This window comes from Micromonospora sp. NPDC006431, assembly GCF_042870725.1.
GTDB lineage: Bacteria > Actinomycetota > Actinomycetes > Mycobacteriales > Micromonosporaceae > Micromonospora.
In genome coordinates this window covers 304,275-417,716 of sequence record NZ_JBIAHQ010000003.1, presented here as the reverse complement: position 1 = coordinate 417,716, position 113,442 = coordinate 304,275, and the positions used below count along the sequence as shown (strand labels likewise).

Below are 113,442 nucleotides of genomic sequence, written 5' to 3'. Positions count from 1 at the left end.
GAAGCGCAGGCCGTGCGCGGTGACCAGCGCGTCGTCCCCGCTCCGCCCGGCGGCCTCGCCGGCCAGCAGGTTGGACTGGCCGAGGAAGTTCGCCACGAACGCGGTGGCCGGGTACTCGTAGAGGTCGGCGGGCCGGCCGAGCTGCTCGATCCGCCCGGCGTTCATCACCGCGACGGTGTCGGCCATGGTCATGGCCTCCTCCTGGTCGTGCGTGACGTGCACGAAGGTGATGCCGACCTCGGTCTGGATCCGCTTCAGCTCGATCTGCATCTGCCGGCGCAGCTTCAGGTCGAGCGCGCCGAGCGGCTCGTCGAGCAGCAGCACCTGCGGGTGGTTGATCAGCGCGCGGGCCAGCGCGACCCGCTGCTGCTGGCCGCCGGAGAGCTGCGCCGGCCTGCGCCGGCCGTACCCTTCGAGCTGCACCAGCGCGAGCATCCGCTCGACCTGGTCGCCGACGTTGCGGATGCCTCGCCGGCGCAGTCCGAAGGCCACGTTCTCGTGGATGTCGAGGTGCGGGAAGAGGGCGTAGCTCTGGAACACGGTGTTCACCGGCCGCTTGTACGGCCGCAGCCCGGCGATGTCCCGGTCGCCGAGCAGCACCTGCCCGCTGGTCGGCTCCTCCAGCCCGGCGATCATCCGCAGCGTGGTGGTCTTGCCGCAGCCGGAGGCACCGAGCAGGGCGAAGAAGGAGCCTTGCGGGATGGTCAGGCTGAGGTCGTCCACGGCGGTGAAGACGCCGAACCGCTTGGTCAGGTTGGCCAGGCGCAGGTCGCCGGCCGGTGTCTCGTGTCCCATCGTCCTCACGCCCCGATGACCTTCTGGAACTTGGCCTCGTACTCCTTCTCCCGCTGCTCGTCCAGGGCCATGAAGCCCCGGGCCTTCGACAGCAGTGCCTCGTCGGGGAAGATGAGCGGGTTCTTGGCCAGGTCCGGATCGAGCTTCTCCATCTCGGCCTGCGCACCCTTGACCGGACAGATGTAGTTGACGTACGCGGCGAGTTTCGCGGCCACCGCCGGGTCGTAGTAATAGTTGATCAGCTCTTCGGCGTTCGCCTTGTGGCTGGCCTTGTTCGGCACCAGCATGTTGTCCGACCAGAGCATCACGCCGGACTCCGGCGACACGAACTTGATGTTGTCGTTCTCGAAGCCGAGCTGGATCACGTCACCCGACCAGGCGATGCAGGCGGCGATGTCGCCCTTGTTCAGGTCCTGGGAGTAGTCGTTGCCGGTGAACTTGCGGATCTGCCCCGAGTCGACGGCCCGCTTGAGCTTGGCCAACGCGTCGTCGAACTGGGCGGTGGTGAAGTTCGAGGGATCGTGGCCGTTGGACTGCAGCAGCAGGCCCATGGTGTCCCGCATCTCGGACAGAGCGGTCACCTTGCCCTTGAGGTCGGGGCGGGTGAGCAGCTCGTCGACCGTACGGATCTCCTTGGTCACCTTGGCGTTGTATGCGAGGGCGGTCAGGCCGGACTGCCACGGGACGGAGAGCTGGCGGTCCGCGTCGAAGGACGCATTGCGCAGCGAGGGCAGCAGGTTGGCCTCGACGTTGGGCAGCTTGGCCTTGTCCAGCTTCTGGATCCAGCCGAGCCGGATCATCCGGGCGGCCATCCAGTCGGTGAGCACCACGAGATCGCGCCCGGTGGGCTGGCAGCCGGCGAGCTGGTTCTGCACCTTGCCGAAGAACTCGTTGTTGTCGTTGATGTCCTCGTTGTAGGTCACCTGGATGCCGGACTTGGCGATGAACGCCTCGATGGTGGGCCGCTTGGACTCGTCCTTCTCGTCGACGTCGATGTACTGCGGCCAGTTGGAGAAGGCCAGCTTCTTCTCCGTCGCGGAGAGATCCTCGCTCTTGCAGCCGGCCTCGGTCTGTTGGGCGCCCTTCGTGCCGCAGCCGGCCAGGGTGCCCGCCGTCGCGAGCAGTGCGGCCGACCCGAGGGTGCCGGTGAGCAGACCACGCCGGGTGAGGGGCCGGAGGGGACTACGCATGTGACGACTCCTAAGGGGCATCGTCGGCGGCGGAACGGGGGAGGCGCGCCGGCGGGAGGGTCATGGCGATGGACGACTGATCCTGACATGGTGTGACCTCCCTTACAAGGGATTCCGTTGTTGGATTAGCCAGCGACCACGAAATACGCCAGACTGCGCCGGAGCACTACGCTCAGCGCGAAGGAACCGGACAGGGGAGCGGTCGATGGCCAACCGGCAACTGGAGAACGGAAACGGGGCGCGCCGTGTCACCGTGCGCGAAGGTGCCAGTCACGTTCTGCTCGACGACGTGGCTAAGCAGATCATCGAGCAGCTCCAGGAGGACGGCCGGCGCCCGTACGCGACCATCGGCAAGGCGGTCGGCCTCTCCGAGGCGGCGGTCCGCCAGCGGGTGCAGCGCCTGCTCGACGCCGGGGTCATGCAGATCGTCGCGGTGACCGATCCGCTCCAACTCGGCTTCCCCCGCCAGGCCATGATCGGCCTGCGTACCGACGGGGACCTGGAGGCCGTGGCCGACCGGCTCGCCGACTTCGAGGAGATCGACTACGTGGTGATCACGGCCGGCTCGTTCGACCTGCTGGCCGAGGTGGTCTGCCGCAACGACGAGCACCTGCTGGAGATCCTCCAGAAGCTGCGCAGCGTCCCGGGCGTGCTGGCGACCGAGGCGTTCGTCTACCTGAAGCTGCGCAAGCAGACCTACAGCTGGGGCACGGCCTGAGCCTCGCCACGACACGGCGCGGGTACGGATTCCGTTGCCATCAACCCAACAGCACGCTAATTCCGTCGCCTAGACGCCACTGGACTACCGATCCCACTTGCTTCGGCGGCACGGACTGTGGGATAACCGTGGGCAGAGCGGCCGGTTTCACCCCTTGACCGGCCCGAGACCCGATGGGGCTGACATGGCCAACGCCACCGACCACCTCTGGATGCATTTCACCCGGATGGCCAGCTACTCCGCCGGCGAGGTACCGACGATCGTGCGCGGCGAGGGCGCCTACGTCTGGGACTCGCAGGGCCGCCGCTACCTGGACGGACTCGCCGGGCTCTTCGTCGTCAACGCCGGGCACGGTCGGACCGAACTCGCCGAGGCGGCCGCCAAGCAGGCCGCCGAACTGGCCTACTTCCCGCTCTGGTCGTACGCCCACCCGAAGGCCGTCGAGCTGGCCGAGAAGGTCGCCTCGCTGACCCCCGGCGACCTGAACCGGGTCTTCTTCACCACCGGCGGCTCCGAGGCCGTCGAGGCGGCGTGGAAGCTGGCCCGGGCCTACTTCAAGCGCACCGGCCAGCCGAACAAGCACAAGGTGGTCAGCCGCTACATCGCGTACCACGGCACCTCGATGGGCGCGCTGTCGATCACCGGCCTGCCGGGCATCAAGTCCGACTTCGAGCCGCTGGTCCCCGGCGGCATCAAGGTGCCGAACACCAACTTCTACCGCGCCCCGGAGCACGGCGACTCCCCCGAGGCGTTCGGCCGCTGGGCCGCCGAGGAGATCGGCCGCGCCATCGAGCGGGAAGGGCCGGACACGGTCGCCGCGGTCTTCCTGGAGCCGGTGCAGAACTCCGGCGGCTGCTTCCCGCCGCCGCCGGGATACTTCGAGCGGGTCCGGGAGATCTGCGACGCGTACGACGTGCTGCTCGTCTCCGACGAGGTGATCTGCTCCTGGGGCCGGCTCGGCGAATACTTCGGCGCCACCCGGTACGGCTACCAGCCCGACATCATCACCACCGCCAAGGGCATCACCTCCGGCTACGCTCCGCTCGGCGCGATGATCGCCAGCGAGCGGCTGATGGAGCCGTTCCTCACCGAGACCGGCATGTTCGCCCACGGGGTGACCTTCGGCGGCCACCCGGTCTCCTGCGCGGTGGCCCTGGCAAACCTGGAGGTCTTCGCCCGCGAGGACCTGGTCGGGCACGTCCGGGCCAACGAGGACGCGTTCCGGTCCACCCTGGAGAAGCTCAACGACCTGCCGATCGTCGGGGACGTCCGCGGTGACGGCTACTTCTACGGCATCGAACTGGTCAAGGACAAGGCGACCCGGGAGACCTTCGACGAGGCCGAGTCGGAACGACTGCTGCGCGGCTTCCTCTCCAGCGCGCTCTTCCAGGCCGGGCTCTACTGCCGCGCCGACGACCGGGGCGACCCGGTGGTGCAGCTCGCCCCGCCGCTGATCGCCGAGCAGCAGCAGTTCGACGAGATCGAGCAGATCCTGCGCGCCGTGCTGACCGAGGCATGGGCGCGCCTCTGACCGCCGGCTCGGGGTCGGACGGGGCCGGGACTCGCGACCGCGCGGACCGGCCCCGCCCCACGGCCGCCGGCGGGGACGGCGCGAACCGGGCCGCCGTCGGCGGCACCGACCGGACCCGGGTACGCCGGCTGCCCGGCCTCGCCGTCCACGACCGGGCGGCCCTGCACGCCGTCCTCGACGCCGGCCGGGTCGCCCACCTCGCCATCGCCGACGGCGTCCAGCCGTACGCGCTGCCCGTCGCGTACGCCCGGAACGGGCAGCGGGTGCTGGTGCACGGCTCCACCGGCAGCCGCCTCTTCCGGCACCTCGCCGCCGGCGCCCCGGCCTGCCTCACGGTCACCCTGCTCGACGGGCTGGTGCTGGCCCGCAGCGCCTTCGAGTCCTCGATGAACTACCGGTGCGCCATGGTGCTCGGCCGCCTCGCCGTGCTCGACGGCGCCGAGAAGCTGGCCGCCCTGGAACGGCTCTCCGAGCACCTGCTGCCCGGCCGCTGGGCGCGGATCCGGCCACCCTCGGCGAAGGAACTGGCCGCCACGCTGGTGCTCGCCCTGCCGCTCGACGAGTGCTCGGTGAAGATCAGTGCCGGGCCGCCCGACGACCCCGAGGACGACCTCGACCGGCCGGTCTGGGCCGGGGTGGTGCCGGTCGTCGAGGCGTACGGGACCCCGCAGCCCGATCCGCGGCTGCGGCACGACCTGCCCCCGCCGGAGTGGTGATGCGCTACCAGGACCTGTCGTACTGGCTGTCCAGCGTGGACGAGCCGCTGACGCCGCGCCCCGGGCTGCCCGGCGACACCGACGCCGACGTGGTGCTCGTCGGGGCCGGCTACACCGGGCTGTGGACGGCGTACTACCTGGCGGCGGCCGACCCGTCGCTGCGGATCGTGGTGCTGGAGCAGGAGATCGCCGGGTACGGCGCCTCGGGGCGCAACGGCGGCTGGTGCTCGGCCCTCCTGCCCACCTCACTGCCCGCGCTGACCCGCCGGCACGGCCGCGACCGGGCGCTCGCCATGCAACGGGCCATGCACGAGACGGTCCGCGAGATCGGCCGGGTGGTCGCCGCCGAGGGGATCGACTGTGACTGGCGGGCCGCCGGCACCGTGGTGCTGGCCCGCACGGAGGTCCAGCTCGACCGGGCCCGGGCCGCCGTCGCCGAGGCCCGCGAGCACGGACTGGCCGACGACGACCTGGTGCTGCTCGACGCCGCCGCGGCCACCGCACGCTGCCGGGCCGAGGGGGTACTCGGCGGCACGTACACCCCGCACTGCGCCGCGGTCCACCCGGCGAAGCTGGTCCGCGGGCTGGCCCGGGCGGTGGAACGCCGGGGCGTACGGATCTTCGAGCGGACCCGGGTCACGGCGGTGCGCCCCGGCGCGGCGGTGACCCCCGCGGGGGTGGTCCGGGCGCCGGTGGTGGTCCGCGCGACGGAGGGATTCACCCCCGGGTTGCCGGGGCAGCGGCGGGCCGTCGCGCCGGTCTACTCGTTGATGGTGGCCACCGAGCCGCTCCCGGCAGAAACCTGGGCGAAGATCGGGCTGGCCGAGCGGGAGACCTTCTCCGACTTCCGGCACGTCATCATCTACGGCCAGCGCACCGCCGACGGCCGGCTCGCCTTCGGCGGGCGGGGCGCCCCCTACCACTTCGGCTCCCGGGTCCGCCCCGACTATGACCGGGAGCCCCGGGTCTTCGCGGCGCTGCGCCGGGTGCTGGGCGAACTCTTCCCGGTGCTCGGGCCGGCGGCGCCGATCAGCCACACCTGGGGCGGGCCGCTCGGCGTCGCCCGGGACTGGACCGCCTCGGTGGGGCTGGACCGGGCGACCGGCCTCGCCTGGGCCGGCGGCTACGTCGGCGACGGCGTCGGCACCAGCAACCTCGCCGGCCGTACCCTGGCCGACCTGATCCGGGGCGAGGCGAGCGAGCTGACCGAACTCCCCTGGGTCAACCACCGCTCCCCGCGTTGGGAGCCCGAGCCGCTGCGCTGGCTCGCCGTGAACGCCGGCCTCAAGCTCATGTTCTCCGCCGACGAGGCCGAACTCCGCACCGGCCGCCCGTCCCGCCGCGCCGCCGCCTTCTCCCGCCTCCTCGGCCACTGACCCTCCACCCCGCCCCTCCCCCACCCCGCCCGAGCTCGTTGACCATGAGGTTGGCGGCATTCTCCGTCACTGCCGCCAACCTCATGATCAACGGCGCGGCGGGAGGGACCAGGGCATACGCAGGGGGTCGCGGGGCGGGGTCAGTGGGTGGGGGGGATGACGCGGAGGTGGCCGCGGCGGCCGGTCTGCTGGGGGCCCCGGGCCACCGCCTGGTCGTCCTGTGGGGGGCGGGGCGGGGCGGGGCGGGCAGCCTCGCGGACCGCCTCGGCCAGCGCGACCAGGTCGTCGGTGGTGGGCGGCGGCGGCTCGAACTCGCCCTCGTGCCGGACCACGTCCCAGCCGCGCGGAGCGGTCAGATTCCGGGCGTGCGGCTCGCAGAGGTCGTACGTGTGCGGCTCGGCGAAGGCCGCCAGCGGCCCCACCACAGCCGTCGACTCGTTGTAGACATAGGTCAATGTGGCGACCGCTTGCCGGGGGCAGCCGTTACGGGAGCAGCGCCGTGGTGACCTCACGGCGGCAGGGTATCTCCATTACCGGCTCCGGCGCACCGCTTCGCGTTGCGACACGCCCGTATTGGTGATCACAATTCGTCCGATCGGATCACCGGCACGCCGCACCAGCGACGCAACGGCGGGCCAGCCGGTGGTGCGGGCTACCCTGTGCGTCATGACGAGTCCGGAAAACCGCCGCCCCGGCTCCGGCCGGCGCACCCACCGCGACCGCCACGGCCGCGGGCTGCGGGGGCGGCTGGTGCCGGCCACCGTACCGCTGGCCCGGACCAAGGCCGAGGTCTTCGACGACCTGGTGCTGGACACGGTCGAGACCCTCGAACGGCGGTTCGCCAAGGAACTGGCCGGCGTCGAGTTCGCGGTCGAGGACGTCCCACCGGACCTGAACGTCTACGACTCGGACGTGCTGGAGGACGGCGAGGTCCCGCTGGCCCGCCTGCTGCCCGGGCGCCCCGGCCGGCAGGAGGTGCCACCCCGGATCGTGCTCTACCGGCGCCCGCTGGAGTTCCGCGCCATGGATCGCGAGGACCTCGCGGATCTCGTGCACGACGTGATCATCGAGCAGGTGGCGAACCTGCTCGGGGTCGACCCCGACGAGTTGGCCTGAGCCGCACCCACGTTGTGCCGCACCCCGGCCGGCCCCCACCGGCCGAGCTGTCGGTCCGAGCCGGGCGGCCCCCACCGCCCAGGCCCGGTACGCGTCAGGCGGCGACCCGCCGCTTCAGCTTCCGCCGCTCCCGCTCGGAGAGCCCGCCCCAGATCCCGAACCGCTCGTCGTGCCCCAGGGCGTACTCCAGGCACTCCGTCTTGACTTCACACCGCGAGCAGATTCGCTTCGCCTCGCGGGTCGAGCCGCCCTTCTCGGGGAAGAACGCCTCCGGGTCGGTCTGCGAGCAGAGCGCCCGCTCCTGCCACTCCGGCGCGTTTCCGAGCAGGTCGGCCACCTCGAGCTGGCCGTCCATCAGATGCCTCCTTGTCGCGCACCGGCGTCATCGCCGCTGCAACCCCCCACGCGAAAGGCGTGCTTGTCCGTCCGGTCGCAATTTGTTGCGTTCCGTGCGAACAACCCCATTCAAATTACACGCGTGTAATGCGTGCGCCGTCAAGCCGAACTTGATAATGGAGTCGCCCTCCCGACACGTTCCGGTCGGCCATCTCAGCCGTCCGGGCCTCGCAACCTGCCCTATCGATTCAGACCCCGGACGAGTAACGCCTTCTCCGGCGAGTTGTCCGAAGTTTTCTGCCGCGGCGTACCGGAGTGGACACCGACGGAGGCCCCCGGCGGAGGCTCCGGCGGGCCGTACCCGGGCGGCCGTCGCGACACCGTCCAAGATCAGCATTCTGGTGCGCAAAGATAACGCGGCTCCCGCCGTATCGCCCGTCGAGCCCGGAATCGCCGACCGCGCCCCGTCCAGATGGTGGACGGAACGCGACGGCGAACGGGACCCGGACGATCAGCCCGGCCCCGCCGTTGCGCTGGTCGGCCGGACGAACTCGGCGATCCCGCCGCCGGTGACGAAGATCCCGCCGGCCGACGTCCGGTCGTCCCACCAGACGGTACAGAGACCCGCCTCCAGTACCGGGTCGACGGCACTGTGGAACACCCCGTCGCGGATGTGACGCTCCCACACCCCCGAGAGGGTGCCGCGACCCGAACCGGTCGGCCCGGCTGCCACGTCGGTGGCGCCGAGCCCGGAGTGACCGCGGCCACCGCCGCGTCCCGGGGTGAACGCCTGACCCACCAACGGCACGGGCAGCGACACGGCCCGCTCGGAACGCCCGACGAACTGGGCGAACCGCTTGCCCTTCGAGGGGCGGGCAGCCTGTTCCAGAGGTCCATCCTGGACATCGGCACGGCAGCCGCGTTCCTGCTGTTCAGCGACGAGATCGGTCCGGTGTGGTAAAGAAAGCTGCTCGGAATCGTGATCTCGGTGGTGAATTCGAAACGACAGGTGACATCCGGATAACGTCGCCGTCGTTGTCGATGTGAATCCCGTTCCGGACGTCGTCGCCGAACTCGAAGAAGTTCGGGCCACCCGCCGCCGGCATCGACTGGTACGGCCGCCGGGCGGAAAAGGTTCGACGTCAGGCGCCGGCGTGACCGTACGCCGTCGTCCGCTTGCGGGCCGGCCGTCCCGCCGCCGCGGCGATCGCCTTGAGTTGCTCCTCCGTACGGGCCGAGCCGTTGCCCGAGCCGGCCATCCGGGAGATGGTCTCCTCCATCAGCGTGCCGCCCAGGTCGTTGCAGCCGCCCTGGAGCATCGCCACGGTGCCCTCGTCACCCAGCTTCACCCAGGAGCACTGGATGTTGCCGATCCGGCCGTGCAGCAGCAGTCGGGCCATCGCGTGCACCGCCCGGTTCTCCCGCCAGGTCGGGCCGGGGCGGGCGATGCCGGCAAGATAGATCGGCGCGTTGGTGTGCACGAACGGCAACGCGACGAACTCGGTGAACCCGCCGGTGCGGTCCTGCACGCCGGCCAGCACCCGGAAGTGGGCGAGCCACTGGCCCGGGTGGTCGACGTGGCCGTACATCATCGTGGAGCTGGACCGGATGCCCAGCTCGTGGGCGGTGCTCACCACCTCGACCCAGGCGGCGGCCGGCAGCTTGCCCTTGGTGAGCACCCAGCGCACCTCGTCGTCGAGGATCTCGGCGGCGGTGCCGGGGATGGTGTCCAGGCCGGCCTCGCGGAGCTGGAGCAGCCACTCCTTCACCGGTACGCCGGCCTTCGCGGCGGCGGTCACGATCTCCATCGGGGAGAAGGCGTGCACGTGCATTCCCGGCACCCGGGCCTTGATCGCCCGCACGATGTCGGCGTACCCGGTGACCGGCAGCTTCGGGTCGATCCCGCCCTGCAGGCAGACCTCGCTGGCGCCGGCCGCCCACGCCTCCTCGGCCCGGTCGGCCACCTGGTCGACGGAGAGCCGGTACGCGTCGGCGTCCCGCTCCCGTTGCGCGAAGGCGCAGAACCGGCAGCCGACGTAGCAGACGTTGCTGAAGTTGATGTTGCGGTTGACCACGTACGTGACGTCGTCGCCGACCGCGTCCCGGCGGACGTCGTCCGCGATCCGGCACAACTCGTCCAGCGCCGGCCCGTCCGCGCCGAACAGCGCCAGCGCCTTCGCCTCGTGCCCTGGATCGAGCAACGCCGCCGGGTCGTCGGCGGCCAGTCGCAGGCCCGCGCGCAGGTCGTGGTCGCTCGATCCGCCCGTCGGTACGCTGACCCTGCCCGCGACCGCCGACCAGTCGCCGTAGACGCTGTCGAAGTCGCCACGCCGGTCCCCGGTCCGCCCGGTGGTGTCGATGGTGGCGTGCAGGTCGGTACGCCCACCGAACACCTCCTCCGGCTCCTGCCAGGGGCGGCCGACCAGGCGGGCCGCCTCGACGGCGAGCCCGGTCGCCGGGTCCGCGAGGGCGGTGACATGCGGCAACAGGCGCGGATCCAGCCACGGGTCGCCGGCCCGGACGTACTCCGGATAGATGGTCAGCCGCTCGCGCAGGGTGAAGCCGGCCTGCGCGGTCTGCCGGGCCAGCTCGTCAAGGTGCGGCCAGGGTCGCTCCGGGTTGACGTGGTCCGGGGTGACCGGCGAGACCCCGCCCCAGTCGTCGATGCCGGCGCGCAGCAGCAGCGCGTACTCGCCCTCGATGAGGTTCGGCGGGGCCTGGATGCGCGCCTTCGGGCCGAGCAACACCCGGGCCACCGCCACCGTGGCGGCCAGGTCGTGCAGCTCCGCGTCGGGCATGCCGCGCATCGCGGTGTCCGGCTTGGCGCGGAAGTTCTGCACGATCACCTCCTGGAGGTGGCCGTACTCCCGCATGGCCCGGCGGATCGCGAAGAGGGCGTCGACCCGCTCGGCCAGGGTCTCCCCGATGCCGATGAGGATGCCGGTGGTGAACGGCACGCCGACCCGGCCGGCGTCGTCGAGCACCCGGAGCCGGACCGCCGGCTCCTTGTCCGGCGAGCCGTAGTGCGGGCCGCCCGGCTCCGACCAGAGTCGCGTCGCGGTGGTCTCCAGCATCATGCCCATGCTCGGCGCGACCGGCTTCAGCCGTTGCAGCTCCGACCAGGAGAGCACGCCCGGGTTGAGGTGTGGCAGCAGGCCGGTCTCCTCCAGCACCGCCACCGCGCAGGCCCGCAGGTAGTCGAGCGTGGAACCGTAGCCGCGCTCGTCCAGCCACTGCCGGGCCGCCGGCCAGCGCTCCTCGGGGCGGTCGCCGAGGGTGAACAGGGCCTCCTTGCAGCCCTGCGCCGCGCCCTCCCGGGCGATCGCCAGCACCTCGTCCTTCTCCAGGTACGCGGACGGGAGCCGGTGCGGCACCGTGGCGAACGTGCAGTAGTGGCAGCGGTCCCGGCAGAGCCGGGTCAGCGGGATGAAGACCTTCTTGGAGAAGGTGACGACCCCGGGGCGGCCGGCCTCCCGCAGCCCCGCGTCGCGTACCTCGCCGGCGATCCGGAGCAACTCGTCCAGCGCCTCGCCGCGCGCGGTGAGCAGGGCGCTCGCCTCGTCGACGTCCAGCGCCCGGCCGGTCGCGGCCCGGCCCAGGGCCCGCCGGACGCTCGCCTCGATGGGGACGGACCCGGTGCGATCAACCATCCGTCCACCCTATGCGCTGCCCATCCACCGTTACCTGTCAGTGCGCTCTAGCGACTGATCGGCATGTCCCGCCTTGCGGTGGGAGGTCCCGGTCTTATCCGCCTGAGCGGGGCCGGGTTGACGCTTCATGGCCACCGGCCCGCCGGGGCGGGTCTTATGGTCGGCTCCACGTCCTGCCACCGGGCCACTCCCGGCGGTGGTTGCCTCACGCGCGAGCGCGGCGAGGTTACGCGCGGCGTTCAGGTCCCGATCGAGGGCCAAGCCGCAAGAGTCGCAGAGGTAGGTTCGGACACGCAGCGGCAGCTTGGCTTTCACCGCGCCACAGTCCGAACAGGTTTTGCTGGAGGGATACCAGCGGTCGGCCACGATCCGCCGGCCGCCGTTGCGTTCAGCCTTGTACGCCACCTGTCGGCGGATCTCACCGAAGCCGGCGTCCGCGACCTGCCGGGCTAGCCGCCGGTTGCGCAGCATGCCGGCCACGTTGAGGTCTTCGACCACGATCGTGCCGTACTCGCTGGCGAGGCGGGTGGTGAGCTTGTGCAGGCCGTCACGGCGCAGGTTCGCCACCCGCGCATGCGCTCGAGCGACCTGCTGGCGGGCGCGTTCCCACCGATTCGAGGGCCGCCGGCCGGTGCGCCGCTCCGGCCCGACGCGCCGGGACATCTGCCGGCCAGACGCCGCATCCGCTGGGCCGCCTCGTCCAGGTGCCAGGGGTTGGGCACCATCTCGCCGGTGGACAGCACCGCCAGGTGGGTGATCCCCACATCGACGCCGACCACCGCCTGCGGGCGCGTCGGGATGCGCTCGGCCCGCTCGACCTCGACGCAGAACGCGACATGCCACCGCCCGCCGTCACGGCGCACCGTCGCGGACAGGATCCGAGCCCTGCCCGCCTCCAAACGGCGGGCGAGCTTGCGGGTCGACTCGTGCAGCTTCAGCCGGCCCAGCCGGGGCAGCACCACATGCTTGCGGTCCGGCTCCACCCGGATCGCGCCGGTGGTGAACCGGACGCTGGGGGTGGCGCGACGGCGGGACTTGAACCGCGGAAACCCCACCCGCCGCCCAGCCCGCTTACCCGTACGCGAGTCCGACCAGTTCTTCAAACCGCGCGCCAGGTTGTCCAGGCCGGTGTTGTACGCCTCCTTGGAGCACTCAGCCCACCACGGCGCCACATCCGACTTGGCCGCGTTCCACGCCTTCCGCAACTTGGGGAGACTCCATCCGACCGCCGGAGTCCGCAGTTCATCGGGCGTGCCGTAGGAGCGTTCGGCGGCGCGCTGGTCCATGACCGCCTTCACCCTGGCCAGGCCCCAGTTGTACGCCACCCTGGCCGCGCCCGCATGCGCCAGCACCGCCCGCTCCTGAGACGGCGTCAGGTCCAGAGCGAACCGGTACGCCTGTATCGCCTTCACGACGGCGGGTCCTGTGCGGTGGCAGCCTCGACCGCCCGGCGCGCCCGATCCGCCCCAGCCCGACGGCCGTAAAGACGCACGCACAACAAGGTCAAAATCTCCCTGACGTCCCGGACCAGGTCGTCGTCGACCTCCGCCGGATCGACCACCAACAGCTTGCGGCCCTGCGCGGCCAGCGCCGCCTCGACGTACTCGGCACCGAAGCGGGCGAACCTGTCCCGGTGTTCCACGACAATGGTCGTCACCGTCGCGTCGCGCAGCAGGGCGAGAAACTTTTTGCGGTGCCCGCTCAGCGCGGATCCAACCTCGGTCACCACCTGCGACACCGACAGGTTCCGCCCGGTCGCCCACGTGACAACCCGAGCGACCTGCCGGTCAAGGTCAGCGCGCCGGTCGGCGGACGACACCCCGGCGTACACCACCACCCGCCCGGCACCAGCCGAGGCAGCAGGCAACGGCTCACCCACCATGATCAGTCGGCCCAGCCGGAAAGTAGGAACGGGCAGCGTCCCAGCCGCGTACTGCCGCCGCGCGGTGACATACGCGAAGCCCCACGCCGTGCCCGCGTCCGATGGACGCCGTCGGCTCCGTCGGCGCCGTGGCCGCCGACTCACGGAAAGGGTGGCCGCCCGGCGTGGGGCGGCCACCCTTTCCGTGAGAGTGCTGACCGTGATCTCGAGCGGTCAGCGCGGGTGGTTCGGGTCGTCCCGGTCGAAGCGCTGGGTACGGTCGCTGTCCGGTGTGGTCGGTTGGCCGGGCTCGGCCGGCTGGCGCGGGATGGCCTGGGTCGGGTCCGCCGACGGCGGCTGACCGAAGGGCGGCGCCGGGTGCGCGGCCGGGTGCGGGGCCCCGAACGGCGGCGCGGACTGCGGGGCGTGCGGCGGGGCGGTGTTGAACGGCGGCGCCGACTGCGGCTGGCCCGGCTGGCCCGGCGGCGGGTAGCCACCGGGCTGGTTCGCCGGCCCGCCGGGCGCGTACCCGCCCGGGACGGGGTAGCCACCCGGCTGGCCGGGCGCGGGGTAACCGCCCGGCTGGCCCGGCGCGGGGTAACCGCCCGGCTGGCCCGGCGCGGAGTAACCGCCCGGCTGGCCCGGCGCCGGGTAGCCGGCCGGCGGCTGCGGCCAGCCCGGCTGCGGCTGCCCGTACACGCCGGGCTGCGGCTTCGGCCGGGGGACGTAGTAGACGGTGCGCCAGACCTTGAAGACCACGAAGGCGGCGACACCGAAGATCGCCACCCAGGCCAGCCGGGTCAGCAGGCCGAGGAAGGCATCCATCACCTCGGCCTCGGCGAGCCGGCCGACCAGCCAGACCAGGAACGTCAGCGCGCCGAAGAACGCGGCGAGGGCGTACTCGCCGAGGGCCGCCTGCGTGATCAGTTTGGCCTTGGGCAGCGCCGGCCGCACGTGGGTGGCGAGCAGGACGGCCAACACCGGCAGCACGGCCGACTCGACGCCGACGAAGATGAAGAAGGCGCTCCCCGCCCGACCGGTGAAGGTGCTGTAGCCGTCCATCGGCACCAGCAGGCGCAGCAGGCCGACGAAAAGCAGCACGGCGTTGGCGCCGAGCAGGACGAGCGCGGCCAGTTCGCGCAGTGGCTTGGTCAACTGGCTGGCCTGCGTGGCGTCGCCGGACGCGGGCTCGGCGGGGCTGGTCACGAACTCCCCCTGGGGACGAAAACGGACAGGTGCCGACGTGAGCCTAACCTGCTTCCTACTGGTTGCTCATAGTCGAGCGGTTCGGACGGTTCGCTTCCAGTTCCCGCACCGTCCCCCGGCCACTGGCCGGGCGACGGCGGCGCGTAGGGAAGGATGGAGCCATGCGCATCGTGGTACTGACCGGCGGGATCGGGGGCGCGCGGTTCCTGCTCGGGGTCCGGGCGTACGCCCGGGAGGTGGGGGCCGAGGTGACCGCCGTGGTCAACGTCGGCGACGATCTGCTGCTGCACGGGCTGAAGGTCTGCCCCGACCTGGACAGTGTGATGTACACGCTGGGTGGCGGCGCCGACCCGGAGCGGGGCTGGGGCCGGGTGGGCGAGACCTGGACGGTCAAGTCCGAGTTGGCCGCGTACGGCGCGGAGCCCGCCTGGTTCGGCCTGGGCGACAAGGACATCGCTACCCACCTGGTCCGGACGACGATGCTCAACGCCGGCTACCCGCTGTCCGCCGTGACGGCCGCGCTGGCCACCCGGTGGGAGCCGGGGCTGACCCTGCTGCCGGCCACCGACGACCGGCTGGAGACCCACGTCGTCGTCGACGGGGACCAGGGTCAGCGGGCGATCCACTTCCAGGAGTGGTGGGTGCGGTACCGGGCGGACATCCCGACGCAGCGGTTCGTGTTCGTGGGCGCGGATACGGCGAAGCCGGCGCCGGGTGTGCTGGAGGCGGTCGGCTCCGCCGACGTGGTGCTGATCGCGCCGAGCAACCCGGTGGTGAGCATCGCCCCGATCCTGGCCGTACCGGGTCTGCGCGACGCGGTGACCGACGGGCCGGCCCCGGTGGTCGGCGTGTCCCCGATCATCGGCGGCGCGCCGGTACGCGGCATGGCCGACCGCTGCCTCGCTGTGCTCGGCGTGGAGTGCAGCGCGGCCGGGGTGGGCGGCCTCTACGGTGGCCGGTCGGCGGGCGGCCTGCTCGACGGCTGGCTGGTGGCGCCCGAGGACGAGGGGACGCTGGTGCCGGACGCGTCCGTCCGGTCGGCACCGCTGCGGATGATCGACGAGGCGGCGACGGCGGCGATGGTCCGGGCCGCGTTGGAGTTGGTGTGAGACTGGAGATCCTGCCCGTGCTGGGCATCGGCGACGTGACCGAGGGCGACGACCTGGCGGCGATGATCGCCACTGCGGCGCCGTGGCTGCGCGACGGGGACGTGCTGGTGGTGACCAGCAAGATCGTGTCGAAGGCGGAGGGCCGGCTGGTCGACGTGCCGGCGGACGGGCCCGACCGGCTCGCCGCGCGGGACGAGGTGCTCGCGGCGGAGACCGCACGGGTGGTGGCGGCGCGGGGTGCCACCCGGATCGTGCAGACCCACCACGGGTTCGTGATGGCCTCCGCCGGCATCGACGCCTCGAACGTGGACAAGACCCGGCTGGTGCTGCTGCCCCGGGATCCGGACGCGTCCGCCCGCGCGCTGCGGGCCGCGCTACGCGACCAGTACCACCTGGACGTGGCGGTCATCATCAGCGACACCATGGGCCGGCCGTGGCGCAACGGCCTGACCGACGTGGCGCTCGGCGTGGCCGGGATGCCGGCGATCCGCGACCACCGGGGGGAGATCGACCCGTACGGCAACGAGCTCCAGCTGACCCAGATGGCGGTGGTGGACGAGCTGGCCGCCGCCGGTGAGCTGATCAAGGGCAAGTGCGACCAGGTACCGGTCGCGGTCGTCCGCGGCTACCTGGGGGTGGCGGGGGCCGACGACGGCGAGGGTGCCCGGGTGCTGGTCCGGGAGGCCGCCCTGGACCTCTTCTCGCTGGGCACCGCCGAGGCGAAGGCGGCCGGGCTGCGCGAGGCCGCGCTCCTCGCCGACGGCCCGGGCCGGTCGCCGGCCGACCCGGCCGCCGTCGACCGGGCGATCGCCGCGGTCGCCGGGGTGGTCGCGCCCGGCACGGTCTTCACCCAGGTCACCGATGCCGAGGCACGCGCCGGCATGGTCGCCGGCGTGCCCGGCTGGCCCGCGCACGCGAGCGGGCTCGTGCTCGGGGCGCCGCCGGCCCCGGTCGACCAGGGCGCCCTGGTGCGCTTCGGTGCCGACCTGCAGCGCCTGCGGACCGCGCTGGCCGCGGAGGGCATCTCCTCGGCGGTGTTCCCGCCGCCGGCAGGCAGCACCGCCAGCGCCGCCGTGGCCCTCTGACCACACTCGGGCCCCGTCCCCACTCGCCGACCCGGCCGGGCCCTGATGTCGCGCCACGTCGCCGATCCGGCGGGGTCCGGATCCCGCCGACCCCGCCACCTCGCCGACCTGGCGGCAGCCAACCGGCCCGGCGCAGTGGGTCAGGCGTCCAGGACGGCGCGGCCGAGCGGGGTCAGGGTGTGCAGCACGGTGTTGCGGTCACGGTGGCTGACCAGCAGTCCGGCGTTGCGCAGCACGCTGGTGTGCTGGCTGGCCGCGGCGGCGGAGATGCGCAGCCGGCGGGCCATCTCGCCGGTGGTGCATCCCTCGTCGGCGGCTTCCAGCACGGCGGCGCGGGTGCGGCCGAGCAGGGCGGCCAGGGCCTCCCGGCTGGCGCCGTCGGCGTCCCGCCGGGCATCGAGCCCGGGCGCCGGGGTGAGCCCGCCGAGCCGGTCGACCGGATAGACCAGCACCGGCGGCAGCGCCGGGTCGACCAGCGCGACCGGGATGCGCGCGCAGAAGAACGACGGGACCAGCAGCAACCCCCGGCCGTCCAGGTGCAGTTCCCGGGTGTCCGGATAGTCGAGGACCTCGAGCACCCGGTCCGCCCACCGCATGCTGGGCCGGAGGCTGGCCAGCAGCCCTTCGGCCCCGCCGTCGAGCATCGCCCGGGCCCGCCGTGCCCGGTCCGCCTCCACGGCGGCCTGGATCCGGGACCAGTACGGGGTGACCGCGAGTTCCTGGTAGCGGGCCATCGAGCCGGTGAGGTGGCGCAGCACCTCGGGTTCGCCCCGGGCCAGCCCGGCGGCCGGGGCGGGCAGGACGTTCTCCTCGGCCAGCCGGGTCAGGTCCCGGTGCAGCATGTCGACCGGGGTGCCCCGGACCGCTTCCAGCCCCGCCGCCAGGCCGTCCTTGCTGGCGTAGGGGGTGAGGAAGTCGGGGAAGTAGCCACGGGGTGGGTTGAGGGCCAGGAGGAGACGGAAGCGTTCCCCGGCGCTCTCCTCCATCCGAAGGGTGTCGGCCACGGTGCGTCGCCATGGCGTCAGCAGCGGGTCACGCCCGCGACCCTGGAGCAGGTGCAGGCTGAGGACCAGTTCCCAGACCGGGTCTGCGGCGGGTGCCACCCTGGTCCGCAGGATGTCCTCGCTCGAGAAGATGATCTTCAGCATGGAGCGCTCCCGGGGGCGGACAGAGGGAGAGCCCGCCACCAGTGGCACTGTACCCGGCGGCACTATTCTCCATCTTTAAGCGTGGGCTGAAAAACCTCGACGTCGACGGGGCCGGTTGGGCATGCTTCCCTTGCCCATCCGGCTTGGGACGGTGGTTGCACCCACCCGGGGCTCGGGGAGACGGACGACCGGACGGCATCACGAGGGTCTGCGGCGGGTTCTCCGCAGAGATGCCATCCGGTCGTCCGACCCGGCCCGGTCGTCTCAGTCGATCCAGAGCGCCACCCGGTGGTCCTCGTCCGTCACGTAGTAGCAGCGCCCGTCCACCTCGGCCAGCCCCTCCACGTGGTGGAACGGCGCCAGCTCGGCCACCAGCTTTCCCGCCACCCGCGCGTCCGGCGTGACGTCCCACCGGAACCGGACGTGCCGCGAGGTCACCGCACCACCGTGCGGGTGATCGTCCAACAGCACCGAACCCTTGCCCAACGCGTCGATCGACCCGATGACCGCCGCGTACCCGCCGTCCGGGGTGGGGGTGACGGCCCGGAAGCCGGTCAGCGCGCCCGGCGGGGTCACCCCGGTCAGGGCGTACGCCCCGACGGCCCGGGGCCAGCCCGGTTGGGCGCCGAACATGTCGGGCACCCCGGCCAGCTCGACCAGGATCGGTTCCCCCTCGGCGGTGACCGGGAAACGCAACCCGAGCAGCACCGTCCCGGCCGGCGTGAACGCGGCGGCCTCGACGTTGAGCGGCACGTCGTCCGCGGCGAGCCGGCGCACCCAGCTCTTGGCCCGGGCGGTGCCCCGGGCCAGGGTCTCCACGATGAACCGGTGCCGGACCCGGTCGCCCGGCGGCAGCGGGGTCAGCGGGGCCGCGGCCAGGGCGTCGTTGACCGCCCGGTGCAGCCGGAACTGGTTGCGGACCACGTGCACCGGCAGTGTCCCGTAGGCGGCGTCCTCCTCGCGGAACCGGGCCACGAACGCGCGGCGGGGCCGCAGCGGGCCGGCCTTCGACCCGAAGTGCGAGCCGAAGACGTACACCCAGCCGTCGTGGTGGGCGAGGGCCTCGCCGTCCTCGGTGCGGCCGTTCTCCCGACCGGCGTCGGCGGCCACGTGATGCGCCACCCACTCGCCGTCGTGGCGTTCCACCAGCAGGGCCAGGCAGCGCTCCACCGGGCCCTCGTCCAGCACCGTCCAGAAACCCCGGCGGGCGCCGTGGGCGCGCAGCAGCGCCGGGGAGCGTACCGGCAACAGGTCGCTGGCCTCGTTGCCGGCCACGACGAACTCGACGAGTCGCAGGGTCACCGGGCCAGGGTACGAAGACCACGCTCGTAGAGTGTCGGAGTGCCCGAGACCCGCACCGACCTCCCGACGTACGCCGACCTGCACGCCGACGCCACCGCGCTGCTGAGCCGCTGGACGCCGACCAGCCCGGCGGCCGCCCTGGCCCGGGACCGGACCCTGGAGCTGCTGTCCGCCGGGCCGGTGGCGATGAGCCGCGCCCACCGGGCCGGGCACGTCACCGCGAGCGCCCTGGTGCTCGACCACACCGGCGCGCGAGTGCTGCTCTGCCTGCACGGCAAGTTCCGCAAATGGGTACAGCTCGGCGGGCACTGCGAACCCGGCGACCCGACCCTGGCCGCCGCCGCGCTGCGCGAGGCCGGCGAGGAGTCCGGGATCGCCGGGCTGACGGTCGACCCGGAGCCGATCGACGTGGACATTCACCCGGTCGCCTGCCAGGGCGGGTCACTGCACTACGACGTCCGGTTCGCCGTGCTCGCCCCGCCGGGGGCGACCGAGCGGGTCAGCGACGAGTCCGAGGCGCTGGGCTGGTTCCCGCCGGACCGCCTGCCCGAGCCGCTGGCCGACGGGACCGTCCAGCTCGTCGCGCCGGCCCTCGCCGCCCTGGCCCGCCGCGCCGCCGGCTGACCCGGCGGCCCGGCGGGGGCGCACAACCCGGTCAGACCAGGCCCTCCTCGCCGCGCTCCTTCAGCTCGTCGACCAGCTTCTTCACGTCCTGGGCCCGGTCCCGCGGGCAGACCAGCAGCGCGTCCGGGGTGTCCACCACGATCAGGTCGCGGAGGCCGAGGGCGGCCACCAGCCGGCCGGAGTGCGGCACCACCACCAGGCCGCTGCTGTCCCGCAGCAGGACTTCCGGCTTGGCGTCGGCGCCCAGCACCACGTTGCCGTCCGCGTCGGCGGGCAGCACGTCGCCGAGGGTGTGGAAGTCGCCGACGTCGTTCCAGCCGAAGTCACCGGGTACGGTGGCCACCCGCCCGGCGGTCGCCGCGCCCTCCATCACCGCGTAGTCGACGGAGATCTTCGGCAGGGTCGGCCAGACGGTGCCGAGGACGTCGTCCTGCTCCGGAGTCCCCCACGCCGCCGCGATCGCGACGATCCCCGCGTGCAGGGCCGGCTGCTGCCGGGCCAGTTCGGCCAGGAAGACGTCCACCCGCCAGACGAACATGCTGGCGTTCCAGAGGTGCCGGCCGGAGCGGACGTATCCCTCGGCCACCTCGGCGGCGGGCTTCTCCTTGAACTCGAGCACCGGACGCAGCGGACCGTCGCCCGTCGGCTCGCCGGTCTCCAGGTAGCCGTAGCCGGTCTCCGGCCGGGTCGGGGTGATGCCCACCGTCATCAGCAGCCCCTGCTCGGCGCCGCGGATCGCCTGGCGTACGGTCTCGGCCCACGACGCGGCGTCGCCGATCAGGTGGTCGGCGGCGAACGAGCCCATCACCGCCGTCGGCTCGCGCTCCGCGATCACGGCCGCCGCCAGCGCGATCGCCGCACACGAGTCGCGCGGCGAGGGCTCGACCAGGATGTTCTCCTCCGGCAGGCCAGCCAGTTGCCGGGCCACCGCCGCGACGTGCGCGGCCCCGGTGACCACCAGCGTGCACTCGGGTGTGGTCAACGGCGACAGTCGGTCCACCGTCGCCTGGAGCAGCGAGGCCGGGGTACCGGTCAGCGGGTGGAGGAACTTGGGATGGCCGGCCCGGGACAGCGGCCACAATCTTGTGCCACTGCCTCCCGCCGGGATGACGGCGTAGAACATCAGCACATCATGCCCGAACCACCACGGCACGGACGCCACGTCGGGCGGACGAGCATCCGACAGGTCAGGCCCGGGCCCGGCTCCACGCCGCGATGTGCACCTCCGCGCTGGACTCCCAGGTGAACTCCTTCGCCCGGTCGAAACCGGCCTTCGCCAGGGAGAGCCGGCGCTGCTCGTCGTCCAGCAGGGCGGTCAGGTCGGTGGCGATCTGGTCCGGGTCCTCGCTGGTGTACGCGACCGCGTCGCCACCCACCTCGGGCAGGGAGAGCCGCGGCGTGGTCAGCACCGGCGCGGCACACGCCATCGCCTCCAGGATCGGCAGCCCGAACCCCTCGCCGTACGACGGGTAGGCGGCGACCAGCGCGCCGCCGAGGAAGCCGGGCAGGTCGGCGTAGCGGAGGTAGCCCGGGCGGAGCAGCCGCAGGTGCGACGGAACCTCGGCCACCGCGCGGTCGATGTCGTCGTCATGCCCCTGGCCACCGGCGATGACCAGCGCCGGCGGGTTGTCCCGGTCGGCCACCGCGCGGGCCCAGCCCCGGATCAGGTTGGGTACGTTCTTGCGCGGCTCCTTGGCCCCGAGGAACGCGACGTAGCTGCTGCTGCCCAACCCGAGGCGCGCGCGGACGCGGGCCTTCTCCTCCTCGCTCGGGGCGTGGAAGGCGGCCTGGTCGACCCCGTGGTAGGCCACGTCGATCCGGGTCGGGTCGGCGTCCAGCAGGCGGATCAGCTCGTCCCGGGTGGCCTTGCTCGGCACGATCACCCGGTCGGCGCGGCGCAGCGACGTCTTGATGGCGCTGCGGAAGAACGTCCGCCGGGACTTGTCGTAGTGCTCCGGCTCGGTGAAGAAGGTCGCGTCGTGCACGGTGACCGTCACCGGGCAGCCGGCCCGCAGCGGGCAGGTGTAGAAGGGCGAGTGCAGCACCTCCGCCGCCACCTGCTGGGCCAGCAGCGGCAGGCCGGTCTGCTCCCAGGCGAGCCGGGCCGGGCGGTGCGCGACCGCCGCCGGGGCGGGGATGACCTCGGCCCCGGGCAGCATCCGGGTGTAGCGCTCCAGGTCGGTGCGGAGGCTCACCACGACCAGATCCACGCCGGAGCCGCAGACCCGGCCGAGGGCGCCGAGCAGACCGTCGACGTATCTACCGACGCCGCCACGGTCGGCGGGGACACTCGTGGCGTCGATGAGCACGCGGGGCGGGCGACCGGCGGTCACGGGGCGACTCCTCAGGCTGTCGGCTGTGGGGAACAACACTGTCGGCAAGCCTACGCCGGGCCCGGGTCCCGGCGGTGACTGCGACCCGACGGTACGCCGACTTGTCCCTGCCATCGAGTACGGCCACCGGCGCGTATCGTTCGCGACGATGGCCGACAATATTGCCCGGGTCTTCGCCGACGCGATCGCGACCGACCCCACGCGCCCCCTGCTGACCTGGTACGACGACGCCACCGGCGAGCGCACCGAGCTGTCCGGGGCGACCTTGGCGAACTGGGTGGCCAAGACGGCCAACCTGCTCGTCGACGAGGTGGCCCTCGCCCCCGGCGACCCGGCGGCCGTGCTGCTGCCCCCGCACTGGCAGACCGCCGCCGTGCTGCTCGGCTGCTGGTCGGCGAAGCTGACCGTGGTCGACGCCCCGGGTGCCGTGGACGTGCTCTTCGCCGCGGCGGACCGGGTCGACGAGGCGGCTGCCTGGTCGGCCGGCGAGCGGTACGCGCTCGCGCTCGACCCGTTCGCCCTGCCGATGCGGCAGGTGCCGCCGGGCTTCGCCGACTTCGTGTCGGCGGTACGCGGCCACGGCGACCACTTCACGCCGTACCCACAGGGTGGCGACGGGGACGCGGAGCTGCTGGCCCGCGCGGAGGCCCGGGGCGCGGAGCTCTGCCTCACCCCGGGCGACCGGCTGCTGGTCGACACCGGGCGGCACCCCGACCCGGTCGACTGGCTCCTCGCCCCGCTGGCCGCCGGCGCCAGCCTGGTCCTCTGCGGCAACCTCGACCCCGCCCGCCTCGACTCGCGCACCGCCGCGGAGAAGGTAACCCGCAGCCTCGCCTGAGCGGGGGCGCTCCCCGGCCGGCACGCACCGTCAGGCGGGGGCGGACTCGTCGGTGTGGGCGCGGCGCTGGGCGAAGGCCGCGAATGCGGTCAGCGACTCCGGGTTGGCCAGGGCGCCCTTGGCCGCGGCGTGGTCGACCGGGGTGCCGGTGAGGATCTTCTTGACCGGCACCTCCAGCTTCTTCGCCGAGAGCGTGCGCGGGACCGCCCGGACCTGGTGGATCTCGTCCGGGACGTGCCGGGGCGACAGGGCGGTCCGCAGCTCGCGGCAGATCTTCTTCCGCAGCTCGTCGTCCAGCTCCAGCCCCTGGTCCAGCACCACGAAGAGCAGCAGCTCACCCGCCCCACCCTGGTCGTCCTCGAGGTGCACCACCACCGAGTCGACCACCTCGTCCAGCCCCTCGACCACGGAGTAGAACTCGGCGGTGCCGAGGCGTACACCGCCCCGGTTCAGGGTGGCGTCCGAGCGCCCGGTGATCACGCAACCGCCCCGCTCGTTGACGGTGATCCAGTCGCCGTGCCGCCAGACGCCCGGGTAGACCTCGAAATACGCCTCCCGGTAGCGGGTGCCCTCCGGGTCGTTCCAGAAGCCCACCGGCATGCTCGGCATCGGCGCGGTGATGACCAGCTCGCCCAGCTCCCCGATGACCGGGGTGCCGTCTGCGGAGCGGGCCTCGACCTTCGCGCCGAGCGCCCGGCAGCCGATCTCCCCGGCGTGCACCGGCAGCAGCGGCACGCCCCCGACGAAACCGGTGCAGACGTCCGTGCCGCCGGACAGCGACTGGAGCTGGAGCCGGTCACCGACGTTCTCGTACACCCACGTGAAGCCCTCGGCGGGCAGCGGCGCGCCGGTCGAGCCGAGACCGCGCAGCGCGGCGAGGTCGGCGATCTCCTTCGGGACCAGGCCGGCCTTGCGGCAGGCCAGCAGGAACGGCGCGGAGGTGCCGAAGTAGGTGGTGCCGGTCTGCTCCGCCAGCCGCCAGAGCGCGCCCAGGTCCGGGTGGCCCGGGTTGCCGTCGAACAGCACGATGGTCGCGCCCACCGCCGGGCCGGAGACCAGGAAGTTCCACATCATCCAGCCGGTGGTGGTGAACCAGAAGAACCGGTCCGCCGGGCCCAGGTCGTGGTGCAGGGCCAGCATCTTCAGATGCTCCAGCAGGATGCCGCCGTGGCCGTGCACGATCGGCTTCGGCAGGCCGGTGGTGCCGGAGGAGTAGAGCACGTAGAGCGGGTGGTCGAAGGGCACCGGGGTGAAGGTCAACGGCTCGTCGGTTTCCGCCGCCAGCTCCGCCCAGGAGATCCCGCCCGCTGGCGCGGCCTTCATTCGGTCCGGAGCGCCGCCTAGCGGCGCGGAGGCCGAATTATGGCCGCCAGCGCCGGCCGGGTCGAGGTACGCGATGCCGACGGTGTGCTCCAGCGACGGCAGCGCGGCCCGGATGGCGGCCACCTCGCCCCGCCGGTCCACCGGCTTGTCGCCGTACCGGTAGCCGTCCACGGCGACCAGGACCTTCGGCTCGATCTGCCGCCACCGGTCGGTGACGCTGCGGGTGCCGAACTCCGGCGCGCAGGAGGAGAAGATCGCGCCCAGGCTGGCGGTGGCGAGCAGCAGCACGAAGGTCTCCGGGATGTTCGGCGCGTACGCCGCCACCCGGTCGCCCTGGCCGACGCCGAGCCGGCGCAGCCCGGCCGCCACCCGGCGGACCCGCTCGCGCAGCTCCGCGGCGGTCAGCGTCTCCGGCGCGCGGGTCTGCCCGTGCGCGATCACCACCGGGTCGTCGTCCCCCCGGCCCGGCATCCGCAGCACGTTCTCGGCGTAGTTGAGCGTCACGCCGGGGAACCAGCGGGCGCCCGGCATGGCCGGGTCGGTGAGCGTGGCGGTCGGCGGGGTGTGCGCCACCACCTCGAAGTAGTCCCAGATCGACCGCCAGAAGGCGTCGAGGTCCGTCACCGACCAGTGCCACAGCGCGTCGTAGTCGGCGAACTCCAGCCCCCGGTGCTCGGCCAGCCAGCGCAGGTAGTCGCCGATCCGGGACCGCTCGCGCACGTCGGCCGGCGGCGTCCACAGCACGTCACCCACTGCTCCACCCTCCCTGAGGCCCCGTCACGACACTGTGCATGGGCCGTGGCGCCATCTTGCCCTACCCAGCGTCGCTATTCTCCGCACCGGGTGCCGGTCAGGGGGCGTGCCCGCCCCACATCTCCACCCGTCCGACAGTGTGGCTGGGCGGGGAGGCGTCCCGCCAACGCCGCGCACGGTGGCGGGACGCTCGGTGCCTTCTCAGCCGGCTCGGTGGGCCTGGATCGCCCGGCGGCGGGCCAGCCGGTGGGCGCGGCGGATCTCCGCCTCCCGGTAGCGGCGCTCGTCCTCCGGGGTCTCCGGCAGCACCGGCCGGACCGGGCGCGGTGCGCCGCCCACGTCCACCCCGACGAAGACCAGGTATGCCGTGGCGACCGGGACCGGCTCGTCCTCGGCCGAGTCCCAGCGCTCGGCGACCACCTTCACCCCGACTTCCATCGAGGTGTGCCCGGTCCAGTTGACCTGGGCGTGCGCGTGCACCAGGTCGCCCACCCGGACGGGCTCCGAGAAGACGATCTCGTCGATCGAGGCGGTGACCGCGGTGCCACCGCTGTGCCGGGCCGCGGCGGCCCCGGCCACGTCGTCGACGAACTTCATCAGTACCCCACCGTGCACGGTCCCGTACAGATTGACATCGACTGCGGTCATGATCCGGCTGAGCGTGACCCGCGAATACGAGGTCGGCTTGCCCACCGGCCCGGTGGAGGGGTGATCTGTCATGCCGGAAACGGTACGGTGCGCGGATGCGACATCTCTGGAGCTTCCTCGCCGGGTTGGTGGTGGCGCCCGTCACCTGGGTGCTCGTCACCCTCGGTCAGGACGGGTCTGCAGGCACCGTGCACCGCTGGGTGGAGATCGGCACCTACAGCACGCCCAACCTGATCGAGCCGGCCGTGTATCTCGGCGTCGCCGGCATCCTGCTCGGCCTGCTCGGCACGCTGCGCTTCTCGCCGCTCGGTCCGCTCGTGGCCGGGCTGCTGCTGGTCATCCCGTACCTCGGGATGTTCGTCGCGCCATTCACCGTCCGGGACCGGATCCCCGAGGGCTGGAAGATGCTCGGGGACCCGCTGCCACTGCGTCAGCCGGTGGAGAACGGCACGCTGTTCCTGATCGGCATGCTGCTGCTGATGGCCGTGCTCAGCGGGCAGCGCTGGCGGCAGTGGCCCGGGCGGCCGGCGGCCGAGGCGGAGCTGACCCCGGCCGACGAGCCGATCGAGCAGACCCAGTCGTTCAGCGCCTGGCCCCCGGCCGACACGGCGGACACCGCCCCGCTGACGCTGGGTTACCCCGATGCCACCCCCACCGACCCCCTGCCCCGCCGCACCGCCGGCGAGTCGCCGTGGTCCGCGCCGCCGCGGGCGACCGGCCGACCGGAGGGCACCACCGAGACCCGTTGAGCACCGCGGGCGGGTCGGGGTCCCGGCCCGCCCGCCCGATCACCGCAGCCGGCCCGGTCAGCCGTTCTCGAGGGTGAGCAGGCCGCGGCGGAAGGCGGCGGCGACGGCAGCGGCTCGGTCGTTGACGCCGAGCTTCGTGTAGATGTGCAGCACGTGGCTCTTCACCGTGGCCTCGCTGATGAACAGGCGCGCGGCGGCTTCGCGGTTGGTGGCGCCCTCGGCGATGAGGCGGAGGACCTCCAACTCCCGGGCGCTCAGCGGGTCGGCGGGCGTGCGGACCTGGCCGAGGAGGCGGGTGGCCACCGACGGGGAGAGCACGGCTTCGCCCCGCGCCGCCGTACGGACGGCGTGGACGAGTTCGTCGCGGCCGGTGTCCTTGAGGACGTAGCCGGTGGCCCCGGCCTCGATGGCGGGCACGACGTCCCGGTCGGTGTCGTAGGTGGTGAGGACGAGGACGCGGGCCGTGATGCCGAGCCTGGCGAGTTCCTTGATCGCGGCGACGCCGTCCATCCTGGGCATCCGCAGGTCCATGAGGATCACGTCGGGGTTCAGCGCCCGCGCGAGTGCGACGGCCTCGGCACCGTCTCCGGCCTCGCCGAGCACCTCGAATCCCGGGTCGCCGGCGAACATGCCGCGGATGCCGTCGCGCACGACCGGATGGTCGTCGACGATCAGCAGCCGGATCAGGGGCTCAGCCACGGACCACCGCTGGAACGCTCGCGGAGATCGCCGTGCCGAGGCCGGGCTCCGACTCGATCGCCAGCGTGCCGGCCAGCCGGCTGACCCGCTTGCGCATCGAGGCCAGGCCGAAGCCGCCGCCGTCCCGGACCCGCTCGGGATCGAACCCGGCGCCGTCGTCGCGCACGTCCAGGGTGACCACGTCCTCCATGTACGAGAGGGTCAGCCCGACCCGGGACGCGCCGGCGTGCTTGGCCGCGTTGGCCAGGGCCTCCTGCGCGGTGCGCAGCAGCGTCTCCTCAACCTCGGGATGCATGGGCCGGACCGTACCAGTGGTGGCGAAATCCACCCGTACGCCGTTGAGCTCGCCCCACCGGGTGACGATGTCCCGCAGCGCCTCGGGCAGCGGCGCCGCCGCCAGCTGGCCGGGTCCGACCGCGTGCACCGAGCGCCGGGCCTCGGCCAGGCTCTCCCGTGCCAGCCGTACCGCGTTGTCCACATGACGCCGCCAGTCCTCGGCCTGCTGCGCCGCCTGTAGCTGGGTGATGATGCCGGTCAGTCCCTGGGCGAGGGTGTCATGGATCTCCGCCGCCATGCGCTGCCGTTCGTCGAGCACGCCCCCCTCGCGTGCCTGGACCAGCAGTTGGGCGTGCAGTCCCGCGTTCTCCCGCAGCGCCTCCTCGAGCTGCGCCACCATGCGCTTGCGTTCGGCGCTCCGCTCGGCCGTGACCTCGCCGACGAAGCTGAACAGGCCGACCAACGCCACGATGGCGGCGATGAAGAGCAGGTAGGTGAGGATTCCGGACGGGGTCGGATCGGGCAGACCGCCACCGTAGGCCGCGACGCTGATCGTCGCCGTGGCGGTCACCCCGACGAACCGCCAATATCCCTTCAAATATTGCCAGGAGTGGAGGTATCCGACAAAGCCGAAGAAGCTCGCAAACCACATTCCTCGGGTGCAGAGCACTCCGATCAGCACCACGAGCCCAGCCACGTAGACCGCGCCGCGCGGCACCAGCCAGATCCAGGCGGCGGCGAACGCGGCCAGGCCGAGCGTGGCCCACGACCTGCCAGTGGTCAGCAGGGCGAGCACCGTGGAGGTCGCCAGCAGGACGTACGGCGCCGCCGCCAGCTGCCGCTCCAGCAGCCGCTCCCACCGGTCGAGCCGCCTGGTCATCGCTCACTCCCAGCGGAAGTACTTCGCCGCAGCGATGCTGACGACCAGGGCGTACGCGGCCAGCACACCGAGCAGCAGGGGACTGGGAGCGGCGTCCGCCCAGACGTCCCGCAGGCACTGCCGGAATGCGCCCAGCGGGGTGTACTCCCCGATCCGGGCCACGATAGCGGGCATCTGATCCGTGGGCTGCATGAGCCCGGCGAGGTAGGCCATCGGGAAGTAGAGCAGGACACCGATCCCGTTGGCCGCCCGGCCGTTCGGCGCCACCGCCGCGATGAGCAGGCCGACCGCGAACATGGCCGCCGTACCGAACAGGAAGGCCAGCACACCGGGCAGCACCCGGGTGGGCAGGTGCGCGCCCAGGACGGTACCCGCCACCGCCAGCAGCAGGGCGCACGCGGTCAGGGCGAGGACGAACTGCAGGAGCAGCTGCACCACCAGCAGGTTTCCTGGGCGGACCGGCGTGGTGGAGAGCCTGCGCAGGATGCCCCGCTCGCGATAGGTGGCCATGGTGGTCGGCAGCAGGTACAGACCCACGAGCCCCACGGCGATCGCCAGCGCCATCGGCAGGAGCACGGTGTCCCCCCGCTCGATGGAGCTGCCGAAGACCACCAGGATGAAGAGCGGGATGAGCAGCGCGAAGATCGCCCCAGGTTCCCTGGTCAGCAGCTTCAGTTCGACGATGGCGAGCTTGGTCATGGTCTTCCTCCGTCAGTGGGTGGCGTCGAACGAGCGGCCGGTCAGGGCGACGAACGCGTCGTCGAGGGTGCGCTTGTCGATGCGCAGATCGCTGACCAGGACGTGGTGGCGGGCGAGTTGGGCGGTGACCGCCGTGGCGAAGTCACCCCTGCCGGTGACGACCACCCGGTTTCCCGTCCGGGTCACGCCGGTCACCCCGGGCAGCCCGCCCAGCTCGACCATGTCCCCAGCCATCACCGTGAACCGCATGTGGTGCTCGGCATCGATCCCGTCGACCAACCCGGACGGGGTGTCCATCGCGACGATCCTGCCGCCGTCGAAGACGGCGACGCGGTCGCAGAGCTCCTCCACCTCGTCCATGAAGTGGCTGACCAGCACCACTGTCACGCCGTTCGCCCGGACCCGCTTGATCAGCTCCCAGGTGGTGCGGCGCGCCTGCGGGTCCAGCCCCGTGGTCAACTCATCGAGAAACGCCACCTGCGGATTGCCCACCAGCGCCAGCGCAATGAACAGCCGTTGTTTCTGGCCGCCGGACAGCTTCCCGAAGCGGGCGTTGCGCTTGTCCGTCAGCGCCCACTCCTCCAGCAGCTCACGCCAGTCACGGGGTTTGGCATAGAAGGAGGCGTACAGGTCGAGCACCTCCCACACCAGGATGTTCTCCGGCAACTGCGTGTGCTGGAGCTGCACCCCGATCTGTTCGCGTACCTCGCGCCCGTCCTTCACCGGGTCGAGGCCGAGCACCCTGATCGACCCGCCGTCGGGCCGCCTCAGCCCCTCCACGCACTCCACGGTGGTGGTCTTGCCGGCGCCGTTCGGCCCGAGGATGCCGAAGATCTCGCCCTCCTCCACCGAGAACGACACCCCGTCCAGAACGGTCAGGTCCGCGTACCCCTTGCGGAGGTCGTTGACTTCGATGACTGCCATGGCTCAAGCATCTTTTGCCGGTCTCCGGGGCGAATCGATCTGCCAGCCATGCTCAGCCGGGGATCCTGCTGACCAGAAAATCCATCGACTGGTTGATGCGCGGCCCGAGGAACTGTGGCGCCGCGGTGACCTCCTCGAAGACAGCGAACCCCGCCTCCCGCAAACGGGAGACGGGGTTTCCGCAGGTCAACGCCTACTTCATCAGCTGGCGAGCCATGACGATGCGCTGCACCTGGTTGGTGCCCTCGTAGATCTGGGTGATCTTGGCATCCCGCATCATCCGCTCGACGGGGTAGTCGCGGGTGTAGCCGTATCCGCCGAGCAGCTGCACGGCGTCGGTGGTGATCTCCATGGCGGCGTCGGAGGCGAAGCACTTCGCGGCGGCGCCGAAGTAGGTGAGGTCCGCGTCGCCCCGCTCGGACTTGCCGGCGGCGGCGTAGGTGAGCTGCCGGGCGGCCTCCAGCTTCATGCCCATGTCGGCGAGCATGAACTGGATGCCCTGGAAGTCGGCGACGGGCTTGCCGAACTGCTTGCGCTCCTGGACGTACCCCTTGGCGTAGTCCAGCGCGCCCTGGGCGATGCCGACCGCCTGAGCGGCGATGGTGACCCGGGTGTGGTCCAGGGTCCGCATCGCGGTGGCGAAGCCGGTGCCCTCCGCGCCGATCATGCGGTCCGCCGGGATCCGCACGCTGTCGAAGTAGACCTCACGGGTGGGCGAGCCCTTGATGCCGAGCTTCTTCTCCGGCGCGCCGAAGCTGACCCCGGGGTCGGACTTCTCCACCACGAACGCGGAGATGCCCTTCGACCGGGCTGTGGGATCCGTCACAGCGAAGACGGTGTAGTACTCGGAGACCCCGGCGTTGGTGATCCACCGCTTCACGCCGTTGAGCACCCAGTGGTCGCCGTCCCGGACCGCCTTGGTGGTCATCGAGGCGGCGTCGCTGCCCGCCTCCGGCTCCGAGAGGCAGTACGAGAACATCGCGTCGCCGGCCGCGACCGGGGTCAGGTACTTCCGCTTGAGCTCCTCGGAACCGGCCAGGATCAGTGGCATGGTGCCCAGCTTGTTCACTGCCGGGATCAGCGAGGACGCGGCGCAGGCACGGGCCACCTCCTCGATCACGATGGCCGTGGCCAGCGCGTCCGCGCCGGCGCCGCCGTACTCGACGGGGATGTGCGGGGCGTGGAAGTCGGCCGCCCGCAGCGCGTCGTACGACGCCTTGGGGAACTCACCCGTCTCATCCGCCTCGGCGGCCTGCGGGGCCACCTTCGCCGCACAGACCTCCCGCACCGCCTCCCGGATCGCCTCGTGCTCCTCCGGCAATCGGTAGACGTCGAACGACTGCTCCGCGGCCATGTGGCCCCTCCCCTTCACCGCTAAGATGCGCAGTCCGAGCGCTTTGAGTGCCGCCGACCGCACAGAGTGAAGGATAGCGACCGAGGATCCGGGGCTCCTTACCGCCGCGTAGGCTCGTGCATGATGGGCGTCGAAGCCGAGCGACGACCACAGAACCACAGGAAGTCCCCCACCGGTGCCCGGCCAGGCGCCGCAGCAGAATGCGACGCAAGGAAGCGCCGCCAGTGCGAGCGGAGAGACAGGCGTGACGATCCCCTACCCGAACACCCAGCCGGTGCCGGCCATCGCCGCGGTGACCCCGCCCTCGGGTGCCGCCCGACCCCGGGTGACCTTCCTCGGCACCGGCTACCTCGGTGCGACGTACGCCATCTGTTACGCCGAGCTCGGCTACGAGGTGCTCGGCTTCGACGTCGACGCCGACAAGATCGCCAAGCTGAACACCGGCGAGGTCCCGATCCACGAGCCCGGCCTGGACGAGCTGCTCCGGCGCAACCTGGCCGCCGGCCGGCTCCGGTTCAGCACCGACATCCAGGAGACCGCCGACTTCGGCGACGTGCACTTCATCTGCGTCGGCACCCCGCAGCGGGCCGACGGCATGGGCGCCGACCTGTCGTACGTCGAGGCGTCGGTGACCAGCCTCGCCCAGCACCTGACCCGCAAGGCGCTGATCGTCGGCAAGTCCACCGTCCCGGTGGGCACCGCCGAGTGGGTGGAGCAGCTGGTCGGCAAGCACACCCCGACCGACCTGGGCGTCGAGGTGGCGTGGAGCCCCGAGTTCCTCCAGGAGGGCTTCGCCGTCGACGACGTGCTGCGGCCCAATCGGATCGTGGTCGGGGTCAAGAGCGAGTGGGCCAACGGGATGCTCTACGCCGCCCACAAGGGCGTCTTCGACCTGGCCGCCACCGAGGACCGCGAGGTGCCGCTGGTGGTCACCGACTTCGCCACCGCCGAGCTGGTCAAGGTCGCCGCGAACGCCTTCCTCGCCACCAAGATCTCCTTCATCAACGCGATGGCCGAGGTCTGCGAGGCCGCCGGCGGCGACGTCACCCAGCTGGCCCGCTCGATCGGGTACGACCCCCGCATCGGCAACCGGTTCCTCCAGGCCGGGCTCGGCTTCGGCGGCGCCTGCCTGCCCAAGGACATCCGGGCCTTCCAGGCCCGCGCCCAGGAGCTCGGCGCCGGCGAGGCGCTGCGCTTCCTGCACGAGGTCGACCTGATCAACCTGCGCCGGCGGACCCGGGTGGTCCAGCTCGCCGCCGAGCTGCTCGGCCGCCGATCGGGCCCGGCCGGCCCGGACCTCTCCGGCACCCGGATCGCGGTGCTCGGCGCCACCTTCAAGCCGAACACCGACGACGTCCGGGACGCCCCGGCGCTGGCGGTCGCCTCGCTGCTCGGCAAGGCCGGCGCCGACGTGCACGTGTTCGACCCGCAGGGCATCGAGAACGCGCGCCGGGCGGTACCCGAGCTGACCTACGAGGCGAGCATGACCGAGGCCGTGCGCGACGCCGACCTGGTCTGCGTGCTCACCGAGTGGGCCGAGTTCCGCAACGCCGACCCGGTCGCCCTGGGTGAGCTGGTCAACGGCCGCAAGGTGGTCGACGGTCGCAACTGCCTCGACTCCACACTGTGGACGCAGGCGGGCTGGGAATACCGCGGCATGGGTCGCCCCTGACCCACGGACCGTTCCGGCTCGGCGCGGCCACGCCACGACCCGGAACGGTCGACCGCACCCCTCCCGGCTCCGCACGTGCTCCGCCGGGCCGCGACCCGGCAGGGTCGACCGGCCCGGCGGTCTTTTGTTGCGCCGAACGCGCCGGCAACGGTCGAAATCCGCGCCCGGTCAAGGCATGCTGCGACAGTGGAGGTCCACAGTGCGGGCCGGCCGGACGGAGGGGTGTCGTGCAGTCCTTCAGGTGCGCCTCGTGCGGACGGGAGATCAAGCCGGCCGTTCTCTGCCCGCACTGCGGCGCGGACCAGCCACAGTGGGCCGAGCATCTGGCCGACATCGAACGCTCGATCGCGGAGATGAAGGCCCGCGACGCCGAGATCGCCCGCGAACAGCGGCAGATCGCCGCCAAACTGCAGGCCGCCCTCTTCCAGCGGGACATCCTCGCGCACGCCGGCGAGGAACGGGTCCGGCAGTCCACCCGGCCCCGCCGGGTGCTACGCCGCCGGCCCGGCCGCCGCCCGCCCACCGCCACCACGGGCGCCCCGCCCCGGGTGCCCCGCCAGGGCACCCCGCCGCCCGGCCCGGACGACCTTCCGCCCCGCGCCAGACCGCACTGGCTCGACGTGGACAACCCCGAGCATCCGCCGGAGGCGTCCTCCCGGGAGGTGCAGAACATCCCCCTCGGGCTCGGCGCGCTGCTCCTCGGCGTCGCCGCGGTGGTCTTCGCCGCGGTCGCCACCAGCTCGCTGGACGCGCTGGCCCGGCTCGGCGTGCTGCTGGTGGCGACGGTGCTGATGCTGCTCGCCCCGCCGGTGCTGGCCCGCCGAGGGCTCACCTCCACCGCCGAGACGATCGCCTCGGTCGGCGTCCTGCTGCTGCCGCTGGCCGGGTACGCACTCTGGGCCGTCGACCGGATCGGCGGCACCTCCGGCTCGACCTTCGCCGGGTCGATCTTCCTGGTCACCACCCTGATCGCGTTCGGGTACGCGCACTGGACCGGCCTGCGCGCGCCCCGCTTCGCCACCGTCCTGGCCGCCCAACCGGTGCTGCCGCTGCTGGCGTACGAGCGGATCACCGGGCCGGCCGGCTGGGCCCTGGTGCTGGCCGTGGTGGCCGTCGTCGACCTCGCACTGGCCCGCTCGGCGGTGGTCCTCGAACGGCCGGTCCGGCGGGACCTGCCCGCCCCGGCGCCGACGCCCACCCCGCCCCGGCAGCGCAGTGCCGACGACCGCCCGGAGACGGACCCGGAGGAGTCGGCCGAGGTGCTCGGCGCGGAGCCGGCCGACGACGGCGCCGCCACGCCGGCCCGCCCGGTGCCCTGGCTGCGGGAGCTGACCTGGCTGCTGCACGGCGGGACGGTCGCCGTCGCCCTGGCGTACGCGGTCACCGCGCTGCTGCGGGCCGCCACCGTACCGGTGGCCGCCGGCGCGGGCGCCGTGCTGCTGTTCGCCGCGCTGGTCGGGCTGGCCGGGACGCTCGTGCTGCGCCGGCCGCCGTTGCCGGACCTGGGCGCGGGCATCGTCACCCTCGCGGTGATCGGCGCACTGGGTCGGGTCGCCTCGGTCGCCTACCCCGGCCGGTCGCTACTGCTCATCGCCGCGGTGATCGCGCTGACCGGGTTCGCCGTCCGCGGCGTACCGGAACAGGCCCGGCGCGGCCCGCAGCTCGCCTCGGCGGTGGCGCTGACCGTCAGCGGCCTGGTGGTGGCCGGGGGCGCGCTACGCGCCGGGCTGGCGCCGGTACGCGCGGCGCTGCCCGCCTGGTCGGCGGACCTGAGCCAGTGGCACGCCGAACTGGCGGCGGCGGTCGGGCCGACCGGCTGGCAGCTCGCCGCGAGCGCCCTGCTGCTCACGGTCGCCGCGGTGGTCGCCCTGCCGCCGGAGATCCGGCGTGACTTCGCGGTGGTCGGGGCGGCGCTGACCGCCCTCGCCGTACCCGCCTCCCTCGGGCTGGGCTGGGCGGCCGCCTGCTGGCCGATGGTGCTGACCGCGGTGGGCATCGGCGTCCTGGGGCTGGCCGCCGGCTCCGAGCGCTCGGCCGTGGTGCACGCCGTCACCGCCGCCGCGCTGGGCGTGATCGGCGCCGGTGCCGCGCTCGCCCGGCCGGCGCTCACCGCCGCCGCGCTGACCACCCTCTGCCTGGCCGGCGCGCTGGTGTCGCTGGCTCCCCGGGTCCGGATCGCCGCGGCCGCGGCGGACACGGTCTGCGGCTGGGCGGCCGGCGGGGCGGCGTTCGCGCTGCCGGGGGCGGTGGCCGCGTTCGTCGCCGCCACCGTGCCGGCCGGCCCGGCGCCCACCCCGGCGAGCCTGCGCGAGGTGACCGTCCCGATCCTGGCGGCGAGCTTCCTCGGCGTCTGTGTCAGCCTCGGCTACGCCGCCCTCGTCCAGGTCGCGCAGCGGCACCTGAGTGCGCCGCACGCGATCGGCACCGTGCTGGGCGCGGTGGCGGTCGCCGCCGCCGGGTTCGGGGCACCCGGCGCCACCACCGCCGACACCTGGGTCGGCGGGCTCCTGCTGCTCGCCGCCGCGCTGCTGGCACTGGCCCCCCGGATCGACGCCGGCCGCCGCTCCGACCTGACCCTGGACGGGTCGGACCTGGCCCTGGCGGCCACCACGGCGGCGCTGATCGCCACCCTGGTCAGGATCGCCGCCGTGCTCGCGCCCGGCGGTCAACTGGTGGTGGCGGCCGCGCTGGTGCTGGTGGTCGCCGTCGCCGCCCGGGCCATGCCCGAGGAGTGGCGGCGCGGGCCGATCCTCGGCATCGCGGTCGGTGGCACGCTGATCGGTCTGATCGCCGGCTGGAGCGCGCTGCGCGGCGGGGTCGGGGTGCTGGCCACGCCCGGCCCGATCTGGGCCGGCGACCTGAGCGGCTGGCCGGCCGCGCCGACGGGCGGGTCGGCCGGCCAGGCGCCCGTCGCGCTGGCGCTGCTGGCGGTCGCCGCCGGCATCCTGCTGCCGCCGCCCTGGAAGTACGACGTCGCCGGGGCGGCCGTCGTGCTCGCCACCATCGGTGCCCCGGCCGCGTTCAACCTGCCCTGGTGGTCGCCGGTGCTGGTGGGCGCCATTGTCGCGACGGTCTTCGGGATGGCGGCGGTGGCCTCGCTGGACCCCCGGGCCGCGCTGTCCCGGGCCACCGTGGCGGGGGTGGTCGCCCTGCACGCCGCCGGCGCCGGCCTGGTCCGCCCGTGGACCACCGCGCTGGCGCTCGGCAGCATCGTGCTGATCGGCGTGGTGGTGGCCATCCTGGCCCGGGTGCTCGCGCCGTCGCTCGTCGAGGACGTCCGCACCGAGGGGATGCCGCCGCACCTGGTGCAGGTCGGCGGCGCGGCGGCGGGCGCCGCCCTGCTCGCCCTGCCCGGGGCGGTGGCCGCCCTGGCCGCCGAGTTCGGCCGCCCCCCGCAGGTGGTGCTCACCGCCGCGCTGGCCGCGTCCAGCATCGGCCTGGCCGCCGTGGCGGCGGCCCGCCGGCAGATCCCGCAGTACCTACCGTACGTGAGCGTGGCGGTGGTGGGCGCTGCGACGATCAGCGCGGTGGCCGCCGTGGTCACCCGCCTGCCCTCCGGCGTGTACGCCGCCACGGCGGCGCTGCTCGGCGTGCTCGCCGAACTGGTCCGCGCCGCCACCACCCCGCCGGTCGGGTCGGCCCGGCCGGTACGCCGCTGGTCGGTACTGCTGGACGGGGCGATGCGCCGGCTGCCCGACGACGGCACCGAGCTGCGCTGGCGGGTGAGCCCGGCCGCCGGGGCCCTCGCGGCGGCGGTGCCGCCCACCGCGCTGGCCCTGGTGACCCTGGCGCCGCCGCTGCTGGTGGCCCTGGTCGAGCCGTTCCGGGTGCTGCCGCGGATCTGGCAGGGGGCGCCGCCCGAACTGCTCACCCCGCCCGCGTCGGCGGTGGACCCGAGGCACGTGCTGACCGCCCTGCTGCTCACCGCGACGGCGGCGCTGGCCGCCACGGGGTTCAGCGGCGGCCGGCGCTCCCGGGCCGTGCCGGTGGTGCTGCCCGGCGCGGCGGTCACCCTGCTGATCACGCCGGTGGCGCTCGGCCAGGGCTGGCCGCAGACCGCGCTGGCCGGGTTGGCGGTCTTCACCATCGCCATGCTCGGCCTGGCGCTGACCCCACCCCCGCCGCTGGTCGAGCCGGCCCGCTCGCTGCGGATCACCCGGGTGCTGGTGTTCGCGATCGGCCTGGCCGCCGGGGGCGCCGGGCTGGCCGGCAGCCTCGCCACCCGGGAGCTGACCCTCTTCACGCTGGGCGGGGCGGTCGGCGTGGGCGTGGTCGCCGCGCTCTTCGGCACCACCCAGCGGGCCCGCATCCTCGGCTGGCTGTTCGCCTCACTGATGGCCGAGCTGTTCGTGCTCACCCTCGGCCTGGTCGCCGGGCTCGCGGCGGTCTGGTCGGCGTTCGGGGTGCTGGCGGTCGGGGCGGCGCTCCAGGTCTTCGCCGCCACCCTGCCCCGGCTGCGCCGCCCCGAGGCGTACCGGGAGTCGGCCACGGTGGAGTGGAGCGGGTACGCGGCCGCGCTCATCGCGCTGGCGCTGGCGTACGATTCGCCCCGGCACATCGCCGCGCTGCTGGCCGCCTGGGGTGCCGTCCTCGGGGTGGCGGCCGGACGTCCGGGCCGCCGGCCGGTGGAGCGGCGGATCCTGTTCTGGTCGGTGGTCGCCTGCGAGATCACCGCCTGGTGGATCCTCATGCGGGTGGCCGACGTGGCGCTGCCCGAGGCGTACACGCTGCCGTTCGCCCTGCTCGCCCTGCTGGTCGGGGTGCTGGAACTGCGCCACCGGCCCGACCTGTCGAGCTGGGTGGCGTACGGGCCGGCGCTGGTCGCCGCGTTCCTGCCGACCCTGGCCATCGTGCTGGCCACCGACACCAGCATGCTGCGGCAGGTCCTGCTGCTGCTCGGCGCCGTGGCGGTGCTGATCTTCGGATCGACCAGCCGGCAGCAGGCGCCGGTGATCGTGGGTGCCACGGTGACCGCGGTGACCGCGTTGCACGCGTTGATCAGTCTCGGCCCGTGGCTGGTGCTGATCCCGGTCGGCATCCTCCTGCTGGTGCTCGGCGCGAGCAACGAGCGCCGCCGCCGGGCCCAGGAGCGGCTGCAGACCGCCCTGCGCGGCATGCGATGAATCGGAGGGGCTGGCGCCCACCCTCGGAGGCAAGCTCAGCGCGCCAGGCCCGCCCGGGCCTGGTGCGGGCGGCCCGGCACAGCCGATCAGGCGAGCGTCGCGCGGAGGTTCGCCTCCTTCTCGGCGACCAACTCCTCCAGGCTCGCCTGGTACGCGGCCATCCGCTCGCGCAGCACCGGGTCCGACGCGGCCAGGATCCGCACGGCGAGCAACCCGGCGTTTCGCGCGTTGCCGATCGACACCGTGGCGACCGGCACGCCGGCCGGCATCTGCACGATGGACAGCAACGAGTCCATCCCGTCGAGGTACTTGAGGGGCACCGGCACGCCGATCACCGGCAGCGGCGTGACCGAGGCGACCATGCCGGGCAGGTGAGCCGCCCCGCCGGCCCCGGCGATGATCACCTTGAGCCCCCGGTCGGCGGCGGTCCGGCCGTACTCGATCATCTTGGCCGGGGTGCGGTGCGCCGACACCACACCGACCTCGTACGGCACCTCGAACTCGGCGAGCGCCTCGGCGGCGGCCTCCATGGTCGGCCAGTCCGAGTCGCTGCCCATGATCAGCCCGACGGTGCTCACTGCTTCCCCTCCCGCAGCCAGCGGGCAGCTCGCGCGGCCCGGGCCCGTACGTCGTCCAGATCGTTCCCCAGCACGGTGACGTGCCCGATCTTGCGGCCGGGCCGGACCTGCTTGCCGTACAGGTGGACCTTGGCCCCGGGCTCGGCGGCGAAGAGGTGGTGCAGCCGCTCGTCGATGGGCATCCCGCCCGGCTCGCCGCCGAGCACGTTCGCCATCACCACGACCGGCGCGGTGAGCGAGATGTCCCCCATCGGGTAGTCGAGCACAGCGCGCAGGTGCTGCTCGAACTGGGAGGTCCGGGCCCCCTCGATGGTCCAGTGCCCGGAGTTGTGCGGGCGCATGGCCAGCTCGTTCACCACCAGGCCGGCGGGCGTCTCGAACAGCTCCACGGCGAGCAGGCCGACCACGCCGAGCGCGGCGGCCAGGTCGATGGCCAACTGCTGGGCGGCGACCGCCAGTTCCTCGGGCAGGTCGGGCGCCGGGGCGAGCACCTCGACGCAGATCCCGTCCCGCTGCACGGTCTCCACCACCGGGTAGACGGCGACCTGCCCGAACGGCGAGCGGGCCACCTGCACCGCCAACTCCCGGCGCAGCGCGACCCGCTCCTCCACGATCAGCCGGGTGCCCCCGGCGAGCAGGGTCGCGGCCAGCTCGGCGGCCTGGGCGGCATCGTCCACCAGCCAGACGCCCCGGCCGTCGTAACCGCCGCGGGCCGCCTTCAGCACCACCGGCCAGCCGGTGGCCTCACCGAAGGCGATCAGGTCGGCGGGCTCCTCGACCGGGCGCCAGGCCGGGCTCGGCGCGCCCAGCTCGCCGAGCCGCTCGCGCATCACCCGTTTGTCCTGCGCGTGCACCAGCGCCTCGGCCGGCGGGAAGAGCTTCACCCCCTCCTCGGCGAGGGTGCGGATGTGCCCGGTGGGCACGTGCTCGTGGTCGAAGGTGACCACGTCGCATCCCTTGGCGAACGTCCGCAGGGCGGCGAGGTCGGTGTGGTCGCCGTACTGGACGTCGGCCGCGACCAGGGCCGCGCCGTCGTCCGGGGCGAGGGCCAGCACGTGCAGCGACTGGCCGAGGGCGATGGCGGCCTGGTGGGTCATCCGGGCCAGTTGGCCACCGCCCACCATGCCGACGACAGGCAGTCCGGTACGGGAATCCATAGCGCCGCCAGCCTATCCGGGCGGACACCCGACCCACTCCGGAGGGCGGCCGATGCCACCTCACCGATGCGGTGTTGTCCGGTTGATCCCGGGCACCACCGCATCGTCACGTTGGAGTCGACGAGCTCAGCGCGCGCTGGCGACGCCGGCCCGGCGGACGAACCGGGCCGGCCGCCGGAGTGAGTCAGCCGGCGAGCTGGGCGACCAGGTCGTCGACCGAGGTGACCGGCCGGTCGCAGACGAACCCCCGGCAGACGTACGCGGTGGAGCGCCCATCCAGCGCCGGCCGCTCGGCCAGCAGCGGCACCCCCGGCTGGTCGGCCCGACCGGCCACCACCACGGCCCCGGGCGGGGCGTGCCGGCAGGCGGCGGCCACCAGCGGGTCGCCCGCCGGGTCGTCGGTCACTACCGCGATCTCGTACGGCCCGGACAGCAGCGCCTCGCCGACGGTGGCCGCGTACCCGGTGAACCGGGCGTGCCGGCCGACGATCGGCGCGACCGTCGACAGGGTGGCCTCGGCGGCCTCCCGGTACCGGGTCTCACCGCTCAACGCCGCGTACGCGACCAGCGCCGCGACGATCGCCGACCGGCCGGACGGGGTGGCGTTGTCGGTGGGGTCGGCCGGCCGGGTGACCAGCCGCTCCGCGTCGTCGGCGGTGTCGTAGAAGCCACCGTCCGGGGCGGCGAACCGGGCCAGCGCCACGTCGAGGAGCTGGCCGGCCAACGCCAGCCAGCGCCCCTCGCCGGTGAGCTGGTGCATCGCGCAGAACGCCTCGGCCACGCAGCCGTAGTCCTCCAGCACACCGGCCGGCTCACCGACGACCTTGTCCCGCGACACCCGGCGCAGCCGGCCGTCCACGACATGCACGGTCGCCAGGTGCTCGGCCGCGTCGCGCATCGCGCCGTCGGACACGATGGTGACGCCCTCCATCAGGTTCGCGTCCTCGTCCTCGGGGGACGCGTAGAGCGCGGCGACCTGCTGGAACTCGGCGATCGCAGTGATCGCCAGCCCGTTCCAGGCGGCCACCACCTTGTCGTCCCGGGCCGGCTGGGGCCGGGTGTCGCGGGCGGCGAGCAGCCGCGCCACCACGTTCTGCCAGCGGGCCTGGATCTCGGGGTCGGCGGCGTCCACGTCTCGGGCCAGCCGCAGCACGCTCGTGCCGTGCTCGACGCCCCGCCTTCCGTCCGGAGCGCCGCCTTGCGGCGCGGAGGCGGAATGAGGAGCGAAAGTCCCGGACTCGGTCACCCCGAACAGGTCGGCGGCCCAGCGGCCGTCCTCCTCCCCCAGCACCTCGACCAGTTGGGCCGGGGTCCAGACGTAGGTGAGGCCCTCCACGCCCTGGGTGTCCGCGTCCAGCGCGGAGGCGAAGCCCTCGCCGGGCCGGTGCAGTTCGTCGGCGAGGAACCGCGCGGTGTCCCGGGCCACCCGGCGGGCCAGCGGGTCGCCGGTGAGCCGCCACATCTGGGTGTAGCACCGCAGCAGGAGGGCGTTGTCGTAGAGCATCTTCTCGAAGTGCGGCACGGTCCAGTGGCCGTCCACCGAGTACCGGGCGAAGCCGCCGGCGAGCTGGTCGTAGATGCCGCCCCGGGCCATCGCCTCGGCGGTGTGCCGGACGATCTCCAGGCTCCGGGCCGAGCCGGTGCGCTGGTGGTGCCGGAGCAGGAAGAGCAGGTTCATGTGCGGCGGGAACTTGGGTGCCCCGCCGAACCCGCCGTTCGTCTCGTCGTACTCCCGGGCGAGCTGGTCCGCGGCGGCGTCCAGCAGCTCGGCGGTGAGCGGGGCGGTCAGGCCACCCACGGCCTGGGCTCCACCGATCGCCTCCACCACGGCAGCGCCCTGGCGCAGGACGTCCTCCCGCTGGTCCCGCCAGGCGGCGGCGACGGAGCCGAGGAGGCGGATGAAGTTCGGCCGCGGGAAGTACGTGCCGCAGAAGAACGGCGTGCCGTCCGGGGCGGCGAAGACTGTCATGGGCCAGCCGCCCTGGCCGGTCATCGCCTGGGTGGCGGTCATGTAGACGGCGTCGACGTCGGGACGTTCCTCCCGGTCCACCTTGATCGAGACGAAGTCCTCGTTCATGAGCCGGGCGACCGCCTCGTTCTCGAAGGACTCGTGCGCCATGACATGGCACCAGTGGCAGGCCGCGTACCCGACCGAGATGATCACCGGGACGTCCCGCCGCTTCGCCTCGGCGAACGCCTCGTCGCACCAGGGCCACCAGTCGACCGGGTTGTCGGCGTGCTGGAGCAGGTACGGCGACGTGGCGTTGGCGAGTCGGTTCACCCGACGACCATATCGAGCGCGCCCCGGCGGCGCGGACCGCGCGCCCGAGGTGCCGCCGATCGACAGCCGGCGAGCCGTCAGGAGGCGCCGTCGGCGCGCAGCGGGAGGACGTTGCCGCGGGCGGTGTCGAGCAGCGAGCCGAGCACCGCCCCGATCTTCTCGGCCGGCATCGGCTTGAAGAAGTGGTAGCCCTGGGCGGCGGTGCAGCCCAGCTCGGCCAGGGCGGTCCGCTGCTCGGCCGTCTCCACCCCCTCGGCAACCACCCGCAGGCCCAGCTCGTGGGCGAGCCCGACGGTGGTCCGGACGATCGCCGCCGCCTCCGGCGAGTCGGCCATCCGGGTCACGAAGGAGCGGTCGACCTTCAGCTCGTCAACGGCGATCCGGGTGAGGAAGGTCAACGAGGAGAACCCGGTGCCGAAGTCGTCGACGGCGAGCTGCACCCCCATCGACCGCAGGGTGGCGAGCACCTCGTCGATGACCTCCAGCTCGCTCATCACCACCGTCTCGGTGATCTCCAGGACCAGCCGGTGCGGCGGTACCTGGTGCCGGCGCAACGCCTCGCCGATCTCCGTCGGCAGCCGCGGGTCGAGCAGGCTGCGCGCCGACAGGTTGACCGAGATCGGCACGTCCAGCCCGGCACGGGCCCACTCGGCGGCCACCCCCAGCGCCTTGTCCAGCACATACCGGGTGAAGGTGCCGAGCTGCTCGCTGTTCTCCACCGGGCGGATGAAGTCGGCCGGCCCGAGCCAGCCCCGCCGCGGGTGCCGCCAGCGGATCAACGCCTCCACCCCGGTCGGGGCACCGGTCGCCAGGTCGACCGCCGGCTGCAACGCCAGCACCAACTGGTCGTCGGCCTCCAGGGCCTCCCGCAGCTCGGCGAGGAGCGCCAGGTGGTCGGTGCTCGCCGCGTCCCGGGAGCTGTCGTACGCGGCGACGCTGCCGCCGCCCTCCTTCGCCTGGTACATGGCGATGTCGGCCCGGCGCAGCAGCTCGGTCAGGTCCGCGGTGCCCGCGTCGGCGACCACCACTCCGACTGCCACCTCGACGGACATGCGTACGCCCGCCACCTCGGTCGGTGCGGCGATCCGCTCAGCGATCTCCCGGGCCTGACGCAGCGCGTACGCCAGCGGAGCGGTCCGGTCGTCAACCACCGGCACCTCGGTCAGCAGCAGGGCGAACTCGTCGCCGCCGAGCCGGCCGAGCAGGTCACCGGGGCGGGCCAGGGCGGCCAGCCGGTTCGCGGTCAGCCGCAGCAGCTGGTCCCCGGCCGCGTGCCCGAGCGTGTCGTTGACCTCCTTGAACTGGTTGACGTCGAGCAGCAGCAGCGCCACCGGGTGGTCGTGGGCGAGCTGCCGCAGCGCCTGGTCACCCTTGGTGAGCATGGCGGCCCGGTTGAGCAGCCCGGTGAGCTGGTCGTGCACCGCCTCGTACGACGAACGGGCGGTGACCAGCCGCAGCTCGCGGTGGGTCGCCGCGTCGTGCAGGGCGGCGGCCAGGGCGTCGCCGAACGCGGCGACGGCGTCCCGCTCCCGCGCGCTGGGCGGGGCCGACCGGGGAAAGTGGACCCGCAACTGACCCACCGCCGCACTGCCCACGGTCAGCGGCCGGATCAGCTCGTGGTCGCTGGACTCGGTACGCGCCGAGGGCTGCACCTCGCGGTCGCGTACCTGGCCGCCGGTGTCCGCCCGGTAGCGCCGCCACCGGCCGTCGCCCCGCGCGACGTCCACCTCGACCAGCTCGGCACCGAAGAGGGTGAGCGCCCCGGTCACGGCGGCGGTCGCCACACCCCGCTCGTCGAGCTGGTTGAGCGCGGCGGTGGCCTCGGCGAACGCCCGCCAGGTGCGCCGTTCCTGGTCGGCCCGCAGCCGGTGGCGGTAGGTCTGCTGGAGCAGCCAGAGCGGCGGGGGCAGGAGCAGCAGCCAGCGGGCGTCGATCTCCAGCAGCGCGACCACCACCAGGCCGACGGCCACGTTGCCGACGAACATGAGCAGCTTGCCCCGGAGCGCCGCGAGCAACGGCGGCCCGATCGGCACCCCGTGCCGCAGCGCGAGGGTGGCCCCGCCGAACCAGGCGGTGGTGAGCAGGTAGGTGACCGAGCCGGCGATCAGCGCGAGGGCGAGCTCGGGGGTAGGGGGCGCGAGCAGCGGCTGGCCGAGTGCGCTGGCCACCGCCGCGGCGAGCGCGGTGGCGGCGGTCAGCGAACCGGCGATCCGGACCAGCTCCAGCGCTGGCCTACGGTCGGCGAGCAGGGACATCGCGGTCCAGGCGGACCCGGCGCCGAGCAGGGCCGCGGCCGGCAGCCACCCGGCCGGTACGAGGTAGAGACAGACGATGAGGGCCGCCTCGCCCCAGGTGATGCTGACCATTCCGGCGGCAGTGCGGAACCGCAGGCGGGCGAGCTGCGCCACGGCGAACGCGGCCACCGCGATGCCGAACCGGGCGGGCGCCGGCAGCGGGTTGCCCGGCGGGAGGGACGCGGGCACCGTGAGGCCGAGCACGGCGGCCAGCAGGGCGGTGACCGCCACGGCACCGGTCAGCAGGAGCACCCCGGGTGGGGCGCCGCGCAGGCCCAGCCGATCCGGAGGGTGACCGTCGCTGCCGGAGATCACGGGCCCACCCCGTCCGCCGGCGGTCCGAGGGCACGGCTGGCGGCCACTGCTGCCACGGACATCGGCCCCCCTTCCGCGCACGGCTGGGGCCTTTCGGTCCCCCCGGCGGAAGGCTAAGCCAAAGCCGGTGGTCGCAACAGGGGGCGAGCACCGGCTTCGACGTGATTCACGTGCTTGCTACCCGTTCCGGCGCTGCTCGGAGCCGTTGGGAGCGTTCGTGGGTGAATCCTGAGCGGCAATCCCGTCTGTCGGATCGGCGACTGTCGAGTCGACCCGGTCCCGCTCGGCCGGACCGGCCTGCTGCGGGAAGCGGTCGGGCAGCCGGCGCAGCCGGGCGTTCATGTTGCGGATCAGCAGGATGGTGACGATGGCCAGCAGCACGATGAGGAAGAGGCCCATCGGACCGGCCAGGCCACCGGTGCGGGTGTCACCGAAGTTGTTCTCCGCGAGCACCTGGGCGGTGGTCAGCATGGTGTTCCTCCGATGTGCGGTTGCCGACCAGCGTAGCCCGCTGGGAGATCAGTGGGCATCGCACGTCTCGCGGACCCCGGCGAACAGGTCGGACTCGGGCAGCGGGCTGTCCACCAGCGAGCGGGCGAGTTGGAAGTCCTCGGTGGGCCAGGCGCGCCGCTGGAGCTCCATCGGCACGTGGAACCAGAAGCCGTCCGGGTCGATCTGGGTGGCGTGGGCGCGCAGGGCGTCGTCGCGGACCGGGAAGTATTCGGCGCACTCCACCCGGGTGGTGATCCGCGGTCCCTTGTCGGGACGGTCCTCCCAGCGCTTGAGCCACTCCTCGTAGGGCGACTCGAGCCCGGCGGCGAGCATCGCCTCGTGCAGGGCCATGATCTTGCCCTTGGAGAAGCCGATGTCGTAGTAGAGCTTCAGCGGCTGCCACGGCTCACCCAGCTCCGGGTGGCGCTCCGGGTCACCGGCCGCCTCGAACGCGGCGACGGTCACCTTGTGGGTCATGATGTGGTCGGGGTGCGGGTAGCCGCCTTCCTCGTCGTACGTGGTGACGACGTGCGGACGGAACTGGCGCATCAGCCGCACCAGCGGCGCGGCGGCCACGTCGACGTCCTGGAGGCCGAAGCAGCCCTCGGGCAGCGGCGGCAGCGGATCGCCCTCGGGCAGCCCGGAGTCGACGAAGCCCAGCCAGGCCTGCTCGACGCCGAGGATCGCCCGGGCCGCATCCATCTCGGCGCGGCGGATCTCGCCGATGTTGGCCCAGACGTCCGGCCGGTCCATCTTGGGGTTGAGCACGCTGCCCCGCTCGCCGCCGGTGCAGGTCACGACCAGGACATCCACCCCCTCGGCAACGTATTTCGCCATGGTCGCGGCGCCCTTGCTCGACTCGTCGTCGGGATGGGCGTGCACCGCCATGAGACGCAGTTGCTCTGCCACCTTCGGCGCTCCTCGTCTGTGCCGGCCGGCCGGGCCCGCCCGGGCCGACCAGCTGACCTGCCGGAATCTCCCCCCGGGCCCGCGGAAACCCCGTGCCGGCCGGTCGGCGCCGCCGCCGACCTGCCATCCTTGGTAATGCCCGGGCTGGGAAGATGGACTCTGCCATTCTTGCCGATGCCCACGACAACAACGCCAGGAGATACCCGCCGGTGAGCGAGACGCACGCCACAATCGCACCGGGTGCGCCGGTCTTCCCGCCCGGCCGGTACGGCCGTCGCCGGGAGCCGGGACGCCGCCGTCCGCTCCTGCTGGCGCTGTCGGCGGCCGTCCTGCTGGCGGTGCTGGGGCTGGTCGCCACCAAGCTCTACACCCAGTACGGCGACCCCGAGTACCGGGCCCAGGTGATCACCTACACCGGGATCACCGACTCGCGGGTGGTGGTCGACTTCCGGGTCACCGTGCCCCCGGGCGGCTCGGCGACCTGCGTGCTGCGGGCCCGCACGCACGACGGTGCCGAGGTGGGCCGCGCCGAGGCCACCGTGACCGCCGGCCCCGGTGAGCGGCACGTCACCGCCCGGCACGAGGTGGCCACCACCGCCCGCCCGTTCATCGGCGAGGTCGTGCGCTGCCGGCCGCCCGGCTGAGCCGACCGTCCCACCTGCTCGAACACCTCACGACGGGTCCCGTCACCAGCACCCGTGGTGATCGGCGACACCCCTGCTGGGCCGGCACTGGTAACTTGATAGTTCACCTGTCAGCCAGTCCGCACAACCGAGGAGACCGCCTGTGTCCACCAATGGCAACGAGGCGCCCGCCACGTGGCTGTCCCAGGACGCGTACGACCGCCTCCAGGCCGAGCTCGACGAACTGATCGCCAACCGGCCGGTCATCGCCGCCGAGATCAACGCCCGGCGGGAGGAGGGCGACCTGCGGGAGAACGGTGGCTACCACGCCGCCCGCGAAGAGCAGGGCAAGGCCGAGGGCCGCATCCTCTACCTGAAGGAGCTGCTCCGCACCGCCAAGGTCGGCGAGGCGCCGACCGCCGACGCGGTATCGCCCGGCATGGTCGTCACCATCTACTTCGACGACGACGCCGACGACACGGAGACCTTCCTGCTCGGCTCCCGGGAGATCGCCTCCACCACCGACCTGACCGTCTACAGCCCCGAGTCCGCGCTCGGCAAGGCGATCCTGGGCGGCAAGGCGGGCCAGACCTGCACCTACACGGCGCCCAGCGGCGCCGACATCAAAGTGACGGTCGTCAAGTTCGAGCCGTTCTCCGGCTAACAGCCAACCGGACCCGCGCCGGATGGCTCGGGTCCGACCCGACCGAGGCTGACAGGCTCCTCGGACCCGAGCCACACCAAACCGCCCCGGCCTGCCGGCCGGGGCGGTTTCGCATTCGCGCGCCCCGGACCGGATCATCGGCCGGGGCGGTTTCGCATTCGCGGGCCCCGGACCCGATCGTCGGGCCGGTCGCGCATTCTCGGGCCCCGACGGGATCACGACTCGCCGGCGAACACCACCTGGTAACCGCTGGCCCGCAGGGCGCTGATCAGCGTGTCGGAGTGCTCCACGCCGCGGGTCTCCACCGACAGCGCCACCTCCACCTCGCCGAGGCGCAGGTGCGGGTTGGCCCGCTGGTGTTCCACGTCGACCACGTTGGCCCGGTGCTCGGCGATCTCGTGCAGCAGCGAGGCGAGCTGACCCGGGCGGTCCGTGCAGCGCACGGTGAACCGCAGGTAGCGGCCGGCCGCGGCCAGGCCGTGCTCGATCACCCGGAGCATGAGCAGCGGGTCGATGTTGCCGCCGGAGAGCACCGCCACCACCGGCGCCTCCACCTGGACGGCCCCGGCCAGCAGCGCGGCCACACCGACCGCGCCGGCCGGCTCCACGACCTGCTTGCCGCGTTCCAGCAGCATCAGCAGGGCCCGGGAGATGTCCTCCTCGGAGACGGTGACGATGTCGTCGACCAGCTTGCGGACGTGGGTGAAGGTCAGCTCGCCGGGACGGCCGACCGCGATGCCGTCGGCGATCGTGGAGAACGACGACAGGCGGACCGGCTCGCCGGCCTTGAGCGAGGGTGGGAAGGCCGCGGCGGTGGCCGCCTGGACCCCGATCACCCGTACGTCGGGGCGCAGCGCCTTGGCCGCCACCGCCATCCCGGAGATCAGACCGCCGCCGCCCACCCCGGTCACGATGGTCTTCACGTCCGGGCACTGTTCGAGGACCTCCAGCGCCACCGTGCCCTGACCGGCGATGACGTCCGGGTGGTCGAACGGGTGGATGAACACCGCTCCGGTCCGCTCGGCGAAGGTCTGCGCCGCCACCAGCGACTCGTCCACCGTGTTGCCGACCAGCTCGACCGTGGCGCCGTACCCCTTGGTGGCGGCCACCTTCGGCAGCGGCGCGTTCACCGGCATGAAGACGGTGGCGTGGGTGCCGACCAGGCCGGCGGCGAGCGCCACCCCCTGCGCGTGGTTGCCGGCGCTCGCCGCGACCACGCCACCGGCCCGCTCCTCGGCCGAGAGCCGGGAGATCCGCACGTACGCCCCGCGCACCTTGTACGACCCGGCGCGTTGCACGTTCTCGCACTTCAGCCACGCCGGCCCGCCCAACGCCGCGCTGAGCGGCCGGGAGGGCTCCAGTGGGGTGGTGCGGGTGACGCCGGCGAGCAGCTCCCGCGCGGCCCGTACGTCGGCGAGACCGACCAGTTCCGTCATGCCCCGATCGTGCCACCCGCCCCCGGCGGCACCTGCGGCGACGCCACCGTCGAATCGGTCACCCCTGGAGGCGGACCGGTGACCGGCTGCGCCGGGTAGGCATAACCCTGCGGCGGCGGCCCGGTGACGGGCTGCGCCGGGTAGGGGTAGCCCTGCGGCGCGCCGGGCGTCGGCCAGCCGGGGTGGGCGGGCCAGGCCGGCCGGCCGAGGGCGATCCGCTGTTCCTGGGCGGTCGAGATCCGCCGGATCAGCACGATCAGCGACACCGCGGCGACCAGGCAGGCGACCAGCGGGACCAGGTGCCACCCGAGCACACCCTGGTAGTAGTCGACATACCGCTGGAACTCGGGGTCCGAGGCGGGGTCCTCGGGCAGGCGGGCGTACGCCTGATCGTCGCGCCGGCTGACGAAGCGCTCCCCCAGGCTGAAGGCCAGCCACGCCACCCACCAGACGAAGACCAGGCCCGGGGTGAACCGCTTCCAGAGGCTGTCCCGGGCTAGGTTGGCGACCACCCGGGCGGGCACCACGAAGTTGGCGAACGGCACCAGCCAGCCGGCGATCGCCCAGCCGGCGCCGAGGTGGGGCAGCGCGCCCGGGAAGGCGTCCAGGTTCTTCCGGGCCCGCCAGGTCCAGACGATCACCAGCACGGCGGCGGCCACGTACGCCAGCAGGAACGGCAGCGACAGCACCACCTCGACCAGCACCGCGCCGAGCAGCACGTCCGGGTCCTGGCTCTCCCTCGCGCGCCCGGCCAGCACGGCACCGACCAGCGGAAAGAGCGCCACCACCAGATAGAGCAGCGCGGTCGCACCGACCGCGATCGAGGCCGCCAGGCCGATGCCCCGCACCGAGTACGTCGGCACGCCCTGGGTGAGGGCGGGCTGGCCGTGTGGGGTGTAGCAGTTCTGACACTCGTTGTCGCTGGGAGACGTCTCGTCCCCGCAGGTGTGGCAGCGCATGGATGACCGTCCAGGGGTGCGTGGGTGCGCACACGCTAGACGATCAAGCGTGGGCCGGCGACCCCGTGCCGATCCGGGGGTAGTCGGGGGCGTGCCGCTGCCACGGCGCCTGCATCTCGAACTGCCCGGCCACGCCGAGCAGCAGCAGCTCCGAGCCGGGCGGGCCGACGAACTGCACGGCGACCGGCAGGCCGTCCGGGCGGCGGCCGACCGGCACCACGATCGCCGGCAGCCCGGCCATGTTCCACGGGCCGGCGTACGGGGCGTACCGGATGTTGGCCTTCATGTTGGCCAGCCAGGACCGGCCGGACCAGCCGTCGGCCGCCGGCGGGGGGCCGGCCAGCGCCGGGGTGAGCAGCAGGTCGATCGAGTGGTCGGCGAAGAAGTTCACCGAACGTTCGCGCCAGGCCGCCCGGTCCGCCTCGCGGACGTACCCCCGGCGCTGCGCCCACTCGCCCAACGCGATGTGCCGGCGGCTGCGCCGCTGGAGCCCGCCCCGCTGGAGCCCGGCGGCCTGTGCGTCGGCGGCGGCCGCGGCGAACCAGGTGGCGAGACCCTTGAGGCCGAGCGCGGTCGGGTAGACCGGCTCGGCAGGGACGGCGTCGTGCCCGGCGGCGGCGAGCAGCCGGCCGGCGGCGGCCACCGCGTCCCGGTTGGGCGCGTCCGGCGAGACGCCACGGACCGGCGAGCGCAGCGACACGCCCACCCGCAGCCGCTGCGGCGGCACCAGCTTGTCGGGGCGGCGGCCGGCCAGCACGGAGAAGGCGACCGCCGCGTCGGCGACCGTGGTGGCCAGCATGCCGTGCTCGGCGAGGCCGAACCAGTCGTCCGCGCCGAGCTGGTAAGGGATCACGCCCCGGCCGGGCTTGAGCCCGACGAGGCCGCAGCACGCGGCCGGGATGCGGATCGAGCCGAGGCCGTCGTTGCCGTGCGCCATCGGCACCAGGCCGGCGGCGACCGCGGCGGCGGCGCCGCCGGACGAACCACCGGGGGTGCGCCGCAGGTCCCACGGGTTGCGGGTCACCGCCGTCTCGTCGTCGGTGAGCGCCCAGAGGCCGAGTTCCGGCATCCGGGTCACCCCGAGGATCACCGCGCCGGCACCGCGCAGCCGCCGGACCACCTCGTGGTCGGCCTCCGCCACCACGGTACGCGCGGCGGCCGAGCCGTTCCAGGTCGGCAGACCGGCGACCGGGGTGTTCTCCTTGACCGCGACCGGCACCCCGGCCAGCGGGAGGTTGGCCAGGTCCTCCTGCTCGTCGACCTTCTCCGCCTCGGTGATCGCCTCCCCGCCGCGTACCGTGCGGAACGCGGCGAGGTGGGCGTCGGCGCGGGCGATGTGATCCAGGTGATCGGCCACGACCTGGGTGGCGGAGACGTCACCCCGGCGTACGCCCCGGGCGATCTGCTTGGCGGTCGCCCCCACCCAGGTCGTCGGCATGATGTCCGGCACGGCCATCCTCCCCAGCCAGCGGTCAGCCCAGTGCCTGCTCCAGATCGGCGAGCAGGTCGTCGACCGTCTCGATGCCGACAGACAGTCGCACGAGATCGCCGGGAACTTCAAGCGGCGAGCCGGCAGCGCTTGCGTGTGTCATCCGTCCCGGGTGTTCGATCAGGGACTCGACGCCGCCGAGCGACTCGGCGAGCACGAAGAGCTTGGCCCGGTTGCAGATCGCCACGGCGTGCTCCTCGCCGCCCGCGGCGCGGAAGGAGATCATGCCGCCGAACCGGCGCATCTGCTTGGCGGCCACCTCGTGGCCGGGGTGCGCGGGCAGACCCGGGTAGAGGACCTCGCCGACCTTGGCGTGACCGTCCAGGTAGGCCGCGATCCGCTCGGCGTTGTCGCAGTGCCGGTCCATCCGTACCCCGAGGGTCTTGATGCCGCGCAGGGTGAGCCAGGCGTCGAACGGCCCGTTGACCGCGCCCATCGCGTTCTGGTGGTAGCGCAGCTCGTCGCCGAGCCCGGTGTCGGCGACGACCAGCGCGCCACCGACCACGTCGGAGTGTCCCCCGATGTACTTGGTGGTGGAGTGGACCACCACGTCGGCGCCGTGCGCGATCGGCTGCTGGAGGTACGGCGACGCGAAGGTGTTGTCGACCACCAGCAGCGCCTCCGCGTCGTGCGCGACGGCGGCCAGGGTGGCGATGTCGGCGATGCCGAGCAGCGGGTTGGTCGGCGTCTCCACCCAGACGATCTTCGTAGCGCCGGGGCGGATGGCGGCCCGCACGGCGTCCGGGTCGGAGACCTTCGCCGCGGTGTAGCTAAGCCCCCAACGCTCGGCGACGCGGGCGAAGAGCCGGTACGTGCCGCCGTACGCGTCGTCCGGGATCACCACGTGGTCGCCCGGCTTGCAGACGGTGCGCAGCAGGGTGTCCTCGGCGGCCAGGCCGCTGGCGAACGCGAGCCCGACCGGCCCGCCCTCCAGCGCCGCCAGGCACTCCTGGAGCGCGTCCCGGGTGGGGTTACCGGATCGGCTGTATTCGTAGCCCTGCCGGGGCGCGCCGACGGCGTCCTGGGCGTAGGTGCTGGTCTGGTAGATCGGTGGGATCACCGCGCCGGTGCGGGCCTCCGGGTCCTGGCCGGCATGGATGGCGAGCGTCTCGAAGCCGTGACTCATTCCCGAGACGTTAGTCCGCCGCCCGGTCCCAGTGCGTGGAACCCCGCCGCGGGTCGCACCGGTCGTGGTGTCGGTGGAACAGGCCATACTGACTCGGTGACGTCGAATGCACCGCTGCCGTCCCGGCTGACCGGGGCAGCCGACCGAATCCCGGACTCCCTGTCGGCGCTGACCGGTCCCGATCATGGCCGGGTCAGTCTGCCGGTACGGCTTGCCTGGTCGGGCCTGAGCGAGTTCGACGTGACCGATTCGCGCCAGCGGCTGACCCTGTATCGGACGCTGATGGACTGCGGCCAACGAGAGGACATCATGCGGTACGTCAACGGACCCCTGCTGCGCCGTGACTGGCCGCGGATCCGGCGACTCACCGCTCGTCGGCTGATCGCCCTGTGGGAGAAGCGACTGCCCGAATTAGCCACCTGATCGTGGACGAGACGCATCGACGGTTGCTGCGTGTCGGCTTCGCCGCCGGCGACGATCTCGGTCTCGTGCTCGCGGGTGGTTACGCACTGTCAGCGCACGAGTTGCTCAGCCGGTCGTCCAGAGACATCGACTTCGCCACTGCCACCGCGCTACCGCTACCGATCGTGGCAGCTCGACTCGCAGACGCGTACGTTGCCGCGGGGTTCAGTTGCCGAATCATCGAGGCAGGCAACCGGATGGCCCGGCTGCTGGTGTCCGGCGAGACGACGGCGTGCGAGGTGGACCTGTTGAAGGAGGCGATCGGGCCGCCGGCAGCCCTGAGCATCGGACCGGTACTCGCCTTGGACGACGCGATCGGCTTGAAAGTCAGAGCTTTGCACGACCGAGCAGCTCACCGTGACTACGTCGACATCCACGCCGCCAACGAGCGACTGAGCTAGACCGAGCTGGAGGCAATGGGCGCGCGGCACACCGTCGGGTTCTCCCTGGAGGAACTGGCCGACCGACTCGGCGCTGTTGACGAATTGGATGACCACACCTTCGCGTCCTACGGACTCACCGACGGCCACATCCGCGAGTTGCGGGCCTGGGCAGCACGGTGGGAGGACAACATCAGGGCCCGTCTGGCCAGCGGGGAGGCCGGGCCGACAGGTGTCGCAGACAGCGAGTGGGACATCTACCTCGACTCGCCCTGATGCCTGACGGAGAGAGCTGGGACTGACGCGGCGTCCCGGTGGGCGGCGGCGCTATCTAGCACTTAGCCTGGCCCGGTGAGCGGGTGCGTGTTCTGCGGGATCGTGGCGGGCGAGGTGCCGGCGTTCACCGTGGCCGACGAGCCGGACGGGGTGGCCTTCCTGGACACCCGGCCCGTCTTCAAGGGCCACGTGCTGGTGGTGCCGCGCACCCATCTGGTCACCCTCGACACGTTGCCGGCCGAGGCGATCCCGGGCTACTTCCGGCTGGTGCAGCGGCTCATCGTGGCGGTGGAGACCGGTCTGGGGTCCGGTGGGACGTTCGTGGCGGTCAACAACAAGGTGTCCCAGTCCGTCCCGCACCTGCACACCCATGTGGTGCCCCGGACGAAGGGCGACGGACTGCGCGGCTTCTTCTGGCCGCGGACCCGCTACATCGACGACGCGGAGGCCCGGGGGTACGCCGATCGGATCGCCGCCGCGCTGGCCTGACCTCGCCCCGGGCGGGTAAGGAAGCGGGGACAGGCGGTGTTGCACAGGCTGGGAAAGCCAAGAGAGGAGTGCCACCGTGTTCCTTCGCCGCATGAAGGCCGAGATGATCTCTCCCGACCAGGCCCTGCCGGGCCGCGCGATCGCGATGCCGATCGCCGACCGGCACGAGGTGCTGCCGTCCTCGCTGAAGGGGCCCTTCCCTGAGGGCGCGCAGGTCGCTGTGTTCGGGATGGGTTGTTTCTGGGGTGCCGAGCGGCTGTTCTGGACTCTGCCGGGCGTGATCACCACGTCGGCCGGTTACGCGGGCGGCTACACGCCGAACCCGACGTACGAGGAGGTCTGCTCGGGGATGACCGGGCACGCGGAGGTGGTCCAGGTGGTCTACGACCCCAGCCGGATCAGCTACGAGGACCTGCTCAAGGTCTTCTGGGAGAACCACGACCCGACCCAGGGCATGCGCCAGGGCAACGACGTCGGTACGCAGTACCGCTCGGCGATCTACGCCACCACCGACGACCAGCTCGCCACCGCGCAGGCGTCCCGGGACGCGTTCGCGCCGATCGTGGCGCGGGCCGGCAAGGGCGAGATCACCACGGAGATCGCCCGGCTCGGCGACTACTACTTCGCCGAGGACTACCACCAGCAGTACCTGGCGCCGACCAAGAACCCGAACGGGTACTGCAACCACGGCCCGAACGGGCTGAGCTGCCCGGTGGGCGTGGCCCGCACGGCCAGCTGACCCGTCCCGTCGTGCCACCGGCTGTCACGCGCGTGGCGGCCGGTCCGGCGGCCATGGTGGTCCGGCGGCCATGGTGGCATCGATTGCCGTCCACGCCGCCAACCGTTTCCGCTACTGGGACATTCGTCACAGAAGCCAGCCCGGCGAATCCTGCCATACCGGCAGCACCGACGCAGAAGCCAACTGCCCGCGTCACGTTCAGCAACCGCCATCGGGAGCAGTAGGCGCGGGCGCGAATGATAGCAATGCGTCGCCCGGTCGTCATCAGCTCAACCGGCGGATCGCAACGTCCTCTGGCAGCATGGGCCGGCATGTGCGGACTGGCTGGGGAGTTCCGCCATGACGGTTCACGCGCCGATGTGACGGCGGTGGAGCGGATGGCGGCCACCATGAGTGACCGAGGACCGGACGACAGCGGGGTGTGGTCACAGGGCCCCATCGCCCTGGGACACCGGCGCCTGAAGATCATCGACCTCTCCGCCGCGAGCGGCCAGCCCCTGGTCGACTCCGCCGCCGGTCTCACGGGCGTCTTCAACGGCTGCATCTACAACTACCGCGAGCTGCGCGCGGAGCTGCAGGCCAAGGGGCACCGCTTCTTCTCCTCCGGGGACAGCGAGGTCGTGGTCAAGGCGTACGCCGAGTGGGGGCTCGACTTCGTCGACCACCTGATCGGCATGTTCGCGGTGGCGATCAGCGAGCGGGACACCGGACGGCTGATCCTGGCCCGGGATCGCCTCGGCATCAAGCCGCTCTACCTGACCGAGGCCCCGGGCCTGGTCCGCTTCGCCAGCACCCTGCCGGCGTTGCTGGCCGGCGGCGGCGTCGACACCTCGATCGACCCGGTGGCGCTGGCCCACTACCTGAGCTTCCACAGCATCGTGCCGCCGCCGCGGACCATTCTGCGCGGCGTCACCAAGCTTCCCCCGGCCACCGTCCGGGTGTACGAGCCGGACGGCTCCCGCCACGAGCGGGTCTACTGGGATCCGTCCTTCACCCGGGCCGCCGAGCGGGCCGGCTGGTCCGCACGGGACTGGCAGGACGCGCTGCTGGAGTCGCTGACCACCGCCGTGCGCCGGCGGATGGTGGCCGACGTGCCGGTGGGCGTGCTGCTCTCCGGCGGCCTGGACTCCAGCCTGGTCGTCGCGCTCCTGGCCGGGGAGGGGCAGTCCGGCCTGGCCACCTTCTCGATCGGCTTCGACGCGGTCGGCGGCCGGGAGGGCGACGAGTTCGTCTACTCCGACCTGGTCGCCAAGACCTTCGCCACCGACCACCACCAGATCCGGGTGCCCACCGGCGACCTGCTGCCGCCGCTGGAGGCCGCCGTCGCGGCGATGAGCGAACCCATGGTCAGCCACGACTGCGTGGCGTTCTGGCTGCTCAGCCAGGAGGTGGCCCGGCATGTCAAGGTGGTCCAGTCCGGCCAGGGCGCGGACGAGATCCTGGGTGGCTACCACTGGTACCCGCCGCTCGCCGGGGTCGACCGCGAGCGGGCACTCGAGACGTACGCGAAGGCGTTCTTCGACCGCGACGCGGCCGGCCTGGCCCGGGTGCTCAATCCGGCGTGGCTGCTCGGCGGCGACCCGGCGCGCGAGTTCGTCGCCGCGCACCTGACCCGGCCCGGCGCGCACACCGCGGTCGACGCCGGCCTGCGGATCGACACCCAGGTCATGCTGACCGACGACCCGGTGAAGCGGGTGGACAACATGACCATGGCGCACGGGCTGGAGGCCCGGGTGCCGTTCCTCGACCACGAGTTCGTGGCGCTCGCCGCGAGCTGCCCACCGGAGCTGAAGCTGGCCCAGGGCGGCAAGGGCGTACTCAAGGAGATCGGCCGGCGGCTCCTCCCCCACGCGGTCATCGACCGGCCGAAGGGCTACTTCCCGGTGCCGGGCCTCACCCATCTCGAGGGCAAGCTCCTCGACCGGGTACGCGATGCCCTCACCGCCCCGGAGGCCCGCCGCCGCGACCTGTTCCGCGCGGAGTACGTCGACGCACTGCTCGCCGACCCGAACGCCGAACTGACCCCGTTGAACGGAAACAAGCTGTGGCAACTCGGACTCCTGGAAATGTGGCTCCAGAGCCACGGAATCGACTGACCGTGACCGACACCCTCGCCACCGGCACGGCCCGTATCGATCGGGAACGGATGCTGGGTCGCCGCCGGGAACGCGTCGGCCCGGGCGGCGACCCGGTCGCCCCCGGCGCACCCGAGCCACGTCGCGACGCCAACTCGGACGGGGTGGTGCTGGACTGCGGCTGGGGCCGGCTGGTCTTCGGGCAGACGTTCGGCGAGCAGGTTGCCGTTGCCGACGTGCTGCGCTCCGAGGCCGTCGGCGCCCGGGACATCTGCATCTACCTGCGGGATCCGCACGTGCTGGTCTCCCGGCTGCCGGACGAGCTGTTCATCGACCCGTCGCTGACCTACCGGCTGCCGCTGGGCGAGCGCCGGCCGGCCGCCACCGCGGCCGGCGAGGTCTCCGGCCTGACCATCCGGCCACTGCGCGACGCCGACGACGCCGACGCGGTGAACCGCATCTACGCCCGCAACGGCATGGTCACCGCCCCGGTCGAGGTGCTGGTCGACAACGCCGCCAGCGACCGGTTCCTGCACCTCGTCGCCGAGGCGGCCACCGGCGAGGTGGTCGGCACCATCACCGGTGTGGACCACGTCGCGGTCTTCGCCGACCCGGAGCGGGGCGCCAGCCTCTGGTGCCTGACCGTGGACTTCAACACGGCGCCGCCCGGCACCGGGCAGGCCCTGCTCACCGCGCTGGCCGACCGGCTCGACGAGCGGGGCCGGGCGTTCGTGGACCTCTCGGTGCTGGCCGAGAACTCCGGGGCGATCCGGCTCTACGAGCGGCTGGGCTTCCACCGCACCGGGACGCTCTGCGTGAAGCGGAAGAACCCGATCAACGAGCGGCTCTTCCTGCCCGCCACCCCTGAGGGGTACGACGGGCTCAACCCGTACGCGAAGATCGTCGCCGACGAGGCGATGCGGCGCGGCATCCGGGTGGAGGTCACCGACCCGCACTGGGGTGAGCTGAGGCTGACCAGCGGCGGCCGGACCGTGCACACCCGGGAGTCGCTGTCCGAGTTGACCTCGGCGGTGGCGATGAGCCGCTGCGACGACAAGCGGGTGACCCGGCGGATCCTCACCCAGGCGGGGCTCTCCGTGCCACGTGGCCGGACCGCCACCGGCGACGCCGACGACCTGGCCTTCCTGGCGGACGTCGGCCCGGTGGTGGTAAAGCCGGCCCGGGGCGAGCAGGGCAACGGCATCACCGTCGGGGTGCGTACGCCCGAGGCGCTGGCCGCGGCGGTCACGCTGGCCCGGCGGTTCTGCCCGGACGTGCTGATCGAGGAGCTGCGCGAGGGCGACGACCTGCGGGTCGTCGTCATCGACCACGAGGTGGTGGCTGCCGCCGTACGCCGGCCCGCCCAGATCACCGGCGACGGGCTGCACGACGTCACCGAGCTGATCGAGCGGCAGAGCCGGCGGCGGGCCGCCGCCACCGGGGGCGAGTCGCGGATCCCGATCGACGACATGACCCGTGAGGTGGTGGCCGAGGCGGGCCACCGGATGCACGACGTGCTCCCCGAGGGCCAGGTGCTCGCCGTACGCCGGACCGCCAACCTGCACACCGGCGGCACCATCCACGACGTCACCGCGGAGCTGCACCCGGAGATCGCCGAGGCGTGCGTGGCGGCCAGCCGGGCGCTGGACATCCCGGTGACCGGGCTGGACCTGCTGGTGCCCGCCCCGGACCGGCCGGAGCACGTGTTCATCGAGGCGAACGAGCGGCCCGGCCTGGCCAACCACGAGCCGCAGCCGACCGCCGAGCGCTTCGTCGACCTGCTCTTCCCCGGCACCCGGGCGCCGCAGCGGCTCTGGTCCCCGGCCGGGACCGGAGGCGCCGCGTGAACCCGAAGCCCCTGGAGCTGGACCTCGACTACCTGCGCCAGGTGCTGGTCGAGCTGCTGGAGATCCCCAGCCCGTCGGGGCGTACCGACCACATCCAGCAGTACGTCGGGGAACGGCTGTCCGCGCTCGGCATCAGCTCCACGCTGACCCGGCGCGGGGCGCTCACCGCCAGCCTTCCCGGCCCCCGGGCCACCGGCGCCGACCGGGCGATCGTGGTGCACACCGACACCATCGGCGGCATGGTGAAGGGGCTCAAGGAGAACGGCCGGCTGGAGCTGAAGCCGATCGGGACGCACAGTGCCCGGTTCGCCGAGGGCGCCCAGGTCCGGATCTTCACCGACGACCTGGACCGGGTGATCACCGGCCAGGTGCTGCCGCTGAAGGCCAGCGGGCACCGCTACAACGAGGCGGTCGACCTGCAGGGCGTCGGCTGGGAGCTGGTCGAGGTGCGGGTCGACGAGCCGGTCGCCGACGCCGCCGGCCTGCGGGCCCTCGGCGTCGACGCGGGCGACTTCGTCGCGCTGCTGGCCCACCCGACGATCACCCCGAGCGGGTACGTCAAGTCCCGGCACCTGGACGACAAGGCCGGCGTGGCCGCGGTGCTGACCGCATTCAAGGCGATGGTCGACGCGGGCGTCACCCCGGCGGTGACCGCGCACCTGCTGGTCACGGTCACCGAGGAGATCGGGCACGGGGCCAGCCACGGCCTCGACCCGGACGTGGCGGAGATCGTCTCGGTGGACGCGGCGGTGGTCGCCCCGGGGCAGCAGTCCCGGGAGGACGCGGCCACCCTGGCCATGGGCGACGGGGTGGGTCCGTTCGACTACCACCTCACCCGCAACCTGGCGTCGATCGCCCGGGAGCACGGCGTCGACCTGGTCCGGGACGTCTTCGACTACTACCGGTCGGACGTGGCGGCCGCGGTCGAGGCCGGCGCGCACGCCCGCGTGGCGCTGCTCGGCTTCGGCGTGGACGCCACCCACGGGCACGAGCGCACCCACCTCGACGGGCTGCGCCACCTGGCCCAGCTGATCTGCCTCTACCTGCAGAGCCCACTGGTCTTCCCCGAGTGGGACGCCGAGCCGGAGGGCGACCTGGCCGACTTCCCGTCGCTGGCCGTCCAACCGGCCTCCGAGGAAGGCCCCCGCGAGGGCCCGATCGGCCTGGACTGACGCGCTCCGGGCTCGGGCTGCGCTCGATGTCGGGCCTGTGATCGAAATCCGTTGCCGGGGTCGCCGGGAAGTGGATAGCGTGGCGGTACACGGGAAAGGAGGTGGTCCAGCTTTGTATAGCAATCGGACTCGTGAGGTGGCTGTCCGCTAGCCGCTGTCCTCGACAGTAATTCCGTCCGCCGCGAGGCGGGCACAGGCACCATCGTCGAGACCGTGTGGCAGCGGTGCGGCGAATCCACGACAGCCACCCGACCCCCGGGGTGCCGGCCCAGTCCAGCCGGCCCGCGCGCGAGCGCGGAAGCCCCGGGGGTCGCTTCATGCTCCAGGGGGTTCCGGTGTCCATGCGCGAGCTGGTGGTGCTCGGTACGGCCAGCCAGGCCCCCACCCGACAGCGCAACCACAACGGCTACCTGCTGCGCTGGGACGACGAGGTGCTCCTCTTCGACCCCGGCGAGGGCAGCCAGCGGCAGATGCTGCACACCGGGATCTCGGCCACCGACCTCACCCGGATCTGCGTCACCCACTTCCACGGCGACCACTGCCTGGGCCTGCCCGGCGTGATCCAGCGGCTCTCCCTGGACCGGGTGCCGCACCCGGTGGCCGTGACCTTCCCGGCCGGTGGCATTGAGTACTTCCACCGGCTGCACCACGCGTCGAGCTTCTACGAGGCGGCCGAGCTGACCGTGGAGCCGATCGAGGTCGACGGGCAGCGGATCAGCCTGGGCATCGGCACGCTGGAGGCCCGCCGGCTGCAGCACCCGATCGAGACCTACGGCTACCGGCTCATCGAGCCGGACGGCTGCCGGATGCTGCCGGAGAAGCTGGCCGCGTACGGCGTCGCCGGCCCGGCGGTCGGCGAACTGCTCCGCGTCGGCCACCTGGACCTGGCCGGACGCCGCGTCACCCGGGACGAGGTGAGCGTGACCCGCTCCGGCCAGCGGTTCGCCTTCGTGATGGACACCGGGCTCTGCGACGGGGTGTGGGCCCTGGCCGAGCACGCCGACCTGCTGGTCATCGAGGCGACGTTCCTGGAATCGGAGGCCGCCCTCGCCGCCGAGGTCGGCCACCTGACCGCGGCGCAGGCCGCACGGGTGGCGGCCGAGTCCGGGGTACGCACCCTCGTGCTCACCCACTTCTCCCAGCGGTACGCCGACCCGCGCCGGTTCGCCGACGAGGCCCGCGCGCACTTCACCGGGGAGCTGGTGATCGCCGAGGACCTGATGACCGTGCCGGTGCCGCCCCGGCGGGTAGCCTCGGCCGGGTGACTGTCGCCCTGCGCCCCGCCACCGAGGCCGACCTGATGGCGGTCGGCGCCCTGCACCAGCGCTCCAGGGTGGCGGCATACGGGGCGTTTCTGCCGGCGGCGGCGCTGGCCGAACCGACGCCGGAGGCGATGGGCCGGTACTGGGTCGAGCGCTGGCAGTGGGAGCGGGACGACCACCGGATGACGGTCGCCGAGCGCGACGGCCGGCGCGTCGGCTTCAGCTACCTGGGCCCGGACGACGAGGGCGATCCCGCCACCGGACTGCTCAACGCGATCCACCTCGAGCCCGACGAGCGGGGCCGCGGCACCGGGCGGGCGCTGATGGTCGACGCCCTCGGCGCGATGCGGGCGCGCGGCTGGGACCGGGCCGTGCTCTGGGTGCTGGAGCGGAACACGGCCGCCCGTCGGTTCTACGAGCGCGGCGGCTGGACCGCCACCGGTGCCCGCCGCGACGACCGGATCGGCCCCGCCATCGTTTGCCAGCTCCGCTACGCACGCGAAGTCTGAGGGTCCCGTCACGGCAGACGGCCTAGGAAGCCCTCTTCCCGACCAGCGGCACGCCGTTCGCTCTGAGCGGATCGGGGCATGGGCGCCGGCGCAGGCGCGTTGGCACCGGCATGGACACCGAGCACACCGAGCGGGCGGAGGACGCCGCGCTCGACGCGTACTCCCGGGTGGTGACCGGCGTGGCCGCGCGGGTGCTGCCCAGCGTGGCCGCCCTGTCGGTGCGGACCGCACGCGGCGCGGGCGCCGGCTCCGCCGTGGTGATCGGCCCCGACGGACTGCTGCTCACCAGCGCGCACGTGGTGCAGGGCGCCCGGAACGGCTCGGCCGCCTTCGGCGACGGCGTCGAAACCGGGTTCCGGGTGGTCGGCGCCGACCCGCTGTCCGACCTGGCCGTGCTGCGTGCGGAGGAGACGACCGTGCCGCCGGTGGAGCTGGGCGACGCGGACCGCCTGCGGATCGGCCAGCTCGTGGTCGCGGTCGGCAACCCGCTGGGGCTGGCCGGCTCGGTCACCGCCGGGGTGGTCTCCGGGCTGGGCCGGTCGCTGCCGGCCCGGGACGGGCGGGTCACCCGGCTGATCGAGGACGTCATCCAGACCGACGCGGCGCTGAACCCGGGAAACTCCGGCGGGGCGTTGGCCGACTCCGCCGGCCGGGTGGTCGGGGTGAACACGGCAGTCGCCGGGCACGGCCTCGGCCTCGCCGTGCCGATCAACGCCACCACCCGGCAGATCATCGCCGACCTGACCGCCGACGGCCGGGTACGCCGGGCCTGGCTGGGCGTCGCCGGCGTGCCGGTGCCGCTGCCGCCGGAGGTCGTCGCCCGGACCGGGCAGCGACGCGGGCTGCGGGTGGTGGAGGTGGTGCCGGGCAGCCCGGCCGGGATGGCCGGGATCTACCTGGGCGACGTGATCCTCGCCGCCGGCGGCCGGCCCGTGCAGGACGGACAGGGCCTGCAGCGGCTGATGCTCGGCCCGGCCATCGGCACCCGGCTGCCGGTCACCGTGCTGCGCCGGGGCGCCCTCGTCGACGTGGTGGCCGTCCCGACGGAGCTGAGCCGCTGACACGACGAGGGCCGCTCCCCGGCGGGAACGGCCCTCATCGGTGCACTCAGCGCGCGCCGAGGTGGGCGAGCAGGTCCTGCCGGGTCAGCACGCCCCTGGGCTTGCCGTCAACCAGCACCAGGGCGGCGTCGGCCTTCTCCAGCAGCCCGACCGCCTCGCTCACCGGCTGCCCGCCGCCGATCATCGGCAGCGGCGCGGCCATGTGCCGCTCGATCGTGTCGTGCAGGTGGGCCTGGCCGGTGAAGAGCGCGTCGAGCAGGTCCTTCTCGGCGATCGAGCCGGCCACCTCGCCGGTGACCACCGGCGGCTCGGCCTTGAGCACCGGGAGCTGGGAGACGCCGTACTCGCGCATGTAGTCGATGGCGTCGCGGACCGTCTCGGTCGGGTGGACGTGCACCAGTTCGGGCAGCCCGCCCGGCTTGCTGGCGAGCGCGTCGGCGACCGTCGGCTCGGTGCCGGAGTTGTCCAGGAACCCGTACCGGGCCATCCAGTTGTCGTTGAAGATCTTCGACAGGTAGCCCCGGCCGCCGTCCGGCAGCAGCACCACGACCACGTCGTCCGGGCCGGCCTTGCGGGCCACCTCCAGGGCACCCACCACGGCCATGCCGCAGGAGCCGCCGACCAGCAGGCCCTCCTCGCGGGCCAGCCGCCGGGTCATCTCGAAGGATTCCTTGTCGGAGACCTCGACGATCTCGTCGGCGATGGTCCGGTCGTACGTCTCCGGCCAGAAGTCCTCACCGACGCCCTCGACCAGGTACGGCCGGCCGGTGCCGCCGGAGTAGACCGAACCCTCCGGATCCGCGCCGACGACCTTGACCCGCCCCTCGGAGGCCTCCTTGAGGTAGCGGCCGATGCCGGAGATGGTGCCGCCGGTGCCGACGCCCGCGACGAAGTGGGTGACCCGCCCCTCGGTCTGCTGCCAGATCTCCGGGCCGGTGGTCTCGTAGTGCGAGCGGGGGTTGGCCGGGTTGCTGTACTGGTTGGGCTTCCACGCGCCGGGGATCTCCCGGGCCAGCCGGTCGGAGACGTTGTAGTAGGAGCGCGGGTCCTCCGGCGCCACCGCGGTCGGGCAGACCACCACCTCGGCACCGTACGCGCGCAGCACGTCCTGCTTGTCCTGGCTGACCTTGTCCGGGCAGACGAACACGCACTTGTAACCCTTGAGCTGGGCCACCAGAGCCAGCCCGACGCCGGTGTTGCCGCTGGTCGGCTCGACGATGGTGCCACCGGGCTTGAGCAGGCCCGCCTTCTCGGCATCCTCCACCATCCGCAGCGCGATCCGGTCCTTGACCGAGCCGCCCGGGTTGACGTACTCCACCTTCGCGAGCACGGTCGCCTGGATGCCCTCGGTGACGTTGCGCAGGCGGACCAGCGGGGTGTTGCCGATCAGGTCGACGACATTGTCGTAGTACTGCACCTCGTTGTGCCCTTCGTTGCGGCGCCGGCGTCGGCGTCCGAGCAGACGTTCATTCGTCGCCCAGGGTACGTGCCGTCAGGGCACCACACGTCCCGGGATGACGGAGCTTCGCCGCGCCTCCCACTCCAGGAACCGCTCGGTCTCGGCGAGCACGCTGCCGGCCAGCCAGGTGACCATCACCGCGTCGTCGGCCAGGCCGAGGACCGCCAGCGGGATCTCCGGCAGCAGGTCGATCGGCGAGACCACGTACGCCGTGGCCGCGGCCATCAGGGCCAGCCGCAGGCCGCCGTCGTACTCCCCCTTGGCGGTGGCCCGGATCATCCGGGGCAGCGCCGCCAGCCGGGCACCGAGCGAGGGACCGCCCCGCGCCCCGCTCGCCAGCGCCCGGGCCAGCGCGGCGAAGGCCCCGCTCCGCTTCAACGTCCTGCCCATGTGTGTCGCCCCTTTCCGCTCGCCCGACCAGAGTGCGGCCCCGGCGCAAGAGCGCCGCCACCCTCTCGGAAACAGGTACCCGGAACCGTGCTCCGTCAGCCGCACGATCGCGGAGAGCGGGTGTCGAAACGGCGCGATAGTGTCGGTTCATGGGGGAAGCTGGTTCCGCCGTACCAGCCGGCTGGCGGCGAGCCCGGCAGATCGCCCGCCTGGCGGCGATCGGCACGGGCGCCACCGTGGCGGCCACCGTCGCGACGGGCGGGGTGCTGCTCGGCCAGGCCCGGCAGGCCCGGCGCACCATCCCGATGGCCGAGGCACCCCCGCCCCGCTGCGACGGGGTCTACGGCGCGAAGCTTCCCGGCCCGCCCGTCACCATGGTGATCCTGGGCGACTCCTCGGCCGCCGGCTACGGCGTGCACCGCCGCCGGGAGACCCCGGGTGCGCTGCTGGCCACCGGGCTGTCCCGCCGGCTGCACCGGCCGGTCCGGCTGCACCGGTTCGCCGTGGTGGGCGCCCTGTCGGCCGGGCTGAAGCCGCAGGTCGAGTCGGCCCTGGAGGTCGAGCCGGACATCGCGGTCATCCTGATCGGCGGCAACGACGTCACCAACCGCACTCCGCCGTCGGTGGCGGTGCGCTACCTGGTCGACGCGGTCCGCACGCTGCGCGCGGCCGGCTGCGAGGTGGTCGTCGGCACCTGCCCCGACCTGGGGGCGATCCAGCCGATCCAGCCGCCGCTGCGCTGGCTGGCCCGCCGCTGGAGCCGCCAGCTCGCCGCCGCGCAGACGGTGGCGGTGGTCGAGGCCGGCGGCCGAACGGTCTCCCTCGGCGACCTGCTCGGTCCCCGGTTCGCCGCCGAGCCGGCCCGGATGTTCGCCTGGGACCGGTTCCATCCGTCCGCCGAGGGGTACGCGGTCGCCGCGGCGGCGATGCTGCCCACCCTGCTCTCCGCGCTCGGCGCCGGTCAGGAACGCCGGCCTCCGCTGCCCGGCCGGGAAGGCGTACGGTCGCTCCCAGAGGCGGCCCACGAGGCGGCCCGGCACGCGGGCACCGAGGTCAGCGGCACTCAGGTCCGGGGCCGCGACCACGGACCCGGCGGGCGCTGGGCGCAGCTTCGGCGGCGTGCCTTCTTCGGCGTCGGCGCGGTGCCGCACTCCGGTGACCACGCCGAGTCACCGACCCTGGAGGGACTGGCATGAGCGGGCCCAGTGGGGGCATCATCAGGCACAACGCGAGCGTGGCATGAGCCCGGCTCGCGAGCCGATCGGCCTGTGCGCCGTCGGCCCTGGGGAGGTGTCGTCATGACGGGGCATAACGAGTTCGTGGTCCGGCTGGGTCGGGCCGCGGCCCTCTCCCTGGTCGCCGGCACGGTGGGTGGGGCGGCGATCCTCGCCGGCCAGGCCATCGCCGCCCGCAGCCGCCAGTACGCGCAGCCCGAGCTGAGCCTCGCGCTGCGCGCCACGGTCGGCCGGGCGGACGCGCCGCCGCTGCGGCTGGTGCTGCTCGGCGACTCGTCGGCGCTCGGCGTCGGGGTGGACCGCTTCGAGGAGACCATCGGCGGCCAGCTCGCCCACCTGCTGGCGGAGGGGCCGACCGGCCGGCGGGTGCACCTGTCCAGCGTGGGCGTCTCCGGGTCCCGCTCCACCGACCTGGCCACCCAGGTGGCCCGGGCGCTGCTCGGTGAACGCCCCGACGTGGCGGTGATCCTGATCGGGGCCAACGACGCGACCGCGATGGTCCGCCCGGCGGACGCGGCCGCGTACCTGAGCTCGGCGGTGCGCCGGCTGCGCGAGGCGCACGTCGAGGTGGTGGTGGGCACCTGCCCCGACCTCGGCGCGGTCCGCGCGGTCGCGTCCCCGCTCCGGCAGGTGCTCGCCTGGTCCGGGCGGCGGCTCGCCCGCGCCCAACTGTCGGCCGTGCTGGACGCCGGGGGCAGCGTCGTCGACCTGGGCACCGAGACCGGCCCGGTGTTCCGGGCGGACGCGGGGACGTTCTGCCACGACGGCTTCCACCCCTCCGCCGACGGCTACCGGGTCTGGGCGCACGCCCTGCTCCCCACAGTCGAGGCGGCCGCGGCGGTCGCCTCCCGGCACCACTGACCGGGCCCGCCGGGGGTGACATTTCCCGCCCGGCGGCCAGCTTCCACCGAAAGTTACTCGCGGGTTAACGTTGGTTCATGCCGATTGAGTCGCCCCGCGACGCCGTCATCGTCGCCACCGCCCGGTCCCCCATCGGTCGCGCGTTCAAGGGTTCCCTGCGGGACGTCCGCCCGGACGATCTGGCCGCCACCATAGTCCAGGCCACCCTCGACAAGGTACCCGCGCTCGACCCCACAACGATCGACGACCTCTACCTGGGCTGCGGCCTGCCCGGGGGCGAGCAGGGCTTCAACATGGCCCGGGTGGTCGCCACCCTGCTCGGCCTGGACGGCCTGCCCGGCGCCACGCTGACCCGATACTGCGCCTCCTCGCTGCAGACCACCCGGATGGCCATGCACGCGATCCGGGCCGGCGAGGGCGACGTCTTCATCTCCGCCGGCGTCGAGACCGTCTCCCGGTACGCCCGGGGCAACTCGGACACCCTGCCGCCGGAAGCGCGGGCGCTGGTCGGCGGCGGTTGGGAGAACCCCCGCTTCGCGGCGGCGCGCGAGCGGTCCGCGGTCCGCGCCCAGGGCGGCGCCGAGGTGTGGACCGACCCGCGCGAGGCCGGCCAACTCCCCGACATCTACCTGGCGATGGGGCAGACCGCGGAGAACCTCGCCCAGGTCTACGACATCACCCGCGAGGACATGGACGCCTTCGGCGTCCGCAGCCAGAACCTGGCCGAGAAGGCGATCGCGGACGGCTTCTGGGCCCGTGAGATCACCCCGGTGACCACCCCGGACGGCACCGTGGTCAGCGCCGACGACGGCCCGCGGCCGGGCGTGACCCTGGCCGGTGTCGCCGGCCTGAAGCCGGTCTTCCGTCCGGACGGCCGGATCACCGCCGGCAACTGCTGCCCGCTCAACGACGGCGCCGCCGCCGTGATCGTGATGAGCGCCCAGCGGGCGCGGGATCTCGGCCTCACCCCGCTGGCCCGGATCGTCTCCACCGGCGTCACCGCGCTCTCCCCGGAGATCATGGGACTCGGCCCGGTCGAGGCGTCGAAGCAGGCGCTCAAGCGGGCCGGCATGACCATCGACGACGTCGACCTCGTCGAGATCAACGAGGCGTTCGCCGCGCAGGTGATCCCGTCGTACCGGCAGCTCGGCATCCCGGAGGAGAAGTTGAACGTCATGGGCGGCGCGATCGCCGTCGGGCACCCGTTCGGCATGACCGGGGCCCGGATCACCGGCACCCTGCTCAACGCCCTGGAGTGGCACGACCGGACCATCGGGCTGGAGACCATGTGTGTCGGCGGCGGCCAGGGCATGGCCATGGTGCTCGAACGGCTGAGCTGATTCGACGAAGACGGACCCGGGTAGCGGAGGCGCCATGGCGATAGTCGTGGAACGCGAGCGCAAGTACTCCGGGGACGAGGCATTCCGACTGCCGGACCTGACGGGGTGCGGTGGCGTCACGGCGATGTCCGACGCCACCGCCCTCGACCTGGACGCGGTCTACCTGGACACCACCGACCTGCGGCTGGCCCGGAGCGGCTTCGCGCTGCGACGGCGTACCGGCGGGCACGACGCGGGCTGGCACCTCAAGGTCGGGGCCACCGGCGGCCCCCGGACCGAGTACCAGTTCCCCGCCGGGCCGGATGACAGCGACCCACCGCCCGAGTTGGTCGCGCTCTTCCGGGCCGCGTCCCGGGGCCGGCCGGTCGCCCCGGCCGCCCGGATCGTCACCCGCCGCCGGGAACGCCGCCTCCTCGACCCGGCCGGCCGGACCTTGGCCGAGGTGGCCGAGGACCGCGTCGAGGCCCACGACCTGGTCGGCGGCGAACGGCAGGCGTGGCACGAGATCGAGGTCGAGCTGGTCGACGGCGACGAGGCCCTGCTCGACGCGGTGGAGGGGCGGCTGCGCGAGGCCGGGGCCCGGCCGGTGCCGGTGTCCAAGTCGCACCGGGCGCTCGCCAGCCGGCTCGCGGCCGCCCGGCCGGCGCCCGCCGATCCCGGTGCGGCGCCGGTGCTCGACCACGCCGCCGCCCAGCGCGACGCCCTGATCGGCAACCACCCGGGCGCGTGGAGCGGCGACGAGGACGCGGTGCACGACATGCGGGTCGCCGTCCGCCGGCTCCGCTCCACCCTGCGTACGTTCGGCGGGCTGTGGGACCGGCGGGAGAGCGAGTTGGTGCGCGGCGAGCTGCGCTGGCTGGGCGGGCAGCTCGGGCCGGTCCGGGACACCCAGGTGATGGCCGCCCGGCTCGCCGACGCCGTCCACGCGGAGCCGGACGAGCTGGTGCTCGGCCCGGTCGCGGCGCGGCTCGCCGAGCGGTTCGCCGCCGACCTGGCCACGGCGCTCGACGAGCTACGCACGGCACTCGACTCCGACCGGTACGCCGAGCTGCTGCGCCGGCTGGACGCGCTGCTGGAGGGGCCGCCCGCCCGGGCGGTGGACGCCCGCTGGGTGGCCCGCCGGGTCCGCCGCGCGGTGCGCCGGGCGGACGAGCGCCTGGACCGGGCCCTGGCCGCCGGGCACCGGGCCGGCGGGACCGACGACATCGCCCTGCACGAGGCGCGCAAGGCGGCCAAGGCGGCCCGCTACGCGGTCGAGGTGCGCGAGCCGGCCGCCGGGAAGCCCGCCGCCCGACTGGTGGCACAGCTCAAGGACCTGCAGGACCTGCTCGGCGCGCACCAGGACTCGACGGTCACCCGCGAGGTGCTGCGCCGCCAGGCGCTGCGGGCGTACGCCGCCGGCGAGAACACCTTCACGTACGGTGTCCTGCACGCCGGGCAGGCCGCGGCGGCCGACCGCGAGCTGCCGGGTCTGCTGCGGGCGCGGGACCGGGCCCGGCGGCGGAAGGTCCGGCGCTGGCTGACGCGGGCTGGCTGACGGCAGCGGCGACCGGGCGCCCGGCTGATCCGGGAGGGCTTCGGCTCCTGGCACGCCCCGATCCCGCGGCTACAGCGCGGAACGGGTGCCGGCCACCGCGGCGACGGCCTCGGCCAGCACCGACTCCGGTGGACCGGCCGCCACCAGGTCGGCGGCGACCACCCGGAGCTGGTCGGGCAGGACCAGGTCGTTACCGAGCCGGGGCACCTCCCGGCGCGGCTCGCCCTCCGCGTCCGCCGCCAGGTTGGCGATCTCCTGCACCAGCTTGTGCACCAGGTCGGCCCGCGACACGTTGCCGCCCGCGGCCACCGCCGACCAGCGCGGCTGCTGCCAGTGCCCGACCTGTCGGACCAGCAGCTCCACCGCCCGGTCCAGTTCCGCTGCGCTCATCGCGGCCGAGTCTACGGTCAGCGCCGGGCGTAGCTGAGCAGGCGGAGGATCTGCCAGTACAGGAAGATCAACCCGACCAGCAGCCCGAACGCGCAGAACCAGGCGTACCGGCGGGGCAGGCCGGCCCGAACCGAACGCTCGACCAGATCGAAGTCGAGGATGAAGCTGAACGCCCCGGCGATGATCGCCACCACCGAGAAGACCCACGGCAGCCAGCCGACCTGGCCGGTGAGGTTGTACGCCTCCAGGGCCTGCCGCCCGGTGAGCAGGTACGCGACCAGGTTGACCAGCCCGAGCGCCACGATCCCGAGGAGCGTGCCGACGACCAGCCGGGCCAGCCGTGGGGTGGCCCGGACCACCCGGGCCCGATAGAGCAGGGCCATCCCGAGGAAGACGCCGAAGGTGCCGATCACCGCCTGGGCCACGATCCCCGGATACACCATCTCGAAGGCCCGGCTCGCCACCCCGAGCAACAGCCCCTGGAGCACCGCGTACGCGGCGATGACCGGCGGGCTGGTGATCTGCCTGAGGGAGATGACCAGCACCAGCGCCAGGCTGGCCAGGGAACTGCCGACGAGCGCCGCCGAGATCCAGATCGCCGGCGGTACGACCACCCAGGCGGCGACCGCCGTGACGCCGGTGAGCACCAGCAGACCGACCGTCCGGCTGACCACGTCGGCCACGGTCATCGTCTCGGCGGCCCCGAGGCCGAGCACCTGGCGCTCGGTCCGGCCGACGTCGTCCAGTCGGGTCAGCACCGGATTGGCACTCCGCACCGCGACCTCCTCGCCGACGTACCCCGCTCCCACTCTGCCCCCGGTGATCCGGCGGCGGCGGGAAAACGAGGACGCCCGCCGCCGCGGTCGCGGCAGGCGGGCGTCGCAGGTCGGGCGGCGGGACCGTCAGTCGTCGCCCTGGAAGTAGCTGAGCAGGCGCAGCACCTCCAGGTAGAGCCAGACCAGGCCGACCACGATGCCGAACGCGGCGGTCCAGGCGTAGCGCTGCGGAAGCCCCATCCGCACGCCGTCTTCGATCTGGGCGAAGTTGAGGACGAAGCTCAACGAGGCGACCACGATGCAGACCAGGCTGAAGCCGATGCCCAGCGGGCCGCTGTCGCGCAGGCCGGTGTGCACGCCGAAGAGCGCGAGCACCAGGTTGATCAGCATGACCGCGAAGAGGCCACCGATGACCGCGATCATGATCCGGGTGAACTTCGGGGTGGCCCGGATGACCCGCGCCTTGTAGAGCGTCGCCATCAGGAAGAACACGCCGAAGGTCGCCACCACGGCCTGGAGCACAATGCCGTTGTAGAGCGACTCGAACGCCTTGCTGACCATGCCGACGAAGACGCCCTCGACGATCGAGTAGGCCACCACCAGCGCCGGGTTGGCCATCCGCGAGAACGAGATGATCATACCGAGCACCAGACCGACGACCGCGGCACCGATCCAGGCGACGCCGACCAGGGCGTCCGGGACGAGCGCCCAGGCGGCCGCGGCGGAGACGCCGAGGATGCCGAGCAGCATGACCGTCTTGACGACGACGTCGTCCAGGGTCATGGGGGTCACGGTGGGCGCGGCCGCCGGGTAGCCGTACCCGGGGGTCGGGTACTGCTGCGGCTGCGGCTGGTACTGCTGCGGGTATCCGGGCTGACCGTACGGCCCGGGCTGGGCGTACCCGGCCGCCCGCTCACGCTCGGCCGCCTGGCCGAGCCGGGCGAGCACCGGGTTCGAGGTCTTCACTTCTCAGGCCTCCCTCAGGGGGTCGATGCACGTGAACGTGCCTCTCCAGGGTAAACGTGGCACGCACCCCCGCGCCGGGAGTGAAGCTGTGGGAAAGCTGAGAGTCTGGTGCCCGGGGCGGGGCTCGAACCCGCACGCCTTGCGGCAGCCGCTTTTAAGGCGGCCGTGTCTGCCGTTCCACCACCCGGGCAGGTGGCACCGGCGCGCCGACACGCGGCGGTGCAGATCTCACCGTAGCCGCTACGGCGCCACCTGGCGTACCCCGCGGGCCGCCACCGCTATGGTCGAGGCCGTGACCAGCGCCGCCCGCACCGCCCCCGGACCCGACCGCGACCAGGCGCTCCGCCTCGACCCGGCAGCCCCCCGCCCGACCCGGACGGCCCGCCTGCTGGCCACCGCGGACCGGCACCGCGCGGACCTGCTCGCCGGGCTGCTCTTCACCCTGCTCGCCGGCTGGCTCACCCACGGGCTGTGGCCGGCGCCGGGGCAGCGGGTGCTCGCGCTCAACGCGGCGGACCAGACCCTCTACGAGTGGTTCCTGGCCGTCGACTCACGCGCCCTGCTCGGCGACTTCAGCCTGCTCACCGACCGGCTCAACGCCCCCGACGGGGTCAACCTGATGGCCAACACCACGGTCATCGCGCTCGGGGTGCTCCTCGCCCCGGTCACCTGGGCGTTCGGGGCACCGGTCACCTTCGCCCTGCTGGCCGCCGGCAACCTGGCCGGCACGGCGGTCGCCTGGTACCTGCTCTTCACCCGGACGCTGCGGGCCCGCCGGCTCGCCGCCGGACTCGGCGCCGCACTGTGCGGCTTCGGGCCAGGCATGGTCTCGCAGAGCAACGGGCACCTGCACATGACCGCCCAGTGGCTGGTTCCGGTGATCGTCTGGCTGGTCATCCGGCTGCTCCGGGCCGCCGACCCGGCCGGCCGCCCGGCCGGACCGGACCGCTGGCGGCTGGCCAGCTCGGCGGTCGGGCTGGCCGCGGCGGTCACCGCCCAGCTCTTCATCGGCGAGGAAGTGCTCTTCCTCACCGCGGTCACCCTGCTGGTGATGACGCTGGCATACGGGCTGACCGACCGGGCCCTGCTGCGCCGGGCGCTGCCGGCGTTCGGCGGGGGAATGATGGTCGCCACCGGTCTGGCGCTTCTCGTGCTGGCATACCCGTTGTGGTACCAGTTCGCCGGGCCGCAGGGCGTCGCCGACGGCATGTTCAGCCCGGACTACTTCTCCGCCGACCTGGCCAGCTGGTCCACCCTCTCCCCACAGTCCGTGCTGGGCAGCGCGGCCGCGTCCCGCCTGACCACCGGGCCGGCCGAGTACAACACCTTCCTCGGCTGGCCGCTGCTGCTGGTCACCGCCGCCTGCGCGCTCTGGCTGGGCCGGCGCCCGCTGGTGGTCGCCTGCGTCGCCGGCGCGCTGGTCATGGGGGCGCTGTCGCTCGGTCCCGAGGTCATCGTCGCCGGCGAACGGACCGGGCTGCCCGCCCCGTACGCCCTGCTGGCCGGCGTGCCCGTGGTGGACGGCGCGCTGCCGATGCGGTTCGCCCTGGCGGTGCTGCCGCTGGTCGGGACCGTGCTGACCCTCGCGGTGGACCGGGCGCTGGCGGCATCCGGCCGGGCCCGGCGGCTGGTGCCGCTGGCCGTCGGCGCGGCCCTGCTCACCGTCTTCCCCACACCGCTGCCCACCACCGACCGGCCGGCGCTGCCCGAGTTCGTCACGGCCGGCCACTGGCGGCAGTGCGTCCGGCCCGGCGGAGTGCTGGTCCCGGTGCCCGCCGCCACCCCGGCAGACCCATGGCCGATGCGCTGGGCCACCGCCGCCGACGCGGCGTTCGGCATGCCCGAAGGCTTCTTCATCGGCTCGTACGGCCGGGACGGCTCGGCGGCCATGGGCACCTACAAGCGCCCCACCTCGGCCCTGCTCGCCGACATCGCGAAGCGGGGGGTGCCCGCCGCGGTCGGCGACGAGCAACGCCGGCAGGCGGCCCGGGACATCCAGTTCTGGGGCGCCTCCTGCGTGGCACTGACCGACGACGCGCCGCACGCGGAGACCCTGCGCAGGACTCTGGAGCAGCTCTTCGGCCCGGGCACCCGGGTCGCCGACGCCTGGACCTGGCGGTTCTGACCGGCACCACCACATACCGCACACGAAGTCGCTCACCGCGCCCTGCCCAACCAGGGAGGCGACACTTTCGGGGAAAGTGGCCCCTCAGAGCGCCGCGAGGGACCACTTTCAGCGAAGGTGCGCCCTGACCGCAGGAAAGGGACTGCGACCGGTACGGGAAAGGGCCCTCCCCGTCCGGGGAGGGCCCTTTGCGGCGAACTCAGCCGCCGACCGGAGAACTCAGCGGCGGGCGCCGATCGGGGCGGACGCCTCGGCGAACTCCTCGCGCGGGTCGTGCAGCTGGCCCAGCGCAACCACCTCACGCTTGAGGAAGAACGCCAGCGTCCAGTCGACCACGACCCGCACCTTGCGGTTGAACGACGGGATCCGCGACATGTGGTACGTGCGGTGCATGAACCAGGCCGGCCAGCCGGTCATCTTCACCCCGTAGACCTGCGCGACGCCCTTGTGCAGGCCGAGGCTGGCCACGCTGCCCGCGTGCTTGTGCTTGTAGTTGACCGGCTCGCGCCCGCGGATCACATTCGCGATGTTGTCGGCCATCCGGGCGGCCTGCCGGACGGCGTGCTGGGCGCTCGGCGAGCAGAAGTTGCCCGGCTCCTTGGTGAGGTCCGGCACGGCGGCGCAGTCACCCGCGCTCCACGCGCCCTCGACCACCCGGTCGCCGTCGACGATCTGCAGGGTGGGCAGGCAGGTGACCCGGCGGCGCTCGTCGCGCGGGAAGTTGGTGGCGTCCAGCATGGGCGACGGCTTGACGCCGGCCGTCCAGACGATCGTGTCGGCCGGGAAGCTGTCGCCGTCGGAGAGCTTGACGATGCCATCGACACACGACTCGAGCCGGGTGTCCAGGCGGATGTCCATGTTCCGCTTGAGCAGCTGCTGCACCGTGTAGGCGCCCATGTCCCGGTCGACCTCGGGCAGCACCCGCTGGGTGGCTTCGACCAGGACCCAGCGCATGTCCTCCGGCTTGAGCTCCGGGTAGTAGCGCAGCGCGTCCCGAGCCATGTCCTCCATCTCGGCCAGCGCCTCGATGCCGGCGTAGCCACCCCCGACGAAGGCGAAGGTCAGCGCGCGGCGGCGGACCTCCGGGTCGGTCGTGACGGCCGCCACGTCGAGCCGGTCCAGCACGTGGTTACGCAGGAAGACGGCCTCGCCGATGGTCTTGAACCCGATGCCGTGCTCGTGCAGGCCGGGGATCGGCAGAGTGCGGGAGACCGAGCCGGGGGCGACCACCACGTGGTCGTACGGGATCTCCCGGGTCGGGCCGCTGATCGGCTGCACGATCGCGGTCTTCCGGTCGTGGTCGATCCGGGTCACCGCACCCGCCACCACCGTGCACCGGCGCAACTCCCGTCGCAGCGGCACCACCGCGTGCCGGGGCGAGATGTTGCCCGCCGACGCTTCCGGGAGGAACGGCTGGTAGGTCATGTGCGGCTGCGGGTCGACGACGATGACCTCGGCCTCACGGGAGCTCAGCTTCTTGGACAGGCGCAGAGCGGCGTACAGGCCCACGTGCCCGGCACCCACGACAAGGATCCGCTTCGGATTCACGTCATCTATCTTTCCCCCGGCGGCTCGACTAATCCCGTTCGAGACCCCCCGTTGTGACGGAGCACAACCCCTGTGACCTGCACAACGTCCCGCGATGTCCCGCTATCTGCGACGCAGGAGAAAGCTGAGCAGCGCGGTGAGACCCACCGCGACCAGCAGCCCGGCCACCGTGGCCGCCTGAAAACCACGGCTCCCACCGACCCCGCCGAGCCAGGCCAGCACGATGCCGAGCACCGCGCTCGCCAGCACCACTCCGCCGGCGCGGGTCAGCCACCGCAGGACCAGGTCCGGATCGACCACCGCATCGAACGGCAGCAGTGCGGCCAGCGCGCAGAGCGTGTGCGCCAGGTAGAGCAGGGCCGCCACGGCGAGCAGCCGCCAGAGCTCCGGCGGCCGGTCGTATCCGAGGGTGGCGAGCAGCCAACCACCGACCGTGACCAGTGCCGCGAAGGTCGGCCAGATCCGGCGCGGCCCGACCGCCGGCAGCACCGCCACCACCGTCAGAGCCAGCACCGACCGCGGGGTGAACGCCCGCACCGGGTACGCGACCAGGAAGCCGACCAGCACGGTGAGGAAGACGCCGCCGCGGACCAGCAACGGCGTGAGACCGATCCGGCTGACCGTGTAGCGCAGCGCGCGGACCCGCTCGTGCAGTGCTTCGAGAAGGTCGTTCATCGCTTCCCACCTTCGTGCGCGACGGCGGGACGCCGCCTCACCGGCCACCCACCCGCGGGACGGTGGCCAGGCGGGCCACGTCGCGCAGCACCTGATCGAGGCTGCCCGCGCCGGCCCAGCGGACCACCGGCACGCCGTGCTCGCGGAGCTGACCGATCATCGTGTCCCGGTCCAGCCGCCACAGCCGATAGGCGACCTCGGCCCAGCCCTGGCCCTTCGGCACCGGCAGGTCAGCCGGCAGGGTGTCCACCGCCACCACGAACCGCCCGCCCCGGGCCATCCGGGCCAGCATCTGGGCCGAGCGCTCGTCGAGCAGCGGGGTGAGCACCACCAGCAGCGCGTCCGAGGAGAGCAACTGCGGGCCGAAGACCTGGTCGTACGGCTCGTGGGGCGAGTTCTCGGCCCGCACGTCGAGCAGCCACTCCAGCACGGTCAGGTATTGCCGGCGGCCGGTGGCCGGGCGGAGCCGGCGGGCGGCCGGGCCGTACTCCAGCAGCGCCACCCGGTCGCCCCGGTGCAGGTAGTGTTCGGCGATCGCGGCGGCGGCCCGGACCGTGGTGTCCATCACGGACGCCGCGCCGCGTACGCCGCCGGACCGGCCCGCCTCGGCGAGCACGTCGAGCAGCACCACCACCTCGGCGTCCCGGTCGGACAGGGTGGCCGCCACATGTAGCTGGCGGGCCCGCAGCGACACCCGCCAGTCGATCCGGCGCAGCCGGTCCCCGGGGGCGAAGACCCGCACGCCGGCCAGCTCACCGCCCTCCCCCGGCCGCCGGGAGTGATGCGCGCCGACCAGCCCGGCGGCCCGGGGCATCGCCTCCACCGCCTCGAACGGCTCAGTCATCGGGTAGACCCGCATCCGGACCGGGTCGGTGATGACCGCCCGGGAGACCAGCAGCCCGTCGGCGACGGCGACCCGCGCCCCGGCCGGACCGATCGGGTGCCGACCCCAGCGCAGCGCCGTCCCGGTCAGCGCCAGGTCGACCGCGGTGCCGCGGGGCACCGAGGTGACGAAGGGGCGGTCGGCGCCACCGGAACGGCTCACGTCCACCCCGGATCCGCCGAAGCCGACCTGCTCCACCCGCAGCCAGCGGGACATCCTGGTACGGACCACCGCCAGGTCGTACGAGACGGTGTCCGGGTTGGCGACGGCGACCGTGGCGGCCATCGGCGAACCCTCGACCAGGTGCGCGTCCCCGGTGCCGATCTCCAGCTCGGGCAGCGTGGCGGGCCGGCGGCGCAGCCCGTACGCGGTGCCCAGGGCGAACGGCGTGGCCAGGACGACCAGGTCGATCCGGCCGAGCAGCACGGCCGCGACGAGCAGCAGCCCGGTGAGCAGCACGGCCCGGCCGAGCGCCCGGGTGGGCGCCCAGCTCGCCGGCTCCTGGCGGTCGGCCATCAGTGCCCGGCGGGTCCGGCCGCGTAGCTGGGCAGGGCGCCGCTGGCCGGGGCGGGCGTGGCCTCCAGCACCTCACCGACGACGAAGGACGGGTCGACCCGGCGCAGCCACATCTCCGGGCGCAGGGTGATCCGGTGGGCCAGCGCGGGCACCGCCACCGCCTTGACATCCTCCGGCACCACGTAGTCGCGGTTGGCGAGCACCGCCCGGACCCGGGACAGCAGCAGCAGCGCCAGCGAGCCGCGTGGCGAGGCGCCGACCAGCGCCGAGGGGTGCTCCCGGGTGGCCGCGGTCAGCGCCACGATGTACCGGCCGACGGAGTCCTCGACGACCACGTCCTCCAGCGCCGCCTGCATGGCCCGCAGGGTGGTGGCGTCCACCACGGGCTTGATCTCGGCCTCCTCCCGCCGGCGGGCGATCCGTCGGCGCAGCACGTCCCACTCCTCCTCGTGGTTCGGGTAGCCGAACGACACCCGGAGCAGGAACCGGTCGAGCTGCGCCTCGGGCAGCGGGTACGTTCCCTCGTACTCGATCGGGTTGGCGGTGGCGAGCACGTGGAACGGCTCGTCCAGCCGGTAGGTGACGCCCTCGACGGAGACCTGCTTCTCCTGCATCGCCTCCAGCAGTGCCGACTGGGTCTTCGGCGGGGTGCGGTTGATCTCGTCGGCGAGGAGCAGGTTGGTGAAGACCGGTCCGGCCCGGAACGAGAAGTCGCCGCTGCGCTGGTCGTAGAGGAAGGAGCCGGTGACGTCGGCGGGCAGCAGGTCGGGCGTGAACTGGAGGCGGCGGAAGTCCAGCCCGAGGGCCTGCGCGAACGAGCGCGCGGTCAGCGTCTTGCCCAGGCCGGGCAGGTCCTCCAGCAGCACGTGTCCGCCGGCCAGGATGCCGGCGAGGACCAGCTCCAGCGCCTCCCGCTTGCCGACCACGACCGTGCCGACCGCGTCCAGCACCTCTCGGGCCAGCCGGCCCACCTCGGCGGAGGGCATGCTCCGGTCCACGTCGTTCATCACAGCTTCTCCAGTTCGGCGACGATCGCCGCGAGGTTGCGCGGCGACGGGGTGCGGCGGGCGGGCGTGGCGAGGAAGGTCCACAGCGGCTCGCCCAGCAGGGCGCGGGCCCTGGCCGGGTCGGACTCGCGGGTGACGCCGTGCTTCTGGCGCAGCCGCTCGTCGGCCAACTCCCCGATCCGGGGCAGGATCACCTTGGTGAACCGCTCGGGCCGGCTGGTGGACCAGTCCAGCGGCACCTGCCAGCGGTTGATCGCGCTACGCAGTGCGTCCCGGGTCCCCCAGTTCCAGGTGCCCGGCTCCTCGCCGACCGGGGCCCGGCCACCGGCCCTCGGCGGCGGCGGGGGCGACAGGGCAGCGGTGACCCGGCGTACGGCGAGCACGGCGAGCACTCCGGCCACGATGATCCAGAGTGACACCTGGAGACCGATCGCGCGCAGGCCGACCACGACCACCACCACGATCGCCGCGGTGACCGCGAGGGCACGCAGCAGCCCGCGCAGCCACCCGCCCCGCCCGTCCCGCGCCTCCCCGGCCGGTTCCTCGTCGAACGACAGCAGGTCGTCGATACTGGTGCTCATGCCGTCGCCTCCCTCCGGTCGGCAACGGCCTGAGGCACCACCGCGCCGAGCTGACCGATTCGCTCACTCCGCTCGCTCATGCCGTCGCCTCTCCGGAATCGGCGACGGCTACGGTGGTCAACTCGGTGCGCAGCCGGCGCAGCGCGGCCCGGGCCTGGTCCCGCATCTGCTCGTCGACGGCGTGGGTGGCGTACCGGGCCTCCCGGTAGACGTGCGCGAAGCCGTCCAGCACACCGGCGCTGGCGATCGCCGGGACGCCGGCCGCCGGGTCACCGCGTAGCAGCCGGGTGACCAGGTCGGTGGCGGTGTCCCCGGCCAGCCGGGGCACCCCGGCCTCCTCGGCCGCCTCCTCCAGTCGGACCCAGCAGGCGATCACCGCCGTCCGGGGATCGGTGGACCGGTCGTCCAGCTCCACCAGGCCGGCGTCCAGGGCGGCCACCACCTCCCGGGCGGTGCCGTCGGCGGTCCGCCGGGCCCGCTGCGTCGGGATGGCCCGGGTGGTCCGCCGCAGCGCCCCGCGGATCAGCGTCCAGACGACGTACCCGGCGACGACCAGCGCAGCTATACCGAGCACGACGAGGAAGGCAGTGATGATCCACTGGGGAATCTCGACCGAGGTGGCCTCGCCCGCGTCCCGGGGCTCGACCGGGATCGAGGGTGCGGGCTCGGCGGTGGGGTAATCCGGCACGTAGGGGATGTTGTCCACGGCGGGCGGGATCCGGCTGGCGCCGATCGCGGAGTGCCCGGCGGCGAGCGCGGCGACGGCGAGCAGCAGGGTCACCGCGGCGACCGGCCACCACCTGCGCAGCACGCCGAGGTCCATCCCACCGCCCTACGCAATCCTCAGTCGTCCACCCCGGCCAGCCGCTTCGCCCGGGCGAACACGTCGTCCAACATCGCTGGTGTCAGCCGCCCGGTGAAGGTGTTCTGCTGGCTGACGTGGTAGCAGCCGAGCAGCGCCGGTACGGACGTGCCGGACCAGTGTGCCCCATGACCGAACGCCGGGCGCGGAGTGGGCGGGCGCTGCCCGTACACGTCGCGCAGGACCGGCCACCATGCGGCCCAGGCGAACGCGCCCAGCGCGACCACGACACGCAGCGTGGGCCGGAGCAGCGCGACCTCCCGGTGCAGCCAGGGCGCGCAGGTGTCGCGTTCGGTCGGGGTGGGTTTGTTGTCCGGCGGCGCGCAGCGGACCGCGGCGAAGATCCGGGTGTCGCGCAGGGTCAGGCCGTCGTCGGCGGCGACACTGGTCGGCTGGTTCGCCAGCCCAGCCCGGTACAGCGCGGCGAACAGCACGTCGCCGGAGCGGTCGCCGGTGAAGATCCGGCCGGTGCGGTTGCCGCCGTGCGCGGCCGGTGCCAGGCCGAGGATGGCGATCCGCGCGTCAGGCACGCCGAAACCGGGCACCGGTCGGCCCCAGTACTCCTGGTCGCGGAAGGCCGCCCGCTTCGTCCGGGCCACCTCCTCCCGCCAGGCGACCAGCCGGGGGCAGGCGAAGCAGTTGCTGACCTCGGCGTCGAGGTCGGCCAGATCGGTCGCCCGCGCGGCGCGGGCGACCACCTCGGCGGGGGTACGCGGCTCAGCCAAGCCTGGCCCGGAAAAGCTCGAGGGTGCGGGCCCAGGCGGTGGCGGCGGCGCGCTGGTCGAAGTGCTCCGGCCGGTCCTCGTTGAAGAACGCGTGCGAGGTGCCCGGGTAGTCGTAGGTCTGGCAGGCCCCGCCGGCCGCCTCGATGGCCCGGCGTACGCTCTGCACCCCGTCGGCGGCGGAGAGGCCGTCCGCCTCCGAGCAGTGGATGAGCGCGGCCTTGCCCGCGTAGTCGGCCCAGTCGGTGCGCATGCCGTCCCAGGGCAGGCGCGGGTAGAAGCCGGCGGTGGCGACGATCCGGTCGGAGAAGGTCCCCGACCAGAGGGCCAGGCTGGCGCCGGCGCAGAACCCGGCGCAGCCGATCCCGCCGGCCACCTCCGAGCGGCCGGAGAGATAGTCCGCCGCGGCGGCGATGTCGGTGGCCGCCTCGTCCATCTGCGCGCTGTTCAGCATCTGCCGGGGCTCACTCGGCTTGCTGGCCGGGCCGCCGTGGCGGAAGTCCGGCGCGAGGGCGACGAAGCCGGCCTCGGCGAAGCGGTCCACGACCGCCCGCACGTGGGGCACCAGACCCCACCAGTCCTGGATGACGATGACCGCCGGGCTGGCCGCACCGCCGGAGGGTATCGCGAGATACCCCTCGCTCGTCCCCCCGTTGCCGGTGAAGCTCACCATCTCGCCCATTGGCCCGTCCTCCTAGCGGTCAGTCATCGTTGGCTGGTCGCCCAGTGGGCGTTACGTGCCGGTAGCGTGCCACGCTCCCGGCAGCCCGGGGAAGACGCCGGCAGAGTGGCATTCACCTCCCGTTCGCCTGGCGGACCAGACAGAGCAGGTAGCCGTCGCCGTCGTCGCCGACGCGGTACAGGACGTACCCGTCGTCGCCCGGCCGGAAGTACGGCTCGCACGCCGCCGCCGAGCGGGTACGGGCCGCCGCCGGGTCCTGCACCCGGCCGACCACCGCGTACGCCGCGGCGGCCGAGTCGCAGCGGACCATTCGCGCATCGTCGGCCGCCTTCGCCTCGACGCCGGCGACGGTGGGCAGCTCAGCCACGCAGTCACCGATCCTCGCCTCGGCGGTGCCGTCACCGCCGCCGAAGACGTCGCGCAGGTCGCCACTCGGGCCCACCTTGATCAGAAAACCCACCAGCAGGGCGGTGGCGACGCCGAGGAGCAGCACGACCACGCCCAGCACGGCGCCGAGACGGGACGGGGCGGCCGGATCGCCGGCTGGTTCCGACGGCGGGGTCCCGTCGGTTGCGGGCTCGGCGGAGGAGAGGGTGGCCTGCTCTGACACGGGGGTCCTTTCAGGGAGTCGATGAGCAGACGACACCGTAGCGACCGGGACCGGACACCGCCGCCCCTCCCCTGCCAATCGGTCCATCATGGACACAAAAGCGGGGCGCCCGTCGGTCGACGGGCGCCCCGCGGCGAGGAGTCAGCGGGTCGGGACCGGCCCCGGGTCGGCCGGTTCCGGTGCCCCGGACGGCGGGGTGGCGGTCGGCGTGTCCGTCGGCGTGGTGGATGCCGTGGAGCTGCCGGTCGGCTCGGGCGACACCGTCGGGTCCGGAGACGCCGGAGACGCCGTCGGGGCCGGGGCGGCCGGCCGGGGCGCGAAGGGGGCGCGGTCCGGGCAGTACGGATAGACGTTGCGCGGCGGGTACTGGCCGCTGTCGACGCAGGTGGGGTAGCCGAGCCGGATCGGCACGCCGTTCTGGTCGAACAGCCGAGCGTTCCGCACCAGGCGTCCCTCCTCGTCGTAGACGAAGACGTCCTCGATCGAGTCGTACGGGTTGCCGACCGAAACCCCCGCGTAGGGCCCGAAGTCGTCCGAGCGGGCGTGCTGGTCCACGTTGAGCAGCGCGGCGAAAGCGAAGAGCAGCAGGGCGGCCGTACCGAGCCGCAGCAGCCGCCGCGGCCAGCCCCGGAACCCGACGGAGTGGCGGCCCAGCCAGATCGAGGCGAGCACCGTGCCGGCGAGCAGGAACAGGCCGGCCAGCACGCTGCCGCTGAGCCGGGGCAGCAACCCGGACGGCTCGCCGAGCGCGGCGGAGATCAGCAGCGCGGCCAACCACCCGCGGACCAGCCACCACGCCGGGCGCAGCGGGCGGAGGAACTCACTCGCCGTGGCGTACCCGAGGAGGGGGCCGAGTCGGGTGTCGAGGCCGCGCAGCCCGGCGGAGATCCGGGCGCGGGCGGCGGCGAACCGGCGGTCCACGGACGCCTGCCCGGCGCCCCCGTCCGCACCGGCGGCGGCCCGCAGCTCGGCCGCGTACGCCTCCGGCGTGCCCAGCCGGTCAACCAGCGTGCCGTCGGCCTCCGCGGCGACCTCGGTGAGGTGTTCCGCCAGGTCCTCGGTCAACTCGTCGCGGACGGCGGGCGGCAGGTCAGCCAGGGCGGCCCGCACCCGCTCGACATAGTCCGCGATCTCCTGCCCAGTGACGGTCATGCCGCCATCCCCCGATCGTCGAGCAGTGCGTCCATGGTGGTGGCGAAGGAGCGCCAGGTCTTGCCGGAGCGGGCGAGCTGATCCCGGCCGGCGGCGTTGAGGGCGTAGTACTTGCGATGCGGGCCGGACTCGCTCGGCACCACGTACGCGGTCAGCAGGCCGGCGGCGAAGAGCCGGCGCAGGGTGCCGTAGACGGAGGCGTCGCCGACCTCTTCCAGGCCGGCCTCGCGAAGCCGGCGGAGGATGTCGTAACCGTAGCCGTCCTCGTCCTTGAGCACGGCGAGAACGGCCAGGTCGAGCACGCCCTTGAGGAGCTGCGTCGTATCCACGCGTTGCACGGTACTGTGGATTGCACAGTACCGTCAAGAAAACGGTAGTTCTCCGGCCTTCGCGCTCAGCCACGCGTGGCGCTGCTCGGCTTCGGCGCCCGCCTCGCCACCCAACGCGCCTGACGAGGCACACATGAAACAACAGACCCGCCCTAGGTATAGCGATTGCTATACTCAGCTTATGGTGGTAGGCGAGTGGGACGTCTACCTCGTCAACGAGGTGCGGCAATGGATCGAGACCCTCGACGGCAACACCTATCGCCGGGTTGTGCATGCGATCGATCTTCTGGCCGAACACGGACCCGGGCTCGGGCGGCCACTCATCGACACCATTCACGGTTCATCGATGGCGAACTTGAAGGAACTGCGACCTGGCAGCGTACGTATTCTCTTTGCGTTCGACCCCTGGCGATCGAGCATCCTGCTGGTTGCCGGGGACAAGTCAGGACAGTGGAACGTGTGGTACCGGGACGCCATCCCGCTCGCCGAACACCGCTATGAGCTCTACCTCAAGGAACGAGCACGACAGGAGGGGGAAGCATGAGCAACTACTCGCGGTGGCAGGACATCCGCGCCGAGCACGTCACGCGTGCCGGTGGAGAGGAGGCCGTCGAGGCAGGCAAGCAGGAGCTCCTTGCCGAGGTCATCGGGCACCGACTGGCGGAAGTGCGACGTGCGCGCGGGCTGACGCAACAGCAGGTGGCGGACCGGATGGGTGTCACCAAGGGCCGAGTCTCGCAGATCGAGCAAGGCCAGATCTCCGGCCAGGAGGTCGTCGCCCGGTTCGCCGCCGCTCTGGGGGGGAAGCTCCACCAGGCCATCTACTTCGACGACGGGGACATCGCCGCTATCGCTTGATCTGCCCCGTTCAACGGTCGACACCTACTCCTGGTGCTGGGTCACGTTGATGACCGCGTGCTGCATCACTCAGGGAATCCGCAATGTGACGGCCTGCCCGCCAAAACCGGATACGTGCTGTGCTGGCACTTAAGTTCTCCTTACGTGCCTGCTGATTCACGAGAATGGTCGGTAGCTTGCCCCGATGCGACACATCGGAACCGTGATCGCCGCAGCCATCGTGGGCCCGTCGGCCTGGATCCTCTTCGCCCTTGGGCAGGACCGGTCGGCGCAGGCGTTCGCAGACGCACAGAACGGCGGCGCGCTGGACGGCGCTGATCTCGTCCGGCCCGCGCTCGTGCTGGCGGCGGCTGGGATCCTGCTCGGGCTCGTCGCCACACTCCGGATCTCCCCGCTGGGCGCGACGCTGACCGGGTTGTTCTACTCGGCCAGTTACCTGGGCCTGCTGGTCAGCCCGGCCTCGCTGATGAAACTCCTCGACCACCAACCGACTCTGGCCGGCTACCAGGTCGACCTGGCAGCCCCCGTCCGGACCGGGACCACCCTGCTGGTGGGCTCGCTGTTGCTCGTCGCGGTCGTGAGCGTCCGCCGCTGGCAGCGGTGGCCGCAACCCGAAGCCGACGGACCTGGGGCGCTGCAGCCGGACGAGATCCTCTCGCCCGCGACGCAACAGGACCGCCCGCTGGGTGTGGACGGCCTCGGCCTGGGCACGCCGAGCAAAACCCCCGAGCCGGAGCTGGTACGGGCCGGCAGTTCGAGCGGGGCCAGTCGTTCGGACGGGACCGGCGCTTCGGACTGGGCCGGCTCACTGTCGGGCGGCGCCGGGGACCGGCCCGGGCGGTCGTCGGACTGGCCGCGCCAGCCGTCGAGGTGAACCGGCAGGTCTTGTGATGCCGCATTTTGGGGACACCGATGCCGCGCGCATCACCACCAAGGCAGAGGTGGGTCAGCTTGTTCTGACCCACCTCTGCCGGCCCACCTCGCCCATCCCGGCGCGGGCTGCCGGTCCGGCAGGAACTCAGCTGACGCGGCGGCAGGGGTCCCCGTAGTCGGGGTCGACGTGCAGCATCGCCTTGCGGGTGTTCGGCCCGTAGACCCCGTCCGCCGTGGTGCGGGCGACCTTCTGCACCTCGATCAGCGCCTTCTGCGTGTTACCGCCGAAGTTGCCGTCGACAATCAGCGGGTAGACGCCGACCGCCCTGAGCGTGCCCGGGTAGCAGTCGTTCATCGTGTCCTGCAGCCGGGCCACCCCGTCACTGACGTTCCCGCGCACCATGTTGCAGTCGACCGAATTGGTCGACGCGGCGGGCACCAGGGCCCCCTGATAGGTAACAGACTTCACGCAGGTCGGCGTCGCGGCGGACGCCGGGCCGGAGCCCACCAACTGGACCGAACCGCTGGTCACCACCAGCAGAACCGCCGCAACCGCTCGCCGAACAACACGCTTCGACATCCACACTCCTCCCCGTAGTGATGCATCGATGAGCATCTCCGCGAGACAGTAACAGGGTCTTCCCGGTTCCATCGACCGCTATGACATTCTTCCGATTCAATGCATCAGGGGTGGAACCGGTCCATCGAACCCGGTTGGTCCAACCTGCTACTGCAGGCTCCAGGGCGATGCCGTCCGGCATCTGCGACAGAATTTCTGTCGATGCTCAGACATAAAGCTTGCGGAGCTCGCGGGCGATGTCCGAGACCTCGGTCAGGGTGCCGCCGCGGACCATCGCCGAAGAGAGCAGACCGACATCACGGACCTGCGGCGTCTCACCCAACACGATCGAGGCGATCTCCACGAGGTCGTCGACCTCGAGATAGTTGATCACTGCGCCAACCGCCGCAGCAGTTCGGCGTCACGCTCGGCAACCTCCCGCGCAAGATCCCGCACGCGGGCACGATGATTGCGCGCCGAGACGTACTCCTCGACGGCCACAACGATGGTGGCGTTCATCGACCGGTGCTCCTGCTCGGCGAGCTGCTTAAGCCGTTCGTGCAGCCCGTCCGGAAGATTGACCGTGGTGACCATATGGGAACCATACCGGCCACACGCAGGGGAAATCACCTATCCCGAGGTCGCCGCTAGGCTCCAGGCGATGCCGTCGAGGATGTCGTGCTCGGAGGCGACGACGGACGGCATGCCGGCGCGCTCCATGATGACCCGGAGCACCAGGGCGCCCGCGCCGATCACGTCGGCGCGGCCGGGGTGCATCACCGGGATGGCCAGCCGCTGCGCGCTGCTCTTTGCCAGCAGGTCGGCGGTGACCTCGGCGACCTGCTCGTACGCCACCCGGGCGTGGTGGATGCGCTCCGGCTCGTACGCCTGGAGGCCCTGGGCGATGGCGACGACGGTGGTGACCGACCCGGCGAGCCCGATCAGCGTGGCGGCCTCGCGCCCCGGCACCACCGCCAGCGCGCGGTCCACCGCCACGGCGATGTCGGCCTGCGCGGCCGCGATCTCGTCGAGGCTCGGCGGGTCGCCGTGCAGGTGGCGCTCGGTCATCCGGACGCATCCGATGTCCATCGACACGGCCGCCTCCACCCGGCCCTCGCGGGTGCCGACCACAAACTCGGTCGATCCGCCGCCGATGTCGACCACCAGGTACGGCGGCCGGGCGTCGGCGGGCAGCCCGCGCACCGCGCCGGTGAAGGAGAGCCGGGCCTCCTCGTCGCCGGTGACCACCTCGGGCGGCACGCCGAGGGTCTGCTCGACCATCGCCCGGAAGTCGGCGGCGTTGCTGGCGTCCCGGGTCGCCGAGGTGGCGCACATCCGGACCCGCTCCGCGCCGAACTTCTCGATCTCGGCCGCGTAGTCGGCGAGCGCCACCCGGGTCCGCTCGATCGCCTCCGGCGCGAGCCGGCCGGTCCGGTCGACGCCCTGGCCCAGCCGGACGATCTCCATCCGGCGGCACAGGTCCACCAGCGGCGCCTGCGGGCCGGCCTCCCGGTCGGGCAGGTCGGCGACCAGCAGCCGGATCGAGTTGGTCCCGCAGTCGATGGCAGCCACGCGCGTCGTCACGGCAGCAACCCTACGGCAGCCGGTGCCCCAACCGGTCGAGCCTTCGTCACAGGCGCAGCAGCATGCGGATGTTGCCGAGGGTGTTCGGCTTGACCCGTTCCAGGTCGAGGAACTCGGCCACGCCCTCGTCGTAGGAGCGGAGCAGTTGCTCGTAGACGGGCTGCGGCACCGGCGCGCCGTCGATCTCCTGGAAGCCGAACGAACCGAAGAACCGGGTCTCGAAGGTCAGCACGAAGATCCGGGCCACCCCCAACTCCCGGGCGGCGTCGATCAGCTCGCCGACGATCCGGTGCCCGATCTTGCGGCCCCGGCAGGTCGGGTCGACCGCCAGCGTACGGATCTCGGCCAGGTCCTCCCACATCACGTGCAGGGCGCCGCAGCCGACCACCGTGCCGTCCGGGGTCACCGCCACCCGGAACTCCTGCACGTCCTCGTAGAGGGTGACGGTGGCCTTGCTGAGCAGCCGCCGGTCGTCGGTGTAGGTGTCGACGAGTCGCCGGATGCCGCGTACGTCTGCGGTGCGGGCCCGGCGGACCTTGATCTCGTCGGCGGCCGTCATCTCACTCCGCCGCCGGGACGTCCACGCACGGACCAGCCGCCCACCACTTCTCCACCAGGGCGAGGGTCTCGTCGCCGAACGGGTTGACCCCCGGCCCGGCGGCGAGCGCGTGCCCGAGGTGGACGTGCAGGCACTTCACCCGGCCGGGCATGCCGCCGGCCGAGATGCCGGCGATCTCCGGCACCTGGCCGATCGCCTCCCGGCGGGCCAGGTAGTCCTCGTGCGCGGCCCGGTAGCGGGCGGCCAACTCCGGGTCGGCGGCCAGCCGCTCGGCCATCTCCTTCATCAGCCCGGCCGACTCCAGCCGGCTGCACGCCGCCGTCGCCCGGGGGCAGGTCAGGTAGAACAGCGTCGGGAAAGGGGTGCCGTCGGCCAGCCGTGGCGTCGTCTCGACCACGTCGGGCAGGCCGCACGGGCAGCGGTGGGCCACCGCCCGGGTGCCGCGGGGCGGGCGTCCGAGCTGCGCGGCCACCGCGGCCAGGTCGGCCTCGGTGGCCGGTTGCCGCTCGGGCGGGGGTACGGAATCCGCCGCCGGATCCAGCGGTGGTACGACGCTCACGGTGTCGCCTTTCGGGGTGGTGCCTAGTTGTCCGGGCGCTCGGCGTTGGCCGCCTGCACGCTGGACCACAGGGTGTCGTACCAGGCATCGGGCTGCTTCGGCGGCCCCGGCTTCGCGCCCTTGCCGGCGTCCCGGGCGGCCCCCTCCGGGTCGGAGAGCACCACCAACAGGGTCTCCCCCGGCCGGCCCATGAAGAAGCGCTCCCGGGCCTGCGTCTCGATGTACGCCGGGTCCTTCCACTTGGCCGCCTCGGCGGTGAGGTCCTCGATCCGCTTCCGCTGGTCGACCTGGGACGCCTCCATCCGCTCGATGTCGGCCTGCTGGTCCAGGTAGACCCGGACCGGATAGGTGTACGCCAGGGCGAGCGCGATCAGCACCGCGAAGAGCACGGTGGCGCGCCCGGTGAAGCGCCGGGGTTGGGGCGCGGTGAGCCGCTTGACGGTGCCCCCGGCGGCCGTACGCCGGGCCGCCGCGGGACGGCTCGCGGAACGTACGCCATCGGTGCCGCGGACGCCGCCGGACGACCGACCGGCGGCCCGCGGCTCGGCGCGGACGCCGCCCTCGCGGGCCGACGACCGGGTCCGGGCACCGCCCGGCCGGCCGGTCTGACCCGGCCGACGGGCGGGACGTTGACCACCCGGTGTGCGGCGCTGCTGCATCGTCACACCCCTCCCCCGGAGCTCTCCGCTCAGGCCGAACGGTAGCGCGGGAACGCGCCGACGCCGGCGTACCGCGCCGCGTCGGCCAACTCCTCCTCGATCCGCAGGAGCTGGTTGTACTTGGCGACCCGGTCGGACCGGGCCGGGGCACCGGTCTTGATCTGGCCGCAGCCGGTGGCGACCGCCAGGTCGGCGATGGTGGTGTCCTCGGTCTCGCCCGAGCGGTGGCTCATCATGCAGGCGAAGCCGGCCCGGTGGGCCAGGTTCACCGCGTCCAGGGTCTCGGTGAGCGAGCCGATCTGGTTGACCTTCACCAGCACCGCGTTGGCGGCCTTCTCGGTGATGCCCCGGGCGATCCGCTGCGGGTTGGTGACGAAGAGGTCGTCGCCGACGATCTGGATCCGGTCGCCGAGCGCCGCGGTCAGGGTGGCCCAGCCGCTCCAGTCGTCCTCGGACAGCGGGTCCTCGATGGACACGATCGGGTAGTCGCCGGCGAGCTTGGTGTAGTAGTTGCTCATCTCCTCGGCGGTCTTGCTGGCCCCCTCGAACGTGTAGGTGCCGTTGTCGAAGAACTCGGTGGCGGCCACGTCGAGGGCGAAGACGATGTCGGTGCCGAGCCGGTAGCCGGCCTTCTCCACCGCCTCGGCGATCAGGTCCAGCGCGGCGGCGTTGGTCGGCAGGTTCGGGGCGAAGCCGCCCTCGTCGCCGAGGCCGGTCGACAGGTCCTTCTTCTTCAGCACCGACTTCAGCGCGTGGTAGACCTCGGCGCCGGAGCGCAACGCGTCGCGGAAGGTGGGCGCGCCGATCGGCGCGATCATGAACTCCTGGATGTCCACGTTCGAGTCGGCGTGCGCGCCGCCGTTGAGGATGTTCATCATCGGCACCGGCAGCAGGTGCGCGTTCGGCCCGCCCAGGTAGCGGAAGAGGCTCAGCTCGGCGCTGCCCGCGGCGGCCTTCGCCACGGCCAGGGAGACGCCGAGGATCGCGTTCGCGCCCAGCTCGGCCTTGTTGTCGGTGCCATCGAGGTCGAGCATCTTCTGGTCGATCAGCCGCTGCTCGCTGGCCTCGTACCCGATCAGCTCGTCGACGATCTTGTCCTCGATGTTGGTGACCGCCTTCTCGACACCCTTGCCCAGGTAGCGGTCCTTGTCACCGTCGCGCAGCTCGATCGCCTCGAACGCGCCGGTGGAGGCGCCGGACGGCACCGCGGCGCGGGCGATCGTGCCGTCGTCGAGCCCGACCTCGACCTCGACCGTCGGGTTGCCCCGCGAGTCCAGGATCTCCCGGGCGACGATTCCCTCGATGGTTGCCACTGAGTCGCTCCTCGTATGTGTGTTCCGGTCCGGTATGGGCCGCGACGGTGCGGCTGAGGCAGGTGTTGAACGCAGCGTATCGGGCCCCCGAGGTACGCACGCCGCGGCCCGGCGGGCCGCAACGCTCAGTGACGGCCCCTGCGGTCCCGCCACGACGGACATTCCCGAAATCCCGGGCGTCAACCGGCAACGGGTTTGCGAGAGGTTGCCCCGATCGACAAGGCTGGGCGCCATGCCCGCCGCCTCGACGACTCTTCGCGCGCTCGCCGCCTCGATCATCGCGTCGCTCACGGTCACCGGCTGTCAGACCCTCGACGACGCCGGGGTCGCGCTCGGGCGGGCCGACCTGGTCAACGACCTGGCCGCCCGGATGGACCGGGCCCTGGAGCAGACCTGGGCGGCCGACTACCAGCTCCCGGGCGGCCGCACCGCCTCGATCGCCCAGACCGCGAAGCCGCTCCGCTCGGCGTACACCTGGCCGGACGGCAAGATCACGGTGACTCAGGAGGCGGTGACCCGCTGCGCGACCGCCGGCAGGCGTACCTCCTGCGAGGTGTCGCCGCCGGTGCTGACCGCCGGCAAGCCGTCGGTGATCGTCTACACCGAAGCCCGCCAGCACGGCCAGGTCACCCCGCCAGCGGTGATCCGGCTGCTCACCGACGCGGCCCTGGACACCCAGGCGACCATCGAACAGAGCGACACCACCCTGGCCGGCCGCCACGCCACCTGCGTCGACGTCACCCGCGCCGGCCAACGCTTCACCGCCTGCGTCACCACCGAGGGGGTGCTCGCCAGCTTCACCGGCGCCCTCGACGGCAAGCCGGCGGAGATCACGCTGAGCCGTTACACCGACACCGTCGAGGCGGCCAGCTTCGACGTGCCGGCCGGCGCGGGCGTGGTGGACCGCCGCCGCCCCGAGACCTCGTGACCGGGCGGCCCGAAGAAGCCGCTGCCGCGACCGGATCCCGGGCCGGGACCGAGGCGCCGGCCGGGACCGACTCCCCTGCGGCATCCGGCGACACGGCACCCGCCGCCGACGCGCTGGCCCCCTGGGCCGGGGCGGGCGGGGGTGGATTCGTCCCGGGCGCCGACCGGGCCCGACCCCCGGTGCCCGGCGACCTGGCGTTGCCGGTGGCCGGACGCCGGCTGCTGACCGGGCCGGACGGGTTCCTCCGAATCGGTGACCTGCCCACCGGCCTCGACTGGGTGCCGGTGGGGACGCTGGACGGCGTGCCGGCCTGGGCGGCCGAGGTGGCCGAAGCCGAGGCACTGCCCGGCCGCTGGCGCGGCTGGCGGGGCATCGCCGCCGAACTGCCGGAACCGCTGGCCGCCCTGGCCGGGCGGGCCCTCGCCGTGATCACCTGGCGGCGTACGCACCGGTGGTGCGGGGCGTGCCGGACGGAACTGGCCGACGTGCCGGGCGAGACCGCCCGCCGCTGCCCCGGCTGCGACCTGACGGTGTTCGTGCCGCTCTCCGTCGCGGTGCTCGTGGCGGTCACCCGTCCCGGGCGGGCCGGCGGCCCCGACGAGCTGCTGCTGGTGCGGCACGCGTACGGGCCGACGGAGCTGTGGGCGCTGGTTGCCGGCTTCGTGGAGGCGGGCGAGTCGCTGGAGGCGGCCGTGCACCGGGAGGTCGGCGAGGAGGTCGGGCTCAGCATCGGACAACCGTCCTACGTCGACAGCCAGCCCTGGGCGATGTCCGGGCCGGGCACCCTGCTCGCCGGCTTCACCGCCCCGGTGACCGACCCGGACGCCGAGCCGGTGGTCGACGCGAAGGAGCTGACCGAGGCCCGCTGGTTCCCGGTGGACGCGCTGCCGGCGGAGCTGCCGCCGGCGTACTCCCTCTCGCGCTGGCTGATCGACGCGGCCGCCGCCCACCCTCGGCCCTGAACCCGCGCGCCCGGCCGGTCAGATCCCCAGCAGGGTACGCAGGTGCCGCGGCGGCGGGCAGTCGTGCGCGAGCATCGCGTCGTGCCACTCGCGGACCGACACCCCCTCCGGGCGGCAGCGGGCGATGTCGGCCAGCTCGCTGTAGCCCACGAAGTAGGTCGAGAGCTGGGTGGAGGTGAGCAGCGCCCGCCGCCACTTCCCGGCCGCCTCGCCCTCCTCCTGGAAGCCGCGCCCGGTCATCAGCGCCATCGCCTCCGCCTCGGGCAGGTCGTCGCAGTGCACGAGCTGGTCGAGCAGCGCGTTGATGGTCATCCGGAGCTGCATCTTGAGCTGCTGGAGGCGGACCGGCAGCCCACCGAACCCCAGGCCGGTCATCAGCTCCTCGGTGTAGACCGCCCAGCCCTCGACGAACACCCCCGACTCGGTGAGCGGCCGGACGCGGGTCGGGCCGGCGTAGCGGCGGGCGTGGGCGAGCTGGAGGAAGTGCCCGGGCATCGCCTCGTGCACGGTCAGGTTGCGGATCATGTGGTCGTTGTATTCGCGGTAGAACGACTCGACCCGCTGCGCCGACCAGTCCGCCGGAGTGGGCGCGATGCAGTAGAACGTCGGCACGTTCGCCGTCTCCAGCGGGCCCGGCGAGTCGCAGTAGGCCACCGCCACGCCCCGGGCGAACTCCGGCATCACCTGGATCACACACGGGTCGTCGACCAGGGTGACCAGGTCGTGCGCGCGGACGAAGTCGGTCGCCTCGTCCAGCGTGACCGAGGCCAGGTCCACGATGGTGGCGTCGTTGGGGTGCTCGGCGGCGAGCAGGTCCAGGGCCCGGCGTACCGTCTCGTCGTCGGCCGGGCCACCGACCAGCTCGACGGCCGCCTCGCGGATCTCCGCGGTGACCCGGTCCAGGTTGTCCCAGGCGCGGCGCCGCACCTCGGCGGCGCTCAGCTCGGTGTCGAGGGTGTGCCACAGCCGGGCCTCCCAGCGCCGTCGGCCCAACCGCGGGTCACGACCCGGGCCCGCGTCGGCGGAGAGGCCCATCCGCAGCCAGGCCACGAACTCCTCCAGCGCGGCAATCGCCGCGGTGGCCGCCGGCTCCACCCGGCCGTACATCGCCGGCGCCTCGGCCAGCAACCCCGGCAACTCGTCGCGGATCAGCGCCGCCGTGCCGGTGAACTGACCGACCGCCGTCTCGGCGTGGATCCGCGGCATGTCGCGCAGCACCGCGCGCGCGGTCGCCAGCGCGTCGGGTACGGCCGCGAGCCGCCCGGCCAGCGAGGTCAGCCGCTCCTCGGCGGGCGCGAACGGGCGGGCCAGCAGGGCGTGCAGCAGTGGGCCCGGGTTGTGCCGCAGCGGGTCCCACTCGTACGCGCGGATCTCCGTCGCCTCGAACAGCTCCCGGTCGACGAGGCTGCCGAGCAACGCGTGGTCGACCCGCTCCTCGACGTCCAGCGAGTCCGGGTCCAACTCGGAGAGCGCGTCGGCCGCGTCCCGGAGCATCGCCTGGTCGGCGGCGCGGGCGTCGGCGGAGAGGTCGGGCAGCCGGTCGTCGTAGCGGTGGTCACCGGCCGACGTGGCCAGCCCCGGCCGGCTCTCCAGCAACGCCTCCACGATCCGCTCCGCCAGCGGCACAAACGCTTCCATACCGACGACCCTACCGATCTCCGCCGACGTTCTCGTTGATCAAGAGGTTTGCGTCTGTCGGAGCGCTCACTCCGACCCAAACTCCTTGATCAACTCGACTCGCGCTGGGCGGACTCGGCGGCGCGGACGGCGTCCGCGTAGGCCAGGGTGGTGCGGCGGAGGGCAGCCTCGGGGTCGATGGCCGCCTGCCTCGCGGCGGCGACCGTGGCCAGGAGGCTGGCGCCGAGCCGGGCCTCGGGGTCCACCTGGGACTCGGCGAGCGGCGGCGGCACGGCGAGACCGATCCGGCCGGCCCGGTCCAGGATCTTCGCGGCGAGGGCGAGCGCCGGCTGGCTCATCGCGATGCCGTCCAGCACCGACGCGCGCGCCTTCTCGGCCCGCTTGATCCGTTCCCAGGCCGCCTCGATCTCCTCGATCGAGCCGGCCTGCTCGCCGGAGAAGACGTGCGGGTTGCGCCGGACCATCTTGTCGACCAGGCCGCCGGCCACGTCGTCGACCGTCCAGCGCTTCCCCTCCGGCAGCTCCTCGGCGAGCCGGGCGTGCAGCAGCACCTGGAGCAGCACGTCGCCCAACTCCTCGCGGAGCGCGTCGGTGTCGTCGGCGCTGATCGCGTCGTACGCCTCGTAGCACTCCTCGAGCAGGAAGCCGGCGAGGCTGCGGTGGGTCTGCGCCCGCTTCCACGGGTCACCGCCCGGGGAGGCGAGCCGGTCCATCACCTCGACCGCGTCGAGCAGCCGGGCGCCCGGCGGATCCCAGGACCCGTACATCAGCTCCAGCTCGGCCAGGCCCGGCTCCCGGGCCAGCCGCAGCCCCAGCTCCCGGGCCAGCGACTCGTCGCCGGTCGGCCCGGCCAGCCAGACCACGGTGCCGTGCTCCGCCACCGCGTCGAGCAGAGCCTGGGTGGCGCCCTCGGTCACGACGGTGACCTCGGCGCCCGCCGCCCCGACCGCACTGGTCAGCTCGCTCTCCGCGCCAGCCAGCACCGGCGCGGAGCGTACGACGTCCCAGGCGGACGCGGTCAGCAGACCGGCCGGCAGCCGGGGCGAGGTGACCAGCAGGACGATCCGGGCGGTCATGCTCAGGGTGCGACCGTGCCGGCCGACTCGGTGACCTCCGGCTCGGGCTTGGAGACGTCGGTCACCGAGTCGGAACCGGGCTCGCCCAGCGGCACGCTCACCGCGGCCTGCCCGGCGGCGAAGCTGAGCAGCGGGATCTCCAGCGGGCGGTACCGGGGGCTGACACTGACCTCGTACCCGGTGATCGCGTCGGCCAGCACCTTCTTGCTGCCCAGCGCCCCGCGCAGCTGGTCGCCGTCGAGCTGGGCGGCGGCCTGCTGGACGGTCACCTCGGCCGGGATCACCCCGGCCGACTTGCCTGCGGCGACCACCTCGGCAAGGTCCTGCTCGGTCGGCGCGACCGGCTCGGGGGCGGGCAGGCTGTTCATGCAGTTGGTCAGGTCGGCCACCCGCTCGGCGTACGCCGTGTCGGCGGGGACGCCCAGCTGCGGGGCGATCTGGCTCGCGGTGACCCGCTGCGGCGGCGGCTGGTAGCCCTTGTCGTCGGCGAGCCGCTGGCACACGTCGAGCAGCACCAGGTTGCTGACCACCTGGGTGCGGGACGGCATCCGCACCTCGGCCGGCGCGGCCTGCTCCGGACCGGCGCTCGGCTCCGCGCTCGGCGTGGGCGCCTCGGCCCGCAACTCGTCGAGCAGGCGGGTCACCGCATCCTCGGTGATGCGGTGGTCACCGACGTAGGCGGCGACTCCCGGCTCGGAACGGCAACCGGCGAGGGCGACGAGACCCACCGCCACACTGGTGGCGGCGACAAGACGGCGAGCACGCATGACGGCCACTCTCTCATGCCCGGCACGCAGCTGTGACGCCGCCCACCCCGTCGGGGCTCACCGCGCCGCCGCTGTGACCGGCTGTCCACGGCCCGCCGCGCTCACCGGGCCGCCGCTCCGGCCGGCTGCGCCGCGACCGGCTCGCCCAGCACGTCCCTGAGGAGCTGGGCGCACCACTCCAGCAGCGCCTGGTCGCGCAGCGGCTCGCCGCCGACCCGGCGGGTGCTCGGCCGAGGCACGCTGACCTGGTCAAGCGCCTGCTTGTAGACCGAATCCGGGTGGTAGCGCTTGAGCCGCAGCTGCTTCGAGTCGGGCAGCGGCAGCGGGCTGAACCGGATGTGCTTGCCCTGCATCGAGACGTCGGCCAGGCCGTACTGCCGGGCCAGCAGCCGGAACCGGGCCACCGCGACCAGGTTCTGCACCGGCGCGGGCGGCTCGCCGTAGCGGTCGGTCATCTCGGCGACCACCTCGCGCAGCCGCTCCTCGTCGCGGGCCTCGGCGAGCTTGCGGTACATCTCCAGGCGCAGCCGCTCCACCCCCACGTAGTCGTGCGGCAGGTGCGCGTCGACCGGCAGGTCCACCTTGACCTCGGTCTCCTCCTCCGCGTGCTCGCCCTTGAAGGCGGAGACCGCCTCGCCGACCATCCGGACGTACAGGTCGAAGCCGACGCCCTCGATGTGGCCGGACTGCTCGCCGCCGAGCAGGTTGCCGGCGCCCCGGATCTCCAGGTCCTTCATCGCCACGTACATGCCGGCGCCCAGCTCGGTGTGCTGGGCGATGGTGGCCAGCCGCTCGTGCGCATTCTCGGTCAGCGGCCGGTCCGCGGGGTAGAGGAAGTACGCGTACGCCCGTTCCCGACCGCGGCCGACCCGGCCCCGGATCTGGTGCAGCTGGGCCAGGCCGAGCAGGTCGGCCCGCTCCACGATCAGCGTGTTCGCGTTCGGGATGTCGATGCCGGACTCCACGATCGTGGTGCAGACCAGGACGTCGAACTCCTTCTCCCAGAAGCCGACCATCACCTTCTCGAGCGCTTCCTCGCCCATCTGCCCGTGCGCGACCGCGACCCGGGCCTCGGGCACCAGCTCGCGGATCCGGCGGGCCGCCCGCTCGATCGACTCGACCCGGTTGTGCAGGTAGAACACCTGACCGTCGCGGAGCAGCTCGCGGTGGACGGCGGCAGCCACCTGCCGCTCGTCGTACGCCCCGACGGCGGTGAGCACCGGGTGCCGCTCCTCCGGCGGGGTGGCGATGGTGGACATCTCCCGGATGCCGGTGATCGCCATCTCCAGCGTGCGCGGGATCGGGGTGGCCGACATGGCCAGCACGTCGACCGAGGCGCGCAGGGTCTTCAGGTGCTCCTTGTGCTCGACGCCGAAGCGCTGCTCCTCGTCGATGATGACCAGGCCGAGCTGCTTGAACCGGGTGGCCGCCTGGAGCAGCCGGTGGGTGCCGATGACGATGTCGGAGGTGCCGTCGGCGACCATCGCCAGGGTCTGCTCGGCCTCCTTCGGCGTCTGGAACCGGGACAGCTGGCGGATGCTGATCGGGAACTGGTTCATCCGCTCGGCGAACGTGTTGTAGTGCTGCTGCACGAGCAGGGTGGTGGGCACCAGCACGGCCACCTGCTTGCCGTCCTGCACCGCCTTGAACGCCGCCCGGACCGCGATCTCGGTCTTGCCGTACCCGACGTCGCCGCAGATCAGACGGTCCATCGGGACGGTCTGCTCCATGTCCCGCTTGACCTCCTCGATCGCCGCGAGCTGGTCCGGCGTCTCCTGCCAGGGGAAGGCGTCCTCCAGTTCCCGCTGCCACGGGGTGTCGGTGCCGAACGCGTGCCCCTTGGACGCCTTGCGGGCGGCATAGAGCTGGATGAGCTGGGCAGCGATCTCGCGGACCGCCTTGCGGGCGCGCGCCTTCGACTTCTGCCAGTCCGAGCCGCCCATCTTGTGCAGGGTGGGCTGCTCGCCGCCGACGTACCGGGAGAGCTGGTCGAGCTGGTCGGTGGGGACGAAGAGCCGGTCGCCCGGCTGGCCCCGTTTGCTCGGGGCGTACTCGATGACCAGGTATTCCCGGGAGGCGCCGTTGACCGTGCGCTGCACCAGCTCGACGTACCGGCCGATGCCGTGCTGCTCGTGCACCACGTGGTCGCCGGCCTTGAGCTCCAGCGGGTCGATCGTGTTGCGCCGCCGGCTGGGCAGTTTGCGCATGTCACGGGTGGAGGCGCCCCGGCCGCCGGTCACGTCGTTGCCGGTGAGCAGCACGAACCGGGACGCCTCGTCGACGAAGCCGGCGGTCAGGCAGCCGCAGGAGACCAGCAGCTCACCGGGGGCGGGCGCGGCGGGCACCTCCTCGGTGAGCCGGGCGCCGAGCCCGGCGTCGCGGAGCACCTCGACGGCCCGCTGGGCGGGGCCGTGCCCCTCGAAGACCAGCGCGATCGACCAGCCCTCGCCGGCCCAGCGCTTGAGGTCGTCGACCACGCGGGCGGTCTCGCCGTGGTAGAGCGGCGCCGGCTGGGCGGCCAGGATCACCGCGATCGCGTCGTCGGGGGTCACGTCGACCTCGGTGGGCTCGTCCTCCCAAGGCTGCCGGGCGGGCGCGGCCTCCGCATCGACCATAATTCGGCCTCCGCGCCGGTAGCCGGCGCTCCGGACCGAATGAAGGTCGTCCACCAGCCCGAACGGCGCGAGGGTCCACCAGGGCTGGCGCAGGGCGCGGGCGGCCGTGCGTACGTCGGCCAGGGTCCGGAAGGCGGCGGCGCCGAGGTCGACCGGGGCCTGCCCCCCGACGGCGGCCGCGGCCCAGCTCGCCTGGAGGAACTCATCGGAGGTACGCACCAGGTCGTGCGCCCGGGTGCGGATCCGCTCCGGGTCGCAGAGCAGCACGTGGGTGCCGGCCGGCATGCAGTCCAGCAGCAGCTCCATCGAGCCGGCGCCGATCAGCGCCGGGGCGAGCGACTCCATCCCCTCGACCGGGATGCCCTCGGCCAGCTTGTCGAGGATCTCGGCCAGCTCGGGGTGCTCCTCGGCCAGCGCGGCGGCCCGCCGGCGCACCGCCGGGGTGAGCAGCAGTTCCCGGCACGGCGGCGCCCAAAGCTGCGGGACCTGCTCGATGGTCCGCTGGTCGGCGACCGCGAAGGTGCGAATCTCCTCGACCTCGTCGCCCCAGAACTCGACCCGGGACGGGTGCTCGTCGGTGGGCGGGAAGACGTCCAGGATGCCGCCCCGGACGGCGAACTCGCCCCGCTTGGTCACCAGGTCGACCCGGGCGTACGCCATGTCGGTGAGCCGGCGGGCGACCTCCTCCAGGTCCGCCTCGTCACCGGCGGTGAGCTGCACCGGCTCCAGGTCGCCGAGCCCCTTGAGCTGCGGCTGCAGCAGCGACCGGACGGGCGACACCACCACCCGCAGCGGCCCCGTCCGCCCGTGCGCGTCGGCCGACTCGGGGTGCGCCAGCCGGCGCAGCACGGCCAACCGCCGCCCGACGGTGTCGGAGCGGGGCGACAGCCGCTCGTGTGGCAGCGTCTCCCAGGACGGGAAGACCGCCACCTGCTCCGGCGGCAGCAGGCTGCCCAGCGCGGACGCCAGGTCCTCGGCCTCCCGGGTGGTGGCGGTGACGGCGAGCACCGGCCGCCCGGCGCCGCCCACCGGCTCGTCCGCGGCGACGGCCGCCACCGCGAACGGACGCAGCGCTGCCGGGGCGGTGAGGTCGAGGCCATCGACCTGCGCGGCACCGGAGCGCGCCAGGTCACGCGCCCGGGCCAGCCCCGGGTCGGCCAGGGCGGCGGAGAAGAGTCCGGTGAGCATCTGTGATCACTTCCAGGAGGTCGACGCACGGCGACGACCCCGCGTCCAGTCGGACGGGGGGTGCACCGTTCGAGACTATCCCCCTCCCCGGACATTCCGGGCCCCAGCCGTCCCCGCACCCCGCGCCCACCCACACCCCGCGCCTGCGCCCGCCTCCAAGATCCGCGCGCCCACCCCGCCCCGCTCAAGATCCGCGCCCCGGGCCCGCGCACCCCGCACCGCGGAGCCCAAGATCCGCACGCCCACCCCGCCCCGCCCCGCCCAAGATCCGCCGGCCCGCGCACCCCCGCACCGCGCAGCCCAAGATCCGCACTACTTCCCGGAAAAAGTGGCCTCCGGCGCTCGGGAGACCACTATTTCCGGGAAAGAGGGCGCTCCCGTGGCGGGGCGGCGGTGGCGGGTGGTTGGGAAGGATCTTGACCCCGGCCGGCGGGCGTGGTGCGGTGACGGCATGGCAGCTGAGTACCGGGCGGTCTTCGACGCGGAGGTCGTCTTCGCCAACGGCGGCGGGTTGCGCACCGAGGGGTTCCGGTTGGACGTCCCCGGCCCGGAGATAGACGACGCGGCGCTGGGCGCGCTCCTCGTCCGGCACCTCGGCCTGCTCATGGTGGGCGAGGTGCGGATCACCAACAGGACGGTCGTCGAGGAGCCGCACAAGGGCGGCCGGGCGGTCGCCGTTCCGGCCGGCGACGGCGGCCGGCGACTTGTCGAGCTGAGCCACGTGATCACCGACGGGATGATCACCCTGCCCGGCTGGCCGGCACCGCGGATCACCGACTGGCTCACCCGCGAGGCGTCCCGGGCGAACTACGCCCCGGGCGTCGAGTTCCACGTCGCCCGGATCGACATGATCGCCAATACCGGCACCTACCTCGACACGCCCGCCCACCGTTGGGCGGACGGGGCCGACCTGGCCGGAACCCCGCTCGACCGCCTCGCCGACCTTCCCGGGATCGTGGTCCGGGTACCGCCCGGCACCCGGTCCGTGGACCGCCTGATGCTTGCCCCGTACGACGTGGCGGGGCGGGCGGTGCTGCTGCACACCGGGTGGGACGTGCACTTCGGCACCGACCGCTACGCCGGCCCCGCCGCGCCCTACCTGACCCGGGACGGTGCCGACTGGCTGGTCGACGCGGGCGCGACCCTGATCGGCATCGACTCGATCAACATCGACGACATGACTCCGGCGGCGGCCGGCGAGCGCCCCGCGCACAGCGCCCTGCTCGCCGCCGGCATCCCGATCGTGGAGCACCTGACCGGCCTGGCGGCCCTGCCTCCGGAGGGGTTCCGGTTCACCGCCGCGCCGCCGCGGGTCGCCGGCATGGGCACCTTCCCGGTCCGCGCCTTCGCCATCGTCGACGCCTGACCTCGCCCGCATCCGCGGCCGAATCAAGAACCACACGAGATCGCCCACGTGGCGGTATCCACCACACACGGATACCGCCACGTCGCCGACATGGAGTGAATTTCGCCGGCGTGAAGGCTCAGGCGACCCGGGACGCGGTCGGAACGAGCCGGCGGAGCAGGCGTCCGGAGAGATGGGCCAGCGCCCGGGACTGAGCCAGGTCAATCGGCCAGCGTTCGACCTCAGAACCTGCGGAGAGTTCGAGCAACAGCCCGCCGGGCGGTGTGGGGCCGACCTCCATTCGCCAGAGGCCGAGTCGCATCTGGATCACTTCGTCGCCGCGGACCGCCGTGCCGACGAGGCGAGACAGGTGCAGGTCGTTACCGCCAGCACAGTCAGGGCCGCGCAGGCACCAGGGCGGATGGACGGAGTTCGGTAGGTTACTCACGGGCCGGGGTCCTTCCCGGTCAAGGCCCGGGGAGCGGAGTGCCACCTCCACCCCGGGCCGCCCTACATGTGGCGCCCACCCGGTTGCGAGCCAGGGCAAGCGAGCCGAGTCTATAGCCGCTAATCGACATTGTCGACAGTGTCGACGTTATAGACGCTGTCGATTTCTGGTGATCTACTTGGCCTTGCGAGCCAGGGAGACACCGTGAGCACACCCAAGTACGAGCAGGTGGCGTCCGCCATCCGCGATCAGATCCGCACCGGGGAACTCAAACCCGGCGATCAGCTACCCACGACCCAAGGGCTGATCGAGATGTACGGCGTCTCCTACGGCTCGGTCCGGACCGCGCTGCTCATCCTCAAGGCGGAGGGGCTGATCGAAGGCCGGCAGGGTGAGGGCGTCTTCGTCCGCCACCCGGCCTCTCGGTAGCCCGGATCAGCGACCCAGTCCACCGGGGCCAATCACGCTCAGCCCTGCCTGCCGCGCCAACCACTCCGCGCGCTCCAACTCTCGGTGGCGGACGTGCACGAAGACGCTGTGCCCCGCGGACGGCTCGGTGGCCCAGATATCTGAGGTGTTGAAGACCAACTGCACGTGCGCGTACTTGAACTCCCGACCTAGGCCGAGGCTGGGCACCTCCGGCCAGCATTCGGGCTGCCACAGCACGTACCCCTGGCCAACCCTGATGGTCTCTTCAAACCGTCCCTCCATCGGGCCCAGCCCGCGCGCCTCCACTGTGACATCGACCGGTGGGTCGGCCGGATCTTGCGGGCCAGTCTCCCGCTCGCTGGACTGGTCCACGAACATGAAGTCCTCGCCGTCGGCGTCCAGCAAGTGGCCGCACGCGTCGAGGTAGCGCGGCAGACCCGAGTGCCGCCCAGTTCGCGCCCAGATCTCCACCTCGGTGCTCGGCAGGTCGACGAGGTCCAGCAGCCGCCCGACGCCGTCCAGCGCCCGTCCCACGTCACCGGTTCGCAGGACGGGATACGCCCAGGAGTTGCCCATCAGTAGCGCACCGAGATACGGCGCTCGACGGCGTCGACCCGGACCTCCCCGCCGTACGGGATGATCAGCTGCGGATCGGTGTGCCCGAGATCGACGTCGAAGACCACCACTGGGTCCTCGGCGTAGTCCGCCAGTGCCCGGGTGATCGCCTCCCGCTGCGCCTCGCCCCACTCCCGCCGCTGCTCCACCGTGTGCGGCTTGTCGAACTCCCACGCCTTGGCGCGGCCCACCAGCACCGCCGGGAAGCCGGCGAGCAGCCCCCGCTCGCCCATGTTGCGCAGGATCCGGAACACCTCGGTGGCCGAGGGCAACTCCTCCGACGTCTCGATGATCAGCACCTCACCCGCGTGGTCCGCCACCGCACCGACCCGGTCGGTGGCCAGCAGCCAGTGCAGGATCTCCAGGTTGCCGCCCCAGGTACGGCCCTGCACCACGGTCGCCGGCCCCTGCCAGCGCCACCCGGCGCCGGGGAACATCACCGGCTCGTACGCCAGGGTGGACGGGTCCCGCCAGTCGTTCGGCTGGTCGCCCCACTCCGCGGTCGGGGTCAGCTCGTACCAGCCGGAGGTGAACAGGGCGGCGCGCAGCGAGTCGAAGGTCAGCGGGTGCGGCTTGCCCGGCCGGCCGAGGTGCACCAGGACTGACCCGCCGTGGTACGCCACCATCCCCAGCTGGTACAGGTGGTTGAGGACGTTGGTGTTGTCCGAGAAGCCGTAGTACGGCTTCGGGTTGGCCCGCAGCACCGCGTCGTCCAGATGGGGCGTGACGGTGATCAGGTCGTCCCCGCCCACGGTGGCGAGCACGGCGGTGATCGCCGGGTCGGCGAAGGCGGCGGTCAGGTCCCGCGCCCGGTCCCGCGGGTCGGCGCCCAACTGCCGGGTCGTCGGATACTCCACCGGCTCCAGTCCGAACTCCTCGCGCAGCCGGCGCAGCCCCAGCTCGTACACGTGGGGGAAGAGGCCCGGCAGCCCGGCGGACGGGGAGACCACGGCGACCCGGTCGCCCGGCTTCGGCTTGGCGGGGTATCGCAACGACGTCATGCCCCCGACGCTATCGGCCGGGGCCAGCGGGATTTCCGGGCGTCCGGCCGGCCCGCGGGCGCTCGTGCCGGCACGCCGTCGCCCCCGTGGGCCGCCGGACAGGGCGGCGAAACCGCACAACCCGGGCGAAGCGCCACCCTAGGCTGGGCCACGTGGGCGATCAGGGGCCGGAGCTTCCGGTACGCGACTGGCTGCCGCGCGCGGCGGCGCTGCTGGTCGGCACGCTCGCCCTGGCCACCGCGTTCATCGCGGCGTACGTCGGGGCGCTGCACAAGCCGACCCCGCGCGACGTGCCGGTCGGGGTGGCCCGCAGCGACCAGCGCGCCCAGGCGGTGCTGGCCGCCGTCCGCAGCCGGACCGACACCATCAAACCCGTCCAGTACGACGACCAGGACCGCGCCCTCGACGCCCTGCGGTCCCGCGAGGTCTACGCGGTGCTGCACACCGACCCGGGCGGCGGCCTGATCCTGGCCATCGCCAGCGCCGGCGCGCCCACCGCCACCGACCTGGTCACCAAGGTGCTCACCCAGGCCGCCGGGCAGGCCAACCTGCCGCTCCAGGTCACCGACGAGGTGCCCGTCTCCGCCAACGACCCGCGTGGGCTGGTGCCGTTCTACCTCGCGGTCGGCCTGGTGCTCGGCGGCTACCTGGCGTCCACCGCCCTGGGTATCTCGCTCGGCACCGCGCCCCGCAGCCTGCGCCGCGCCGGCCTGCGGATCGTCACCCTCGCGGTGCACTCCGTGCTGCTCGGCATCATCGGCGCGGTGCTGGTCGGGCCGGTGATGGGCATCTGGGCCCACCAGGTCCTGGCGGTCTTCCTGGTCGGCGCGCTCACCGTGTTCGCCGCCGGCATGGTCGCCGCGGCGGTGCAGGGGTGGCTGGGACTGCTCGGTACCGGCCTGGTGATCCTGCTGCTGGTGGTGCTCGGCAATCCCGGCTCGGGCGGCATCTACGCCCCGGAGTTCCTGCCGACCTTCCTGCACGGGATGCACCGGTGGAACGTCACCGGGCTGGCCACCGACCTGCTCAAGTCGGCGGTCTACTTCGACTGGCGGGCCGGGCGCTGGCCGCTGGTGGGGCTGGCGCTCTGGGTCCTGCTCGGGATCCTCGGGCTGGTCACCGCGACGATCTTCCGGGCGCACCGGCGCGCCGTCCGCGCCGCGCGGGCCCGCCCGGCCGCACCCGGGAGACCGGCCACCGATGGCTGAGCCCGTCGATCCGTCCCGGAGTGCACATCATCACCCCGTCCCCCTCCTGACACCCGGGCGCACACGGATACGATCCAGGGAGTCGGACAGCGCTGTCCTTCGTACTCGCGTAAGGAGCGCACCGTGACCGACCAGCACGACCACGACGGGCCCGACGCCGCTCTCCGGGCCGACATCCGCCGCCTCGGCACCCTGCTCGGGCAGACCCTCGCCCGCCAGGAGGGCCGGCCGCTGCTCGACCTGGTCGAGGAGATCCGCGCCCAGGTCCGCTCCGACGCCCCCGCCGCCGCGCAGCGCCTCGCCGGCCTCGACGTCACCACCGGCACGAAGCTGGCCCGCGCCTTCTCCACCTACTTCCACCTGGCCAACATCACCGAGCAGGTGCACCGGGCCCGCGACCTGCGCCGGCGCCGGGCCATGCACGGCGGCTGGCTGGACCAGGCGGCCAAGATGATCGCCGAGCGCGGGGTCCCGGCCGAGGAGATCGCCTCGGTGGCCCGCCGGCTGGCGGTACGCCCGGTCTTCACCGCCCACCCGACCGAGGCGGCCCGGCGGTCGATCCTGTCCAAGCTGCGCGCCATCGCCGACGAGTTGGACGCCGAGACCGCCAACGCCATCCTCTACGGGGCCAGCGACGAGGGCCCGGCCAACCGGCGCCTGGCCGAACTGCTGGACCTGATGTGGCAGACCGACGAGCTGCGGCTGGACCGGCCCGACCCGACCGACGAGGCCCGCAACGCCATCTACTACCTGCGGGACCTGTACGCCGAGGCCGCCCCGCAGGTCCTCGACGACCTCGCCGACACGCTCCGCACCCTCGGCGTGGAGACGTCGCCGACCGCCCGCCCGCTGACCTTCGGCACCTGGATCGGCGGCGACCGGGACGGCAATCCCTTCGTCACGCCGACGGTCACCCGCGAGGTGCTGCAGATCCAGCACGAGCACGGCATCGAGGCCACCGAGAAGGCGATGGACGAGCTCATCAGCGAGGTCTCCGTCTCCCGCCGGCTGCGCGCGGTCTCCCTCGACCTCTCCGCCAGCCTCGCCACCGATCTGGACGCGCTGCCCGAGGTGGCGCCCCGGTTCCGCCGGGTCAACGCCGAGGAGCCCTACCGCCTCAAGGCACGGTGCGTGAAGGCGAAGCTGACCAACACCCGGGAGCGGCTGCGCAACGGCACCCCGCACGTGCCGGGGCGGGACTACCGCGGGTCCGCCGAGCTGATCGCCGACCTGGAGTTGCTGCGTGCCTCGCTGGCCCGCAACTCCGGGCAGCTCACCGCCGTGGGCCGGCTCGCCTCGGCGATCCGTACGGTCTCCGCGTTCGGGCTCCACCTGGCGACCATGGACGTCCGCGAGCACGCCGAGGCGCATCACGCCGTCCTCGCCCAGCTCTACGGGGCGGTCGGCGAGGTGCCCGACTACCCGTCGCTGAGCCGGCTGGAGCGCACCAAGCTGCTCGCCGACGAGCTGACCGGCCGCCGGCCGCTCTCCACCCTGGACACGCCGCTCACCGAGACCGCGCGGAAGACGTTCGACGTGTTCGGGGCGATCCGCGAGGCCCAGGACCGGTTCGGCAGCGAGGTGATCGAGTCGTACATCATCTCGATGACCCTCGGCGTGGACGACGTGCTCGCCGCAGTGGTGCTGGCCCGCGAGGCCGGCCTGATCGACGTGCACAGCGGCCGGGCCCGGATCGGCTTCGTGCCGCTGCTGGAGACCCCGGCCGAGCTGAACGCCGGCGGCGAACTGCTGGACGAGCTGCTGTCGCTGCCGGCGTACCGGGCGCTCGTCGCGGCCCGGGGCGACGTGCAGGAGGTGATGCTGGGCTACTCCGACTCCAACAAGGAGGCCGGCATCACCACCAGCCAGTGGTCCATCCACCGGGCCCAGCGCGCGCTGCGCGACGTGGCCGCCCGGCACGGCGTACACCTGCGGCTCTTCCACGGCCGGGGCGGCACGGTCGGCCGGGGCGGCGGCCCCACCCACGACGCCATCCTGGCCCAGCCGTACGGCACGCTGGACGGCGCGATCAAGGTGACCGAGCAGGGCGAGGTCATCTCCGACAAGTACACGCTGCCCGCCCTGGCCCGGGAGAACCTGGAACTGACCGTGGCCGCGGTGCTCCAGGCGACGCTGCTGCACACCGCGCCCCGGCAGCCGGCCGAGATGCTGGAACGCTGGGACGCCACCATGGACGTGGTCTCCGAGGCGGCGTTCCGGTCGTACCGGTCGCTGGTCGAGGACCCGGACCTGCCCGCGTACTTCTGGGCCTCCACCCCAACCGAGCTGCTGGGCCAGTTGAACATCGGCTCCCGGCCGGCGAAGCGGCCGAACACGGGTGCCGGCCTGGCCGGCCTGCGGGCCATCCCGTGGGTGTTCGGCTGGACCCAGACCCGGCAGATCGTCCCCGGCTGGTTCGGCGTCGGGTCCGGGCTGGCCGCCGCGCGCGCCGCCGGCCTGGACGACGTACTCGCCGAGATGCACCGGAACTGGCACTTCTTCCGCACGTTCCTGTCGAACGTGGAGATGATGCTGACCAAGACCGATCTCACCATCGCCCGCCGCTACGTGGAGACCCTGGTCCCGAAGAAGCTGCACCCGATCTTCGACAAGATCGAGCAGGAGTACGAGCTGACCAAGCAGGAGGTGCTGGCCGTCACCGCCTCGCCGGCGCTGCTGGACAACTCGCCCGTCCTCCAGCGGACCCTGGCGGTGCGGGACACCTACCTGGAGCCGCTGCACCACCTCCAGGTGGCGCTGCTGCGCCAGTACCGGGACTCCGGCGCGGCGGGCCGCGCGATGGCGACCGCGCCCGGCGGCCGCCGGGCCCCCAACGACGGTACGGCGCTGGAGCGGGCGCTGCTCACCACGGTCAACGGCATCGCCGCCGGCATGCGCAACACCGGCTGACGGCCGGCCCCGCAACTCACCGCCAGATCGGCGAGGTGGCGGGATTGGTGCTCGCCACCGCGCCAGATCGGTGAGGTGGCGGGACCGGTGGGCGACGCTGCGCCAGATCGGCGAGGTGGCGGGACCGGTGCTCGCCGCTGCGCGCGATCGGCGAGGTGGTGGCATCCGCGCCGCGTCAACCCCGCCAGATCGGGGAGGTGGCGGGCGCCGGCGAGCGGTGCGCGGTGCCTGGCGGGGTCACCAGTCGCCGCCGCCGAAGTCCCCGCCGCCGAAGTCGCCTCCGCCGAAGTCCCCGCCGCTGTAGCCGGAGAAGTCGCCGCCACCGTAGCCGGGGAAGTCGCCGCCGCCCTGGCCGCCGGCGAACTGGTCGCCGCCGAAGTCGTTGCCGCCCTGGTCGCCGGCGAACTGGTCGCCGTAGTCCTGGCCGTCGCCGACCCCGTCCTGGAACCCCTCCTGGTAGCCGGCCTCGTAGCCGTAGCCCGGGTCGGCGAAGGCGGGCGAGAGGAGCGCGTCGGCGATCAGCAGGCCGCCGAGCACCCCGGCGCCGGTGCCGAGCGCGGTCTTCCACCACGGCGTCGAGTACCAGCCGGCGGGCACCCGCCGGCCCTGCCAGTGGCCGCCGGGGTAGTAGTAGGGCGTGCCGCTGCCCGGCTGCGGCCCGGCCCGGTAGGTCTGCCCCTGGACGTTGACCTCGCGCTCCTTGGTGAGCATCCCGGCGCCCCGGGCGGCGGCCAGCGGCGGCAGGTCCGGCCCCGGGTCGATGCCCAGCGCGGTCCGGGCCGCCCGGATGTACGCCAGCCCCTCCAGCGCGGTCTCCCGGGCCAGCGCGAACTGGCGCGGGGTACGCGCCTGCTCCAGCTGTGAGCCGGCCGCGTTGTACCGCTCGCCCGCGTCGGCCAGCGCCTGGCGTACCGCCGGGGCGTCGCCGTGCAGGTTCATGAGCTGCCCGCCGAGCCGCTCGTACCAGCGCTGCGCCTCGGCCCGCGCGTCAGCCAGCTCGGTGGCCTCGCGGGACCTGCTACCCCACCGCCAGAACATGTAGGCACCCCCGAGCATCAGCAGCAGGACGAACCACAGCCCAACTTTCATGACTCGACGGTACCCACGGGGGTCACGTCGTACCTGTTTGGCAAGCTTCGGAGGGTGACGAGCATCGCAACGCTGGCCGTGGTGATCATCTGTCTCGCCGCGGGCGGCGCGGTGGGCTGGCTGGCCGCCCGGTCCCGCTCGGCGACCCAGATCGCCCGGCTGGAGGCGACCCTCGCCGCCACCCGGGAGGGCGAGGGACGGCTGGAGCAGTCGATGCGGGCGCTCAGCTACGAGGCGACCGCCCAGTCGCAGGAGGCCGTGGCGCGGGCGGTGGCCCCGCTGCACGACACCCTCCGGCGCTACGAGCAGCGGGTGGCCGAGCTGGAACGCGACCGGGTCGACGCGTACGCGGAGCTGCGCGAGCAGGTGCGGGCCATGAGCACGGTCTCCGGTGAGCTGCGCACCGAGACCAAGCAGCTCGTCGCGGCGCTGCGCGCCCCGCAGGTCCGCGGCCGGTGGGGCGAGCACCAGCTCCGCCGGATCGTCGAGGCGGCCGGGATGCTGGAGCACTGCGACTTCTCCGAGCAGGTCACCGGTGCCACCGACCATCAGGGGGTACGCCCCGACCTGGTGGTCCGGCTGCACGGCGGCCGGACGGTGGTGGTCGACGCCAAGGCGCCCTTCGACGCGTACCTGACCGCCATGGAGGCGCGCGACGAGCGGGGGCGGGACACCCACCTCGACGCGCACGCCCGACACCTCCGGGGGCACGTGGACGCGCTGGCCGCCAAGTCCTACTGGGCCGCGTTCGACCCGTCGCCCGAGTTCGTGGTGCTCTTCGTGCCGGCGGACCCGTTCCTCGACGTGGCGTTGCAGCGCGACCCGACCCTGCTGGAGCACGCGTTCGCCCGCAACGTCGTGCTGGCCACGCCGGCCACCCTGGTGGCGCTGCTGCGCACGGTGGCGTACTCGTGGCGGCAGGAGGCGCTGGCCCGCAACGCGGCCACGGTGCACCTGCTGGCCCGCGAGCTGTACGGGCGGCTGTCCACCCTGGGCGACCACGTCGGAAAGCTGGGCGCGTCGCTGGGCGGTGCGGTTACCGCGTACAACCGGGCGGTGGGCTCGCTGGAGGCACGGGTGCTGGTCAGCGCCCGCAAGCTGGCCGAGCTGGGCGTCTCCGACCAGGAGCTGACCGCTCCGGCTCAGGTCGAGGTGGCACCGCGCCAGCCGCAGGCGCCGGAGCTGGCCGGGTCGGACGGCCCGACCGCGCTCCGGCCGGCCACGCTACGGGCGGCCGATGAACCGACCGCCACTGCCGAGCGAGATCACCGCCCGTCCCACTGAGCGCGCGGGCCGGTCCGCGGGTGGCCCGTCCCCCCGCCCACCCGGGGATGTTGGCGATGGGCGAACCTGCGCCCAGGGCGGGCTCCTGCCGTTCAGCCGATCCCCTGGCTCACCGAGCGGCTGCTCCGTTATGGCCGATCGACATCCGGGCATGTCCATTTTGGGTTGCCGTTGGGCAATGACTTACGCCACTGTTGCGGGCGGACCGTTCGATGTAACGGAGCTGTCACATCGGTCGCTGGAGCAGTGACGGTCGCGCCAATCCGCCCCGTCCAACTTGGCACCCGCCCTCCCTTGCCCCCCTTTCGGAGGAAGAGAACGTGAGCAATACCCCCATCAGACGCAGGCGCATACCCGCCGCGATCCTCGCGTCGATGCTGGCCGCCGGCGCCCTGACGCTGACCTCCGCCGGCAGCCCCGCCCTCGCCGAGCCCTCGCCCGAGGTGCCCAAGGCCGGTTGGAGCCCGACCGACCAGGATCGACTGGCCGAGGCGAAGCAGCAGGGTCAGCAGAGCGTCGACGTGCTGGTCGGCGCAGAGGACGGCCAGTCCAGCGCCGTCGCCGGCCGCCTCGCCGCGCTCGGTGCGGCCATCGGCTACCGCGACGACGACCTGGGCTACTTGCGCGCCAGCGTGGCCACCGACCGGGCCGACCAGATCGCGCGGCTGAGCGGCGTGCAGACGGTGGAGATCGACGCAGTGGTGCCGCTGCCCGACCCCCGCCCGGACGGCAGCGAGTCGCCGGCGCCCCAGCCCGCGCCGGGCCCCGACACCCCCGCCGACAACCCGTACATGCCGACCCGCGACATGGGAGCGGCGCAGTTCGTGGCCGAGCACCCCACGCTCGACGGGCGCGGCGTCACCATCGGCATCCTCGACACCGGCGTCGACCTGGCGCACCCGGCACTGCAGAAGACGACCACCGGCGAGCGCAAGATCATCGACTGGGTCACCGCGACCTCGCCGACCGACGACGCTGACCCGACCTGGGTCAGCATGACCACGAACGTCTCCGGCCCGCGTTTCGCCGTCGACGGCCGCACCTGGACCGCGCCAGGCGCCGGCTCCTACCGGTTCGGCGTCTTCAACGAGCGCGCCGCCACGCTCGGCGGTGAGGTCGGCAACGACGTCAACCGGGACGGCAACCCGGCCGGCAGCAGCGGCCTCTTCGGGGTGCTGTGGGACGGCAACAAGACCGTCTGGGTCGACACCAACCAGGACGGCTCCTTCGCCGACCAGACCCCGATGACCGACTACAAGGTCCGCAACGACGTCGGCACCTTCGGCACCGACAACCCGGCGACCCCGATCGCCGAGGCGATGCCGTTCGTCGTGCAGGTCGACGGCAAGAACAAGTTCGTCAACATCGGCATCGTGTCCGGCCAGCACGGCTCGCACGTCGCCGGCATCACGGCCGCCAACGGGCTGTTCGGCGGCAAGATGACCGGTGTCGCCCCGGGCGCCAAGCTGGTCTCCGTTCGGGTCTGCCTCTTCGTCGCGGGTTGCACCTCGCACGCCCTGATCGAGGGCATGATCTACGCGGCCAAGCAGGCGAACGTGGACGTCATCAACATGTCGATCGGCGGCCTGCCGTCGCTCAACGACGGCAACAACACCCGCGCGCTGCTCTACAACCGCCTCATCGAGCAGTACAAGGTGCAGATGTTCATCTCGGCCGGCAACAGCGGGCCCGGCACCAACACCGTCGGTGACCCGTCGGTGGCGGAGAAGGTCGTCAGCGTCGGCTCGTACATCACCGACGCCACCTGGCGGGCCAACTACGGCTCCAGCTCGTCGAACCGGGACAACCTGCACTACTACAGCTCCCGTGGGCCGCGCGAGGACGGCGGGTTCAAGCCCAACCTCGTCGCGCCCGGCTCGGCCATCTCCAGCACCCCGACCTGGCAGCCGGGCGGCCCGGTCGCGGGCACGTACCCGCTGCCCCCGGGCTACGCCATGCTCAACGGCACCTCGATGGCCGCGCCGCAGGCCACCGGCGCCGGGGCGCTGCTCGTCGGCGCCGCCAAGGCGGAGGGCTTCCAGCGCAAGCCGGCCCAGCTCCGGCAGGCCATGATGTCCTCGGCCCGGTTCCTCGACGACATCGGCGCGTACGAGCAGGGCGCCGGCCTGATCAACGTGCCGGCCGCGTACGAGCTGCTGCGCAAGAACATCAAGACCGTGGACATCACCTCCTCGGTCCCGGTGAACACCGTGCTCTCCGGCTTCCTTGCCACCCCCGGTGTCGGCGTAGGCATCTACGACCGCGAAGGCGTCACCGTGGGCCGCAAGTACACCCGCACCTACACCTTCACCCGCACCACCGGCGGGTCGCCGGCCGTCACCTACGACCTGTCCTGGATCGGCAACGACGGCACCTTCTCCTCCGGCACGTCGGTAGCTCTGCCGCTGAACAAGCCCGTCGAGGTGCCCGTCGCGATCAACCCGGCGTCGCCGGGTGCGCACTCGGCGATCCTGCGGCTGGACGACCCGGCGACCACCGGCGTCGACTACCAGACCATGAACACCGTGATCGCCCCGTACACGTTCGCCGCGGCGGACAACTTCCAGGTGACGATCAACGGCAAGGTCGGCCGTAACCAGTCGCTGCGCTACTTCTTCCGGGTGCCGGTGGGCACGCCCGCGCTGAAGGTGGACTTCACCGGCCCGTCCACCGAGCCGGGCTCCGGCCAGGCGCGGTTCCTGCGCTACCACCCGTACGGCGTCAACATCGACGACAACGCGTCCACCTCCTGCTTCGTCCCGGCCGCGGGGGCCTGCGCCACCGGCTCGCCGAACAGCCGCACGACCTCCAACCCCCTCGCCGGGGTCTGGGAGATCACCGTGGACGGCCGGCGTACCTCGGACGCGGAGTGGACCAAGTTCACGCTGACCGCCTCGGTTCTCGGTGCGACCGTCACCCCGAACCCCGACGTGATCGATTCCGCCAAGCCGGACGTGCCGGTGACCCGGTCGTACTCGCTGACCAGCACGCTCGGTTCGTTCACCGGCCGGGCGGTCGGCGGCACGCTGGGCAGCGCCCGGCAGGGTCCGTTCACCATCGCCAACCGGACCGTCCAGGAGTACGACCTGACCGTCGCTCCGGGCTCGACCCAGCTGCGGGCCACCATCGGCGGGACCGCCGACCCGGCCGCCGACCTCGACCTGTACGTGCTGAACTGCACGTCCGGGACCTGCGTGGAGGCCGGACGCAGCGCCGACGGCGACTCCGAGGAGTCGGTGACCATCAACAACCCGGCGACCGGTGCCTGGAAGGTCCGCGTCGACGGGTACTCGGTGCCCGCCGGCTCGACCAGCTACGACTACGTCGACGTCTTCACCAACCCGACCTTCGGCACCGTCGCGGTGAGCGACACGAACGCGCCGCGCCCCAGCGGCACCTCGTGGATCGTGCCCGGGTCGGTGACCGTGAAGGCCGCCCCGGCGACCGGCCGCGTGCTCTACGGCACGGTGCAGGTCCGCACCGACACCAACATCCTCATCGGCAGCGGTGACGTCGTGGTACGCAACGTCAGCTGACGCTTCGACAACAAGGCAGGAGGCCCGTCCCCGACGTGGGGGCGGGCCTCCTGCCTCATCTGGATCAGGCCGGGCGGGCGGACTCCACCACGAAGGGGGTGCCCTGCTGGCAGGTGGTCATCAGATTGGGCTGGGAATGGCCGGTGACGGTCACCCGGGCACCC

General features: G+C 73.1%; 104 protein-coding genes, 1 tRNA gene and 2 pseudogenes (2 of these 107 running past the window's edge). 42 read left to right on the top strand and 65 right to left on the bottom strand.

Annotated features, from left to right (window positions below):
- Positions 1–795: the 5' portion of an ABC transporter ATP-binding protein gene (locus ACFYM6_RS08360; protein ID WP_387273757.1), read on the bottom strand. It extends 360 nt beyond the left edge of the window; 795 of the gene's 1,155 nt are visible here — the first part of the coding sequence; its start codon is at positions 793–795; the stop codon falls past the left edge of the window.
- Positions 796–800: 5 nt separating this feature from the next.
- Positions 801–1,985, bottom strand: coding sequence for a PotD/PotF family extracellular solute-binding protein (locus ACFYM6_RS08355; protein WP_387273464.1), 1,185 nt, complete (start codon positions 1,983–1,985; stop codon positions 801–803).
- A gap of 205 nt (positions 1,986–2,190) precedes the next feature.
- Here ACFYM6_RS08355 and ACFYM6_RS08350 point away from each other — a divergent pair, with 205 nt between their 5' ends.
- From ACFYM6_RS08350 to ACFYM6_RS08335, 4 genes are all read left to right on the top strand, one after another.
- On the top strand, positions 2,191–2,703 hold the full coding sequence (locus ACFYM6_RS08350) for an Lrp/AsnC family transcriptional regulator (RefSeq protein ID WP_073832829.1): 513 nt from the start codon (positions 2,191–2,193) through the stop codon (positions 2,701–2,703).
- A 184-nt stretch (positions 2,704–2,887) separates the two neighbouring features.
- Positions 2,888–4,234, top strand: a complete 1,347-nt coding sequence (locus ACFYM6_RS08345) for an aspartate aminotransferase family protein (protein ID WP_387273462.1) — start codon at positions 2,888–2,890, stop codon at positions 4,232–4,234.
- Positions 4,219–4,950, top strand: a complete 732-nt coding sequence (locus tag ACFYM6_RS08340; protein ID WP_387273460.1) for a pyridoxamine 5'-phosphate oxidase family protein — start codon at positions 4,219–4,221, stop codon at positions 4,948–4,950. Before ACFYM6_RS08345 ends, ACFYM6_RS08340 begins: the two co-directional genes overlap by 16 nt.
- Complete coding sequence (locus ACFYM6_RS08335) at positions 4,950–6,326, top strand: NAD(P)/FAD-dependent oxidoreductase (protein ID WP_387273458.1); 1,377 nt, start codon at positions 4,950–4,952, stop codon at positions 6,324–6,326. Before ACFYM6_RS08340 ends, ACFYM6_RS08335 begins: the two co-directional genes overlap by 1 nt.
- Positions 6,327–6,466: 140 nt before the next feature.
- On the opposite strand, the gene ACFYM6_RS08330 is transcribed toward ACFYM6_RS08335, so the two are convergent.
- Positions 6,467–6,838 (bottom strand): DUF3499 domain-containing protein, encoded by a 372-nt coding sequence (locus tag ACFYM6_RS08330; RefSeq protein ID WP_387273456.1) that lies wholly within the window; start codon positions 6,836–6,838, stop codon positions 6,467–6,469.
- 154 nt (positions 6,839–6,992) lie between these two features.
- On the opposite strand from ACFYM6_RS08330, the gene ACFYM6_RS08325 reads away from it, so the two are divergent.
- Positions 6,993–7,442 carry a metallopeptidase family protein gene (locus ACFYM6_RS08325; protein ID WP_091260118.1) on the top strand — a complete coding sequence of 150 codons (450 nt, stop codon included), beginning with the start codon at positions 6,993–6,995 and terminating at the stop codon, positions 7,440–7,442.
- Positions 7,443–7,536: 94 nt separating this feature from the next.
- Here the strand turns inward: ACFYM6_RS08325 and ACFYM6_RS08320 are convergent, their stop codons facing one another.
- Together ACFYM6_RS08320 and ACFYM6_RS08315 are read right to left on the bottom strand one after the other, a co-directional pair.
- Positions 7,537–7,797 (bottom strand): WhiB family transcriptional regulator, encoded by a 261-nt coding sequence (locus tag ACFYM6_RS08320; RefSeq protein ID WP_013284161.1) that lies wholly within the window; start codon positions 7,795–7,797, stop codon positions 7,537–7,539.
- Positions 7,798–8,289: 492 nt separating this feature from the next.
- Positions 8,290–8,466, bottom strand: a complete 177-nt coding sequence (locus tag ACFYM6_RS08315; RefSeq protein WP_387273454.1) for a hypothetical protein — start codon at positions 8,464–8,466, stop codon at positions 8,290–8,292.
- A 66-nt stretch (positions 8,467–8,532) separates the two neighbouring features.
- Between ACFYM6_RS08315 and ACFYM6_RS08310 the strand changes: the two genes are divergently transcribed.
- Positions 8,533–8,739: a hypothetical protein gene (locus ACFYM6_RS08310; RefSeq protein WP_387273452.1), complete on the top strand. Its 207-nt coding sequence runs from the start codon at positions 8,533–8,535 to the stop codon at positions 8,737–8,739.
- A 181-nt stretch (positions 8,740–8,920) separates the two neighbouring features.
- Here ACFYM6_RS08310 and ACFYM6_RS08305 read toward each other — a convergent pair whose 3' ends face one another.
- The 5 genes and pseudogenes from ACFYM6_RS08305 to ACFYM6_RS08285 form a co-directional block, all read right to left on the bottom strand.
- Positions 8,921–11,428 carry a bifunctional FO biosynthesis protein CofGH gene (locus ACFYM6_RS08305; RefSeq protein ID WP_387273450.1) on the bottom strand — a complete coding sequence of 836 codons (2,508 nt, stop codon included), beginning with the start codon at positions 11,426–11,428 and terminating at the stop codon, positions 8,921–8,923.
- 30 nt (positions 11,429–11,458) lie between these two features.
- Entirely contained in the window at positions 11,459–12,091 is a 633-nt protein-coding gene (locus ACFYM6_RS08300; RefSeq protein WP_387273448.1) for an RNA-guided endonuclease TnpB family protein, read from the bottom strand.
- 65 nt (positions 12,092–12,156) lie between these two features.
- A pseudogene (locus tag ACFYM6_RS08295) lies at positions 12,157–12,780 on the bottom strand (IS607 family element RNA-guided endonuclease TnpB); the annotation flags it as partial.
- 56 nt (positions 12,781–12,836) lie between these two features.
- A pseudogene (locus ACFYM6_RS08290) lies at positions 12,837–13,391 on the bottom strand (IS607 family transposase); the annotation flags it as partial.
- Between the two features lie 132 nt (positions 13,392–13,523).
- Positions 13,524–14,495 (bottom strand): hypothetical protein, encoded by a 972-nt coding sequence (locus ACFYM6_RS08285; RefSeq protein ID WP_387273446.1) that lies wholly within the window; start codon positions 14,493–14,495, stop codon positions 13,524–13,526.
- Positions 14,496–14,656: 161 nt separating this feature from the next.
- On the opposite strand from ACFYM6_RS08285, the gene cofD reads away from it, so the two are divergent.
- Entirely contained in the window at positions 14,657–15,604 is a 948-nt protein-coding gene (cofD, locus tag ACFYM6_RS08280) for a 2-phospho-L-lactate transferase (protein ID WP_387273445.1), read from the top strand.
- On the top strand, positions 15,601–16,689 hold the full coding sequence (locus tag ACFYM6_RS08275) for a coenzyme F420-0:L-glutamate ligase (RefSeq protein ID WP_387273443.1): 1,089 nt from the start codon (positions 15,601–15,603) through the stop codon (positions 16,687–16,689). Before cofD ends, ACFYM6_RS08275 begins: the two co-directional genes overlap by 4 nt.
- A 140-nt stretch (positions 16,690–16,829) precedes the next feature.
- Here ACFYM6_RS08275 and ACFYM6_RS08270 read toward each other — a convergent pair whose 3' ends face one another.
- Positions 16,830–17,837, bottom strand: coding sequence for an ArsR/SmtB family transcription factor (locus ACFYM6_RS08270; protein ID WP_387273441.1), 1,008 nt, complete (start codon positions 17,835–17,837; stop codon positions 16,830–16,832).
- Positions 17,838–18,101: 264 nt separating this feature from the next.
- The gene (locus ACFYM6_RS08265; RefSeq protein ID WP_387273439.1) at positions 18,102–19,139 is read right to left on the bottom strand and encodes a hypothetical protein; all 1,038 of its coding nucleotides are present in this window, start codon (positions 19,137–19,139) and stop codon (positions 18,102–18,104) included.
- 39 nt (positions 19,140–19,178) lie between these two features.
- On the opposite strand from ACFYM6_RS08265, the gene ACFYM6_RS08260 reads away from it, so the two are divergent.
- A complete protein-coding gene (locus tag ACFYM6_RS08260; RefSeq protein ID WP_387273437.1) occupies positions 19,179–19,763 on the top strand; it encodes an NUDIX hydrolase in 585 nt (194 codons plus the stop codon).
- Between the two features lie 31 nt (positions 19,764–19,794).
- Here ACFYM6_RS08260 and ACFYM6_RS08255 read toward each other — a convergent pair whose 3' ends face one another.
- The gene (locus ACFYM6_RS08255) at positions 19,795–20,886 is read right to left on the bottom strand and encodes a sugar phosphate nucleotidyltransferase (RefSeq protein WP_357436518.1); all 1,092 of its coding nucleotides are present in this window, start codon (positions 20,884–20,886) and stop codon (positions 19,795–19,797) included.
- A gap of 64 nt (positions 20,887–20,950) precedes the next feature.
- Positions 20,951–22,096, bottom strand: a complete 1,146-nt coding sequence (locus ACFYM6_RS08250; protein ID WP_357436516.1) for a glycosyltransferase family 1 protein — start codon at positions 22,094–22,096, stop codon at positions 20,951–20,953.
- A 148-nt stretch (positions 22,097–22,244) separates the two neighbouring features.
- On the opposite strand from ACFYM6_RS08250, the gene ACFYM6_RS08245 reads away from it, so the two are divergent.
- Positions 22,245–22,934, top strand: a complete 690-nt coding sequence (locus ACFYM6_RS08245) for a TIGR03089 family protein (RefSeq protein WP_387273434.1) — start codon at positions 22,245–22,247, stop codon at positions 22,932–22,934.
- A gap of 30 nt (positions 22,935–22,964) precedes the next feature.
- On the opposite strand, the gene ACFYM6_RS08240 is transcribed toward ACFYM6_RS08245, so the two are convergent.
- A complete protein-coding gene (locus ACFYM6_RS08240; protein ID WP_387273433.1) occupies positions 22,965–25,010 on the bottom strand; it encodes an acetoacetate--CoA ligase in 2,046 nt (681 codons plus the stop codon).
- A gap of 201 nt (positions 25,011–25,211) precedes the next feature.
- Positions 25,212–25,730 (bottom strand): acyl-CoA thioesterase, encoded by a 519-nt coding sequence (locus ACFYM6_RS08235; RefSeq protein ID WP_073832844.1) that lies wholly within the window; start codon positions 25,728–25,730, stop codon positions 25,212–25,214.
- 23 nt (positions 25,731–25,753) lie between these two features.
- On the opposite strand from ACFYM6_RS08235, the gene ACFYM6_RS08230 reads away from it, so the two are divergent.
- Positions 25,754–26,407, top strand: coding sequence for a hypothetical protein (locus ACFYM6_RS08230; protein ID WP_387273431.1), 654 nt, complete (start codon positions 25,754–25,756; stop codon positions 26,405–26,407).
- Between the two features lie 57 nt (positions 26,408–26,464).
- Here ACFYM6_RS08230 and ACFYM6_RS08225 read toward each other — a convergent pair whose 3' ends face one another.
- The 5 genes from ACFYM6_RS08225 to ACFYM6_RS08205 form a co-directional block, all read right to left on the bottom strand.
- Positions 26,465–27,106, bottom strand: coding sequence for a response regulator (locus ACFYM6_RS08225; RefSeq protein ID WP_387273429.1), 642 nt, complete (start codon positions 27,104–27,106; stop codon positions 26,465–26,467).
- Positions 27,099–28,262 carry a sensor histidine kinase gene (locus ACFYM6_RS08220; protein WP_387273427.1) on the bottom strand — a complete coding sequence of 388 codons (1,164 nt, stop codon included), beginning with the start codon at positions 28,260–28,262 and terminating at the stop codon, positions 27,099–27,101. Before ACFYM6_RS08220 ends, ACFYM6_RS08225 begins: the two co-directional genes overlap by 8 nt.
- Before the next feature lie 3 nt (positions 28,263–28,265).
- Complete coding sequence (locus ACFYM6_RS08215) at positions 28,266–28,961, bottom strand: ABC transporter permease (protein WP_387273425.1); 696 nt, start codon at positions 28,959–28,961, stop codon at positions 28,266–28,268.
- A 12-nt stretch (positions 28,962–28,973) separates the two neighbouring features.
- Positions 28,974–29,885: an ABC transporter ATP-binding protein gene (locus ACFYM6_RS08210; RefSeq protein WP_387273423.1), complete on the bottom strand. Its 912-nt coding sequence runs from the start codon at positions 29,883–29,885 to the stop codon at positions 28,974–28,976.
- A 193-nt stretch (positions 29,886–30,078) separates the two neighbouring features.
- Positions 30,079–31,239, bottom strand: a complete 1,161-nt coding sequence (locus ACFYM6_RS08205) for an acyl-CoA dehydrogenase family protein (protein ID WP_387273421.1) — start codon at positions 31,237–31,239, stop codon at positions 30,079–30,081.
- 244 nt (positions 31,240–31,483) lie between these two features.
- Between ACFYM6_RS08205 and ACFYM6_RS08200 the strand changes: the two genes are divergently transcribed.
- Both ACFYM6_RS08200 and ACFYM6_RS08195 read left to right on the top strand, forming a co-directional pair.
- Positions 31,484–32,911, top strand: a complete 1,428-nt coding sequence (locus ACFYM6_RS08200) for a UDP-glucose dehydrogenase family protein (RefSeq protein ID WP_387273419.1) — start codon at positions 31,484–31,486, stop codon at positions 32,909–32,911.
- 227 nt (positions 32,912–33,138) lie between these two features.
- On the top strand, positions 33,139–38,034 hold the full coding sequence (locus ACFYM6_RS08195; protein ID WP_387273417.1) for an SCO7613 C-terminal domain-containing membrane protein: 4,896 nt from the start codon (positions 33,139–33,141) through the stop codon (positions 38,032–38,034).
- 86 nt (positions 38,035–38,120) lie between these two features.
- On the opposite strand, the gene purE is transcribed toward ACFYM6_RS08195, so the two are convergent.
- The 6 genes from purE to mca form a co-directional block, all read right to left on the bottom strand.
- Entirely contained in the window at positions 38,121–38,612 is a 492-nt protein-coding gene (gene purE, locus ACFYM6_RS08190) for a 5-(carboxyamino)imidazole ribonucleotide mutase (RefSeq protein WP_357445298.1), read from the bottom strand.
- Positions 38,609–39,769 carry a 5-(carboxyamino)imidazole ribonucleotide synthase gene (locus ACFYM6_RS08185; RefSeq protein ID WP_387273415.1) on the bottom strand — a complete coding sequence of 387 codons (1,161 nt, stop codon included), beginning with the start codon at positions 39,767–39,769 and terminating at the stop codon, positions 38,609–38,611. Before ACFYM6_RS08185 ends, purE begins: the two co-directional genes overlap by 4 nt.
- A gap of 184 nt (positions 39,770–39,953) precedes the next feature.
- Positions 39,954–42,050, bottom strand: coding sequence for a thioredoxin domain-containing protein (locus ACFYM6_RS08180; protein WP_387273413.1), 2,097 nt, complete (start codon positions 42,048–42,050; stop codon positions 39,954–39,956).
- Positions 42,051–42,127: 77 nt separating this feature from the next.
- The gene (locus ACFYM6_RS08175; RefSeq protein WP_387273755.1) at positions 42,128–44,623 is read right to left on the bottom strand and encodes a putative bifunctional diguanylate cyclase/phosphodiesterase; all 2,496 of its coding nucleotides are present in this window, start codon (positions 44,621–44,623) and stop codon (positions 42,128–42,130) included.
- A gap of 213 nt (positions 44,624–44,836) precedes the next feature.
- Positions 44,837–45,130: a hypothetical protein gene (locus ACFYM6_RS08170; protein WP_073832857.1), complete on the bottom strand. Its 294-nt coding sequence runs from the start codon at positions 45,128–45,130 to the stop codon at positions 44,837–44,839.
- 48 nt (positions 45,131–45,178) lie between these two features.
- A complete protein-coding gene (gene mca, locus ACFYM6_RS08165) occupies positions 45,179–46,060 on the bottom strand; it encodes a mycothiol conjugate amidase Mca (protein ID WP_357445311.1) in 882 nt (293 codons plus the stop codon).
- A 209-nt stretch (positions 46,061–46,269) separates the two neighbouring features.
- Between mca and ACFYM6_RS08160 the strand changes: the two genes are divergently transcribed.
- Together ACFYM6_RS08160 and greA are read left to right on the top strand one after the other, a co-directional pair.
- Entirely contained in the window at positions 46,270–46,704 is a 435-nt protein-coding gene (locus tag ACFYM6_RS08160; protein WP_387273411.1) for a DUF4307 domain-containing protein, read from the top strand.
- Between the two features lie 142 nt (positions 46,705–46,846).
- The gene (gene greA, locus ACFYM6_RS08155) at positions 46,847–47,347 is read left to right on the top strand and encodes a transcription elongation factor GreA (RefSeq protein ID WP_073832860.1); all 501 of its coding nucleotides are present in this window, start codon (positions 46,847–46,849) and stop codon (positions 47,345–47,347) included.
- A gap of 215 nt (positions 47,348–47,562) precedes the next feature.
- Here the strand turns inward: greA and ilvA are convergent, their stop codons facing one another.
- Genes ilvA through ACFYM6_RS08135 form a run of 4 tightly spaced genes read right to left on the bottom strand, consistent with a single transcriptional unit; the run spans position 47,563 to position 52,357 of the window.
- On the bottom strand, positions 47,563–48,783 hold the full coding sequence (gene ilvA / locus ACFYM6_RS08150; protein WP_387273409.1) for a threonine ammonia-lyase: 1,221 nt from the start codon (positions 48,781–48,783) through the stop codon (positions 47,563–47,565).
- Entirely contained in the window at positions 48,780–49,742 is a 963-nt protein-coding gene (locus ACFYM6_RS08145) for a DUF4328 domain-containing protein (protein WP_387273407.1), read from the bottom strand. The genes ilvA and ACFYM6_RS08145 overlap by 4 nt, the downstream gene beginning before the upstream one ends.
- Before the next feature lie 43 nt (positions 49,743–49,785).
- Positions 49,786–51,198 carry an amidase gene (locus tag ACFYM6_RS08140; RefSeq protein WP_387273405.1) on the bottom strand — a complete coding sequence of 471 codons (1,413 nt, stop codon included), beginning with the start codon at positions 51,196–51,198 and terminating at the stop codon, positions 49,786–49,788.
- Positions 51,199–51,214: 16 nt separating this feature from the next.
- Positions 51,215–52,357, bottom strand: coding sequence for a cystathionine gamma-synthase (locus ACFYM6_RS08135; RefSeq protein WP_387273404.1), 1,143 nt, complete (start codon positions 52,355–52,357; stop codon positions 51,215–51,217).
- Positions 52,358–52,453: 96 nt separating this feature from the next.
- Here ACFYM6_RS08135 and ACFYM6_RS08130 point away from each other — a divergent pair, with 96 nt between their 5' ends.
- From ACFYM6_RS08130 to ACFYM6_RS08080, 11 genes are all read left to right on the top strand, one after another.
- Positions 52,454–52,780 (top strand): hypothetical protein, encoded by a 327-nt coding sequence (locus ACFYM6_RS08130; RefSeq protein ID WP_387273402.1) that lies wholly within the window; start codon positions 52,454–52,456, stop codon positions 52,778–52,780.
- Positions 52,781–52,782: 2 nt separating this feature from the next.
- On the top strand, positions 52,783–53,220 hold the full coding sequence (locus ACFYM6_RS08125) for a nucleotidyl transferase AbiEii/AbiGii toxin family protein (protein ID WP_387273401.1): 438 nt from the start codon (positions 52,783–52,785) through the stop codon (positions 53,218–53,220).
- A gap of 15 nt (positions 53,221–53,235) precedes the next feature.
- Positions 53,236–53,475, top strand: coding sequence for a hypothetical protein (locus ACFYM6_RS08120; protein WP_387273399.1), 240 nt, complete (start codon positions 53,236–53,238; stop codon positions 53,473–53,475).
- Positions 53,476–53,550: 75 nt separating this feature from the next.
- A complete protein-coding gene (locus tag ACFYM6_RS08115; RefSeq protein WP_387273397.1) occupies positions 53,551–53,964 on the top strand; it encodes an HIT family protein in 414 nt (137 codons plus the stop codon).
- Positions 53,965–54,040: 76 nt separating this feature from the next.
- The gene (gene msrA, locus ACFYM6_RS08110; protein ID WP_387273395.1) at positions 54,041–54,703 is read left to right on the top strand and encodes a peptide-methionine (S)-S-oxide reductase MsrA; all 663 of its coding nucleotides are present in this window, start codon (positions 54,041–54,043) and stop codon (positions 54,701–54,703) included.
- Between the two features lie 311 nt (positions 54,704–55,014).
- A complete protein-coding gene (locus tag ACFYM6_RS08105) occupies positions 55,015–56,799 on the top strand; it encodes an N-acetylglutaminylglutamine amidotransferase (protein ID WP_387273393.1) in 1,785 nt (594 codons plus the stop codon).
- Positions 56,800–56,801: 2 nt separating this feature from the next.
- Positions 56,802–58,625 carry an N-acetylglutaminylglutamine synthetase gene (ngg, locus tag ACFYM6_RS08100; protein ID WP_387273391.1) on the top strand — a complete coding sequence of 608 codons (1,824 nt, stop codon included), beginning with the start codon at positions 56,802–56,804 and terminating at the stop codon, positions 58,623–58,625.
- The gene (locus ACFYM6_RS08095) at positions 58,622–59,797 is read left to right on the top strand and encodes an osmoprotectant NAGGN system M42 family peptidase (protein ID WP_387273390.1); all 1,176 of its coding nucleotides are present in this window, start codon (positions 58,622–58,624) and stop codon (positions 59,795–59,797) included. The genes ngg and ACFYM6_RS08095 overlap by 4 nt, the downstream gene beginning before the upstream one ends.
- A 335-nt stretch (positions 59,798–60,132) precedes the next feature.
- Positions 60,133–61,062, top strand: a complete 930-nt coding sequence (locus tag ACFYM6_RS08090) for a ribonuclease Z (RefSeq protein WP_387273753.1) — start codon at positions 60,133–60,135, stop codon at positions 61,060–61,062.
- Complete coding sequence (locus tag ACFYM6_RS08085) at positions 61,059–61,568, top strand: GNAT family N-acetyltransferase (protein ID WP_387273388.1); 510 nt, start codon at positions 61,059–61,061, stop codon at positions 61,566–61,568. The genes ACFYM6_RS08090 and ACFYM6_RS08085 overlap by 4 nt, the downstream gene beginning before the upstream one ends.
- A gap of 110 nt (positions 61,569–61,678) precedes the next feature.
- Positions 61,679–62,629 carry a S1C family serine protease gene (locus tag ACFYM6_RS08080; RefSeq protein WP_387273386.1) on the top strand — a complete coding sequence of 317 codons (951 nt, stop codon included), beginning with the start codon at positions 61,679–61,681 and terminating at the stop codon, positions 62,627–62,629.
- A gap of 46 nt (positions 62,630–62,675) precedes the next feature.
- Here ACFYM6_RS08080 and ACFYM6_RS08075 read toward each other — a convergent pair whose 3' ends face one another.
- Both ACFYM6_RS08075 and ACFYM6_RS08070 read right to left on the bottom strand, forming a co-directional pair.
- Entirely contained in the window at positions 62,676–64,046 is a 1,371-nt protein-coding gene (locus ACFYM6_RS08075; protein ID WP_387273384.1) for a cystathionine beta-synthase, read from the bottom strand.
- Between the two features lie 75 nt (positions 64,047–64,121).
- The gene (locus tag ACFYM6_RS08070; protein WP_387273382.1) at positions 64,122–64,478 is read right to left on the bottom strand and encodes a YkvA family protein; all 357 of its coding nucleotides are present in this window, start codon (positions 64,476–64,478) and stop codon (positions 64,122–64,124) included.
- A gap of 149 nt (positions 64,479–64,627) precedes the next feature.
- Here ACFYM6_RS08070 and ACFYM6_RS08065 point away from each other — a divergent pair, with 149 nt between their 5' ends.
- The 4 genes from ACFYM6_RS08065 to ACFYM6_RS08050 all read left to right on the top strand — a co-directional run bounded on the left by ACFYM6_RS08065 (position 64,628) and on the right by ACFYM6_RS08050 (position 69,451).
- Positions 64,628–65,674 carry an SGNH/GDSL hydrolase family protein gene (locus tag ACFYM6_RS08065; protein WP_387273380.1) on the top strand — a complete coding sequence of 349 codons (1,047 nt, stop codon included), beginning with the start codon at positions 64,628–64,630 and terminating at the stop codon, positions 65,672–65,674.
- Between the two features lie 102 nt (positions 65,675–65,776).
- The gene (locus ACFYM6_RS08060; protein ID WP_387273379.1) at positions 65,777–66,574 is read left to right on the top strand and encodes an SGNH/GDSL hydrolase family protein; all 798 of its coding nucleotides are present in this window, start codon (positions 65,777–65,779) and stop codon (positions 66,572–66,574) included.
- Between the two features lie 77 nt (positions 66,575–66,651).
- On the top strand, positions 66,652–67,914 hold the full coding sequence (locus tag ACFYM6_RS08055; RefSeq protein WP_387273377.1) for an acetyl-CoA C-acetyltransferase: 1,263 nt from the start codon (positions 66,652–66,654) through the stop codon (positions 67,912–67,914).
- Between the two features lie 34 nt (positions 67,915–67,948).
- Positions 67,949–69,451: a CHAD domain-containing protein gene (locus tag ACFYM6_RS08050; protein ID WP_387273375.1), complete on the top strand. Its 1,503-nt coding sequence runs from the start codon at positions 67,949–67,951 to the stop codon at positions 69,449–69,451.
- Between the two features lie 69 nt (positions 69,452–69,520).
- On the opposite strand, the gene ACFYM6_RS08045 is transcribed toward ACFYM6_RS08050, so the two are convergent.
- The 4 genes from ACFYM6_RS08045 to ACFYM6_RS08030 all read right to left on the bottom strand — a co-directional run bounded on the left by ACFYM6_RS08045 (position 69,521) and on the right by ACFYM6_RS08030 (position 71,773).
- On the bottom strand, positions 69,521–69,841 hold the full coding sequence (locus ACFYM6_RS08045; protein ID WP_073832879.1) for a hypothetical protein: 321 nt from the start codon (positions 69,839–69,841) through the stop codon (positions 69,521–69,523).
- Positions 69,842–69,858: 17 nt separating this feature from the next.
- The gene (locus tag ACFYM6_RS08040; RefSeq protein ID WP_387273373.1) at positions 69,859–70,617 is read right to left on the bottom strand and encodes a Bax inhibitor-1/YccA family protein; all 759 of its coding nucleotides are present in this window, start codon (positions 70,615–70,617) and stop codon (positions 69,859–69,861) included.
- 126 nt (positions 70,618–70,743) lie between these two features.
- A complete protein-coding gene (locus ACFYM6_RS08035; protein WP_357445382.1) occupies positions 70,744–71,583 on the bottom strand; it encodes a Bax inhibitor-1/YccA family protein in 840 nt (279 codons plus the stop codon).
- Between the two features lie 106 nt (positions 71,584–71,689).
- A tRNA-Leu gene (locus ACFYM6_RS08030) sits at positions 71,690–71,773 on the bottom strand.
- A gap of 102 nt (positions 71,774–71,875) precedes the next feature.
- Between ACFYM6_RS08030 and ACFYM6_RS08025 the strand changes: the two genes are divergently transcribed.
- A complete protein-coding gene (locus ACFYM6_RS08025; protein ID WP_387273371.1) occupies positions 71,876–73,708 on the top strand; it encodes a hypothetical protein in 1,833 nt (610 codons plus the stop codon).
- Between the two features lie 219 nt (positions 73,709–73,927).
- On the opposite strand, the gene ACFYM6_RS08020 is transcribed toward ACFYM6_RS08025, so the two are convergent.
- From ACFYM6_RS08020 to ACFYM6_RS07970, 11 genes are all read right to left on the bottom strand, one after another.
- A complete protein-coding gene (locus ACFYM6_RS08020; RefSeq protein WP_387273369.1) occupies positions 73,928–75,256 on the bottom strand; it encodes an NAD(P)/FAD-dependent oxidoreductase in 1,329 nt (442 codons plus the stop codon).
- 102 nt (positions 75,257–75,358) lie between these two features.
- Positions 75,359–75,931, bottom strand: coding sequence for a hypothetical protein (locus tag ACFYM6_RS08015; protein ID WP_387273367.1), 573 nt, complete (start codon positions 75,929–75,931; stop codon positions 75,359–75,361).
- 37 nt (positions 75,932–75,968) lie between these two features.
- The gene (locus ACFYM6_RS08010) at positions 75,969–77,330 is read right to left on the bottom strand and encodes a DUF58 domain-containing protein (RefSeq protein ID WP_387273365.1); all 1,362 of its coding nucleotides are present in this window, start codon (positions 77,328–77,330) and stop codon (positions 75,969–75,971) included.
- Positions 77,330–78,337 carry an AAA family ATPase gene (locus ACFYM6_RS08005; protein WP_387273363.1) on the bottom strand — a complete coding sequence of 336 codons (1,008 nt, stop codon included), beginning with the start codon at positions 78,335–78,337 and terminating at the stop codon, positions 77,330–77,332. The genes ACFYM6_RS08010 and ACFYM6_RS08005 overlap by 1 nt, the downstream gene beginning before the upstream one ends.
- On the bottom strand, positions 78,337–78,918 hold the full coding sequence (locus ACFYM6_RS08000; RefSeq protein ID WP_387273362.1) for a hypothetical protein: 582 nt from the start codon (positions 78,916–78,918) through the stop codon (positions 78,337–78,339). The genes ACFYM6_RS08005 and ACFYM6_RS08000 overlap by 1 nt, the downstream gene beginning before the upstream one ends.
- A gap of 76 nt (positions 78,919–78,994) precedes the next feature.
- On the bottom strand, positions 78,995–79,741 hold the full coding sequence (locus ACFYM6_RS07995; RefSeq protein ID WP_387273360.1) for a DUF4129 domain-containing protein: 747 nt from the start codon (positions 79,739–79,741) through the stop codon (positions 78,995–78,997).
- Between the two features lie 20 nt (positions 79,742–79,761).
- Positions 79,762–80,505 (bottom strand): uracil-DNA glycosylase, encoded by a 744-nt coding sequence (locus ACFYM6_RS07990; RefSeq protein WP_387273358.1) that lies wholly within the window; start codon positions 80,503–80,505, stop codon positions 79,762–79,764.
- Positions 80,498–81,184, bottom strand: coding sequence for a dienelactone hydrolase family protein (locus ACFYM6_RS07985; RefSeq protein ID WP_387273356.1), 687 nt, complete (start codon positions 81,182–81,184; stop codon positions 80,498–80,500). The genes ACFYM6_RS07990 and ACFYM6_RS07985 overlap by 8 nt, the downstream gene beginning before the upstream one ends.
- Before the next feature lie 112 nt (positions 81,185–81,296).
- Positions 81,297–81,794, bottom strand: a complete 498-nt coding sequence (locus tag ACFYM6_RS07980; protein WP_387273354.1) for a hypothetical protein — start codon at positions 81,792–81,794, stop codon at positions 81,297–81,299.
- A gap of 141 nt (positions 81,795–81,935) precedes the next feature.
- Positions 81,936–82,946 (bottom strand): HAAS signaling domain-containing protein, encoded by a 1,011-nt coding sequence (locus ACFYM6_RS07975; protein WP_387273352.1) that lies wholly within the window; start codon positions 82,944–82,946, stop codon positions 81,936–81,938.
- Positions 82,943–83,275 (bottom strand): PadR family transcriptional regulator, encoded by a 333-nt coding sequence (locus ACFYM6_RS07970; RefSeq protein ID WP_387273350.1) that lies wholly within the window; start codon positions 83,273–83,275, stop codon positions 82,943–82,945. The genes ACFYM6_RS07975 and ACFYM6_RS07970 overlap by 4 nt, the downstream gene beginning before the upstream one ends.
- Before the next feature lie 181 nt (positions 83,276–83,456).
- On the opposite strand from ACFYM6_RS07970, the gene ACFYM6_RS07965 reads away from it, so the two are divergent.
- From ACFYM6_RS07965 to ACFYM6_RS07955, 3 genes are all read left to right on the top strand, one after another.
- A complete protein-coding gene (locus tag ACFYM6_RS07965; protein WP_387273348.1) occupies positions 83,457–83,819 on the top strand; it encodes a type II toxin-antitoxin system RelE/ParE family toxin in 363 nt (120 codons plus the stop codon).
- On the top strand, positions 83,816–84,133 hold the full coding sequence (locus ACFYM6_RS07960; RefSeq protein WP_387273346.1) for a helix-turn-helix domain-containing protein: 318 nt from the start codon (positions 83,816–83,818) through the stop codon (positions 84,131–84,133). Before ACFYM6_RS07965 ends, ACFYM6_RS07960 begins: the two co-directional genes overlap by 4 nt.
- A 184-nt stretch (positions 84,134–84,317) precedes the next feature.
- The gene (locus ACFYM6_RS07955; protein ID WP_387273344.1) at positions 84,318–85,007 is read left to right on the top strand and encodes a hypothetical protein; all 690 of its coding nucleotides are present in this window, start codon (positions 84,318–84,320) and stop codon (positions 85,005–85,007) included.
- A gap of 144 nt (positions 85,008–85,151) precedes the next feature.
- On the opposite strand, the gene ACFYM6_RS07950 is transcribed toward ACFYM6_RS07955, so the two are convergent.
- From ACFYM6_RS07950 to eno, 8 genes are all read right to left on the bottom strand, one after another.
- On the bottom strand, positions 85,152–85,586 hold the full coding sequence (locus tag ACFYM6_RS07950; RefSeq protein ID WP_387273342.1) for a peptidoglycan-binding protein: 435 nt from the start codon (positions 85,584–85,586) through the stop codon (positions 85,152–85,154).
- 205 nt (positions 85,587–85,791) lie between these two features.
- On the bottom strand, positions 85,792–85,959 hold the full coding sequence (locus ACFYM6_RS07945) for a hypothetical protein (RefSeq protein WP_387273340.1): 168 nt from the start codon (positions 85,957–85,959) through the stop codon (positions 85,792–85,794).
- Positions 85,956–86,159 carry an Arc family DNA-binding protein gene (locus ACFYM6_RS07940; protein ID WP_387273338.1) on the bottom strand — a complete coding sequence of 68 codons (204 nt, stop codon included), beginning with the start codon at positions 86,157–86,159 and terminating at the stop codon, positions 85,956–85,958. Before ACFYM6_RS07940 ends, ACFYM6_RS07945 begins: the two co-directional genes overlap by 4 nt.
- Positions 86,160–86,195: 36 nt before the next feature.
- A complete protein-coding gene (locus tag ACFYM6_RS07935; protein ID WP_387273751.1) occupies positions 86,196–87,137 on the bottom strand; it encodes an exopolyphosphatase in 942 nt (313 codons plus the stop codon).
- Positions 87,138–87,195: 58 nt separating this feature from the next.
- On the bottom strand, positions 87,196–87,708 hold the full coding sequence (locus tag ACFYM6_RS07930; RefSeq protein WP_387273337.1) for an amino-acid N-acetyltransferase: 513 nt from the start codon (positions 87,706–87,708) through the stop codon (positions 87,196–87,198).
- A gap of 1 nt (position 87,709) precedes the next feature.
- Positions 87,710–88,267: a DUF501 domain-containing protein gene (locus ACFYM6_RS07925; protein ID WP_387273335.1), complete on the bottom strand. Its 558-nt coding sequence runs from the start codon at positions 88,265–88,267 to the stop codon at positions 87,710–87,712.
- A 23-nt stretch (positions 88,268–88,290) separates the two neighbouring features.
- Positions 88,291–88,926 (bottom strand): septum formation initiator family protein, encoded by a 636-nt coding sequence (locus ACFYM6_RS07920; protein ID WP_387273334.1) that lies wholly within the window; start codon positions 88,924–88,926, stop codon positions 88,291–88,293.
- A 29-nt stretch (positions 88,927–88,955) separates the two neighbouring features.
- A complete protein-coding gene (gene eno / locus ACFYM6_RS07915; RefSeq protein ID WP_357437828.1) occupies positions 88,956–90,239 on the bottom strand; it encodes a phosphopyruvate hydratase in 1,284 nt (427 codons plus the stop codon).
- Positions 90,240–90,471: 232 nt separating this feature from the next.
- On the opposite strand from eno, the gene ACFYM6_RS07910 reads away from it, so the two are divergent.
- Together ACFYM6_RS07910 and ACFYM6_RS07905 are read left to right on the top strand one after the other, a co-directional pair.
- A complete protein-coding gene (locus ACFYM6_RS07910; RefSeq protein WP_073836847.1) occupies positions 90,472–91,167 on the top strand; it encodes a hypothetical protein in 696 nt (231 codons plus the stop codon).
- Entirely contained in the window at positions 91,164–92,129 is a 966-nt protein-coding gene (locus ACFYM6_RS07905) for an NAD(+) diphosphatase (RefSeq protein WP_387273332.1), read from the top strand. The genes ACFYM6_RS07910 and ACFYM6_RS07905 overlap by 4 nt, the downstream gene beginning before the upstream one ends.
- A gap of 18 nt (positions 92,130–92,147) precedes the next feature.
- Here ACFYM6_RS07905 and ACFYM6_RS07900 read toward each other — a convergent pair whose 3' ends face one another.
- The 4 genes from ACFYM6_RS07900 to mfd all read right to left on the bottom strand — a co-directional run bounded on the left by ACFYM6_RS07900 (position 92,148) and on the right by mfd (position 99,413).
- Positions 92,148–93,767, bottom strand: coding sequence for a DUF885 domain-containing protein (locus ACFYM6_RS07900; protein WP_387273330.1), 1,620 nt, complete (start codon positions 93,765–93,767; stop codon positions 92,148–92,150).
- A gap of 89 nt (positions 93,768–93,856) precedes the next feature.
- Complete coding sequence (locus ACFYM6_RS07895) at positions 93,857–94,843, bottom strand: nucleoside triphosphate pyrophosphohydrolase (RefSeq protein ID WP_387273329.1); 987 nt, start codon at positions 94,841–94,843, stop codon at positions 93,857–93,859.
- Positions 94,844–94,845: 2 nt separating this feature from the next.
- Positions 94,846–95,610 carry a hypothetical protein gene (locus ACFYM6_RS07890; protein WP_387273327.1) on the bottom strand — a complete coding sequence of 255 codons (765 nt, stop codon included), beginning with the start codon at positions 95,608–95,610 and terminating at the stop codon, positions 94,846–94,848.
- A 101-nt stretch (positions 95,611–95,711) separates the two neighbouring features.
- Complete coding sequence (gene mfd, locus ACFYM6_RS07885; protein WP_387273325.1) at positions 95,712–99,413, bottom strand: transcription-repair coupling factor; 3,702 nt, start codon at positions 99,411–99,413, stop codon at positions 95,712–95,714.
- A gap of 451 nt (positions 99,414–99,864) precedes the next feature.
- Between mfd and ACFYM6_RS07880 the strand changes: the two genes are divergently transcribed.
- On the top strand, positions 99,865–100,779 hold the full coding sequence (locus ACFYM6_RS07880) for a cyclase family protein (protein WP_387273323.1): 915 nt from the start codon (positions 99,865–99,867) through the stop codon (positions 100,777–100,779).
- A 118-nt stretch (positions 100,780–100,897) separates the two neighbouring features.
- Here the strand turns inward: ACFYM6_RS07880 and ACFYM6_RS07875 are convergent, their stop codons facing one another.
- On the bottom strand, positions 100,898–101,206 hold the full coding sequence (locus tag ACFYM6_RS07875; protein WP_387273321.1) for a hypothetical protein: 309 nt from the start codon (positions 101,204–101,206) through the stop codon (positions 100,898–100,900).
- Between the two features lie 204 nt (positions 101,207–101,410).
- On the opposite strand from ACFYM6_RS07875, the gene ACFYM6_RS07870 reads away from it, so the two are divergent.
- Positions 101,411–101,635, top strand: a complete 225-nt coding sequence (locus tag ACFYM6_RS07870; RefSeq protein ID WP_387273319.1) for a winged helix-turn-helix domain-containing protein — start codon at positions 101,411–101,413, stop codon at positions 101,633–101,635.
- Between the two features lie 6 nt (positions 101,636–101,641).
- Here the strand turns inward: ACFYM6_RS07870 and ACFYM6_RS07865 are convergent, their stop codons facing one another.
- Both ACFYM6_RS07865 and ACFYM6_RS07860 read right to left on the bottom strand, forming a co-directional pair.
- Positions 101,642–102,211 carry a hypothetical protein gene (locus ACFYM6_RS07865; RefSeq protein ID WP_387273317.1) on the bottom strand — a complete coding sequence of 190 codons (570 nt, stop codon included), beginning with the start codon at positions 102,209–102,211 and terminating at the stop codon, positions 101,642–101,644.
- Positions 102,211–103,251 carry a S66 peptidase family protein gene (locus ACFYM6_RS07860; RefSeq protein ID WP_387273315.1) on the bottom strand — a complete coding sequence of 347 codons (1,041 nt, stop codon included), beginning with the start codon at positions 103,249–103,251 and terminating at the stop codon, positions 102,211–102,213. The genes ACFYM6_RS07865 and ACFYM6_RS07860 overlap by 1 nt, the downstream gene beginning before the upstream one ends.
- Before the next feature lie 152 nt (positions 103,252–103,403).
- Here ACFYM6_RS07860 and ACFYM6_RS07855 point away from each other — a divergent pair, with 152 nt between their 5' ends.
- Together ACFYM6_RS07855 and ppc are read left to right on the top strand one after the other, a co-directional pair.
- On the top strand, positions 103,404–104,459 hold the full coding sequence (locus tag ACFYM6_RS07855) for a hypothetical protein (protein WP_387273313.1): 1,056 nt from the start codon (positions 103,404–103,406) through the stop codon (positions 104,457–104,459).
- 123 nt (positions 104,460–104,582) lie between these two features.
- Positions 104,583–107,369 carry a phosphoenolpyruvate carboxylase gene (ppc, locus tag ACFYM6_RS07850; RefSeq protein ID WP_387273311.1) on the top strand — a complete coding sequence of 929 codons (2,787 nt, stop codon included), beginning with the start codon at positions 104,583–104,585 and terminating at the stop codon, positions 107,367–107,369.
- Between the two features lie 237 nt (positions 107,370–107,606).
- Here the strand turns inward: ppc and ACFYM6_RS07845 are convergent, their stop codons facing one another.
- Positions 107,607–108,458, bottom strand: a complete 852-nt coding sequence (locus tag ACFYM6_RS07845; RefSeq protein WP_387273309.1) for a hypothetical protein — start codon at positions 108,456–108,458, stop codon at positions 107,607–107,609.
- A gap of 54 nt (positions 108,459–108,512) precedes the next feature.
- Here ACFYM6_RS07845 and ACFYM6_RS07840 point away from each other — a divergent pair, with 54 nt between their 5' ends.
- Both ACFYM6_RS07840 and ACFYM6_RS07835 read left to right on the top strand, forming a co-directional pair.
- Entirely contained in the window at positions 108,513–109,742 is a 1,230-nt protein-coding gene (locus ACFYM6_RS07840; protein WP_387273307.1) for a DNA recombination protein RmuC, read from the top strand.
- Positions 109,743–110,062: 320 nt separating this feature from the next.
- On the top strand, positions 110,063–113,278 hold the full coding sequence (locus ACFYM6_RS07835) for a S8 family serine peptidase (RefSeq protein ID WP_387273304.1): 3,216 nt from the start codon (positions 110,063–110,065) through the stop codon (positions 113,276–113,278).
- 64 nt (positions 113,279–113,342) lie between these two features.
- Here ACFYM6_RS07835 and ACFYM6_RS07830 read toward each other — a convergent pair whose 3' ends face one another.
- Positions 113,343–113,442: the 3' end of a hypothetical protein gene (locus ACFYM6_RS07830; RefSeq protein WP_387273302.1), read on the bottom strand. 296 nt of this gene lie beyond the right edge of the window; only the last 100 of its 396 coding nucleotides appear in the window; its start codon lies off the right edge, out of view; its stop codon occupies positions 113,343–113,345.

What these genes read in the sequence shown, in the direction of transcription:
- ACFYM6_RS08355 (WP_387273464.1), bottom strand. Translation starts at nt 1,985, where the DNA reads ATGCGTAGTCCCCTCCGGCCCCTCACCCGGCGTGGTCTGCTCACCGGC.
- ACFYM6_RS08350 (WP_073832829.1), top strand. Translation starts at nt 2,191, where the DNA reads ATGGCCAACCGGCAACTGGAGAACGGAAACGGGGCGCGCCGTGTCACC.
- ACFYM6_RS08345 (WP_387273462.1), top strand. Translation starts at nt 2,888, where the DNA reads ATGGCCAACGCCACCGACCACCTCTGGATGCATTTCACCCGGATGGCC.
- ACFYM6_RS08340 (WP_387273460.1), top strand. Translation starts at nt 4,219, where the DNA reads ATGGGCGCGCCTCTGACCGCCGGCTCGGGGTCGGACGGGGCCGGGACT.
- ACFYM6_RS08335 (WP_387273458.1), top strand. Translation starts at nt 4,950, where the DNA reads ATGCGCTACCAGGACCTGTCGTACTGGCTGTCCAGCGTGGACGAGCCG.
- ACFYM6_RS08325 (WP_091260118.1), top strand. Translation starts at nt 6,993, where the DNA reads ATGACGAGTCCGGAAAACCGCCGCCCCGGCTCCGGCCGGCGCACCCAC.
- ACFYM6_RS08320 (WP_013284161.1), bottom strand. Translation starts at nt 7,797, where the DNA reads ATGGACGGCCAGCTCGAGGTGGCCGACCTGCTCGGAAACGCGCCGGAG.
- ACFYM6_RS08305 (WP_387273450.1), bottom strand. Translation starts at nt 11,428, where the DNA reads ATGGTTGATCGCACCGGGTCCGTCCCCATCGAGGCGAGCGTCCGGCGG.
- ACFYM6_RS08300 (WP_387273448.1), bottom strand. Translation starts at nt 12,091, where the DNA reads ATGTCCCGGCGCGTCGGGCCGGAGCGGCGCACCGGCCGGCGGCCCTCG.
- cofD (WP_387273445.1), top strand. Translation starts at nt 14,657, where the DNA reads ATGCGCATCGTGGTACTGACCGGCGGGATCGGGGGCGCGCGGTTCCTG.
- ACFYM6_RS08270 (WP_387273441.1), bottom strand. Translation starts at nt 17,837, where the DNA reads ATGCTGAAGATCATCTTCTCGAGCGAGGACATCCTGCGGACCAGGGTG.
- ACFYM6_RS08255 (WP_357436518.1), bottom strand. Translation starts at nt 20,886, where the DNA reads ATGTTCTACGCCGTCATCCCGGCGGGAGGCAGTGGCACAAGATTGTGG.
- ACFYM6_RS08245 (WP_387273434.1), top strand. Translation starts at nt 22,245, where the DNA reads ATGGCCGACAATATTGCCCGGGTCTTCGCCGACGCGATCGCGACCGAC.
- ACFYM6_RS08235 (WP_073832844.1), bottom strand. Translation starts at nt 25,730, where the DNA reads ATGACAGATCACCCCTCCACCGGGCCGGTGGGCAAGCCGACCTCGTAT.
- ACFYM6_RS08230 (WP_387273431.1), top strand. Translation starts at nt 25,754, where the DNA reads ATGCGACATCTCTGGAGCTTCCTCGCCGGGTTGGTGGTGGCGCCCGTC.
- ACFYM6_RS08220 (WP_387273427.1), bottom strand. Translation starts at nt 28,262, where the DNA reads ATGACCAGGCGGCTCGACCGGTGGGAGCGGCTGCTGGAGCGGCAGCTG.
- ACFYM6_RS08215 (WP_387273425.1), bottom strand. Translation starts at nt 28,961, where the DNA reads ATGACCAAGCTCGCCATCGTCGAACTGAAGCTGCTGACCAGGGAACCT.
- ACFYM6_RS08210 (WP_387273423.1), bottom strand. Translation starts at nt 29,885, where the DNA reads ATGGCAGTCATCGAAGTCAACGACCTCCGCAAGGGGTACGCGGACCTG.
- ACFYM6_RS08205 (WP_387273421.1), bottom strand. Translation starts at nt 31,239, where the DNA reads ATGGCCGCGGAGCAGTCGTTCGACGTCTACCGATTGCCGGAGGAGCAC.
- ACFYM6_RS08185 (WP_387273415.1), bottom strand. Translation starts at nt 39,769, where the DNA reads ATGGATTCCCGTACCGGACTGCCTGTCGTCGGCATGGTGGGCGGTGGC.
- ACFYM6_RS08170 (WP_073832857.1), bottom strand. Translation starts at nt 45,130, where the DNA reads ATGCTGACCACCGCCCAGGTGCTCGCGGAGAACAACTTCGGTGACACC.
- ilvA (WP_387273409.1), bottom strand. Translation starts at nt 48,783, where the DNA reads ATGACGGAACTGGTCGGTCTCGCCGACGTACGGGCCGCGCGGGAGCTG.
- ACFYM6_RS08145 (WP_387273407.1), bottom strand. Translation starts at nt 49,742, where the DNA reads ATGCGCTGCCACACCTGCGGGGACGAGACGTCTCCCAGCGACAACGAG.
- ACFYM6_RS08140 (WP_387273405.1), bottom strand. Translation starts at nt 51,198, where the DNA reads ATGGCCGTGCCGGACATCATGCCGACGACCTGGGTGGGGGCGACCGCC.
- ACFYM6_RS08135 (WP_387273404.1), bottom strand. Translation starts at nt 52,357, where the DNA reads ATGAGTCACGGCTTCGAGACGCTCGCCATCCATGCCGGCCAGGACCCG.
- ACFYM6_RS08120 (WP_387273399.1), top strand. Translation starts at nt 53,236, where the DNA reads ATGGGCGCGCGGCACACCGTCGGGTTCTCCCTGGAGGAACTGGCCGAC.
- ACFYM6_RS08105 (WP_387273393.1), top strand. Translation starts at nt 55,015, where the DNA reads ATGTGCGGACTGGCTGGGGAGTTCCGCCATGACGGTTCACGCGCCGAT.
- ACFYM6_RS08080 (WP_387273386.1), top strand. Translation starts at nt 61,679, where the DNA reads ATGGACACCGAGCACACCGAGCGGGCGGAGGACGCCGCGCTCGACGCG.
- ACFYM6_RS08070 (WP_387273382.1), bottom strand. Translation starts at nt 64,478, where the DNA reads ATGGGCAGGACGTTGAAGCGGAGCGGGGCCTTCGCCGCGCTGGCCCGG.
- ACFYM6_RS08065 (WP_387273380.1), top strand. Translation starts at nt 64,628, where the DNA reads ATGGGGGAAGCTGGTTCCGCCGTACCAGCCGGCTGGCGGCGAGCCCGG.
- ACFYM6_RS08060 (WP_387273379.1), top strand. Translation starts at nt 65,777, where the DNA reads ATGACGGGGCATAACGAGTTCGTGGTCCGGCTGGGTCGGGCCGCGGCC.
- ACFYM6_RS08055 (WP_387273377.1), top strand. Translation starts at nt 66,652, where the DNA reads ATGCCGATTGAGTCGCCCCGCGACGCCGTCATCGTCGCCACCGCCCGG.
- ACFYM6_RS08050 (WP_387273375.1), top strand. Translation starts at nt 67,949, where the DNA reads ATGGCGATAGTCGTGGAACGCGAGCGCAAGTACTCCGGGGACGAGGCA.
- ACFYM6_RS08045 (WP_073832879.1), bottom strand. Translation starts at nt 69,841, where the DNA reads ATGAGCGCAGCGGAACTGGACCGGGCGGTGGAGCTGCTGGTCCGACAG.
- ACFYM6_RS08015 (WP_387273367.1), bottom strand. Translation starts at nt 75,931, where the DNA reads ATGAACGACCTTCTCGAAGCACTGCACGAGCGGGTCCGCGCGCTGCGC.
- ACFYM6_RS08010 (WP_387273365.1), bottom strand. Translation starts at nt 77,330, where the DNA reads ATGGCCGACCGCCAGGAGCCGGCGAGCTGGGCGCCCACCCGGGCGCTC.
- ACFYM6_RS08005 (WP_387273363.1), bottom strand. Translation starts at nt 78,337, where the DNA reads ATGAACGACGTGGACCGGAGCATGCCCTCCGCCGAGGTGGGCCGGCTG.
- ACFYM6_RS08000 (WP_387273362.1), bottom strand. Translation starts at nt 78,918, where the DNA reads ATGAGCACCAGTATCGACGACCTGCTGTCGTTCGACGAGGAACCGGCC.
- ACFYM6_RS07995 (WP_387273360.1), bottom strand. Translation starts at nt 79,741, where the DNA reads ATGGACCTCGGCGTGCTGCGCAGGTGGTGGCCGGTCGCCGCGGTGACC.
- ACFYM6_RS07985 (WP_387273356.1), bottom strand. Translation starts at nt 81,184, where the DNA reads ATGGGCGAGATGGTGAGCTTCACCGGCAACGGGGGGACGAGCGAGGGG.
- ACFYM6_RS07975 (WP_387273352.1), bottom strand. Translation starts at nt 82,946, where the DNA reads ATGACCGTCACTGGGCAGGAGATCGCGGACTATGTCGAGCGGGTGCGG.
- ACFYM6_RS07965 (WP_387273348.1), top strand. Translation starts at nt 83,457, where the DNA reads ATGGTGGTAGGCGAGTGGGACGTCTACCTCGTCAACGAGGTGCGGCAA.
- ACFYM6_RS07960 (WP_387273346.1), top strand. Translation starts at nt 83,816, where the DNA reads ATGAGCAACTACTCGCGGTGGCAGGACATCCGCGCCGAGCACGTCACG.
- ACFYM6_RS07955 (WP_387273344.1), top strand. Translation starts at nt 84,318, where the DNA reads ATGCGACACATCGGAACCGTGATCGCCGCAGCCATCGTGGGCCCGTCG.
- ACFYM6_RS07950 (WP_387273342.1), bottom strand. Translation starts at nt 85,586, where the DNA reads ATGTCGAAGCGTGTTGTTCGGCGAGCGGTTGCGGCGGTTCTGCTGGTG.
- ACFYM6_RS07940 (WP_387273338.1), bottom strand. Translation starts at nt 86,159, where the DNA reads ATGGTCACCACGGTCAATCTTCCGGACGGGCTGCACGAACGGCTTAAG.
- ACFYM6_RS07930 (WP_387273337.1), bottom strand. Translation starts at nt 87,708, where the DNA reads ATGACGGCCGCCGACGAGATCAAGGTCCGCCGGGCCCGCACCGCAGAC.
- ACFYM6_RS07920 (WP_387273334.1), bottom strand. Translation starts at nt 88,926, where the DNA reads ATGCAGCAGCGCCGCACACCGGGTGGTCAACGTCCCGCCCGTCGGCCG.
- ACFYM6_RS07910 (WP_073836847.1), top strand. Translation starts at nt 90,472, where the DNA reads ATGCCCGCCGCCTCGACGACTCTTCGCGCGCTCGCCGCCTCGATCATC.
- ACFYM6_RS07900 (WP_387273330.1), bottom strand. Translation starts at nt 93,767, where the DNA reads ATGGAAGCGTTTGTGCCGCTGGCGGAGCGGATCGTGGAGGCGTTGCTG.
- ACFYM6_RS07895 (WP_387273329.1), bottom strand. Translation starts at nt 94,843, where the DNA reads ATGACCGCCCGGATCGTCCTGCTGGTCACCTCGCCCCGGCTGCCGGCC.
- ACFYM6_RS07890 (WP_387273327.1), bottom strand. Translation starts at nt 95,610, where the DNA reads ATGCGTGCTCGCCGTCTTGTCGCCGCCACCAGTGTGGCGGTGGGTCTC.
- mfd (WP_387273325.1), bottom strand. Translation starts at nt 99,413, where the DNA reads ATGCTCACCGGACTCTTCTCCGCCGCCCTGGCCGACCCGGGGCTGGCC.
- ACFYM6_RS07880 (WP_387273323.1), top strand. Translation starts at nt 99,865, where the DNA reads ATGGCAGCTGAGTACCGGGCGGTCTTCGACGCGGAGGTCGTCTTCGCC.
- ACFYM6_RS07865 (WP_387273317.1), bottom strand. Translation starts at nt 102,211, where the DNA reads ATGGGCAACTCCTGGGCGTATCCCGTCCTGCGAACCGGTGACGTGGGA.
- ACFYM6_RS07860 (WP_387273315.1), bottom strand. Translation starts at nt 103,251, where the DNA reads ATGACGTCGTTGCGATACCCCGCCAAGCCGAAGCCGGGCGACCGGGTC.
- ACFYM6_RS07845 (WP_387273309.1), bottom strand. Translation starts at nt 108,458, where the DNA reads ATGAAAGTTGGGCTGTGGTTCGTCCTGCTGCTGATGCTCGGGGGTGCC.